The organism is Lacrimispora amygdalina (genome assembly GCF_900205965.1).
Classification (GTDB): Bacteria; Bacillota; Clostridia; order Lachnospirales; family Lachnospiraceae; genus Lacrimispora; species Lacrimispora amygdalina_A.
Genome location: NZ_OAOF01000006.1, coordinates 1 through 115,343, shown reverse-complemented (window position 1 = coordinate 115,343; position 115,343 = coordinate 1). Strand labels below are relative to the sequence as shown.

The window sequence follows — 115,343 nt, the reverse complement described above, 5'->3', positions numbered from 1 at the left end:
ACTGGAAGGACTGAATGATATTAACAACCAGTGTATAAAACAAAATCGGGCTTAACCCTGGCAGTGTTAAACGGAAAAACTTCTGGAATGCATCAGCACCGTCAACAGAGGCCCGTTCATAAATGATATCATCAATATTACTTAAGCCAGCGCTGAAATAAAGGAAATTTATACCGCTGTTTAACCATGCGGTTAACAGTGCCACACATACCAGCGCATATTTGGGATCACTGATCCAGTTAATATGCAGACTCAGCAGCTTATTAACAATTCCAATGGATGGATGAAGCATGATTTTAAATATCATAGCTGCCGAACTTGAAGCGATTGCCATTGGAAGGGCATAGGCTGTACTGAAAATCCGGATGCCAGGAAACGACTGATGACACAATACTGCCGTTGTCAAACCAAGAAGCATACTGACACTTACGACAATCAGTACAAATACTGCTGTTACAAGCAGACTGTTAAAGAATGATGCCGAGCCTAGAAGCTCAGAATAATTTCCTGCACCCACAAACAGCTTCGCCTGCCCCATTTTATTGGTTTTGAATACACTTAAATAAATTGTTTTAAAAAAAGGAAAAAACAAAAAAACTGCAAATACTGCCATAGCCGGAGCTATGTATGCATAAGGACTTAGATTCCTCGTAACTATTTTAAACTTCATAAGACTGCTCCTTAACGGTATAATATGTTTTCTTCTGTATCCATATCAAACAGAAAGATCTGATTCATATCAGCAAAAACAGACGCTTCCTCTCCAGTTTCCGAAGAAAAATCAGGTTTCAGTCTTGCACAGACCGAATGTCTTCCTATTTTCCCATGAAGGAGGATTTCCGAACCCAGAACTTCCTTTATCTCAACGTTAAGTTTTAGTTCCTGTTCCTTTGGTCCGGTTTCATGGAAATCCTCCGGGCGAATGCCAAGATATACTCTCCTGCCCAGATAATCCCCCTCAATCAGCCGCTGTGCACATTCTTCATTTACAAACAACCGGTTCCTTAAAAACTCAACACAAATCCGGTCTTCTCTTCTCTCCACCCAGACAGGAATAAAATTCATGGAAGGAGACCCTATAAAACCGGCGACAAATTTGTTAACCGGATTCCGATAGAGAACGTCCGGCTCAGCCGCCTGCAGAATAACTCCCGAATCCATAACCACAATTCTGGTTCCCAGAGTCATGGCTTCTACCTGGTCATGGGTTACGTATATTATGGTCGCTCCCAGCTCTTTATGTATTTTGGATAACTCTACCCGCATTTGTGTTCTCAGCTTTGCATCCAGATTAGAAAGAGGCTCATCCATTAAATAAGCCCTGGGCTCCCGTACAATAGCACTCCCGATAGCGACTCTCTGCTTCTGGCCTCCCGATAATGCACGGGGCTTCCGGTCAAGTAAGTGGCTGATACACAAAACTTCGGCCGCTTTTCTCACCCGTCTGTCAATCTCCGCTTTCCCGATCTTTCGTACTCTTAAGCTAAATGCCATATTTTCATAAACAGTCAGGTGTGGGTAAAGGGCATAGGACTGAAAGACCATAGATAAATCCCGTTTTTGTGGAACTGTCAGATTCATCAGCATTCCGTCAATCCACAACTCCCCGGAAGATATCTCCTCCAGACCAGCAATCATCCTTAACGTAGTGGACTTCCCGCATCCAGAGGGACCTACCAGTATAATAAACTCCTGATCTTTTATATCCAGATTAAAATTTTTAACCGCAGCCTGACCATTTTTAAATGTTTTACATACATTTACCAAAGATAGATTTGCCATAAAAACCGCTTCCTTTCTTATATCCTGTCTTCATTTTAAAGAACAGATGTAAAATGAAAAAGAATCTTTACGTAAAATAGATGTAAATCATGGTATTGACGCACAAAGAAAGAGAAGTTATAATAAACTAAATTTATGAAGGAGGCATAAATACACATAGCAAAGCTAAGCGCCATGCACCTGCGGATACGATCGTGAGCGTTTTCTCAGAGAAAACGGTATTCAAAGGTTAACGAGGTGAAGGGTGATCGAATATTCGGCGGATGCCCTTCCATGCTGCCGGGCGTGTATCCAATGTGAAATATGCAGGTAACTGCAAAACAACCACACTGGAACCGGTACATCAGGAAAAAATGTGTTAGACAAGAACGCTGTCCGTTTTTCAGACAATAAGAGACAGCTTGTTTTTGTGTGCATATTTCGCGAAACAGGAATATAAAACTAAAAACGTATTATAAAGGAGATTTTATTATGTGTGGAATAATTGGATATAGCGGACCATTAGACTCAAAAAAAATACTGTTAGAAGGACTGTCCCAGTTGGAATACCGCGGATACGACAGCGCTGGAGTTGCACTTTGCATGGAAAATTCCAGAATTCATCTTGTACGTCATACTGGAAAAGTATCAAACTTAAAAAAGGGCTGCGAGGATATAAACCAGGTCTCCCACTGCGGCCTGGGACATACCAGATGGGCAACGCATGGGGGTGTCACGACAGAAAACACCCATCCCCACAGGGCAGGACGTGTTATACTGGTTCACAACGGCATTATTGAAAACTACCACCAGCTTACAACGGATTTTCACCTGGAAGGGAAACTACTTTCTGAAACAGACAGTGAAGTGGCTGCCTGGGTTCTTGAAAGCCTCTATGAGGGAAACCCGGCTGAGGCCATTGCAAAACTGGTCACCTATTTAAGGGGGTCCTACAGCTTTTGTATGATGTTTGAGGATCACCCGGGTGAAATCTATGCAATCAGGAACGTGAGCCCTCTGGTAGCTGCATATACCCACTCAGGTTCATTCGTGGCATCAGACCTGACTGCTCTGATTCCGTATACCAGACAGTATTTTGTAGTCCCCGAAAATCATATTTTAAGGCTCACATCCTATAAGGTACATCTGTATGATCTGGATCTAAAGGAGCTGGAACCGGAAATTCTGGAAGTGAACTGGAATATGGATGCAGCCATGAAAAATGGTTTTCCTCATTTTATGCTCAAAGAGATCCACGAACAGCCGGAGGCTTTAAAAAATACGATTCTCCCGCGCCTTTCAAAAGGTCTGCCCGATTTTACGGATGACCAGATACCAGACGTTTTATTTGAGGATTGTAATCAGGTGCAGATTGTTGCCTGCGGCACTGCCATGCATGCCGGAATGGCGGCAAGAGCCTTAATGGAACCGCTTTTACGAATTCCGGTTACAGTCTCCATCGCATCGGAATTCCGCTATGAAGATCCACTGGTAGATGACAAGACCCTGGTCATTATCATCTCCCAATCCGGTGAGACTATCGATACCCTGGCTGCCCTCCGCCTTGCAAAAAGCTACGGTGCCAGAACATTGTCCGTTGTTAATGTAAAAGGTTCTACCATAGCCAGAGAAAGCGATTATGTACTCTATAGCCACGCAGGCCCTGAGATCGCTGTCGCCAGTACCAAAGCTTATTCCGTGCAGCTGGCTGCCCTTTATATGGTATGCTGTCGTATGGCCCTTGTAAGAGGCAAATACGGTGCAGAGGAAGCGGAAGATTTCATGAAGAAGCTTCTTGACTCCATCCCTGCCATGGAAGCCATGATTGAAAAAAGGGATACGGTGAAAGCGCTGATAACACACTTAATCAATAAACCGGATGCCTTTTTCATCGGACGCGGCCTTGATTATGCCTTTTCTCTGGAGGGTGCATTAAAACTGAAGGAAATCTCTTATATTCATGCAGAGGCCTATGCAGCCGGTGAATTAAAACACGGGACCATCGCCCTGATTACAGAGGAGGTTCCGGTGATTGCCATCGCAACTCAGGAAAATGTGTTTCCCAAGACTATTTCCAATATCCGGGAGGTAAAGGCAAGAGGCGCCTTTGTAATTCTGCTTACAAAAGAGAGTTTAAATGTAGAGCCCGGCATTGCGGATATACGGATTAATATTCCAGATATCGGGGACCGTTTTACCGTATTCCCCATTGCAGTTGTTTTACAGCTTATTGCCTACTACGCATCGGTAGGAAAAAATTTAGACGTAGATCAGCCAAGAAATCTGGCAAAATCCGTGACTGTAGAATAATATCATAGAAGTGAATACAGAAACAGGCGCATCGCTCGAAATAATGGATACGCCTGTTTCTGTTATTTGATTGTTTCTGTTATTTGTTTTTGCCCTTCATTTTCACATCCACGTACTTAAGGATTAAGTCTACCGTTCCGTCTACTCCAATCGCACTGCGGTTGATGCATAAATCATAGCTTCTAACATCCCCCCACTTTTTGTTGGCATAGTAATTGTAATAGCTGGACCGCTTTTTATCTGTTTTAACCATGACTTCCTTTGCCTTGCCTTCATCAATCTGATACAGATCTTTTAACGACTGAATCTTATCCTTATCATCTGCAGTAATAAATATAGAAACCAGATTCGGGTTATCCGCCAGTGCATAGTCTGCGCATCTTCCAACAATGACGCAGGACTCTTCTTCTGCAAGTTTCTTAATTGTATCGAACTGCGCCAGAAAAATCTTATGATTGATCGGCATATCCATATAACCAGAGCTGGATAATCCTACGGAATATGTATCCATAACCAAGGAATATAAAAAGCTGTTGGTAGGCTTTTCATCATGAGTTTGAAACAATTCCTCACATAAACCACTGTTTTTTGCAGCCAGTGCTAATAACTCCTTATCATAGCATTTAATTCCAAGGGCTTTTGCCAGCTTATCACCAATAATCTTACCAGAACTTCCGCATTGTCTACCAATTGCAACCACTAAGTTTTCACTCATATTGATCACTCCTTCCAGTCATCTTATAATACTATTATACAACTAAATTTCTGAAAAATCCATATTTCATCTAAATTTAACAGTTATCAATACATTTTGCCCGTAAAAAAACCACCCGGACTTTATCGTCTAGGTGGCTCGTAATTTACGAAGTAAATCTTCAAAATATTCCGGTAAAGGTGCCTGAAATTCCATATATTCACCAGTCGCAGGATGAATGATTCCCAGCACTCCTGCATGCAAAGTCTGCCCTGTCAGGCGGTAAGGGCACTTTGAAGGTCCGTAAACAGAATCACCAAGAAGGGGGTGCCCCATACTTGCCATATGCACACGGATCTGATGAGTCCGTCCTGTTTCCAGCTGGCATTCCACATAGGTAAACTGCCTGAACCTCTCCAGAACACGATAATGTGTTATTGCATCTCTGCCATTCTTTTCATTTACACTCATCTTCTTCCGGTCTACGGGATGACGACCGATTGGTGCATGGATGGTACCTTCCTCTTCTTTCAATGATCCATGTACAATTGCATAATATTTTCTTGTTATGGAATGGTCCTTCAGCTGCTTTGCAATCGAGTTGTGAGAACTGTCATTTTTACAGACAATCAAAACGCCTGTAGTATCCATATCAATGCGGTGAACAATGCCAGGACGCATAACTCCATTAATTCCTGATAAATCACCACGGCAATGTGCCATTAAAGCATTCACCAGTGTTCCTGTATAATGTCCGGCGGCCGGATGAACCACCATACCTTTGGGTTTATTAATGAGAATAATATCCCGGTCCTCATATAGAATATCCAGATCAATGTCCTCCGGCTCAATCTCCGGCTCAACTGCCTCCGGAATATTTACAAGGATCTTGTCTTCGGCACAGACTTTATAATTACTTTTTACCGTTTTCCCATTTACCAAAACACTCTCATCTTTCAAAAGCTTCTGTATATAGGAACGGGAGATCTCTTGATTTCGCTCACTTAAGTAACGGTCTATGCGGTTTCCTGCTTCTTCCGCCAGCACATTATATTCCTGATTCAAGCCTGTTCCTCCTTCTTCCTATAAGACAGGCATTGTAAATCTTCTTCCTTATAATGAAATAAAAACAATAGGAGAAAAAAGAACATGGAAACAGTAACATAACAGTCCGCAACATTGAAAATCGGAAAATCAATTAATTTAAAATATAAAAAATCCACTACATAGCCTCTGGTAAAGCGGTCTATCATATTCCCCACTGCACCAGCAGAGAGAAACATTGCAACTACGTGTAAAGGCAGATATTTTCTTGTAGCCGGCATGCGGCTGATGGCATATACAGCACAAGCCAATACCAATATGGCAATCAATAAAAAGAAATACTGTTTTCCCTGAAGCATTCCAAAGGCAGCACCACGGTTTTCTGAATAGTATAATTCAAAAACACCATTCCAGATAGAATAGGGCTTCTGCCCCATTAAATGTCTGACTGCAAGTAACTTCGTCCATTGATCAAGTCCGATGGCGCAAAAAAAGCCAATGAACAATCCGATGATTAATTTTGTTTTTTGTTTCATGAGTTCTCCTTATGCTAAAATCAGGGCCAGCCCTTCTGTCATTTCTTCTTCGGATACGGTTTTATCCACATATGCTTTCCCGATTTCTTCCAGCAAAATAAAGCGTATGGTTCCTGAATCCATTTTTTTATCACTCTTTGTAGTTTTTACAATTTCAACAGGTGATAAACCAGTTACAGTTACCGGCATATGATACAGCTTCATCATATTCAGAAGTACAGGAAGCTGGTTCTCTTGAATCATCCCCCGATTCACAGAGATCACCATAGCAGCAATGCAGCCCAGACCCACGCAATGACCATGAAGAAGGCGGAAATCAGAAAGCTTCTCAATGGCATGCCCCAGGGTATGTCCCAGATTTAAAAGTGCCCGCTCCCCCTGTTCGGTAGGATCTATTTCAACCACATCCCGCTTGATCCGGTTGCTGACTGTAACCATCTCGCTTAATATATCAAGCTTGCGGCTCTGTATCTCACAGGCATGATCCTTCAGCCACTGATAGTAGGAGGCATCCCTGATCAGACCATGCTTTATCACTTCTCCCATACCGGAAGAGAACTGCTCCTCTGATAATGTCTTTAAGGATGCGACATTGGTATAAACTAACTTTGGCATGTGAAACGCACCAACCATGTTTTTGTATGCGTCAAAATCAACTCCGGTTTTTCCACCTATGCTTGAATCCACCTGTGAGAGAAGTGTGGTTGGTACCTGAATAAAGGAAATACCTCTCAGATAAGTGGACGCTGCAAATCCGCACAGATCCCCAACAACGCCGCCGCCTAATGCCAGCAGATAATCGTATCTGTCAAACTGTTTGACTATAAGGGTTTCATATAATTTTCGCACTGTATCCAGATTTTTATGTTCTTCTCCTGCAGGAAAAATGTAATGTTCTGTCTTTTGAAAGCAGCCTGAAATAATCTGTTCAACTTCATTAAGATAAAGAGGAGCCACGTTCGTATCTGAAACGATACAGACTTTACGCTCCCCTAAATTCAGATTCATCAGTTCTTCCCTTAATCCTTCAAATGAAGTTTCCATCACTATATCATAAATAAAGGTACCTTCCATATGTACCGGCATTCTGCTTCCCATGCTGCTCTTCCTCCATTGCATCGTGTCATAATCCTCTATTAAGGAACACCCTTCGGGCACCCCTTTATGTCCAGAAAGCGTGGACAATAATATGGAGCACCCTTCGGGCACCCCTTTATGTCCAGAAAGCGTGGACAATAATATGGAAGAAAGCAAACAATTTTTCCTGTCCAAACAAATGGTATGGAAAAATGCCTGCTTGTCCCATTAAGAGAAACCTTATTATTATGGATTAAAGGCGCAGATTCATTCCGCCCATATCCAGACTTCCGCTGTTTAATAAATCCTGAAAATCTCCCGATAGCTCAACCGATTCCGGCGTAGCTATAAAAATATAATTAGATATTTTCTGCAGATTACCATTCATCGAATAAGTAGCACCGGATGTAAAATCTATAATTCTCTGAGCCACCTCAGTATGGATTCCTTCCATGTTAAGTACAACCGCCTTACCTGCAAGCATGTGATCACAAATTTCCTTTGCATCCTCTATAGAGGTAGGCTTCACCATGGAAACCTCCATAGAGCGGGACTGCTTCATGGGAACTACCTTGGGAGAGCGTGATAGGAAACGGGGCTTTTGTTCATACTCCTCTTCATCATAGTAATCATCTTCTGTTTTTTTTGAAAAGAGGGTTTTCTTCGCATGTTTATCGCTATCATCTTCATAGTCGTCATCTAAATAGTAATCGTCTTCATCATCTGTATCATTCAAGCGCATGCTATCCATCAATTTGCCTAAAATGCTCATACTTCATTCTCTCCAATCTTATATCTTGTACCAAAAATACCGGTACCGACTCTTACCAGAGTAGCCCCTTCTTCTATGGCGATTTCATAGTCTCCAGTCATACCCATTGAGAGCATATTCATATTAACATTATCAATGTTTTTCCTTTGCATGTCAACATAAAATTTACTTAATTTTTTAAAAACAGGACGATTTTGCTCAGAATTTTCTACAAAAGGTGCAATAGTCATGAGTCCTTTTATACTAATATGGGGAAAAACAGAAATATCACGGAGTGCCTGCTCCGTTTCCTCTAACCGAAAGCCAAATTTAGTTTCTTCATTTGCAACGTTTACTTCCAATAGAATGCTCACACAAATCTCTTTCTTCGCTGCTTCTTCCTCGATCTGTTCAGCCAGTCTGACGGAATCCACGCTGTGGATCAGCACAGCCTTATCAATTACCTGTTTTACCTTATTGCGCTGTAAATGACCGATCATGTGCCAGTGTATATCATCAGGAAGCAGTTCATATTTGTCACAAAGCTCCTGTACTTTATTTTCTCCAAAATCACGAATTCCGGATTCATAGGCATCGATGATCATATCTGCAGGTTTTGTCTTGCTGACAGCGATCAGAGTAACCTCTTTGGGGTCACGGCCGCATCTTCTGCAGGCTTCTTCTATCCGGCTTTGTACTATTAAAAGATTTTCTTTCACCAAATTAATCACCTCTTATTGATAAATTAGTTCTCCCTCATTGACTAAATCTGCGTTGAGAACGATATGGTCATAAACTGCAAGTCCGTACGTCATATTCTTTTTTACGGTATAATATTCATCGTTGGAAGCCAATACATCAATCTGTTTAAAAACCGCATATCCTTTGTTGATGTTATAAACGCCCTGCAGAGAATCACTGGGGCCAATCTGATAGCGTTCCGTTGAATTGGGTTTTACGATATAATCCCCTGCTTTAAAGCCATCAGCCTGATCCATCTCTATGTAATAATTATTCCCCTCCGAATAATAGATCTCTGTGGGAACAAATACCACTGAGGTACCTGATTCAGAATATACCTCTTTGTTAAAACCAGTATCAGAGCTGTCTCCACCCTGAGTCATATAATCCATAGGAACCAGATAAAAGTCTTTCTTGGTTACAGCTGTCACAGGGATTTTAAGCCCATCCACCCGGTCCGAAACGATTTCAAAATCAACGTACCGTTCTGAAACAAACTGTACCATATATTTATCTAAGTCAATCTCTCCAAAACTTTTCCCATCTGTACCTGTAATAACAGAAAAGCTTCCAGTAGCCTTTAAATCCCGGCCGGAAAATACTACTGTCAGATCTTTTTTATCTCCATAAGCCTTTATGTCATCATCCGACATTGGAAAAAGAATTGACCACTGGTCAGAAGTTATAGTTTTATAAACAGGAGATCCCTTTTCAATCAGCTTTCCTGACTGCGTCTTGCTTTTTGTATAGCTGCTGCGGTCAAAAACGGCTTCTGAAACAGCCGATGGCTGCAGGCCTTCATAAGAATCAACACCATAGGATATAATCCCTGCCTGATCAGCTTTTACCTGTTCAAAACTGATCCCTGCCTCATCCATCTTATTTTCCAGATTATCCATAACATTAAAATTCATATATTCCATTACTTCAGCTTCCAGAGTATATTTTGTATCATATACAGAGCGAAACTGGTTATTATCATAAGTAAGGCTGAATGCGGTCAGCTGTTTTTTTAATTCAGTCAGATTCTCCGAAGTCAATGTTACGCTGTCCTGGGAATGCTCCTCCAGAAATGAAGTAATGCTTCCGGTTTCATCAATGGAATAAACCCTTGTTCCTGCAGCTGCACGTTTCCCTTCCCGCACGTAATAATTCACATATCCGGAACGGTCTGCATTCTTCACTTCTTCCTGTCTTAGTATAATTCCCTTATAATCATTACTGTTAACAATACTGCCTTCCTGCACCTCGTAAAATTGTACCTTGTCTCTGCGTGCATAGGTAATTACACTAAAGACCATATATACAAAAATCAGTGCAAAAATAATCATACCAACATTGATATTCAGAGGCCGCCGATAACGGATGATCTTTTTGTTTTTTTTGGGATGAGCAGCCTTCTTTGACGGCTGCATTGCCTTTTGTTTAGCCAACCTGACGCCTCCTTTCCTTTTAGCTATTATAAAAGGAAACATAAAAAAATTCAAGCATAACATGGAATCCGCATGACAGTACCCATGTACTTACTAAATAATAAAGGGGACTGGCACGCAGTCCCCAATTCCTATCTATGATTATAATGAAACAACCACATTAGCCCTGGTGTTCCCCGGTATATTGTCTGCATCAACAGAAACGCTGAGAACGAAGGTAATATGATACTTTTCACCAATCTTTTCCAAAGTTGCTATGGTCTCTGATATGTCTTCACCCTCCAGGCAGGCCAGCTTTAAAAAGCTGTCAAAGAACATCATCTCCAAATCATGGTCCTGAGATATGATACCACAGATAAAACCAATAAATCCTTCGCTTGATGTAATTGGATACTCATTTACATTAATGAGGCGGATCTTGTTGCTTAATTCGTACATATGCTTCGAACTTTTGTCCAAATATACAATTGAGCCCTTTGAGTCTTTTACAGCGGAATTAGCTCTGTCTAACAGATGCTTTGTTTTCCCCTTACCCTTTTTTCCTGCTATTATCTGCACCATAGCACTCTCCTCCTTGTGTTATATGATTTGTATAAAAAGTCTATTCAGATTAATATAATTATAGTACAAATTCATAAGAAAGGCAATCACTATTCCACAATTTTATTCAGGATATTTGACATATTATCATAAAGACCGGCATGATCCGGGGCTTTTAAAACAACTGAAATATACTCTTTATTTGAAGGATCAGAACTTCCCATAATCAGACAGCTTCCTGCAGAAAGTGTGGTTCCGGTTTTTCCTCCCAGAACAGTAAGACCGTCAGGAGTACTGCGTTCCCCTGTCATATACCAGTTGGTTCCCTTCCAGACAGCGTTCACCGTTTTCCCATTGCTTCCCTGATAGGATGTTCTATACTCAGCCGTACCAATAATTTTACGAAACTCAGGATATTTCAGCGCTTCATTGAAAATGAGATAAAGGTCATAAGCTGTCGTATAATGATCTTCATCACTTAGACCATGAGGGTTCACAAAATGTGTCCCAGTCGCTCCAAGTTCCTTCGCCTCATCATTCATCATCTGGGCAAACTGGTCAATACTTCCTGCCATATTCACAGCAATAGCAGCACCTGCATCATTCCCGGAAGGAATCAAGAGACCATACAGCAGCTGTTCCATCGTCAGCTTATCTCCCGGTTTTATACCGCACAAGCTGGCCCCTGATTCTTTAATCACAGCTTCCCTGGTCACTGTCACCTCATCCGATAATTTTCCATTCTTAATGACCAGAAGCGCAGTCATAATCTTGGTTATACTGGCTGGATATAATTTTTCAAAAGGATTTTTTGCAAATAATACAGTATTATCAGATAAATCAAAGACAGCGGCAGCTTCTGCTGTCACTGCTTCATCCAAATCAGCAGTATTCTCCGATACCACACAGAGATCATGAGCAAAGGGTTCCGATTTACCAGCCACAGAAGCAGACTGGTAAAGGGCGGTCCTTTCAGAAAATTCATAAGGATTGTCAAGTTTATGAAGACCGGCGCAGCCCGTCAGGAAAAGTGCGCTTAAGATGATGCAGCCTGATGTCACAAAAACTTTTCGTTTCACTTATCTCTACCTCTGTTATTTATACATCTCTCGCCATTCCAGATCGCCGCGCTCCAGAGATTTAATTAATAATTCTGCTGTGGCGAGATTGGTAGCAAGAGGTATGTTGTGCATATCACAGGTTCTCATGATATTTACAATGTCCGGTTCATGGGACTTCTGTGTCAGAGGATCCCTTAAAAAAATCACAAGATCAATCTCATTGTGTTCAATCTGAGAACCTAATTGCTGCTCTCCGCCCAGATGACCTGCCAGATATTTATGAACATTTAAATTTGTAACTTCTTCAATCAAACGTCCTGTAGTTCCTGTGGCATATAACATATGCTTACTTAAAATACCTCTGTACGCAATGCAGAAATTCTGCATCAGTTTTTTCTTTGAATCATGGGCAACTAATCCTATATTCATAACGATATACCTCCTTTTAATTACCGATTTTGCGTTGCAGTCCAACGTTCAGCACCAGACCCATTCCCATGAAAATACTGATCAGGGAGCTCACTCCCGAACTGACGAATGGCAGCGGCAGACCTGTATTGGGAAAGATCTGTGTCGCAACCGCGATGTTGGAAAAAGCCTGGAAGCCGATCAGGGCTGCCATACCGGTACAAATCAGTTTGCCGGACATGTCTTTTGCTTTGGATGCAGTATAAAGACACTCAAATACAACCAGTCCAATAAGAGCAATGACAATCACACTGCCTCGAAATCCCATCTCTTCGCCTATTATCGCGAAGATAAAATCCGTTTCACCGGCTGATAAAAAGTTTCCGTCTTTCACAGAAGCAATGGTTGTATTAAAAAGTCCCTTTCCCTGAAGCTGTCCGGAACTGATTGCCATAATTGAATTTTTTTGCTGGTATAAGTTTTCCGCATACTGTTCCGCATGAGGATAAATCCACGCAAGGATACGTCGTGCCTGATAACCGTGTATAAACGGAATTAAGCCTTTCGTCAGCAGAAATATAAATAAAAAGCCTGCCGGCACAGCAATTGCCAAAACACCGCCGATCCATCGGTAACTGATTCCGGCCGAATACACCATACATAGTATGATGACAATAACAACCAGACTGGTAGATAAATTGGGTTCTGCAAAAATAAGACCTATGGGGATTACTGCCAGAAGCGCAGCCAGTCCCACCATGACAGGCGTATTCATCTTTTCCTGGTATTTGTTCCAATACCAGGAAAAGAATACAATTAAACCTATTTTTACAAATTCAGAAGGCTGGATCCTCCCGATGCCGGGAATGTGAATCCACCTGGTCGCCCCTCCTGCCGTATGCCCCATTACTAGAACGGCCCCCAGCAGCAGAATGCAAAGTCCATAAACCAGAACATAAAGCTTAACCAATTTACGGTAATCAATGATAGATAGCCCTATTGCCAGTGCAAAACCCACCATTACTCCGATAATCTGTTTTGTTACGATAGCGGAATCCTGGTTGGAGGCACTTGCCACAACTAAGATTCCAATGACTGCCAGTGACAGCATGTACAAAACTAACCGGTAATTATAATATTTAAAATTGTAGTCTAAAAACATAGTCAGTATATCCCCTTATCAGGTACATCGCGAATAGGGATGTTTGCATAAAGCACCGGTGTAAAACGTTCACAATCCGGCTGCTTTAATTTTTTCATCTGTATCTCTATTCTGTCGGAATCAATATCCATGTAACGTGAAACGACACGGATCATATCGTCTTTTATCATCTGCATGATCTCAGGAGAACAGTCAGCCTTGTCCGCAACCAGCAAAAGTTTCAGACGATTTCTTGCAATTTCTCCTGAATTCTTCTTACCGAATACAGGAAACAGGCTCATGTCAGACCCCCCTATGCTCTTCTTAAGAGATGCGAGAGTCGAAAGAACAGACCTTCCCGTACTGCCGGATTCTGAATCGGTATGTTCTCACCGATAATCCTTCTGCATACGTCCATATAAGCCTGTCCGGCCGGAGTCCCCATGCCTACGAGAGGCTCCCCCTGGTTGGTGGAAATGACGATATCCTCGTCATCTGGAACAGCACCGATAATATCAATGGCCAGAATGTCCATGACATCATCAAGAGACATCATATCTCCCCGTTTCACCATATCAGCCCGGATCCTGTTAACGATCAGTTCTATGCTGCCCATATCAGCAGCTTCCAAAAGACCAATAATCCGGTCTGCATCCCGGATTGCGGACACCTCCGGAGTTGTTACAACAATGGCTCTGTCAGCTCCTGCAATTGCATTCTGAAAGCCCTGTTCAATCCCGGCCGGACAATCTAACAGAATATAATCAAAATCTTCTCTTAAATCATCGACCAGCTTCACCATCTGACCGGGGGTTACTGCAGTCTTGTCCCTCGTCTGTGCAGATGGCAGTAAAAATAAATTTGGGTATCTTTTGTCTTTAATCAGGGCCTGCTTCATACGGCAGTTCCCTTCTACCACGTCTACAAGATTGTAGACAATGCGGTTTTCCAGACCCATTACAACATCCAGGTTCCGAAGTCCGATATCTGTATCGATCAGGACTACTTTCTTACCCAGAATTGCCAGTCCGGTACCAACATTGGCAGAAGTTGTCGTCTTGCCTACCCCGCCTTTTCCAGAAGTGATTACGATGATCTCGCTCATACCATATCCTCCTGTTTTTATACCTCATTCTATTTTACCTTAATTTTCGGAATATTTCCACACTTTTTTTCATTGGTTTAATTAAGACTTTATTATTTTCCAGATAAGCCTTCATCGGTCCGCGCCCAAGACGCCGGCCTCTGCCGTCAAGTCCGCTGCTGCAGTCAGCAATCCTCAGCTGGGTGGGTGCCATCTCAAGAGCCGTAATCAGTGCGCCCTTATTACCTGCCACTCCTGCACAAACGGTACCGGAAATTTTTCCAAGAACCACCACATTCCCCTTTGCCAAGACTTTGGCACCCTTTAGGACATCCCCTATGACCACTATGCTTGCTTCTGATTCTAAAGTCTCTCCATTTTGTAAATTGCCTTTAAAGAACTGCCCTGTCTGACAGGAGAGTTCCATCAGTTTTTCGTTCAGTGCTTTTTCGCATCGTCTGATGCGGTTCGCATCTGTATCCACCAGACAGATGATTTCCACATTAGAATTCTCTGTAATCTTGTTAATGACAGCAAATTCTTCTTCAGCTGTAACTTCTCTGCCCTCTATGGTCAGAGTCATTTGTGCAGATCCCCAGAATTTGGCATGATCTCCGAATTTTTTCCCTATGTCAGACAGAAGCTGAGGGAAGGGGATATCCGGATCCAGGATAACAGTCATACCAGCTTTGTTGCTTTTTATTACTACGGTATCATGCATCATATCACCTCTTATCCTCGTTAGTCGCGAATGTTGACCTTTGCTGCATCCAGGGCGCCTGCGTTTACAATGGATTCTAAGTCTATATAACCATAATAATACTTATAGACATTCTTCGCAATGTTAGCGGCGTTCGATGATGAATAGCCATACGGAATATTCACTGTTACACAGATTTCCGGATTGTTATATGGCGCATAAGAAATGAAGAACGCATGATTCGGTTTGTTGCGGGCCTCCTGGGCAGTTCCCGTCTTGCCGGCAATCTCCACTTCAAGGTCAGCAAATAATCTCTTAGTTGAACCGTTAGCAATCACTTCTCTCATTCCCTGTTGTACAGTATCCCACGTTGAGTCCGCCGCGTCAATATGAGAAGAAATCTCAGGGGTATAATCTTTAATCAGATTACCTTCAGAATCCGTTGTTTTGTCAAGTAAACTAAGTTCAAAAACAGTTCCCCTGTTTGCTATGGCAGCCACATACCTGGACAGCTGTACATTGGTATAGGCATGACTTCCCTGACCCATGGCAGAACGTTCCGGCGCCTCTTTTGAAATCTGCGGATCAAGCTCTCCAATCTCCACCCCGGATTTGTGATCCAGCCCGAATTTTGATGCATATCTGCGCAAAACTTCCAGTCCGGCATCAGGTGAATAAGTTCCGCTTCCATCAGTCGATAAACGGTGGCCTAAATCTGCAAAGAAATAGTTGCAGGAGTTTTCAATTCCTCCCACGATGTTAAGCGGTCCATGCTGTCCCGAATAGATCCAGCATTTGATGGGAGGCTCTACATCTGTATAAATTCCTGTACAGTTAATGGTTTCATCCGCAGTGATTGCATACTCCTCTAAAGCAGCCACTGCTGTAATCGGCTTAAATGTGGATCCCGGCGCCTTTCTTGTCTGGGTAGCATTATTATACAGTGGCAGGGATAAGTCCGCCTGGAGCTGGCTGAAATAAGAGCCGTCACCAATCCGGTTGTTATCGTATCCCGGATAAGAAACCAGTGCAAGAACCTCGCCTGTTTTATCATTGGTCACTACCACTCCGGCATTACAGGGAGACAGTGCCAGTTGTGCCGGAGTAATCTCAAGAGCAGACAATTTTTTTAACAGAAAATGATAAGCGTCTCCGGTTGCTTTTAATTCTGCCATATCCTGCGGGTTTTCTTTCAGTACCCCCTGGTCGTATAAAGCCAGGCAGAGTTCCTGCCCGGTAATGGTATCACTATTAATTAAATAACGGTAAATCTTCTTGGTAAAATTTCTGTCTTCCTTAAGTCCGTCTAACACATAGTCCACCAGTGCTTTAAAGGTATCATCAGCACTGGAATATTTGCTGTCGGTTTCCAGTTTCGTGGAATCAATCCAACCATTGGCAATTCCATAATAAAGAAATTCCCTCAGACTGATTTCATCTGCTTTCCATGCCTTATATTCGTCACTGCCTTTATCCATGGCCTCTTCTTTGATTATTCCAACTGTTGGTTCGGAAAGATAGCTGTAAACGTAAAACAGATAGGCCTTCGTATCATCCGGAAGATTCTTCATTACCGCTGCATGAGGACTCATCAGTTCGTTTCGAAGCCCATCAAATATCTGTTTTTGGGATGCTTCATACTTCCGGTATATATTTTTCTCGGTATCGGAGGCATCCACTGACTCAATTTCCTTCAGAGACAGAACATTGTTATTAATCAGCTGAAAATAAGCATCTTTTACCGGAATCTTCATATTCGATCCGTCTGTCGTACTGCCGGTCTGATAATCTCCGTTTACTATGGTCTTAATCAGGACACCGGCCAGAGATTGTTCGATCAGATGATAAATCCCCTTTTGAAGATCGGCATTCAGTGTTAAATATACATCATTGCCGGCAGAGGCATCGGTTTGATCCTTGGTTTCCCGGATTCTGCCCACACTGTCTTTATAAATCGTTTTCTTCCCTTTTGTCCCCTGCAGCTCATGCTCCATTGTATACTCAATGCCTGTCCGTCCTACAATATCATTGATATCATAATCACCTTTACGGCTCTGCAGCTCTTCCAGCTGTTCCTCCGGAACTTTGCCGGTATAACCGATTACAGGGGCGAAAGGAATGCTGTCATTATATGCACGTATGGTGGACTCCTCCACCGTTACACCCTGCATATCCCCGACATGCTCCAGAATATCGGCCACCGTCTCGTCAGATACTTCTGTCGCCACTGCAGTCGCCTCATATTTCCGGTACGACATCAGACGAAGTGCATACTTGATATTAATAATGTCCAGTGCCTCCTGGTCCGTGACGGATAAATCATTCAATCCGTTATCCTCCCTGACGCGTTCGAACAATTCTCTGGCACTTAAATTTGAAGGATAGCGCCCCTTTTCATCGTCTAAATCTTCGACTCTCTTTAATCCGTAGTAATCACGCAGAAACCGCTTTCTTGCAGATTCAGAGGAAGAAGTATAAACCATATCTCCATTGGAATCAAGAGCTACCTCAAATTTTCCCTGCACAGTTTCTCCGTGCTTTTGAAGAATCTTCACCAGCCTTAAGTACATACGGTTTTTATCTTCAGATTTCTTATAGGCACCAATATCCTGCAGCATGACGGAATATGCCAGTTTATTGTATGCCAGCACTTTTCCATTCCTGTCATAGATATTCCCTCTGGTACCGGCAGTCGTAATGGTCTGCTCTGTAAGCTGCAGGTAATCATTCAGAGCTTTTTCCCCATTAATAATCTGCATATTGAACAGCTTGTGAATCAGTCCGGTGTACATGATAAAGCAGATAATTCCTAATACAAAAAGGCGGGATAACGCCGCTTTCCTGATTAATTCTCTTATGATCTCCAACAAATCCCTAAACAATAGTCGAATCACCTCTTTTTTCTATCTCCTCCAGGCGGCGGTTCATAATCAGGAATAACCGATAAAGAAGAAGTGTGGTTACAACTGTAAAAATAATCTCCGGAAGCACCAGATTGATAAAGTAGAATCCAATTCTAAGCTTCTGACGGATTAAAAAACGGAACACATAGATGTATAAGTTATACGCCAGCTCGTTCAATACACTTAAAATTAACGGCAGCGTAATATAGTCTTCATAATAGTACCTGGTGCAGATTCCATTCATATAACCCACAAAAATAAAAATCAGGGTATAAAAACCAAAGGGGCCGCTGTAAAACAGGTCCATAAGAAGGCCGGATAACAGACCGTAGTACATCCCCGCTTCCTTCCCATGCATGAACCCAAAAGAAAATGTCAGAATTAAAAGCAGATTGGGCGCAGCCGAAAGAAACGGAAGCAGGGGAAATATACAGTTTTGTATGGTAAATGCCAGTATAATCAGCAGTACGTTAAATAAAATCCGTCTCATGTTACTCCTTTTCACTGCTTAGAAGCGCTTTCACTTTCTGAAGCCGGGGCAGATTCCCCTTCCTTCATCATATCGGCCTTCAGCTGGGTAATCACAAGTACTTCCTGAAGGCTGTCAAATTCCGCTGCCGGAATTAAATATCCGGATTTCGTAACATTATTCGTATCGTTGGTAATATCGGACGCATATCCTACCAGAATTCCGGGTAAAAATACAGAGCTGATATTAGATGTAACAATCTTATCTCCGTCTTTTAAATCGCTGTCCTTTAGTACATTGGTAATTCTTAACCTGCCGTCTTTAAACAAGGTTAAATCACCTGCAACGATACAGCTGTCGCCGGACTGCATAGCCATGCCGCTGACCCGGCTGGAATCATCAATAATAGAACGAACAGTAGCATAATTGGCACCTACATCTGTGACAATTCCCACAAGTCCGCCGCCAGCCACCACATTCATATCGGTTGCAATACCGTCTTTGGAGCCTTTGTCAATACGAAACACCTTAAACCAGTTGCTTGAATCATTGGCGATTACTCTGGCTCCCACTTTCGTATACTGACCGTATTCCTGATCCAGGCTGTACAGCTCTCTTAATCGTTTTAATTCAAATTCTTCTGACTGCAGTCTGGTATTTTCCTCCGTCAGCTGGGTAATGAGATCCTTCATATCCTTATTCTCAACCAATGCATCCTTTAACTTGGCATAATCCGTGATCTCATCATAAATAGCAGACCCCACTGAATTGACTCCAGACTGTACCGGAATCAGAAAATAACCCACTCCTGTCCGCAGAGGTGTAAGCCACTCATCATGAATCGAAGTCAGTCCTATCAGGAGGACACAAAAAACTGTTAATGCAATCAGAATATATTTGCTGCGCTTTGGTTCCATCTATATAATTCCCCGTTCTTTTAAACTGATATAAGAGTTATCTCCTATAATAATATGATCCAGCAGTCTGATCCCAATTAATTCCCCTGCTTCCTTCACCCTGCGGGTGATTGAAAGATCCTCCCTGCTGGGAGCCGGATCTCCGCTGGGGTGATTGTGAACCAGAACCAGGCTGACTGCATGATGCCTGACTGCTTCAATGAAAATCTCCCTGGGAGATACAACGGAAGCATTCACCGTTCCCTGAGAGATCATAATGTCCTTTATAAGGGCACCCTTTGTGTTTAAGAGCATGACAAAAACCTGCTCCTGCTCCCTGTGACGCATATCCTCTACAAAGTAATTGACGATATCCTTAGGATTGTGGAAATCAATCCCATTGGGACAGGCCGTCCGTTTCCAGATTCTCCGGGAAAGTTCTCCAATGCATAAAAGCTGTGCACCTTTTACACGGCCGATTCCCTTGACCTGCATAAGTTCCTGCATGGAAAGATGCAAAAGCCCTAAAATACCCTCTCTCGGATAGTTTAAGGCCAGAATTTTTTGTGCCAGTGCCAGAGAATTATCCTCTCTGGAGCCTGTACGGATGATAATGGACAGAAGTTCCGCATCACTTAAACCTTCTGTTCCTTCTCTCAAGCACTTTTCACAGGGCCTTTCATCCTTTGGGATGTCTTTCATCGTTATTCGTTCCATATGCCTCCTGCCGTTACTCTCCAGGTACGTATTAGACATATACGAAAAAATCAAATCAATCGATACGCAATAAGGGCTGCAGCCATTCCTATAATGCCAGCCATGGTGATTTTAATATGAATGCCGAAGGTGATAACCAGAATACCCAAATTGACAATCACCGGAGTATCAAAGCCAAATGACTGACCAGTATTTAACCAGGACAGCCATGAGATTGTCTTGGTCAAATCTCCAACAAAGCCACCAATAACAACACCGCAAAGCATAAGAAGAAGCAATACCCAGTAATTTTTACCTCTCATTTGTTACGATACTCCTTTTTGTTTCCTGGCAGGATTGACCATACCTATCAAAATATTCTAGCATAATTTTACAGTTGTGTATACCTTTTTTTACAATACAACCAATCCTGCTTCCAGAAGTTTCTGGAGTGACATTAAAATTCCCAGCTTCGCATGGTACCAGGTAAGACCTCCCTGAAAATAAACCGCATAGGGAGGCTTAATCGGAGCATCTGCGCTTAATTCGATGGAAGATCCCTGTACAAACGCGCCGGCAGCCATGATGACGGGAGCGTCGTAGCCGGGCATATCCCATGGCTCAGGAGCAACAAAGCTGTCCACAGGCGCCGCTGCCTGTATTCCCTGACAGAAGGCAATCACACCCTCAGGATTTCCGAAGGTGACAGCCTGTATGATATCATGTCGGGACTGGTTTGCGTCAGGAACAACCGGAAAGCCCAGCTTTTCATAAATATTTGCTGCAAATACAGCTCCCTTTAATGCACCGGCCACTACAGTGGGGGAAAGAAAGAGCCCCTGATAAAAAGACTGATTCAGCCCCAGGCTCGCTCCTACTTCTTTTCCCAGTCCAGGTGCGCTAAGGCGGTACGAAGAGCGTTCAATGCATTCTGCTTTCCCCGCAATATATCCGCCGATTGGAGCAAGACCACCCCCCGGATTTTTGATCAGAGATCCCACAATCATATCGGCTCCAACATCAGAAGGTTCAATTCGTTCCACAAACTCACCGTAGCAGTTATCTACCATGCAGATGACTTCCGGTTTGATTTTCTTAATAAATGCAATCAGTTCACCGATCTGTGCAACAGAAAATGTAGGGCGGGTATCATATCCTTTTGAGCGCTGTATGGTAACCAGGCGGGTTTTTTCATTTACTGCTTTTGCAATAGAATCATAATCAAAGGTTCCATCACCCAGAAGATCAACCTGACGGTAAACGACTCCGTATTCTTTCAGCGATCCGGTGCTCTCCCTGATTCCGATTACTTCCTCAAGCGTATCATAGGGTTTTCCAGCCGGGGACAGAAGTTCATCCCCAGGACGCAGGTTCCCGGACAATGCGACGGAAAGCGCATGGGTACCGCTGATTAAATTGGGTCTTACCAGTGCGCTTTCTGTATGGAAAACACTGGCATAGACTGCTTCCAGCGTATCGCGGCCCAGATCATTGTACCCGTAACCTGTGGTTGCTGCAAAATGAATGTCACTGACCCGGTTTTCCTGCATGGCTTTAATAACTTTCATTTGATTATATTCAGCGTTCTTGTCAATTTCTTCAAATCTGGACTTTAAATCCGCCTCAATCTGCCCGCCAAATTCAAGCACCTTACGGCTGATTCCAAGTTCCTCATACATACGTTCTATTTCCATGATCCTTAGTTCTCCAATCCAGTTATCTCTTTTGTATCCTGTACTATTTTATCTAAAACCCGGTCCAGATCATAATCAAAATCAGGAAGATATAAATCCCGGACCTCCCGTTCCCGTTTAAACCAGGTAATCTGCCTTTTTGCAAAATGTCTGGTATCCCGCTTCAGGATATAGACAGCTTCCTCAAGGGTACAGTCTCCCTGCAGATAATCCAGTATTTCTTTATATCCCAGCCCCTGCATGGATACCATATTTCTGGTGCAGCCCATTTCCTTTAACCGTTTCACTTCTTCAACCAATCCCTGTTCCATCATCAGATCCACACGGCGGTCAATTCTCTGATACAGGACAGATCTGTCCATATTGACTGTATAGTAAAGGAAATCATAAGGGGAAGATTTTTCCCTTTCCCGACGGTTGTGTTCTGAAATCATCTCCCCGGTCTGTCTGAAATATTCGATTGCCCGGATCACCCGTTTCAGATTGTTGGGATGAATCTCTCTGGCTGAAACCGGATCAATTCCGCATAGGATCTCATGAAGATATTCTCCTCCTTTTTCCCTTCCCAGCAATTCCAGTTCTTCCCGTATAGAGGAATCTTCCCCTGTTTCCGTAAAATCAATGTCGTAGAGAAGCGCCTGGATGTAGAAACCGGTTCCTCCTGTCACAATAGGAATATTACCGTGAGAATAAATTGTATTCACTGCATCCTTTGCCATTTTCTGAAATACAGCAACATTAAATTCTTCATCCGGATTTAAGACGTCTATTAAGTAGTGGGGAACCCCTTTTTTCTCCTCTTGTGTGATCTTGGCAGATCCAATATCCATGTGTCTGTATACCTGCATGGAATCTGCACTGATAATTTCTCCTCCGATTGTCCGGGCAAGGCGGACCGAAAGTTCTGTTTTACCCGCAGCTGTAGGACCGGTAATAATAATCAATGGTTTCATCAGACAATCCTCTTAAATTTCTTTTCTAGTTCATACCTGCTCATGGAAATGATGGTTGGCCTTCCGTGGGGGCATGCATATGGATTTTCCAGTTTCAGAAGCTGGTCGATCAGTTCGTTGGCTTCTGCTGCAGATAGGGCATTTCCGCCCTTCACTGCAGCTTTGCAGGACATAGATGCCACTTTTTCATAAATAATCCCCGGATTGCTAAACGATGAATCCTCGGATAAGCTGTCAATCATTTCAATCAGCAGCTCTTTTTTTGCAATGGAGAACAAATTAGCCGGAACTCCCCTCACCGCAAACTCTCTGCCGCCAAACGGCTCAATTTCAAAGCCCATATCTGTAAAAACGGACAGGTGCCGGTTTAATAATATCTCCTCATTCCGGTTTAAGGTAAGAATGACAGGCGGATTAAGCATCTGAGATGTATATTCCCTGGTTTTAAGTGTTGCCATGGTTTTCTCATATAAAACCTTTTCATGAGCCGCATGCTGGTCAATAATATAAAGCTGGTCAGAAAACTCCACAAGCCAGTAGGTATCAAACAACTGACCGATTAATTTATGCCTGATCCTGGACTGGGGCTCCAACAGCCTGCCATCAAACAAATCCAGCTGCTCAGGCTTTTGTGCCGGTTCCTGTGCTGGTTCCTCTTTTACCGGTTCCGGCTGTTTCGCTGCAGCCGTATCGTTGGAAACAGGGGCAGAAGGCGCCAGCCAGTTCTCTTTCAGTTCATCCGGCTCTCTGACATTATCAGGCATAGGCGGAATCAGCCGTTTTGGGAAGGCAGTCCCTTCCACTGGCTTTTTTTCACTGGCAACAGCTGTTTGATTCATCGCCATCAGCCGGTGGCTTTCAAAGGGTTCCGGTGATGGCTGCAGCTTTTTACCAGGCATCGTATCTTTTTTGTCTTCCCCGCCTTTCATCAGACTGACCTCCGGAATCAGCTCCTTATGGGCCAGCGCATTGGCTACTGCCTGATAAACCATATGATAGACCAGTTCTCCGTCACGGAAGCGGAGTTCCATCTTGGTGGGGTGAACATTCACATCCAAAAGCTCAGGCTCTATATTAAAATGAAGCATGGTAAACGGATACTTATGCTGCATCATAAACGGCCGGTACGCTTCTTCAATGGCGCGTGAAATAATACTGCTTTTAATAAATCTGCCGTTAATGAAATAATTCTCGTAATTCCGGTTGCCCCGGGCTATAACTGGCTTACCGATAAACCCATGTACCGTAACTTCCGCTTTTTTTGCCGTAACCTCAAGGAGATTAGAGGCAATCTCCCTGCCAAATACCGTGTAAATAATATCTTTCAGGTTATGATTGCCCGCTGTATGAAGCTTATTTTGATTGTTTTGTATAAAACGAATGGATACTTCCGGATGGGACAATGCCAGCTTTTCCACAAGATCAGCCACATGTGCTCCTTCTGTAACCGGTGTCTTCAAAAACTTTTTCCTTGCCGGAGTATTAAAAAACAAGTTCCGGGCAATAAAGGTTGTTCCTTCCGGTGCACCGATTTCCTCAATGGACCGCTCGATACCGCCCTCGATCTGATATCTGGTTCCCGTCAACCCCACACTGGTCTTCGTTATAATCTCCACCTGTGAGACCGATGCAATACTGGCAAGAGCCTCACCGCGGAACCCTAAGGAGGATACGGTAAACAGATCTTCTACCGATTTAATCTTGCTGGTGGAGTGGCGCAGGAAAGCAAGGGGAACCTCTTCCTTGGGAATCCCGCAGCCATTATCCGTTACCCGGATAAATGATGTTCCACCCTCTTTGATTTCCACCGTAACAGCTGTAGCTTTTGCATCAATCGCGTTTTCCAAAAGCTCCTTTACCACAGAAGCAGGACGTTCCACAACCTCTCCTGCTGCTATCTTGTTAATCGTATTTTGATCCAGTACGGTTATATTTGCCATGGCACCTGCTCCTTCTTCCTATTGCCAGCGGTTTTTCAGTTTGGTCTGCAGACGGTATAACGTATTAAGCGCGTCAATAGGAGTCATATTTCCAAGCTGAAGTTCCCCTAATTCCCGGATAATATCGTCATCCTTTACCGTATCAAAAAGAGACATCTGCTGCAAGTCCACTTCATCGGGCCTGGGAACGGCCTTATGCTGGGTCAGACTTCCGTTTGATTCTGCTATCTCTTTCGCCTTAGCCGTAATATCAGCATCACTTAACTCTAATAGCAGTTCCTTTGCCCTGGATATGACTGTATCCGGGACGCCTGCAAGTTTAGCGACCTGAATTCCATAGCTTTTGTCTGCTCCGCCTTTAATAATTTTCCTTAAAAATACAATGTCATCTCCCTGTTCTTTTACAGCGATGCAATAATTATTGACTCCGTTCATCGTCCCTTCCAGCTCAGTAAGTTCATGATAATGGGTGGCAAATAAAGTCTTTGCTCCCAGGAGTTTTAAATTACTGATATGTTCCACAACTGCCCAGGCAATGCTCAGTCCGTCAAAGGTACTGGTTCCTCTTCCGATTTCATCGAGGACGATCAGACTGTTTTTGGTGGCATTGCGGAGAATATTGGCAACCTCTGTCATCTCCACCATAAAGGTACTCTGACCGGAAGCCAGATCATCAGAAGCACCCACACGTGTGAAAATCCGGTCGCAGATTCCTATGTTTGCTTCGTCTGCCGGAACAAAACAGCCGATCTGCGCCATAAGAACAATCAGCGCGGTCTGTCTCATATAAGTTGATTTACCAGCCATATTGGGACCGGTTATAATGGAAAGCCGGTTCTTGCCGCTGTCCAGATATACATCATTGGCTACAAACAGATCATCCCGAAGCATCTTTTCCACAACCGGATGGCGTCCGTTTTTAATATCGATAACCCCTTTTTCATTAATCTGGGGTTTAACATAGTTATTTCTGGTTGCTACCGCAGACAGGGAAACCAGTACATCTATCCCGGCAATGGCTCTTGCTGTTTTCTGAATTCTCAGCACCTTAGAAGCCACCATGTCCCTGACTTCACAAAACAGGTCGTATTCCAGGGAAAAAAGCTTGTCCTCAGCTCCCAGAATAATATCTTCCAGTTCCTTTAACTCGCTGGTAGTATAACGTTCCGCATTAGCCAGTGTCTGCTTACGGATAAAATAATCCGGCACAAGATCCTTAAAGGAATTGGTCACCTCAAAATAATAACCAAACACTTTATTATATTTGACTTTCAGATTCTTGATTCCGGTCTTTTCTTTTTCCCTTGCTTCTAATTCTGCCAGCCAGGTCTTCCCCTCCGTTTTCGCACTGCGAAGCTTATCCGCCTCTTCATGAAAGCCTTCCCTTATAATACCACCTTCCCGGATGGATACGGGCGGGTCTTCAATAATTGCCCGTTCAATGTAATCCTTGATATCATCAAGGGGATCCAGATCGTTATGCAAATCAGCTAAAAGTTCGCTGGTAAATTCCTTCAGCAGCGTCTTTATAAACGGAAGCATCTCCAGGGAATTCTTAAAGGAAATCAGATCCCTTGGATTGGCAGTCTTATAGCTGATTCTTGCAATCAGGCGTTCCAGATCATAGATTGGATTTAAATACTCACAGATCTCTTCTCTGGATATGTAATTCATATTCAGTTCTTCAATGGCATTCTGGCGCTTTATAATCTCCGATTTATGAATCAGCGGCTGTTCCACATAGGTGCGCAGCATTCTGGCTCCCATCGCCGTCTTGGTGCGGTCCAGGACCCAGAGAAGACTTCCTCTTTTCTGCTTCTCCCTCAATGTTTCAAGAAGTTCTAAGTTCCTTCTTGTGGATGTATCGATAATCATATACTGCCCTGTGGAGTAAGGGGTGATGGTCGTGATGTGGGAAAGACTGCTTTTCTGGGTTTCATACATATACTGCATGACTGCGCCTGCCGCAATCACGCCCATATCGTAATCATCCAGTCCAAGCCCGGAAAGGGCGCCTACCTGATAATGTTCTCTTAAAATTTTTCTGCAGACTTCGTCGGAAAAATAATGATGATCCAGAGATGAAACAACTGTATGATACCGGTTTTTTATTTCTTCTATATCCACACCTGACACATAGAAAGCTTCGTTGCATATGATTTCAGAAGGCGTAAATTTATTAATTTCATCGGTCAGTTCCCGGTCTGAGTCCACCTCAGTTACCAGAAAATCGCCGGTGCTGATATCCGCAACTGCGATACCGTAAGCTTCTCCGATGTAAACAACTCCCATCAGATAATTATTTCTTGTTTCATCAAGAGCCTGTGCGCTGGTTATGGTACCTGGTGTTACCACACGGATTACTTCCCGCTTTACAAGCCCCTTGGCCTGCCTTGGATCTTCCATCTGCTCGGCGATTGCAACTTTATAGCCTTTTTGCACCAGACGGTTTAAATAGGTTTCTACAGCATGATGAGGAACGCCGCACATCGGTGCACGTTCCTCTAATCCGCATTCTTTTCCTGTTAAAGTTATTTCCAGTTCTCTGGATACCGTAATCGCATCTTCAAAAAACATTTCATAAAAGTCTCCCAGCCTGTAAAATAAAAGGCAGTCCGGGTATTCTTTTTTTGTTTCTAAATAATGAGCCATCATTGGCGATAATCCAGCCATTCTCTTTTGTTTCCTCTTTTCTTTTGTTTATGCTCTTAAGGTTCCCATATAATAAAAGCCTTTGGATTCATCCAGGTACACATCCACGATTTTTCCGATCAGAGATGGATCGCCTTTAAAATGCACGGTCGTATTGTTGCTTAACCGCCCTGTTAAATACCCCTCTCCATGATCATTCACTTCCTCTGCCAGAACCTTTTGAACGGTATACACTTCTCTGCCGCAGACCTCAGCTGAAATCTGCTGGACTAAAGACAGAAGCCGGTCGAAACGATTCTTTACAACTTCATCCGGTACCTGATCCTCCATTTTCGCAGCCGGCGTTCCGGTACGCTTGGAATAAATAAAAGTAAATGCACTGTCAAAGCGTACCTTTCTTACAACGTCAAGAGTTTCCTCAAAGTCTTCCTCTGTCTCTCCCGGAAAACCTACAATTATATCTGTGGTCAGCGATATATCCGGCATGGCAGTACGGATTTTTTCAACCAGCTCTAAATATTTCTCTTTTGTATATTTACGGTTCATCATCTTTAAGATCCGGCTGCTTCCTGACTGAAGGGGCAGATGAAGATGGCGGCATACTTTTTTGGAGTTTTTCATGGCCTCAATCAGTTCATCGGATAAATCCTTGGGATGGGATGTCATAAAACGAATGCGCTCCAATCCCTCTACCTCATCTGCCTGGGTAAGAAGATCTGCAAAGCTGACAGGTTCTTCCAGGGTTTTTCCATAGGAATTTACATTCTGTCCCAAAAGCATCACCTCAACCACACCGTCATCAGCAAGTCCTTTAATCTCAGAGATAATATCCTTAGGGCTTCGGCTGCGTTCCCTTCCTCTTACATAAGGGACAATGCAATAGCTGCAGAAATTGTCACAGCCGAACATGATATTCACTCCGGACTTAAACGAATATTTCCGGTCAGCCGGAAGGTCTTCCACCACCTGGTCTGTTCCCTTCCAGATATCAACCACCATCTTTTTGGCTTCCAGACGCTGAAATAAAAGCTCTGCCAGCTTATAGATATTATGAGTTCCAAAAATCACATCTACAAACCGGTAGCTCTTTTTTATCTTTTCCACTACATCTTCTTCCTGCATCATACAGCCGCAAAGAGCGATGATCATATCAGGATTTTTCTTTTTCAGACTGTTTAAAACTCCAAGTCTTCCATAAACCTTCTGATTGGCATTCTCTCTCACTGTGCAGGTATTATAAAGTACAAAATCTGCTTCTTCCGTATCTGTCTGTACAAATCCCACAGCTTCTAAAATTCCCTGTAGCTTTTCAGAATCTCTGGAATTCATCTGACAGCCGAATGTCTGAGTGCAAAAGGTCATGGGGCGTCCGAGAGCCTCACTCCGGTGTTTTACGTACCTGCTTACTTTTGCCATAAAATAATATTGTCTCTCAGGTTCACTTACCGGCACATCCCCTGTTAAATCAATCTGATCTATATCAATCTGCATCTGAAAAATCCCTTTCATTCAATCTGTTTTTTATTCCCTTTATCAAAAGCATTTTACATGAAACACCATAAAATGTCAACTTTGCAGTGCGCGGACTGTAACGATCCTGGCTCCCACATTCTGTGTGAAAAACTCATCATGCTCCACAAACAGCATAGAGGGCTGGAACTTCCGAATCAGGTTTTCAATCTGGATTCTGGAGTAAATATCAATAAAATTTAATGGTTCATCCCATATATAAAGGTGAGCCTGCTCACACAAACTACGTGCAATGAGAACTTTTTTCTTTTGTCCCTCGCTGAATGTTTCCAAAGGTTTTTGAAACTGCTCCCTGGAAAAATCCAGTTTTCTTAACAGCGCTTTAAACAAGGAATCTTCCACGCCGTACTGCCTGCCGTATTCTGTCAGGCTCCCCTTTAAAAAAGAAGTGTCCTGGGAAACGTAGGAAATCTTCAGCCCGCTTGCCGCCTCAATCGTCCCCTGGTAAGCAATGGATCGTTCCAGGTCTTTATCACCTAATATCAGTTTAAGAATCGTTGTTTTACCGCTGCCGTTCCTTCCCTGCAGGGATACCCGCTGCCCCTGCTCCAGAATTAAACTGACCGGATCGCACACCGGGCTCCCATAATACGGTACAACATCCTTTAATGCAAGAAGTCTGCCGGAATGATGCTTTAATGGATAAAGCTTTAAATCTTCTGCTTCCTCTATATTTTTTAACAGTCCTCTTTTGTCTTCAATTGCCTGATTCTGTCTGCGCTCTAAATTTTTTCTGCGCATCTGCATACGTCTCGACTTCTCACCCACATAGGCCCGGGTATCAATGGACGTTTCATATATCATGGATTTTTTGCCAATCTTTGTTGCTTCCACTTTATCCGCCCATTCTCCCGATTGTCTGGCTGATGCTTCCAGATGGCGGATATCCTTTTTCAAACGTTCATTTTCCGATAGCTCATACTGATCCTTTCTCTGCCGGTTTTCATACCAGGCAGAAAAATTCCCTTTTTGAACTTCAATATCAGCGCGGTTAATTGACAATATATGATCTACCGAATCATCTAAAAATTTACGGTCATGAGATACCAGTATAAAGCCTTTTTTGCTGTTTAAATACTGACTGACCAATTTCCTTCCTTCTCTGTCCAGATGATTGGTTGGCTCATCAATGAGAAGAAAACTGCCCTCATGCAAAAATAAAGCCGCCAGTAAAACCTTTGTCCGCTCCCCGTTAGACAGAGTATTGTAAGGGCGGTAAAGCACATCCTCAAAAACCTGCAGCTTAGTCAGTTCTCTTTTTAATTCCCAATACGGACAGTCGATAAGAATAGAATTCACAATATCAAGCGTCTGTGCTTCCTGATCTTCGACCTCATAAGGAAAGTAATCAAAGGTTACACTGGATACGATACTTCCCGTATATTCCAGCCGATTCCTGAGAAGATTTAAAAATGTAGTCTTTCCCCGCCCGTTTCTTCCTGTAAAACCAAGCTTCCAGTCTGTATCCAGCTGAAATGTAACGTGTTCAAATACCGGATCACTGCTGCCTTCGTAAGTGAATGAAAGATCTGTAACCTGAATCAATGACATAAATATCCCTCCATATCCTGCAGAAAATAAATTACTGCATATAAAACGGCTGCAAGAATCATAATTCTCACAGCCGCTCTCTTGCAAATGGAGTCTATTTCCGGGCACAAAAAAAGGCTTGAGAATGAAGTAATATTCTTGCAAAAACAGGCACAATAAAAAAAGATAAAAATATCCTGATTTCATTATGCAGTTACTTTACAAGAATTATTTCTTCATCCTTTCACCCCTTTCATTTCATATGGCGGTATTTTATCACACATTGAGACAATTGTCAAACAATGACACTATAATTACGGACGAATCTGCCCGTTTCCATAGATGATATATTTTGTCGTAGTCAGTTCCTTTAAGCCCATAGGTCCTCTGGCGTGAAGTTTCTGCGTGCTGATTCCGATCTCAGCTCCAAAACCGAACTCAAAACCATCCGTAAACCGGGTAGATGCATTCACATAAACAGCGGCGGCATCGATTTCATTGAGAAATTTTTGCGCATGTTCATAATTCGATGTGATGATGGCTTCGGAATGCCCGGTATTATACCGGTTAATATGGTCAATGGCTTCCTCAACCGAATCAACCAGCTTTAATGAAACAATATAGTCTAAGTACTCCGTACCCCAGTCTTGCTCCGTTGCCGGTACAAAATCCGGTACAAGCCTGCATGCTTCTTCATCGGCACGAACCTCAACGGATTTTGTGATAAGACGCTGATGTAAAAGCGGAAGGAAACCGGCTGCAACAGCCCGGTGGACCACAATAGATTCACAGGCATTACATACCCCGATTCTCTGGGTTTTGGCATTAAAGATGATATCCAGTGCCATATCAAAGTCTGCCGATTCATCTACAAAGATATGGCAGTTACCCGTACCAGTCTCAATGACCGGTATGGTACTGTTATCAACCACACTTTTTATAAGTCCAGCTCCGCCTCTTGGGATCAATACATCCACATATTCACGAAGACGCATAAATTCCTTTGTTTTTTCTCTGTCTGTATCTGTAATAAGTAAAAGTGCGTCTTCCGGCAGGCCTGCGCGGGAAAGCCCCGTTCTTAACCATTTGACAATCGCCTTATTGGACTCCAGCGCATCGCTTCCACCTTTTAGAATCACTGCATTACCGGATTTGAAGCATAAGCCGAAAGCATCAGCCGTCACATTGGGTCTGGCCTCGTATATAATCCCTACGACGCCAAGAGGAACCCTTTTCTGCCCAATGGTAAGACCGTTTGGCCGAACCTTCATCGAAAGCACTTCCCCTACCGGATCCTCTAAAGCCGCTACCGCCAATAGCCCCTGTGCCATGTCCTCAATCCGTTTGGGAGTCAGCTCCAGCCTGTCAATCAGTCCCTGGCTCATTCCTGCTGCAGTCGCTTTGATTACATCGTCCTGATTGGCAGAGAGAATTTCCTCTTCTCCGTCCAGCAGAGCTGCCGCTGCCGCTTTCAGGCCTTCATTTTTTTTTGCAGAACCAAGGGTTCCTAATAATCCGGTTATTTCTTTCGCCTTTTTGCCAATCTCAATTATCGTCATTAGAGCCATCCTTTCTTTAAGGAACAATAATCATATCTACTGCCCTGTCATGAGGGTCCGAAGGGATCCGGTCAAATATCTGGAAATCATAGGCAATGGCGATCCTTCTGTGACAGGGTTCCTGTTCAAAAAACCTGTCATAATATCCGCCGCCATACCCAAGCCGGTTCCTTTTTTTATCAAAAGCAATGCCTGGCACGATGACAGGAGCATCCGTATCATGGATTTTTATGCAGGAGACCTTTGGTTCCATAATTCCCATGGTACCTTCTTCCAGATCGCATCTCCCTTTAATCACATAAAAATCCATGTCTTTTCCTGATACTTTGGGAACAGCAATGCATTTGCCCAGGTTAAACATAAATTCCATAAATTTCCAGGTTCCGGCTTCATGACACATGGAGGCATAACAGTAAATACAATAAGCCTTTTTTATCTCCTCAAGCTCCAGGAGCTTTTCACAGATTGCCTCATCCCATTGTGCCTCTGATGAAACGGAAAGCCTGCACCTTTGTTCCTTTACCCAGTTACGGATCTCATTCTTCTTTGACGTTTCCATACTTTTTCCCCAGATCCGTAACCGATCCGTCGTCTTCCTGAATGGATATATTGTTTAGGTTTCCTCTTAAGCTGTTTCGTATGGCTTCAATATACTCTTTTCTTAAAGCCGCCTGTTCCGCCTTCTCTTCCTCTGAAAGTCCTGTGGCTTTTGACTTATGATAAAGTGTGTTAATCCGGTCGATCTTATCCTGATTCATATCTGTCTCCTTAATACTCGTAATTAATATAGGTCATTAAATCGAAATCGTGATTGGGGTGAGCCAGAAACATTGTTCCCTTTTCCTGTCCCTCTAAAATCTGGCTGATAATTTCTACATGGTCACCATTGGCGATCACCATATCAGATCCACTGTCCGTTGCGATCCGCGCAGCCGCCAGTTTAGCTGACATACCTCCGGTTCCCACATCACTGCCGGATGTGGATTTCCCCATCTCCATCAGTTCCGGTGTGATTTCTCTCACCAGACTGATAAACCTGGCATCTGAGTTCTGCTTCGGGTCGTCTGAATACAAACCGTCAATATCTGATAACAGGATGAGAAGGTCTGCTCCGATTAAGGCCGCCACTACTGCCGAAAGCCTGTCATTGTCACCAAAATTGTCAACCAGGGGAATCTCTGAAGTAGATACGGTGTCGTTTTCATTGACAACCGGTATGGTTCCCAGCTTTAAAAGCTCATCAAAGGTGTTCTGGGCGTTAAACCGGCTGTTTTCACTTACCATTGTATTCTTCGTAAGAAGCACCTGGGCCGCTATCTGGTTGTATTCTGCAAACAGCTTCTGATACACCATCATGAGCCTGGCCTGGCCCACTGCAGCAAAGGCCTGTTTCTCCGATATGGTGACCGGCCTTGTGTGACGGCCAAGTGCCTGCCGGCCAGCTGCAATCGCACCGGAAGAAACCAATACTACTTCCTTTCCCTGTCCTTTTAAATCACAGATTACCCGGATCAGCTTTTCTATCTTCATCAGATTCAAGTCTCCGGTGTGCAAATGGGTTAAGGAAGAGGAGCCTATTTTGATCACAATTCGTTTTTTATCCTTCAGTTTCATGCGTTCATCAATGTTCATCTTCATCATCCGCTTTCTAAACTACTTTTTATCTCATATCTTACAACATTTTTAAAAATACGTCAATTTTAGAAAGAAAAGCTTTTATAGCGGCTGGCAATTGCCTCCGCCACTTTTATCCCATCCATGGCGGCTGACGTGATGCCTCCTGCATAGCCTGCACCTTCCCCGCAGGGATAAAGTCCTTTGATCCTGCTTTCCAATGATTCATCTCTGGTTATCCTGACTGGAGAGGAAGTTCTGCTTTCCACACCTGCCAGTATGGCATCCTGCCTGCGAAAGCCGCGTATTTTCCTTTCAAATGCCTCAACGCCTTCGATGATGGAGTCCGATATATAATCTGGAACTATTCCCCTTAGATTCGTAAATTCATAGCTGCCTTTGAAAGCCGGCTTTACGTCTCCAAATGAGCCTGAACTGCAGTTGTTCTTAAAATCACCGTAAAGCTGTACGGGGATACTTCCCTTTCCCTGTGTATATGCAGCCTCTTCCAGCTTCCTTTGATAAGCGATCCCAGCAAGAGGGGAATTCCCTCCAAAATCTTCTGGAGTTACCGTAACAATCAACGCGCTGTTTGCATTGATCCCATCCCGCTTCTGATAGCTCATCCCGTTGACTGCCAGACGCTTTGCTTCGGAGGAAGCATTTACAACATAACCGCCCGGGCACATACAAAACGTATAGACTCCCCTGCCGTTTTTACATTGATGGGTAAGCTTGTAATCCGCTGCTCCAAGAACCTGGTGATCACTCAGACCATACTGGGAACGGTTGATCTCTTCCTGTGGGTGCTGGATTCTGAGTCCAACGGCAAACGCTTTGGCCTCCATCGGAACCCCTTTTTGTTCCAGTACCTGAAATGTATCTCTTGCACTGTGCCCGATGGCCAGAATCAGGGTATCCACAGGGATCTCTTCCTCATCATTTACCCGGATTGCACAAATGTTATAGTCTCTGATCAAAACATCCGTCACAAGGCTGTTAAAGCGGACCTCACCTCCCAGACGTATGATCTCCTGTCTCATCCTTTTTACAATTCCGCTTAATACATCGGTACCAATATGAGGCTTGTTCACATATAAAATCGAGGGGTCTGCTCCGAACTCCACAAATAGCTCCAGTACCTTACGGTTACGCATCAGCGGGTCCTTGACAAGGGTATTTAATTTTCCATCAGAAAAGGTACCTGCTCCTCCTTCTCCAAACTGCACATTGCTGTCTGTTTTTAAGGATTTGCCGTTCCAGAATGCTTCCACTGCCACCTGCCTGCTGTCCACATCCTCTCCCCGTTCCAGAAGGAGCGGGCGGTAACCGCTTCTGGCAAGCATGATTCCGCAAAACAGTCCTGCTGGCCCTGTGCCCACGATAACCGGACGGTTTGTCATTGGTACCGTACCTGAGTCTGGAAATTGATATTCCTTTTTTACTGCCAATATGACATTGGTATTTTTCGCTTTATGTACGATTGATTCTTCATTGTTCGTCTCAACATCAACTGAATAGGTGAAATGAATCTCCTCTTTTTTGCGGGCGTCAACCGATTGTTTGATGATTTTAACGGATTGTATTGCAGCAACCGGAATACGTAATGTTTTAGCCGCTTTTGCCAGAAGATCTTCCTGCGTATGATCCACTGCCAGCTTTAATTGATTGATTCTGATCATGATATCCCTCTTCCTGCATGGATTCCTGCTATAACTGCGCTGGACCATGCCCACTGTAAATTATAACCCCCGCAGATACCGTCTACATCAAGGATCTCCCCTGAAAAATAAAGTCCCTTTACCAGCCTGGATTCCATAGTAACGGGATCCACCTCTCTTGTATCCACACCGCCGCTGCACACCTGCGCCTGGTCAAAGGTATTGGTAGATACGATTACTGTTTTTAAGTCTTTTATGCAGCGGGTTAAATTCTTAATCTCACGGGCTTTCATATCTTTTACCCGGACTGCCCTGTCAATACCTGCTTCTTCTAAAAGAATCTTTACCAGTTTTGAATTGATTACCCCATGTAAAATACCATCTGCAGGTCTGTATCCAAACCTTTTGTACCTCTCAAAGAGAAGTGTTTCTAACTCAGAAAATGGCAGTTCAGGCAAAAAATCCAGCTGTGCCAAAACGGAGTGTCCTTCATCCAGCGCCCTGGCTGCATACCTGCTGATTTGAAAAACCGGAATACCAGAAATTCCATAATCAGTAATCTGAAGTTCTCCTCTGTCTGAGATTACTGCATTACCATCTATTTTAAGTGTTATCAAAGCATCGGTCCGTACTCCTGCTGCCTGTTTATACCATTTTTCCCTGCACCGAAGCTGAACCAGGGCAGGCAGAGGTTTTACAATATGATGCCCAAGCCTTTCTGCCAGGACGTAACCGCTTCCGTCTGAACCTGTTTTTGGAGCTGCCATGGAGCCAGCTGCAAGAATGATCCTGTCTCCTTTTTGTTTCCCATTCTCCGTAATAACCGTCAGATCTTTTTTAACCGCTTTTACATGGCAGTCTGTTATGATCCGGACACCCAGCCGCTCCAGCTCAAAAAGCATCGCCTCCAAAACAGTGGCAGCCTGTCCGGTATTAGGATACACATATCCGTTCCTGTCTGTCAGAACGATTCCCAGTTCCTCGAAAAACTCCATTGTCTGGGTGACCGTAAATGCATTGAGAGCCGGATATGCAAAATCCGGCTGATTTCCTCTGTAAGCCCCTGACGGGAGCTGCAGATTGGTAATATTACACTTTCCATTGCCGGTTGAAAGAAGCTTCTTACCCGGCCTTGCTGTATGTTCCATAATTGTAACAGAAGCTCCCTCTCTGGCTGCAAAAATCCCCGCTGCCAGACCAGAAGCTCCAGCCCCTATAATTATGATCTGTTGTTTCATCCTGTCCTCCTCACATTCAGTCAGACTAATTGTATCATATTTTCAACTTGTATAGGATTCTAAATAATTAAATACTTCCACCATAGAGGAAAACCAGATGCCATCCATCAGTTTTCCCCTTTCTTCCTCAGGAAAATCAGTAACCGGCATATGAGTATACAGGCAAATGGTAGTTTTATCCTGGTAGAGGACGAGCAGATACCCATCCTCTGAAACCAGATAATATTTATCCTTGCTCTCAGCATTTGCAGGCTTTGCCTCTTCCTGATTTATCACAATCTGCGCTTCTGTCACAGTTTCGGTTTCAATGGTTGCCCCTGGAAGGGCTTCCTCCGGTCTGACACTGTCCTTTGTTATGGCAAAGCCAATCCCAAGACAAATCGCAGATGCAGCAACAAACAACAGAAAGCAGAACATATACTTCTTCATGAGTTGATACCTCCTTCACGTAAGTATAGTATCTGCTTTCTTCTTACATTTTAATCACAAAAGATGGTATTTTCTTGCAAAACCTGCCAATTTTCTGCCTCCTGGGAAGCTGTTTAACTCCGTTTCATCGACGCACCGGAATTTTAACAGTAAAACGCCATAGACAAGGACTGCTGCTGCGACGGCAGCCAAAACGCCTGCTGCATTATGTTTTAGAACAAGATGTACCAGGAAATAGACACCATAAGAAACGGCACCCATGATTCCTGCTGCCAGTGTGGGCAGAAAGAATGTCTTTTTAATCTCCTGACGATAATATAAAAATCTTCTGATAGAGAGGCCGTTGAGCAGGCACATGGTCAGTGCAAACAAAATATTGGAATATAAAACTCCATATATCCCCATCTTAAGCGGAAACAGCATGGTCCAAAGGATCCCCACATGAATCACCAGGGAGATGATTGCATTCTTCAAAGGCGTCTTCATATGGTTAATCCCCTGAAGCACCGCATTGGTCACAGTTGACAGAGAGAAAAACACGACTGCAGAAGAGCCATATATCATCATCCTGATAAGAGACTGATTATCATTTCTGCTAAACAGCAGATTACAGATCGGTCCTGCAAGTACCGTAAGCCCAACCGTGGCTGGAATTGCTATAATCATGGAAAAACGAATTACCATGGAAATTTTTCTGATGATCCGGGTTCTGCTTCTTTCAGCCACTGCCTGGGACAGCGAAGGGATTAAAGCTGAGGACAGGGAATTGGCAATTGCTACCGGAATATTAAAAAGAAGCCGGTATTTTCCAGAATAGATTCCCCAGTTAGCGGCAATATCCGAGGCACTCATACCCATGGAAGACATACCGATTCCGTAGATACTGTTATCAATCACGATACTGATATTATATGCAACACTGCTGAACACAATGGGCAGAACAGTCATGATTAAAACTGCCGACAGACTTTGGTACGTTTCAAAATATTCAGAACGGTCTCTTCTTGCCTGCCTTTTCATAATCGGACGATAACTGAAAATGAGAAACAGAAGAAACAAAAGTCCTGCAAATGCTCCTGCACCGGTTCCTATGGTACCTCCGGCCGCACCAAATGCATAGGAGTACTGGGTTGCTCCGTAAAGTGCATTGGAACGCAGCCCTTCCTGAAACAGCATTGCAGCCGCATAAATGCTGATTACCGCATTGATAATCTGTTCAAAGATCTGGGATACCGCCGTTGGAAGCATCGTCCCAAGTCCCTGAAAGTACCCCCTGAAAACACCCAGATAAGCAATGATCCAGACAGTGGGTGCCAGAGTCTTTAAGGCATAGCTGGTATAAGGCATCTTTAAAAACTGATTTGCAAATATATCAGCTCCAAACCACAGCACTGCAGCCCCCAGACCTCCAACTACCGTTCCATAAAACAACGATACTTTCAGTACCTTCATGGAATTGATATATTCCCTCCTCGCCATCCTCACGGCAACCATCTTGGAAACTGCAGTGGGAAGGCTGTAGGAAGAAACTATCAATAAAATGGAGTAAATTGAGAAGGCAGAACTGTAATATCCATTTCCTTCATCACCTAAAATATCTGCAAGGGGAATTCGGTAAAACATTCCGATCACACGGACAATAATACCTGCAGCCGCAAGAATAATCCCCTGAACAAGAAAGTTAGAAGACCCCTTTTTTTTTGATTTTCTGCTTGTCCTACTGTTTTCCATATATTTCTACTTTGGGAGAGTCCTGTGCTGATATGATGCAAACCCAGGTTTTTCCCTGGTTCAGGACGATCTCGTTATTCTCCATATCGTAATAATGTGTGGGACCGAATTCTCCCTCCTTGGACCATTTCACCGGAATTGCCCGCCCCTCTGTCACATACATTCCGTAAGAATCATCGTGTACATTGATGTTTAAATAATCCGTGGTAGCATAATGAGCAGAAGGACAATACTGCAAAATAATATTCTTTACTCTGATCTGTCCTTCATCTCCCTTATGGGCCTTTCCGTACTGAAATCTGTAATACAGCCCATCGTCCTCATGATACTCAAACCATGGTTTATTATATACGTAACCGGGGTAAACCCGGTAAGCATCTTTGACACTATCCGCATTCTTTAAAGTAACCTCATGCCCGGTTCTGGCAAAGAGATAATGCCCCTTGTAATCCGGATTATACTCCTTTTTAAATCCCAGCTTTTCTATAGACTTGTTTAAACGTTCCCCGCTGGTATATGCATTATGAGGAGATTTCCGGTCAGAAGACCGATAATACGCCACCGTACCAATGCCCTCTAAGCCATTGATATGATCTAAATTGGATAAATAAGGCTTTGCAAAGGTGCTTTGCCCGAAATGAGCATAGACAGCATCAAATTCCCGGGCAAAATATGTATAATATGTACGGCAGCTTCTGACAGAACCAATTCTTGAAAGATCATCATAATCTTCAATGATTGCCATGTACCGGTTCATTCCGCCTTCTACCGGTGCTTCATATACCACTCCCGCACGGTTGATTCCGTACTGCGGCTGTGCCTCCTTATCATTGCTCATCATCACAGCTACCGGCCTGCGGTTTCCGATGGAAGCCTCCACCATCTCTCCGGTTAAATAGCTGCGTATTTTACCGTCTTTTTCGATACGTTCTTCACTGGTATAGTATTCACCGGATTCCTGATCCTCACCGGTTGATTCTTCTGCACTGCTGTTAATTCGGATTTCTTCTGTCGATGATTCTTTCTGAGATTCTGTTTCAAGATTTGTAACAGCCACTTCCTCGTATTTTTTACCGCAGCCAGCCAGCAAGGCGGCAGACAGCATTCCTACAGCAAAACCATACCATACCCTTTTTTTCATCTTACGTATCCCCTCCGACTTAAAATTTCTTCCTGCTTTTGTTCCATAACAAGACGCTCATCCTCTTCCATATGATCATAGCCGCATAAATGCAGCATACTGTGAGCGATTAAAAAGGCCAGTTCCCGTTCCATAGAGTGACCATATTTCTCTGCCTGTTCCTCCACCTTATCAACCGAAACCACAATATCTCCCAAAAGAAGCTCTCCTGTCTCCGGGTTAAAGGAATCATACTCTTCCTCTTCCAGATGATCAAAATCTGATGGGGTTTCATATTCAATCATCGGGAAGGAGAGCACATCCGTAGGGCTGTCTATATTTCTGTATTCCAGATTGATCTGGCGGATATCTTCGTTATCGGTAAGAAGCACATTAATCTCTGCCTCATAGGGGCAGTCTTCATAATCCAGTGCTTCCTCTGCCACACCGGTTATTATCTCTTCATAGGGGATTTTCAGTTTTTTTGCCGCTTCATATTCTATATTAATCGTCATAATGTGCCTTTCTTTTCCGGTCAGCTGGTTTTTTCTTTGACTCAAATTCATCATAAGCCTGTACAATTTTTTGAACCAGAGGGTGACGGACAACATCGCTGCTGGTCAACTGGCAAAAGCTGATATCATCAATTTTCTTCAATATTCTCATGGCCATATCGAGTCCCGATACCGCTCCGGAAGGCAGATCCTTCTGTGTCATGTCTCCGGTAACAATCACCTTGGAGCCAAACCCGATTCTGGTTAAAAACATCTTCATCTGGGCAGGTGTGGTGTTCTGGGCTTCATCCAGAATAATAAATGCATTATCCAGCGTTCTGCCTCGCATATATGCCAGCGGTGCCACCTCAATCAGACCTTTTTCTGCATTGTGCAGATAGCTTTCAGCCCCCATAATCTGATAGAGCGCATCATAGAGCGGTCTTAAATAAGGATCAATCTTACTTTGCAGATCACCCGGCAGAAATCCCAGCTTCTCTCCTGCTTCGATTGCAGGTCTTGTAAGAATAATCCGGTTCACTTCCCCGTTTTTAAACGCCTGAATTGCCATCGCCATGGCAAGATAAGTCTTACCGGTTCCTGCAGGACCGATCCCGAATACTACCATCTTCTTTCTGATCTGATCAACATACTGCTTCTGTCCCAGTGTCTTTGGCTTCACCGGCTTACCATTTATAGTTCTGCAGATAATATCCTTGTCTATCTCAAGTATCTGACTGTCGCTTTCCGTAAAGGAAAGTGACAGAGCATAATCCACATTCTGCTCTGCAATTACATTCCCCCGTCTGGAAAGTTCAATCAGATTGCTGAATACACTTTTTGCTCTCTGTACCATCTGATCCGGACCAATGATCTTAATAGCCCCATCCCTTGCAATCATGGTAACATGCAGGGTACGTTCTATTTTTTTTAAGTAGCTGTCAAACTGTCCGCATACATTTTTCTCGTGTTCAATTGGAATATCTATAATTGTTTCAATTACGCTCATTTGAATTATTCGTCTCCTCCGGTTCCTCTGTTGTCTGCATCTTCAGCGCTTCCTGTCTGCCTAAGGGCTCCTCCGTCACATAATCCATGGAAATCTGGCACAAAGATTCATTATCTAGTATTTTAACATGATTTTCCAGAATTTGTACCCCCTTTTCCAATAATTTTTTTTGGAAACTCTGATTCATCTGATCTGCCAGTTCTTTCTTTTCTTCCTTGGTATAAGGACGTTCATAGGAAATATATTCGTTCCCGGTTATCTTCCCAACATAGATTGGCAGATAAAAGTTTTCAAACAAATGAAGCTGCTTTTCTTCCATCGTCTGTTTCCATGCAGTTCCATCCGGTCTGGGCCTCATGAAAAGAAAGGAAAACTGAAACGCTTTTATATACCTTCCTTTTCTTACTCTTCCGGTTTCCACATCAATGGTTTTAAACAGGGGAATCTTTCTGTTATAGTGATACTCTGTTCTGGCAGTAATATCCCCGTCTGAGTGAACGTAATGGGTATTTATAATCTCTTCACTGTCTCCAATAACAGGAAGTGTCCCACTGACCAGAACCTGACCTGCGCTCACTTCATCTCCCACCTTTACCATGGGAACTCCGCTTCGGACAATCATGGAAGTGATTGTTCCATCCTTTTGGGCAATTAAATCACAGGGAGTGTCATCCTTTACCGGAATTTCGGAAAGCACTTCATTCTCTTTTATCTTAACCAGAAGTCTGGTTCCCGATACTCTTGCCGAAACCCAGGTTATTTCCGGAAAACGGGTTCTTAAGGATTCCTCCAGTACATCACAGTTAATTTTAGACTTTTTCATGCCATAACGAATCTCCTCTGATTCACAGAATTTTAAGAGAGTGTCATATGTATACATCTGATTTCCATCAAATTCAATATCCCAGATAAACAGGGAAAGAGCATAAAGTATCATTAGAAAACATAAAAATCCAGCTGCATAGTATTTTCTTCTTCTGTTTCGGTATAAAAAAAAAGGAAGTCCAAACTTTTTTAAAATTCTAAGTCTGACCTTCGATTTACGGACAAGGGGTTTGATTTTACGAAATCCCGGCACAGTCATAAAAAATCGATATGTATGCCCGGAGTGAATGACTTCCCAGACCTCAATTTCATGCACACTGCACATATTCAAAAAACGTTCCGGAGAAAAACCGGCCATTTCAACAAAAAGATATCCGAAAAAACGATGATTCAGCCATGTAAGCACGTTATTACACCTCCATTATTCCCTGCTTAATCAAATTCCAGAGATTTAATGTAACCGTTGATTTTCATCTCTTCATTGGTGTAATACTCAATCATCAGACGGCTGCCGCCAATAATCACCCGGCAGTTCTTTGCCTGGAGCTTGATCAAACAGTCTGTATATAGAATAATACTTCTGTAATTTTCAATTACTACGCTGTGACGGCCCAGAAACGATATAAGAACTTCCCCGAGAACCACATCCTTTGGAAGCTTTAAGGCGGAAGCTGCTTTTACTTTTGTTTCCTCCAGCATAACTTTTTTCGCCTCTCTCTGATTTCTTCTTTTCTACTATATGCAATTAAGACAGGGAAAATTCTACAGCATATCAAAAGGCGAAAAAACCCCTGGCCACATAAAGAGACCAGGGATTCATCTTTTAAGAATTAGTTATATTTACGTTTTCTTGCAGCTTCAGACTTTTTCTTACGTCTTACGCTTGGCTTTTCGTAATGTTCTCTCTTACGAATTTCCTGCTGGATACCTGCTTTTGCACAGTTTCTTTTGAATCTGCGTAAAGCGCTATCTAAGCTCTCGTTGTCTTTAACGATTACATTTGACATAGCTCACACCTAACCTCCCTCCAGTTGTGTACTTGTGCATAATACAACTGTTTGGGTATTTTATAGCACTGATATGATTATAGCATAATTTTGCCATACGTCAAGAAAAAATTATATTATTTTTCAATTTTTCCAGCAATTATATTAGTTGTTCCTCAACTACTTCAGCGACTTTTGATAAGCATGCGTCTACTCCTGCCGGATTCTTGCCTCCTGCCTGAGCCATGTTTGGACGTCCGCCGCCGCCGCCACCAACAAGGGAAGCAATCGCTTTAATTAAGTTGCCTGCATGAGCTCCTCTTTTCTGAGCTTCATCCGTTACTGCAGCCATTAAATTGACCTTTCCATCCTGAACAGAAGCGATTACAATCACTCCCTCTTTCAGTTTTTCTTTCAGCTGGTCGCCTAAGTTTCTCAGGCCGTTCATATCCACATCCATGACTTTCACAGCCAGAACTTTTGTACCTTTTATTTCTACTACCTGGTCCATAACATTTCCAAGAGAATCATTGGCCAGTTTACTTTTTAACTTCTCATTTTCTGAATGAAGAGTCTTTATCTCTTCAAGAAGAGATTCTATCTTTGCATTCAGGGAAGCAGGTGTTGTTTTTGCAGTCTTTGCTGCCTCATGCAGAGTTTCTTCTGTCTCTTTATAATAATTCATTAAGCCGTCACCGGTTAATGCCTCAATTCTGCGGACACCTGCGGCAATGCCGGTTTCGGATAAGATCTTAAAGAATCCGATTGCTCCGGTATTGGAAATATGAGTACCGCCGCAAAGCTCTGTGGAAAAGTCACCCATACGGACTACACGTACACTGTCACCATATTTCTCGCCGAACAATGCCATGGCTCCGGACTTTTTCGCCTCTTCCAGAGACATGATTTCTGTCTGAACCGGAAGTGATTCTTTGATTTTATCATTGACAAGAGTCTCAACTCTGGAAATCTCTTCCGGAGTTAATGCTGAAAAATGGGTGAAATCGAAGCGCAGTCTTTCTCCATCCACGAAAGATCCAGCCTGCTCCACATGGTTTCCAAGCACAGTTCTTAACGCCTTCTGGAGAAGATGGGTAGCGCTGTGGTTTTTACCTGTATTCTGGCGGTTCTTTTCATAAACCTTACAGGTTACCTGATCACCGGTCTTTAGCATACCTTTTACAACTCTTCCCACATGGCCGGTCTTGCCTCCCTGAAGGTGAATGGTATCCTCTACTTTAAATTCTCCGGTATCACAGATAATGATACCGGTATCACCCTGCTGACCGCCCATGGTCGCATAGAAGGAAGTTTTTTCCGTAACAATCGTTCCGGTCTCTCCGTCTGCCAGGGCTTCAACCAGCTCGGTTTCGCTGGTAAGTGCAGTGATTACCGTATCACAGATCAAACTGTCATAGCCGGTAAATTCTGTAGTAAGTGCAGGATCAATGGACTGATATACGGTAACATCTGCGCCCATATAATTGGTAGTCTTTCTGGCGTTTCTCGCTGTCTCACGCTGTTTTTGCATGGCTGCCTTAAAGCCCTCTTCATCTACACCAAACTGTTTCTCTTCCAAAATTTCCAAAGTTAAATCCAGAGGAAATCCGTAGGTATCATACAGCTTAAACGCATCCTCACCAGGCAGAATCCTGCTGCCCTTTTTCACCATATCCTCTTCCAGATCACTTAAAATAGCAAGTCCCTGATCAATGGTCTTATCAAACTTGTCCTCTTCCTGAGTGAGAACCTTTAAAATCATAGCCTTCTTTTCTTCCAGCTCCGGATATCCATCCTTTGACAGTTCAATGACCGTTGTGGATAAATCTGCAAGGAATTTTCCTTTAATCCCAAGCAGCCTTCCATGACGGGCAGCTCTTCTTAAAAGCCTGCGTAAAACGTATCCTCTGCCTTCATTGGATGGCATAATTCCATCGGAAATCATAAAGGTGCAGGAGCGGATATGATCTGCTATGAGACGAAGGGACACATCTACCCCAGAATCTTTTTTATATTCCGTATCAGCCATTTTTGCAACACGGTTTAACAGTGCCTTAATGGTATCCACATCAAAAAGGGAATCCACATCCTGCACAACCACCGCAAGACGTTCCAGTCCCATACCTGTATCTATATTCTTCTGCTTTAACTCTGCATAGTTGCCATGACCGTCGTTCTCAAACTGTGTAAATACGTTATTCCATATTTCCATGTAACGGTCACAGTCACAGCCTACGGTGCAGCCTGGTTTTTTACAGCCATATTTTTCACCACGGTCGTAATAAATCTCAGAACATGGACCGCACGGACCTGCTCCGTGCTCCCAGAAGTTGTCCTCCTTGCCCATCCGGAATATGCGCTCCGGGGCAATTCCTATATCCTTATTCCATATTTCGAAAGCCTCATCATCCTCGAGATATACAGAAGGATATAGTCTGTCCGGATCCAGCCCGATCACCTCAGTTAAAAATTCCCATGACCAATGAATCGCTTCATTCTTAAAATAATCTCCAAAAGAAAAATTGCCAAGCATTTCAAAAAAAGTGCCATGGCGGGCTGTTTTGCCTACATTCTCAATATCACCGGTTCTAATACACTTCTGGCAGGTTGTTACCCTTTTGCTTGGAGGTAACTCCTGACCTGTAAAATACGGTTTCAGAGGTGCCATACCCGAGTTGATCAATAACAAGCTGTTATCATTATGTGGAACCAGGGAGAAGCTTTTCATCGCTAAATGCCCTTTGCTCTCAAAGAATTCAAGGTACATTCTCCTTAGCTCATTCACACCGTAGTTGTTCACGTTACTGTCCTCCGTTTATTATTTTGTCTCATTTCCACCAGCTGCGGCACTGGCGGCGTCTTTATGATCTCTATACTTCTTTCCGCAAACAATTCCACCCCATGAAACAAGCAGGAAAAACAGGAATTTTATAGCGGTTCCAAGGAAACTTGAAAATAATGCAGTCATAATTTTTTCCTCCCGAAAGTTATTATAATATCGCTCATTTTATTATCCTATCACAAGGGATTTTATTTAGCAAGATATTCATTTGTAAATTTTTTACTGCATAAGAAAAAGTACGGCAAAAAACCGTACTTTTTCATCATTTTATGGATTAAGAAAATCCTGGTAATCATCGATCAGCTGGTAGGCTCTTATCCTTGTGGATTCAGCCAGGGAAGCTGTATATTCCAGCTCTTCCATGGTTCCTCCACTGTATTTTTTGGCCGCTTCCTCAGCTTTAATATCCCTTTCTTTAATCCAGTCCTGCTGAGAAATCTCTAATTGTCTCCTGGAGTCATCAGACAGGTTTTCAGCAACTGCTTCATATATCGTATTTTGTTCCCGGTTCCAAAGCTTCAGCTCTTTGTCCGCCAGGGCTTTCATGGAATACGTGTTGGAATCTGCAGAATCGTCCCGCATCTTTTTAATCTGGACGTCCAGCTCCTTTAACTGCTTTTTGTAATAATCCGCCCCTTCGGCGGGAACAGCTGCCTGAGCCGTTCTGGCTTTAGAATCCGGAGTGATTGGGGTAATTACCGGCTCTGAGTCTGGTGACTGGAATTCACTTTCTTCCATTGGAGCCGTATCGCTTTCAGCCGGTTCCGGTAAACGTGCACGCTTCATCTGCGGTTCATGGTTATCCTGCTGCCCGCTGTCACTGCTGTCTTCTGCAAGTGCAGCACCAAAAGGAGATACTGTCTCATCGGAATCTGATTTTTCCCGTATCTCTTCTGGCATCATAATATCCGCAGTGATCTGCCGGACCGAATTGCTTCCTCCTTTTTCTTCTAATGGCTGGCTGTCTTCGGAATATCCCGAAACTACGGAAGAATTCGTTGTGCTGTCTTTTCCCTTTACAAAGCTGACGGTAGCAAGGGTCATTAAGATACCTATGACCAGTATACTTCCTATTACAATCCAAATTCCTCTGTTTCTATTCATGATCATTCATCCTAACATGATTTAATGAAATTACCATATCACAAATAAAAAAGAAAGAAAATAGGATTCTGGATTTAGTAAGAGTTTGTAAGAGATATGTAAGTTTTAACCACACTCTTTCCACTCTAGGAAACACCCTCATCGGTTAGAAGATCCTGTCCGTCAGCTGCGCTGGTTGCCAGAACATCACACCTTTCATTCATTGGATGACCGGCATGTCCTTTTACCCAGTGAAACGTCACCTGGTGGATCTCTTTGGCTCTTAAAAGACGCTCCCATAAATCCACATTCTTTACAGGACCGCTCTTTCCCCTTTTCCAGTCATTCTTCACCCAATTATCAATCCAGTGCTGGTTAAATGCATCAACCAGATATTTGGAATCCGAATAAAGCTCCACCTGGCAGGGTCTGGTTAAAGCCTCCAGGCCTGCAATCGCTGCCATAAGCTCCATCCGGTTATTTGTAGTTTTCACATATCCTGCAGACATGGATTTTTCATGGAGCTGCCCTTTGGAATCGGTAAACTGCAGGATCGCGCCGTAACCTCCCGGTCCGTCAGGATTTCCTCTCGCAGCTCCATCTGTAAATAAAAGTACCTTTGTCAATTTTTCATGTTCTCCTTATTCTCATCTGTCCCATTTATCACACAATGAATTAATCTGATCTGCAAATTTAGCAAGATCTTTATTGGCTCCGCCCTCATTATGACGGATCACCTGCAGGAGACGTTCTCCTGCTGCAAATAATCTGGCGTAAACACCAACAGGTTTTTTAGCCGTTTCCGGTGTCCTGACAACTGCGATTCCTTCGGTCTCATCCACCCATTTGCCGAGAGCAAGATCATATATGGAACCGGAATAAGGCGCATGAACCTCGTACCCATATTCCTTCTTTAATAGCTGCTCAAAGGAACTGCAGACCAGATCATCGCCATGAACTAAAAATACCTGCCTCGGTTTTTCTTCAAATGCATTCAACCAGGCAATCAATCCTTCCATATCGGCGTGGGAACTCATCCCATCCATTTTTTCAATATGAGCTTCCACCTGAATGGTTTCACCAAAAAGCCTTACATCGGTGCTTCCATCGATCAGGCTTCTGCCAAGCGTCCCTATGGACTGATAGCCCGTAAAGACTATGGTGCACTCCGGGCGCCACAGATTATGCTTTAAATGATGCCGGATCCGTCCGGCGTCGCACATTCCTGCAGCCGATATAATTACTTTGGGCTTTGAATTAAAATTGATGTTTCTTGATTCCTCGCTTGTTACGGAAAGCTTTAATCCAGGGAAAGAAATGGGGTTAATCCCCTTCATAACCAGTTTCCTGGTCTCTTCATCATAGCAGTCTACCAGATTGTCTTTAAAAACCTGGGTGGCCTCTACTGCAAGAGGACTGTCAACGTATACTTCAAATCCATCATGACCGGTAATCCTGTTCTCAGACTTAATCCGGCGGAACATATAAAGCAGTTCCTGGGTTCTTCCCACTGCAAAGGCAGGAATCACCACATTACCTCCCCGGTCCAGTGTCCTTTGAACAATGTCGGCAAGAATGCTTACATGATCCGGTATCTTCCCATGCAGACGATCCCCATAAGTACATTCCATCACTACATAGTCCGCATCCTTTATATATTGGGGATCACGGATCAATGGCTTGTTCTTATTGCCGATATCACCTGAGAAAACAATTTTCCTGGAGCAGTTTTCTTCCCTGATCCAGGTTTCAATGGAGGCGGAACCAAGAAGATGACCTACATCAGTAAATTGAATCGTGAGGCCATCTCCCAGTTCCACTTTTTCATTATAGTCATAGGAACGGAACAGCTCCAATACACCCATGGCATCATTCATTCCGTAGAGGGGCTCTTCTTCCGGAAGACCTGCGCGCCTGGCTTTCCGGTTTTTCCATTCTGCTTCAGACTCCTGAATGTGGGCGCTGTCTTTGAGCATTATTGCACATAGATCCGCGGTTGCATTCGTGGAAATCACCTTTCCCCTGAAGCCTCTGGCATAAATAAAAGGAAGCAAACCAGCATGGTCTATATGGGCGTGAGTCAGAAGTACATAATCAATCTGCGCATAGCTGACAGGCAGACTCACATTCTCAAATTTATCAATCCCCTGCTCCATACCGCAGTCCACAAGAATCCTTAAGCCTGCTGCTTCCAGATAATGACAGCTTCCGGTTACCTCGTGGGCCGCTCCGATGAACGTCAATCTCATAAAAGCCCTCCTTTTGTATATATTTATCCTATTATACCATTAATTTAGATAATAATGCAAATCATACCGCCATTACTATCATTAATTATTTTTTGGAGGGTGTCCTGCAGCTTCATCTGGCAGTCTTCCGTAAGCTGTGATACTTTCGTCTGAATTCCGTCTTCCACAATCTGCTCAATGGATTTTCCGAAGATATTTGTATTCCAGATACCTTCTTCACTTTCTCTTGCATTTTCTTTGATATAAGCGATTAAATCCTCTGCCTGCTGTTCACTTCCCACGATAGGCGCAATCTCTGTCTGAATATGGGCTTTGATTAAGTTGATGGAGGGAGCTTCCGCACGCATTTTTACACCGTACTTATTTCCGTGTTTAATCACTTCCGGCTCATCAAGCATGATCTCCGAACGTTCCGGTGTCACAACTCCGTAGCCTTTGAGCCGCACCTGGCTCATGGCCTGATTGACTTTTTCATATTCCTTCTTCATCTTTGCAAGCTCGCTTAAGGTCTGCATCAGCTGATATTCCCCTTCAATGGGGATACCTACATAATCACTTAAAATCTGATAATAAAAGCTGTCATCTACATCCATGTCAACGGCTACGCTTCCGTCTGCCATGTTCATATTCTGAACCTTTACACCCCGAATGCTTTCTGTCTCTCCGTTAAACAGGCCGGCTGTTACATCCTTCATCTGGGCAACCTTTTTTACCATGTCCTTTGCCGCCTGAATCACCTGGCCCTTCAGCCAGTGAGAGGCAGGCAGAATTTCAAGCCACTTTGGAATGTAAAAATCCATTTCTGTTACAGGGAATTCTTTCAGTACCCGCTCCAGAATATTTCCCACATCTTCCTTTTTCAGCTGCTCACAATTAATCGGCATAACCGTAACGCCATATTTCTGATTCATATCCTTTGCCAGGGCAACCGTTTCATCCGAATATGGTTTTGAAGAATTCAGGAGTATGATAAATGGTTTTCCAAGATTCTTAAGCTCGTTCACGGTACGTTCTTCTGCAGCTATGTAATTGGGACGCTTCAGCTCACCAATCGTACCGTCTGTTGTCACTACGACTCCAATGGTGGAATGATCATTAATTACTTTTCTGGTACCGATTTCCGCAGCTTTTGTAAATGGAATCTCATAGTCAAACCATGGTGTCTTAACCAGACGCTCTTCCTCATTCTCAATGTGCCCTGTTGCACCGTCTACCATAAAGCCTACACAGTCAATGAGGCGGACCTTGGTCTCAATCTCATCTCCCAGACGGATGGTTGCAGCTTCTTTGGGAATAAATTTAGGTTCCGTCGTCATAATGGTCTTTCCTGCTGCGCTTTGCGGCAGTTCGTCCCTTGTCTGAGTTTTCTGGTGTTCGTCTTCCATGCCCGGCAGTACCATCAATTCCATAAAACGCTTGATAAAGGTGGACTTTCCTGTTCTGACGGGGCCAACCACTCCAATGTAGATTTCTCCGTTGGTCCGGGCTTTGATATCATTGTATACGTTATAATTGTCCATAAAGATTCCCCCTTCTGTGCTGTTACACTATATGCGGGGGTAAAAAGATTATTCCCTTTTCTTTTTAATCCAGTTAAGGATGTATTTTCCGGTATTTACTATTTTCCGGTATTCTTTTTTTGAATAATTCCCTCATGCAGCGCATCTTTTAATTATCCGCCATTCAGTGTTATTACCTATGTTTTGGACAAACTTACTCTGGAAGACAAAAACAGATACCGCAGTCAGCAAATGCCATGCTGCAGTATCTGTTTCAATCTGTTTGTTATTCGCTTAAATATGCCTTCTTTACAGAATCATCATTCATCAGTTCTTTGGCATCACCGCTCAGTACAATGGAGCCGGTTTCTAAAACATAAGCCCGGTTTGCAATGGATAATGCCTTCTTCGCATTCTGTTCCACCAGAAGAACCGTTGTGCCGGACTTGTTGATTTCCTGAATAATATCAAAGATTTCATTCACATAAATAGGGGAAAGTCCCATGGATGGCTCATCAAGGACAATTACCTTAGGGTGGCTCATGAGCGCACGTCCCATGGCAAGCATCTGCTGTTCACCCCCGCTTAATGTCCCGGCGGGCTGGTTCTTTCTTTCTAAAAGCCTGGGGAAACGCTTATAAATCATCTGAAGAGTTTCCTCAATCTCATTTTTATCTCTTCTCGTATAAGCACCCAGTCTTAAATTTTCATATACACTTAAAGCTGCGAAAACCCTTCTTCCTTCCGGAACATGGGCCATTCCCATACCTACAATTTTATCACCCCGGATTTTAGTAATGTCATGACCGTCAAACTGTATATTTCCGGATGCTGCCTTAATAAGACCTGTGATTGTATGAAGAGTGGTTGTCTTGCCGGCACCATTGGCACCGATCAGTGCGACAATCTCCCCTTCCTTTACTTCAAAGGAAATATCCTTTAACGCTTTGATAACGCCATAGTATACTTCCAGATTTTTCACTTCAAGTATTGCCATGTTGAATGCCTCCTTATTCTCCCAGATATGCCTTGATGACTTCCGGATCGTGCAGTACATCCGCTGTTTTACCCTGGGTAAGCACCTGACCGAAATTCAGCACCGTCAAGCGCTCACAAATCCCGGAGACAAGCTTCATATCGTGTTCTATTAACAGAATGGTCATATCAAAATTATCCCGCACGAAACGTATGGTATCCATAAGCTCCGTTGTCTCATTGGGGTTCATACCAGCCGCCGGCTCATCAAGAAGCAGAAGCTTTGGTCCTGTTGCCAGTGCTCTTGCTATTTCCAGTTTCCGCTGTTTTCCATAAGGAAGATTGGACGCAAGGGTATCCTTTTCTTTATCAAGGTCAAAGACCTTTAAAAGTTCAACCGCTTTCTCATCCATTACCTTTTCAACTTTATAATATTGGGGAAGCCTTAAAATCCCGGCAACGGTAGAATAGGAATGGCTGTTGTGAAGACCGGTTTTTACATTGTCCAGAACTGTTAAATCCTTAAAAAGACGGATATTCTGAAACGTTCTTGCAATTCCTGCCCGGTTAATATCCACCGTTTTCTTTCCTGTAATATTGGTCCCATCAAGCAATACCGTGCCGTTATTTGGTTTATAAACTCCGGTTAAAAGGTTAAAAATCGTGGTTTTTCCCGCACCGTTGGGTCCAATCAGACCATAAAGCTGTCCTTTTTCAATGGTGATGCTGAAATTATCCACGGCACGAAGGCCGCCAAATGATATTCCAAGGTTATTAATTTCCAGTAAAGCCATGATTACACCCTCTCCTTCTTAGCCATGTTCTTATGAAAATAACGTTTTCTGAAATCAATCAGTTTTGGACTCCAGTTAAATATCATCATGACAATCAGGATAATGGCATAAATCAGCATACGATAGGCATTCAGGCCTCTTAACAGCTCAGGAAGCAGTGTAAGAAGAACTGCAGCTATCATCGATCCCCTCATATTCCCGATTCCTCCAAGTACCACGAATACAAGAATCATAATGGACTGGTTATAACCAAAATTTTTCTGTGTTGCAGTCAGGGAAGATAGATTATGGGAATATAAAACACCCGCAACTCCTGCAAGGGAGGCAGAGATAGTAAAAGCCATAAGTTTATACTTGGTTATATTGATACCAATGGATTCCGCCGCAATTCTGTTATCACGGACTGACATAATCGCACGGCCAGATCTGGAATTAATCAGATTGAGGACAATAAGCAGAGTAATCAGAGTCAGGATTACACCGATTACAAAGGTAGAATTCTTTGGAGTACCTGTGATACCCTGGGCACCATTTAAAATCACGGTTCCGTCCTTAGCCATGTTAAGTGCCATGCTGTTCTTCATGGAGAAATGAAAGCCAGCTGAATCCTTGCCCAGATATATGACATTCACAACATTTTTAATAATCTCACCAAAAGCAAGCGTTACGATTGCCAGATAATCTCCCCTCAGCCTTAAAACAGGAATTCCCACTACAACCCCTGCAGCTGCAGCCGAGGCTGCTCCTACAAGAATGGCCAGGAAGAAACGGATTCCTGTATTTGGTATGGATTCCATCATGGAAATAGAGAAAATGGAACTTGCAAACGCTCCCACGCACATAAAGCCAGCATGACCAAGGCTTAATTCTCCCAGGATACCTACAGTCAGGTTTAAGGATATCGCCATAATACTGTAAATACAAAGAGGAACCAAAAGTCCCTTCATCAGACTGCTGATCTGCCCGGCAGAGATTAATATCTGTACGATAATAAACGCTGCAAGTACAATGCTGTAAGTAATTAAATTGGATCTTAATGTTTTATCAATATGAAATTTTTTTGCTGTACTTTTTTCCATTTTGTCCACCTATACTTTCTCATTGATCTTCTTGCCGAGAATTCCGGTAGGCTTTACAAGAAGTACAACGATGAGAACTGCAAATACAATGGCATCTGACAGCTGGGATGAAATATAGGCCTTGCTCAGGTTTTCAATAACACCCAGAAGCAGACCGCCGATTAGCGCACCTGGAATGGAACCAATCCCGCCAAATACAGCTGCTACGAATGCCTTAATACCAGGCATGGAACCAGTGTATGGGGTAAGGGTTGGATATGCAGAGCAAAGAAGTGCTCCTGCAATCGCCGCCAGTGCAGAACCAATCGCAAAGGTAAGTGCGATGGTGCCGTCTACGTTAATTCCCATTAACTGAGCTGCTCCCTTATCTTCTGACACAGCAAGCATCGCCTGTCCTGCTCTTGTCTTCTTGATAAATGTAGTCAGTCCAATCATAATAACTACACAGCTGATAATTGTAACAATCGTCTCACCTGAGATCGTAAGCTTTCCTTCTGCCAGCTTTAATGCCGGAATCGTTACAACAGAAGTAAAGGACTTAGGATTGGAGCCAAAGACAAGCAGTGCGATGTTTTGAAGCAGGTAGCTCACACCGATTGCCGTAATCAGAACTGCCAGAGGACTTGCCATACGTAAAGGACGATAAGCGACGCCCTCAATAACCACGCCCAGTACAGTACATAGAATAACCGCAAGGAGAATGCCCGCAACAGGACCTAAGCCCATTGTGCTGACAACTGTGAACACCACGTATCCTCCAATCATAATAACATCGCCATGAGCAAAATTAAGCATCTTGGCAATGCCATATACCATGGTATATCCAAGAGCAATGATTGCATATACACTGCCCAGGCTTAAACCATTAATAAAATAGGATATGAAACTCATCATACCAACGCACCTCATTCGTCTTTTTTAAAGAAAATTATATTAAATAAGAGGGTCGTCCCTTGGACGGCCCTCCAGCGGGTCATGTTACATTGCTGTATATGCGCCGTTTACAATCTTGATTGCCTTAGGAGCCTTATCAGGTTCTCCGTCTGCATTCCACTTCATGTTTTCTCCGGTCAGACCATTGATGGATATCTCAGTCATTGCGGTTTTTAATTTATCACAGATTGCAGATGCATCCATATCGGCTGTGATACCTGCTTTTTCAGCAGCAGCTTTCACTGCATAAACTGCGTCGTAAGCATCTGCTGCAAACTGGTTGGGAGTCTCGCCGTATTTCTCTTTAAAAGAAGCTACGAATTTCTGAGTGAGCTCATCCTGGGCATCTGCTGCAAAAGGTGTTAAAAGCATTAAATTCTCTGCAAGTGCAGTATCAAAATTCTCTACTGTAAGAATTCCGTCAAGACCATCACAGCCAAAGAATGCAGGTTCATAACCCATCTGCTTTGCCTGGGCAAGAATTAAAGCCGCCTGTGAATAGTAAATAGGAAGGAAAACAAGCTCTGCGCCTGAATCCTGTGCTTTCTGAAGCTGTACAGAGAAGTTTGTGTTGTTGTCTGCTGTAAATGCTTCATCAGCTGTAATTTCAATTCCCTGATTTGCTGCTTCTGATATAAACTTGTCATGGATACCAGAAGAATATACATCAGAACTGTCGTAAATAACTGCCACTTTGGTAGCCAGCTTGTTTTCACCAATGTACTGCGCTGAAGCGGCACCCTGATTCGGATCTGAGAAGCATACACGGAACTGATTCTCAAACTTGGTACAGTCTACAGCAGATCCGGATGGTGTAAGCTGGAACATATTATCATTGGTAGATTCTGCGCCAACTGCTATACATGGAGCAGATGTAACGGTTCCTACCAGCATCTGCATACCCCAGTCTTTTAAGGTATTGTAAGCATTGACTGACTTCTCCGTATCATTTTCGTCATCCTGGAAATTAAATTCGATCTTTGTTCCGTTAATACCGCCGTTTGCGTTAATCTCTTCCACTGCCAGCTCCGCACCATTCTTTACAGCCTGTCCGTAAATTGCAGTGCTTCCGCTGATGGGACCGATTCCGCCAATCTTAAAGGTACCTTCTCCTGAGGCCCCGCCGGCGTCTGTGGTCTGCGCTTCCCCTTTGGTATCTGTTCCGGCTGCAGTCGTGCCCTCTGAAGCTTTGCCGCTTCCACAGGCGGTTAAAGATGCTGCCATGGCAATTGCCAGACCAAGGCTCAGTAACTTTTTCATAGATTTTTTCACAATCCATTCCTCCTCTTGAACCGATTTTATATACGCCGCATTAACGTTGTAACGTATACATAGTCTTTATAATAGAATGGCTTTTAGAAAATGTCAACTAATTTTGGTTTAAAATAAAAAAATAAAGTCATTTTTTAGATTATTCCCACGGAATATCTGAACTCTCAATTGTCTTATCCCGCAGCATTAAATCACGCACTGCCTCAGAAGCAGACTTACCGTCAAACAGCACTGCATTCACCTGTTCTACAAGGGGCATTGAGACCTGGTATTTCTCTGATAAGGCAAGAGCGGCTTTGGCAGAATATATCCCTTCCACCACCATCTTTACTTCTTTCGTTGCCTCTTCCATGGATTTCCCCTGTCCTAAGAGTATGCCTGCTCTTCTGTTCCGGCTGTGCATACTGGCGCAGGTAACAATTAAATCGCCGATCCCGGACAGGCCGCCAAAGGTCTGGATTTTACCTCCCATAGCAGTGCCAAGCCTTGATATCTCAGCAATTCCTCTGGTAATCAAAGCAGCTTTTGTATTATCTCCATATCCCAGTCCGTCTGCAATTCCTGCAGCCAGTGCGATTACATTCTTCAATGATCCGCCAAGCTCAATCCCCAGCATATCAGGGCTTGTATAGACACGGAACGCTTCGCTCATGAAAATACTCTGAATGTATTCGGCTGTTTTTCTGGAGGAAGCACCTGCCACACAAGTGGTTGGGAGCCCTCTGCTCACTTCCTCTGCATGACTGGGTCCGGATAAAACCGCAACATCTGCCATAGGAAGCTCTTCTTCCAATATCTCAGATAACGTCATAAGACTGGCTTCTTCAATTCCCTTTGCCACATTGACAACTACCTGTCCATAACGGCAGAACGGATTCATACGCTTGGCTGTTGATCTGACATAAACAGAAGGAACTGCGGTGACTAAAAGGTCTTTCCCTGTCATGGTTTCTTCCAGATCTTCCGTAAAGACCAGATTATCCGGAAGTACCAGTTCCGGAAGCGTATGATGCCGGTGGGTTTCCTTCATCTCCAATACTTCCTCCGGCAGGGCGGACCAGACCGTCACCTCATGTCCATTATTATATAGAAGTACAGACAATGCCATACCCCAGCTTCCTGATCCGATGATTCCAATTTTAGCCATCTAACTCACCTCATTTTGTTTTTCCAGACCCAAAGGATATTTTGTTTTCTTTTCCATGGATCAGCCTGCCTATATTAGCGCGATGGCGCCAGTATGCCTGACCGCTGATCAGAGCCGCAACTATGTAAAATTCCGGCAGAAGTTTCGGGTTCAGACCATATGCTCCCATGGTTCCAAATAAAACCATCCAGACAACGAATATAGTAGCCACAATCAGAGATCCAAGAGATACATATCGTGTAACCGCTACGATTAAAACAAATGATACCAGGCATAACAGTGTCATTGGTAAATCTGCCGCCATAATCAGACCTGCAGTTGCGGCGATTCCCTTGCCACCCTTAAACTGCAGATAAAATGGGTAATTATGTCCAAGAATCACACCAAAGCCGGTATAAAGAATCAGCAGATAAATCATCTCCGGCTGATTTTTAAACACCAGGCGGACTGCCATGCAGGGCAGAAGGGACTTTAAGAAATCGCCAAAGAAAACGACTGCTCCGGCTTTCGGTCCCATAACCCGAAGCGCATTGGTCGTTCCGGAATTACCGCTTCCGTGGTTTCTTATATCAATATGATGCGTTTTACCGTAAAAATAACCGGATTGCAACAGTCCGCAAAGATATCCTGCTATAAGACAGATGATTCTTTCCATAATTATTGTTCCTTTCCGCTCCGTTCTCTGTAAATAAACTTTAAGGAAGTTCCCTTAAAACCAAATGCATCCCTGATTTTATTCTCAATATACCTTGTGTAAGAAAAATGGGTGAGTTCCTTGTCATTGATAAAGATAACAAAGGTAGGCGGTTTCACAGCCACCTGAGTGATATAATAAAGGCGCAGACGCTTGCCCTTATCTGACGGCGGCTGCTGAAGAGCAACTGCTTCCGTCATGATTTCGTTAAGGACTCCGGTTGCAACACGAAGTGTCTGATTCTCACGCACCATATCAATCAGTTCAAAGAGTTTATTCATTCTCTGTCCGGTCTTTGCGGATATAAATATAAATTCCGCATATGGCATAAAGGACAAGGTATCTTTTATTTTCTTTGTGTATTCATAAATGGTCTTGTCATTTTTTTCAATGGCATCCCACTTATTCACAGCCACGATAATGCCCTTGCCCCGTTCATGGGCAATTCCTGCAATCTTGGCATCCTGCTCGGTTACGCCTTCTTCCGCATCAATTACCACAACTACCACATCGGCCCGTTCTACGGCTGTGACTGTACGGATAATGCTGTATCGCTCCAGCTCTTCTTTAATTTTACTCTTTCTCCTGAGTCCGGCTGTATCAATAAATACATATTCTGTACCGTCATGAATAATTTCCGTATCTACTGCATCCCTGGTAGTTCCTGCAATATTGGATACAATTACGCGGTTTTCACCCAGAAGCTGATTTATAATGGAAGATTTTCCCACATTAGGTTTTCCTACAATTGCAATTCTTGGACGGTCATCCTCTTCATCATCTGTCTGAAAATTCCCGAAATGTTTGGCAACTTCATCTAACAGATCACCCAGACCCAGTCTGGAAGCTGCTGAAACCGGAATAGGATCGCCGATTCCCAGATTATAAAATTCATATACATCATTGCCGAATTTCTGGAAGCTGTCTACCTTATTTACTGCAAGAACTACTGGTTTTTTCGACTTGCGCAGCATGTCGGCAACTTTAGAATCGGCATCTACCAGTCCCTGACGGACGTCTACAATAAATACAATGACATCTGCGGTAGCAATGGCAATCTCCGCCTGTTCCCTCATCTGGGAAAGGATAACATCGCTGCTGTCCGGCTCAATTCCACCTGTATCGATCAGGGTGAAATTCATATCCAGCCAGGAACAGTCAGCATAAATACGGTCTCTTGTTACTCCCGGTGTATCCTTAACAATCGAAATAGTTTCACCGGCCAAAACATTAAACAGCGTAGACTTCCCCACATTGGGGCGGCCTACGATGGCAACTACTGGTTTACTCATATATTATATCTCCTTTAATTCATATCCGTCATAAGAAGGTTTCTTTTCTTTTACGTGTCCTAAAACTGTGTTAACGAAATCCTGACCGCTTGATTTTACAATATCTACCTGTACTTGTAAAGCATTTTGTACATCCTGCCGGGTCAGGTCGTCAAGAAATACCTCTTCCCCGCTCCGAAACATGCACTCAGGAAGCAGAAGTCTCTTTCCAAGAGACTTCTCTTTTAACTGGGCGATTAAATCCTGTCCGGTAATCAAACCGGCAACCGTTATCTGTTCGCCAAAAAAATGATTTACAATTGGATAGACGTGAATGGTACGGCCTGGAAACTTATCATGAACCAGCTTTGCATGGTTCTCAATAAACGGTGCCGCAAGCATTCCGGTAGCGATGGAAATCTCCTCAATGGCATCATCATCCGCTTCTTCTTTCAACGCTTCCTCTACCTCAGTCTCTAAAAGTCGCAGCATCCCCACACCGTTTTCCAGCTGAATATATCCGTCATACCTTTTTTCCTCCGGCATGGGTCTTTCTGCCAGAATATAAAACTCATCACTGGCATGAATAAAATGGCATCCATGCTCTTTATAAAGCGTCTTCTGCCACCGTTCCACAATATCCAGAACAGATATGGCATCCTCTTTTGTTACAGGACTTAACGGGTATAAGCCGTTCCGATACTTCGATACACCTACCGGCACCACCGATACGCTTTCCATATATGGCAGATACTTAGATAAATCCCCGATTGTCCGCTCCAGTTCTTCTTTATCATTCACACCTTTGCAGAGGACAATCTGCCCGTTCATGGATATTCCCGCCTCATAGAGACGGTCTATCTTTTTAAGAGCTTCACCTGCAAACCGGTTGTGAAGCATCTGACATCTCAATTCAGGGTTTGTGGTATGAACAGAGATATTAATAGGAGCCAGCTTAAACTCAATAATCCGTTCTATGTCGTGCTCACTCATATTGGTTAAAGTGACATAGTTCCCCTGTAAAAAAGAGAGTCTGGAATCATCATCTTTAAAGTAGAGAGTTTCTCTCATTCCTGGAGGCATCTGATCGATAAAACAGAAAATGCAGTTATTCTTACAGGTCCTGTACTCACTCATCAGACCGTTCTCAAAGGTAAGGCCCAAATCCTCATATTGATTCTCTATTTCTAATTCCCATTCTTCTCCGTTCTTTTTCCTTACGACCATAAGAATGGCTTCACTGTTTACATAATATTCATAATCAAAGATATCTTCCAGTTCATGTCCGTCAATGGAAAGGACTTCATCTCCTGGTTCCAGTTCCAGTTCTTCTGCAATCGAACCGCGCTCAACCGCTTTAATAACATGTCCTCTTTTGCTCATTTCTATTTTACCTTTCTGCAACTATCTTTTATATAATAACAAGATTGTTACTCTTTGTAAAGGAAGCCTTTTTTGTTTTTTTCACTGAAATACGGGAAAGACTATTGACGCATTCTGTCTTTCAATGGTATAAAAAGATGTAAGATTATAAAACAGGCAGTCTTACGACTGGCTGTTCATTTATTATGGAGGAATCTTTGTCATGGCAAATGATTATGTATTTAACGACCAGCTACCTGTTGCTCCCCTTAAGATCGCAGCGCTGGAAAGCTGCGGGCAACTGGCCAGGAAGGTAAATGACCATATTGTCGGTTTTCGCAGAAACGATATCGAGGAGTTAAAACGACGCGAGGCAGATCTTCACTACCGCGGTTACGATATCGACTCTTATCTTCTAAATTGCGAGTGTCCTCGCTTTGGAAGCGGCGAAGCAAAAGGAATCGTCAAGGAATCTGTCCGGGGCACCGATGTTTTCGCAATGGTAGATGTTACCAATTACAGCATATCCTATACAGTGAACGGATATACAAACCACATGTCTCCTGACGATCACTTTCAGGATTTAAAACGCATTCTCGGCGCATGTACAGCCACAGCACACAGAGTCAGCGTGATTATGCCGTTTCTATATGAGAGCCGCCAGCACAAGAGAACCAAGCGGGAATCCCTAGACTGCGCTATGGCTTTGGAAGAACTGGTGAATATGGGAGTAAGCAATATTATTACTTTTGATGCCCATGATCCCAGAGTGCAGAATGCAATCCCATTAAACGGCTTTGACAATTTTATGCCGACATACCAGTTTATCAAAGCAGTCTTAAGACAATTTCCTGATTTGAAGATTGACAAAGAACACATGATGGTCATCAGCCCTGACGAAGGTGCCATGGACCGTGCCGTTTACCTTGCCAATAACTTAAGTGTGGATATGGGTATGTTCTACAAAAGAAGAGATTATTCCAAGATTGTAGGCGGACGCAATCCCATCGTAGCTCATGAGTTTCTCGGCGCTTCCGTAGAAGGTAAAACGGTTCTGATCGTAGACGACATGATTTCTTCCGGGGAAAGCATGCTTGATACCGCCAGGGAATTAAAAGAACGTAAGGCGGACAAGGTCATTGTATGCTGTACGTTTGGACTGTTCACCAATGGTCTTGAAAAGTTTGACGACTTTTACAGCAAAGGATACATTGACAGAGTTGTGACTACAAACTTAAATTACCGTCCCAACGAGATATTCAGCAGAGAGTGGTATGTGGAAGCCGATATCAGCAAATATATCGCTGCAATCGTTAATTCCTTAAATCATGATGTCTCCATCAGTACTGCACTTTCCTCAACGGACAAGATTCAGAAGTTACTGAAAAAATACAAAGCATAAACCACCTGCCTGATAAAAAGGTCCGGAAGAATTCAAACCATTCTTCCGGACCTTTTTATAACTTATTCTCTCAATCCCAGAAATGCTGCAAGATTGCCTCTTTCATTGCCGCAGATGCGGTGAGAAAAAAGATAATCGGAATTACAGCGGGTACAGATATCTGTTGTCTGTATGTTCTCCGGTCTTACTCCGGCATCTGTCAGTATGATTTCATTCGCTTTCCATAAATCCAGCTGAAATTTACCATGATCTTTCTCCTGTAAAATCTTATTCCATTCTTTCTCGGCAAAAGCTTTTTTAAATTCCAGAGCCACTTCTTCCCCAACTTCATAACAGTCCTTACAGATGCTTGGGCCAATGCAGGCGATTAAATCTTCTGCTTTGGTATTATATGCTTCCTTCATTTTTTGGACCGTGACTGCTCCCATTCGTTTTACCGTGCCTCTCCAGCCCGAATGGCTGAGTCCGATGGCTTTGTGTACCGGGTCCAGAAAATATAAGGGAACACAGTCCGCATAAAAGGTAACCAGGGTGATACCCACTACATTGGTAATGAGCCCGTCAACATCTTTAAAATCTCTTTCCCTCACAATTCCCTTGCCTGCATCTTCCTCCGTTACGAGCCGGACATTGGTGGTATGAGTCTGGTAAGACAGAACCATGCGTTTTACGTCTACCCCGAGAGCAGCAGCCATTCTTTTGTAATTTTCTAAAACATGATCCGGATTGTCACCTCTGGTAAATGTAAAATTAAGCGTCGCAAATTTCCCCTGGCTGACTCCCCCAAGCTTTGTAGAAAATCCCTGGGCCACCAGTCCTGTCTTTTCCAACAGAGGAAAGGATAAATAAGGCACCGGATCTGTCTCAATATAATCCATACCCTGCTCTTTATTTTTGCGTTTCCAATTAACACTCATTCCAGTACCTCCTTTTAAAATGCATCCGAAATCAGGCGGATCTGCTGACCTAAAATGGCGACCACATCAAACCTGCATGGAACTGACTCCCCCAGACGGTGTCTGTATAAATATCGTCTGGCCGTATTCCTGATTTTCATCTGCTTTCTTGCATCTACCGCTTCAGCAGGATCACCCTTCTTTGCATTTTCCCGGTATTTTACCTCTACAAAAACGTAATAATTCCCGTCTTTGGCTATTAAGTCGATTTCTCCTGACCGGTCCCGGTAATTTCGCTCCAGAATCTCATAGCCGGCCTGCTCCAGATAATCTGCAGCGATCTCTTCAAACCGTGTTCCTGTCTCTCTGTTATTCATTATTCTCCCCAGAAATGAAATTTTTAATAAAACTCCTTCTGTGAATGGGACAGGGGCCATACTCTTTTAATGCTGCGATATGGGCTGCGGTGCCGTATCCCTTGTGCTTTACAAAGCCGTACTGGGGAAACAGCTTATCGTACTCTACCATCATATGATCTCTTGTCACTTTTGCCATAATACTGGCGGCCGCGATTGACACGCTTTTTCCATCCCCCTTCACAATAGGGATCTGAGGTATGTCAAGTTCCGGAATAGTCACCGCATCATTTAAGAGAATTTCAGGCATCATACCCAGCTTTGCAACTGCACTTCTCATGGCTTCATAGGTTGCCTGCAATATATTGATTTCATCGATCCGGTCCGGGCCCACTATGCCCAGTCCCACTGCCAGTGCTTTTTCCTCAATTTCCTCAAACAAAGCCTCCCTGCGTTTTTCAGACAGCTTTTTGGAATCATTTAAAAAGAGGATCTCACAATCTCTTGGCAGTATGACGGCTCCTGCCACCACAGGTCCAGCCAGCGGCCCCCTGCCTGCTTCATCAATTCCGCAGACAAGTACATGGGAATCATAGTTTAATTCATATTCCTTCATGACCTCTAACCGTTTCAGTTCTTCCAGGCGTTTTTCTTCTGTTAATTTTCTCATCTTTTTTCTCCAGTGATCTGATTAAAACAAGGGCCTGCTCTTTAAAATGAGCCTGCCCTTTGATGTCTAATTATAATTGCTGCGGTGTTTCAAGAGTCAGACGTCCCAGTTTACCGCTTCTGAAATCCTCAATCAGCAGGTTTGCCGCTCTGTTTAAATCCAGTTCTCCGCCTTTAGCCAGACAGGACCTGGACCTGGCGATCTGCATAAGACCTTCTAATGGATCTTCCGTCGCAAGCGCATAGCGCTCAGACAGAACCTGAGGATAGGATTTCGTTAAAAAACGGATCAGCTCCATGGCAAGCTCGTCTTTATTTAAGATCTCATCATTGATGGAACCAATGAGTGCAAGACGGATTCCCACCTTCTGGTCTTCAAATCTCGGCCACAATATTCCAGGGGTGTCAAGGAGCTCCAGGCTTTTATTCAGCCGGATCCACTGATTGCCCTTAGTAACGCCGGGCTTGTTTCCAGTCTTCGCACACGCTTTTCCTGCAAAGGAATTAATAAATGTGGATTTTCCCACATTAGGAATTCCTACAACCATCGCACGTACCGGGCGGTTTAAGATACCTCTTCTCCGGTCCCGTTCTATCTTCTCTTTACAGGCCTCTAAAACAACACCATTAATGGATTTTAAGCCTGCACCGCTTTTTGAATTAACTTTGACAACATGACAGCCCTTTTCTTCAAAATAAGCTGCCCATGCATTGTTGCACCGTTCATCTGCAAGATCCGATTTATTCAGCAGAATCAGGCGGGCTTTCCCTGCTCCCAGATCATCAATATCCGGATTCCGGCTGCTTAGCGGAACTCTCGCATCTACCAGTTCGATAATCAAATCAATTAATTTGATATCTTCCTTCATTGCCCTTTTTGCTTTGGTCATATGACCTGGATACCATTGTATATTCATAACATTCCTCTATTTCGAACGAATTAATTCCAACTTTACAAGGGGCAGCATACGTAACCATATTTTCCCTTTGATCTGACTGCGGCTTACGTTTCCTATGTTGGAAAAACGGCTGTCTTCACTGCTGTCCCGGTTATCACCTAATAAAAAATATTCCTCTTCTCCCAGCTTCATCGGCTTTTCCGCCAGACCAGCAAGGGATACCCGGCCAAGACCTGCCGGTTCTTTCAGCTTTTCGCCATTGATATAGATGTCATCGCTTTTTATCTGCACAGTCTCTCCCGGCAGTCCAACGATACGCTTTACATTCATCTTCTGGTCATCTCTTTGAAACACTACCACATCAAACCGGTCCGGCTTCCCAAAATCATAGGAAAGGCGGTCCATTAAAACAACATCACCGTTTGCAAAAAGTGGAAGCATGGCATGCCCTGCAACAACAATCTGAGTTCCATAAGCATAGACCAGAAACCATGCAAATGCAATCACTACAACAATGTCAACAATCCAGTTGACAAAATGGCGGAGCTTATTATTATCTTCACTATGATAAAAGTCCATCTATAATACCCCACCTACTAAAGAAAGGGACAATTTACATTGTCCCCCTCAAATGTTCCGGAATTATTTAACCAGCTCTTTAACCTTGGCAGCCTTACCAACTCTGTCTCTTAAGTAATTCAGTTTTGCTCTTCTTACTTTACCCTTTCTTACAACTTCAACGTTGTCTACGGAAGGGGAATGTAATGGCCAGGTTTTCTCAACGCCGATACCGTTAGAGTTCTTTCTTACAGTAAAGGTTTCTCTTGCGCCGCCGTTCTGTCTTTTAATAACAGTTCCTTCGAAAATCTGGATTCTCTCGCGGGTTCCCTCTTTGATCTTGTTGTATACTTTTACAGTATCACCAACATGGAACACCGGTACGGTCTGCTTTAACTGTGCTGCTTCAATATTCTTAATAATTTCGTTCATTGTGTGAACCTCCTTGATTTTATTTGATGTTCTTAATACTTCATACTGGAATCCGTAACAGAGGACCATCGCCTTTTCATCACAACATTTTGTATTTTATCATAAAGGATTGTCGAATGCAAGCCCTTTCCATTATAATTATTCCCTGATTTCCTGCTCTTTTACAAGTTTATTCAGAAATTCTTCTTCTTTTTTAGAAAGAACCGCTTCCTCAAGAAGATCGGGTCTCCGCTCCAGAGTTCTCTTTATGGATTGCTCCCGTCTCCAGGTTTCAATATTCTTATGATGGCCGGATAACAAAACCTCCGGAACCTTTAAGCCTCTGTACTCCTCCGGTCTGGTATACTGGGGATATTCAAGCAGATTATCATGAAAAGATTCAAATTCAGCAGAGGTTTCATTCTTTAAAACACCTGGAATCAATCGGGAAATGCAGTCAATCATAACCATGGCAGGAAGCTCGCCTCCAGTCAGTACATAATCTCCGATGGAAAGGAAATCCGTAGCCACCAGATTTAACGCCCGCTCATCAATTCCTTCATAGTGGCCGCATAAGAAAACCAGATCCTCTTCTTTCGCCAGTTCGCCTGCAATCGTCTGATTGAATACTGTTCCCTGAGGCGTCATGTAAATGACACGTGGTTTCTTTCCAAGTTTTCTGCACAGATCATCATAGGCTTCGCATATGGGCATGGGCTGCATGACCATTCCCGCTCCGCCGCCATATGGATAATCATCCACACTGTGATGCTTATCGGCAGAATAGTCTCTGATATCAATTGCCTCTATGGATAAAAGCCCCTTTTCTGCGGCTCTACCAATAATACTGGTGTTTAAGCCGTTTAAGACCATATCAGGAAACAGCGTCAATATATGATAATTCATTCGTTCCACTCCTATCCTTAATCCAGAAGCCCGTCCATCATATGAACTGTGATGGTCCCCTTTTCCAGATCCACATTCAGAACGCATTCTTTAATTGCGGGCAGAAGCACCTCTCTGCCATCCGCCATCCTGACTTCATAGACATCATTGGCACCTGTTTTAATTACATCGGTCAATGTTCCAAGTTCATCCCCATCATCTTTTACAACTAAAAGTCCGATGAGGTCAGTAATAAAGTTTTCATCGGGGCCCAGTTCCACTGCCAGATCTCTTGTAATTAAAAGATCTCTGCCCTTGTATTTTTCAATTTCATCAATGGAATCATATCCCTTAAACTTCAGGATTACCATATTTTTAAAGAATTTTACACCCTCTATTTCTAAATCAATCTGTTCCCGCCCTGTATCAAGAATAACTTTCTTCAACTGTTTAAAACGGGCGGAATCATCCGTTGTTGGAAATACCTTTACTTCTCCCTTAATCCCGTGGGTGGAAGAAATCACTCCGACTCTTAACAAATTTTCCATCTGTCTCTCCATATCATATAAAAGAAACCGGATATCACTATCCGGCTTAATTATTACCTGCCCTCATAAACCAGAATTTATGAAAGCAAAAGAAGACCGTCTTCCCGACAGGCCGGCGGTCTTAACAGGCTACTGAATTTCAACAGTAACCTTCTTATCTTCTTTGGAAGCTGCTGCTTTTACAACAGAGCGGATCGCTTTCGCAATTCTGCCCTGTTTGCCAATTACCTTACCCATATCGGAAGGTTCTACCGTAAGTTCAAGGACGATCTCATCGTCTTTTACAGTCTCAGTAACAGCAACATGATCTGGATAATCAACCAGTGCTCTTGCAATTACTTCTACTAATTCCTTCATATGCTTCACCTCTCACTACTGGATACCGGCGATCTTTAAAAGCTTGCTTACAACTTCTGTTGGCTGAGCACCTGTTGCTAACCACTTCTTTGCGTTCTCTTCGTTAAACTTGATTACGCTTGGTTCTGTGGTAGGATCATAGTATCCAATTTCTTCGATGAATCTTCCATCTCTGGGAGATCTGGAATCTGCAACTACAATTCTATAGAAAGGAGCCTTTTTCTGACCCATTCTTTTTAATCTCATCTTTACTGCCATGTTTTAATTCACCTCCTTAAAATCTTAAATTTAAAACCTATCTATAGCGACGCAGGAATCTGCCTTGCTAGCATTCATAAATATTAAAACGGTAATTTCAGTTTCCCCAGCAAACCTGCGCCCCCGCGGCGTTTTCCTCCGCCAAGCATTCCCGGCAGCTGCTTCATCATCTTTTTCATCTGATCAAACTGCTTCACAATCCGGTTTACTTCACTGATATCAACACCTGCCCCTTTTGCAACCCGCTGTTTTCTGGCGGCGTTCTTCATCAGATCCGGATTGGTCCGTTCTTTTTTTGTCATGGACAGGATAATCGCTTCCACCCGGTCCATGGCTTTTTCGTCAAAATCCATATCTTTCATCTGACCCATGCCAGGCATCATGCTCATAATGCTTGCCATACCGCCCATGTTCTTCACCTGGGTCATCTGCTCCAGAAAATCGTTGTAATCAAATTCCGCTTTTTTAAGCTTCTGGGATAATTCCCTGGCTTTTTCTTCGTCCACCTGGGTTCCAGCCTTCTCAATCAGAGAAAGGATATCCCCCATCCCCAGTATTCTGGAAGCCATACGGTCCGGGTAAAACTGTTCCAGATCAGACAGCTTTTCTCCCATACCAACGTAAAGAACCGGCTTTCCGGTAACAGCACGAATGGAAAGTGCGGAACCGCCTCTTGTATCACCATCCAGCTTCGTAATAATGACTCCGTCAATTCCAATCTTATCATGGAACATACCAGCCACATTCACAGCATCCTGACCAGTCATGGCATCTACAACGAGAATGGTCTGATGAACATCTACACTGTCTTTGATTTCTATCAGCTCACTCATCATATCTTCATCAATGTGAAGACGGCCTGCCGTATCCAGAATCACAACATTCTGTCCATTCTTTGCCGCAGAAGCCAAAGCAGCTTTTGCTATATCAGCCGGCTTCTGGTTCTCTCCCATGGAAAATACCGGAACTCCCTGCTTCTCACCGTTAATCTGCAGCTGTTTGATCGCTGCAGGACGGTAAATATCACAGGCAGCTAAAAGCGGATTTCTTCCCTTTGCCTTTAATTTACCGGCAATCTTGGCTGTGGTAGTCGTCTTACCAGCACCCTGCAGACCAGCCATCAGGATCACGGTTATCTCACTGGCAGGCTTTAAGTCTATTTCCGTTGTCTCAGAGCCCATGAGTTTCACCAGCTCTTCGTTTACAATCTTTATTACCATCTGGCCCGGAGTCAGACTATTCTGGACATCCTGTCCGATCGCCCGCTCCTGCACAGCACTAATAAACTGCTTTACAACCTTGAAATTTACGTCGGCTTCCAGTAAAGCCATCTTAACTTCTTTTAAGGCTGTTTTTACATCGGCTTCGGACAAACGTCCTTTGCCTCTTAAATTTTTAAATACATTCTGTAACTTATCGGATAAGCTCTCAAAAGCCATCTAACGCCCTCCTAATGAGCTTCCAGCTCGATGATTTCGCCCGATATCTCTTCGATGCGATGGATCAGATTCATGTCTTTTGTTCCGGCAAACTCAGCAGTTAAATTCCGAATTTCTCTTGCCAGCCTCTTGGTTTTTTCAAATTTTTCTACCAGATGAAGTTTTTCTTCATAGCCCTCCAGGATCTTATCACAGCGCTTTACCAGATCATGAACACCCTGCCGGCTGATTCCCTGTTCCTGCGCAATCTCACTGAGAGACAAATCGTATAATACCACATCTTCATAAATGTTCCTCTGATGCTCTGTCAGCAGAGCTCCGTAGAAATCATACAAAAGTCCCTGTCTTGCAATCTTCTCCATATCATCACCTGTGATATCATACAATACTTTTTTTAAGGTGTCAAGTATTTTTTCTTTACACCCTGCAAATAATCTGGTTTCAGTCAGTATCCGGATCTTTCATAAAATTTTTCATATGAAAATAAAGCTTTCTGCTGTGAATTACATAACTTCCGTGGGATTCACCCGGCAGAATTTTAAGGATGCTGTTTTTAATTCTGGAGGCCAGATACTGGGTATGGGAAAGAAGAACCATATCCTTTTCTCCAGCCAGCAGCAAGGTCGGAATGGAAATACGCTCCAGTTCCCTTCCTGATATCTGTGGCTCCTTTAACATCATCCGAACCCTTGGCTCACGAATAAGAAGTCCGAGGAAGCCAAATAAAAGAAGCCAGCGGCGCTTTAAACCTTCCGGATATGCATTGGCACCGCAGATTACCATCTTTTTAAACAGCCCGGGATACCGGACAGCTGAAAGGATCCCGACGATACCTCCGTCACTGAACCCGCAGTAAAAAGGTCTGTCAATCTCTAAAAGCCGGATAAATTCCGCCACATCCTTAGCCATCTTCTCGTAACTGATATCGTTTTTTCCCGTACTTTTCCCATGTCCCCTGGAATCCAGAGCATATACCATATACTCTGTCTGAAGCAGACTGGCTGTCTCTTTAAATATGCTGTGATCTTCCCCGTTTCCATGGACCAGAATCACTGCCGGTCCTTTCCCCGATACTTCATAGTGAAGCCGGATTCCATTTACTGTTATAAACACCTGGTCTCTCCTTATTTAGCAGGAACAATCTCCAGCCAGTATCCATCCGGATCACTGATAAAATAAATTCCCATTTCCGGATTTTCAAAGCAGATTACTCCCATTTCCTTATGCTTCTTATAGCATTCCTCATATTCATCTGTATGAAATGCGAGATGAAATTCACATTCCCCTAAATTATATGGTTCTGTCCTGTCAGTTAAATAGGTCAGCTCCAGCGTAAAATCAGTCTTCCCATCCCCCAGATAGACCAGTCGGAAGGATCCGTCAGCCGCTGTTTTTTCACGTACCGGAACCAGACCCAGAGCCTCTTTATAAAATTTCAGGCTTTTTTCCAGATTAAGAACATTAAAATTAAAGTGATTAAAGGTAATCATAATAGGTTCTCTCCTTTTCAAAAAGAGTCCGACCTGTAAAAAGCCGGACTTTTTATTATTTACTTCTTTGGTACAAGTGCCTTCATACCGCCCATATATGGCTGCAGTGCTTCCGGAATCTTCACTGTTCCGTCTGCCTGTAAATTATTCTCCAGGAAAGCAATGAGCATTCTTGGCGGTGCTACCACCGTATTATTCAGTGTATGGGCAAAATATTTTTTGCCGTCCTCGCCTGATACCCTGATCTTCAGTCTTCTTGCCTGGGCATCTCCTAAATTGGAACAGCTGCCCACTTCAAAATATTTTTTCTGTCTGGGAGACCATGCCTCCACATCTACAGATTTAACTTTTAAGTCCGCCAGGTCACCGGAGCAGCATTCTAATGTTCTGACCGGAACGTCCAGAGTCCGGAATAAATCAACGGTATTCTGCCACAGCTTTTCGTACCAGTCCATGCTCTCTTCCGGTTTGCAGACTACGATCATCTCCTGCTTTTCAAACTGATGAATCCGGTACACGCCACGTTCTTCCAGACCGTGCGCTCCTTTTTCTTTTCTGAAACAGGGAGAGTAGCTGGTGAGTGTCTGCGGAAGCTTAGCCTCAGGGAGGATGGTATCAATAAATTTACCGATCATAGAATGTTCACTGGTACCGATTAAATACAGATCCTCTCCCTCGATCTTATACATCATCGCATCCATTTCTGCAAAGCTCATAACTCCTGTTACCACTTCGCTGCGGATCATAAAAGGAGGTATACAGTAAGTGAATCCACGTCCGATCATAAAATCTCTTGCATAGGAAATAACAGATGAATGAAGTCTTGCAATGTCTCCCATAAGATAATAGAAACCATTGCCAGCAACCTTTCTTGCACTGTCAAGGTCGATTCCGTCAAAACTTTCCATTATCTCTGTGTGATATGGAATATCAAAGTCCGGCACTACCGGTTCACCATAACGCTCTACTTCTACATTCTCACTGTCATCCTTGCCGATGGGTACACTGGGGTCTATGATGTTCGGAATGGTCATCATGATTTTCTTGATTTTTTCTTCCAGTTCACCTTCCGTTTTTTCCAGTTCAGCCAGATGGTCGGAAGCATCGGTTACCAACCGCTTCATCTCTTCTGCTTCTTCTTTTTTCCCCTGTCCCATCAAGGCACCAATCTGTTTGGAAAGTTTGTTGCGTTCCGCTCTTAAAGCATCTCCTTCCTGCTTTGCCGCGCGGTTTTGCTCGTCCAGCTCAATGACCTCATCGACCAGAGCAAGCTTGCTGTCCTGAAATTTGTTTTTTATATTCTGTTTCACTATTTCAGGATTTTCTCTTACAAACTTTAAATCTAACATGGTATTCCTCCTGGTTTTTCCTCAATATTTTCTGCGAACGGTATCCGCATAATAATCTGCCGTTGATTATACTACAAAAAAAGGGCAAAGAAAAGCCCTTTTCCTAAAATTCCCCATCTCGCTTCCTCTTTTACTGACGAATAAGCAGAGACAGGATCTCTTCAAAACAAACTCCATTCTCAGTTGGCACATTAAGCTGATCCGAAACCAGAATACTCTGCTTTACAAAATCTGTTGCTGTTTTTACACTTTTTTGCAAAGGTACTCCCTTGACTGCCTGGGCAGCTATGATACTGGAAAACACATCTCCTGTCCCCGGGCGGTTTCTTCCCGCTTTTAATGTCCTGACAAACTGAACTTTCGAAGACTTCCTGGCAACCACATTGGTTATAAATGCACCTTCCCTCACTCCTGTAATCACTGCGCTGTGAGGTCCCATGCTTATGATATCTTCTGCCATATCAGTCAGCTCTTTTCTGGTCCAGTTCTCCTGACGGTACTGCCTTCCTGTCAGAATGCATGCCTCAGTTAAGTTGGGAGTCACAATATCTCCGGATTCCACCAGTGTCTTCATACGGCTGCACATCTCTTTTGTATAGGTCTGATAGGTATTCCCGTCATCACCCATAATGGGATCTATAATAACCAGGGTATTTGCTGTTTTAAAATCCCGTATCATATCCGAAACAATTTCAATCTGGTCCGCTGAGCCCAAAAATCCGGTAAATATACCGTCAAAGTCCAGATTCAGTTTCTTCCACTGTTCCAGATACAGAGGCATCTTATCGGTATAGTCATCAAAGAAGCAGGTGGAAAATCCGGTGTGATTAGACAAGATCGAGGTCGGAACTGGGCAGCACTGCACCTTTAAGGCGGATATAACAGGAATGGCCACTGTTAGCGAACAGCGGCCATATCCTGAAAGGTCATGAATCGCAGCAATTTTTTTCTGCTTATATTCTTTTGTCATAACAAACTCCTAACATATCCGGATAAATAATCCTGACCGCACCAAAGCATTCCGAAGGGGCATATATATAAGTACAGATACGATCCCGGAAGTTACCGCATTAATGGAAGTGGAGGCAGCGTTCCAAGCCAGTGCCAGCTCTGCCGCCGGTTTTCCAAGTATGAGAAGCTTGTAAAAATATCCTGCCATGGGATCAAAAATTACATTAAATAAAAGCCCTGAAAATGCTGCAAGTATAGTCCATTTAAGAATATGTCTGTTATCATAGGATTCATTAATCTTTCCAAGCCGATGTGCAACCAGCCCTGTGATCAGACCGATGCATAATTTTAAAACAAATGTTTTCGGAGCATATATAATATAGACCGGATCTAACAGGTCACCGATAGTCATTCCGATGGCGCCGCCAAGACCCCCATATAATCCACCCAGAAGCAGTGCTCCCAGAACGCAGACCGCATTGCCTAAATGAATCGATGTGGCATCCCCTCCCGGAAGCGTGATTTTAAACTGAAGAAATGTGAAAACCACGTAGGACATGGCTGCAAATAATCCAGTCAGCGAAACTTTATTAATTCTCTGATTTATTCCATTCATTGATGATTCCTCCCTGGCGCTTTTGTTGTTCTTAATCTTAGCACGCAAGTGGAGTGATATAAATATCCAGTTTCCAGTTATTAAGCCATACCAGTTCAATCATGGGATTCGACACAAATCAGTACTCCTGAATCAAATTCAATAGACCCCGACGCACCGGTCAGTTCATTGCTGATGCATAAACTTGTTCCTATTGAGATGTCTTTTTTATAAAGCGGATATTTAAAGCCGGAAAGGGTAATTCCCTTTACTTCCATACTCAGCGGAAGAAATGAGATATATTTTCCCCATGTTTTTTCAGCTTCAAAGATCCTGCCTTTCTCCAAAATGGTAATTCGGTTTTTGGGATCTACTATGGAAGCATACACCCCCTGTTTCAGACAATAGTAAAGCAGATGAAGATTCCCCATAAAGTGATCCAGTCTCCCTCCGGCTGCTCCCAGAAGAACAAGCTGACCGCATCCTAAATTTATGGCTGTATTAATAGCAAGTTCTGTGTCTGTCTCGTCTTTTTCCGGCTTGTGTATGTCCCATGTAATCTGATCGGAAGAATTCCGGTATTCCGAAAGAACCGCTTCATCCACCGTGTCGAAATCACCTACAACCGCATCCGGTTTCAAATTCAGTCCGGTCAGGGCCGTAAGTCCTCCGTCTACCGCAATGATCTTATCAAAGCTATGATTTGCCAGATAATCTCTGGCAAACTCAAAATCAATAATTCCTCCCGTTACAATTAACCCCGCTCGTTCTTTCAACTTTCATATTCCTCAAAAATATCTATAAATTTTCTGGTGTTAGCTGCCGCATCACCCTTGAACACAGCAGATCCTGCCACAAAAACATTGGCGCCGGCCTCAATCAGCTCCCTGACATTATCACAGGTGACACCGCCGTCAACTTCAATGTCTATATCCAGCCCCTGGTTCTTTATCATGGCTCGCAGCCGGCGTACCTTTTCCAGTGTGTAGGGAATAAATTTCTGTCCGCCGAATCCCGGATTCACCGTCATAATCAGTACCATATCAAGCTCCGGCAATATGCAGTCCAGAACTGATAATGGTGTGGCGGGATTTAATGCGACCGCTGCTTTCAGTCCGGCTTCTTTTATCTGGTTTACCGTCCTGTCTAAATGCCTGCATGCCTCCGCATGAACGCAGATTAAATCCGCACCCGCTGCTTTGATATCTGATATATAACGTCCCGGCTCCTCCACCATCATATGAACATCAAAAATCCGGTCTGTACAGCTTCTTAAGCTGCCAATCACCGGCATGCCAAACGATATGCTGGGCACAAAAGCTCCATCCATCACATCCAGATGAATATAATGTGCTCCTGCATTGGCTGTATCCGTTACCTGTTGTCCAAGATTTTTAAAGTCTGCCGCTAAGATTGAGGGGGCAAGTTTCAGCATGTTAGTATCTCCTTTTTTCTTTCAGTTCCTCGTATAAAAGCCGGTAATTGTCATAACGGCTCTGACTGATTTTTCCTTCAGCAACGGCATTCTTAATTCCGCAGACCTTTTCTCCAATATGCACACAGCCCAGAAAGCGGCAGTCTGCCTCAAATGGATCAAATTCAGGAAAATAGTCTTTTAACTGCCCGCACTCCATATCTTCTAAATACATCGAACTGAAGCCGGGCGTATCCATCATATATGTCTGATTTCCAATTCCAAATAACTCTGAGTGTCTGGTGGTATGTTTTCCTCTTTGGATTTTTTCGCTGATCCGTCCGGTCTCCATCTCTGCCTCCGGATAAAGCAGGTTAGTCAGAGATGACTTTCCCACACCGGACGGTCCTGCCAGAACAGTGGTTTTACCATCCAGAATCTCTTTTATACCGCCAATTCCCTTTCTTTCATAAATACTGGTAAAATAAACGGGGTAACCAGCCGCTTCATACATCCGCCGCAGGTTTTCCATCTCCTCGTTTTTCGTAAGATCTATTTTGTTAAAACAGATATGAACGGGTACATTCTGTGATTCCATCATTACCAGAAAACGATCCAGAAGATTTAAATTAGGCTCCGGGTGAGTAATGGAAAACACAACAAGTGCCTGATCTACATTGGCTGCAGCAGGGCGCACCAATGCATTTTTCCTGGGCAGGATCTCTTCGATGTTTCCTTTCCGTTCTGTTTCATCCAGAACGGAAATTTCCACATCGTCTCCTACAAGAGGTTTTACATTTCTGTTTCGGAATATGCCCTTCGCCTTACATTCGTAAAGAGTTCCATCCTTGCTGTGGACATAATAAAATCCAGCAATACCTTTTAATATTTTTCCTGTCATATAAGCTTCCTTAGGATTGGGGAACAGGAACAAAGGTAATTGCATATGAATGTACCACCTCTCCTGTATCCACATTTACAATTTCTACCGATCCACTTGTCACACCGTAAGCTCCCTCTATATTACTAAATGAAACCGGAAGCAGCTGATCTCCATTTAACGTCACCGGTCCCATCAGCTCTTTTACAGAATCCTGACCGTTTACCGACTGCCTCAGCTGGATTTTTAAAGTCAGCTGGGTGCTTCCGGATCCAGGACCAATAATGTTTTGCAGAGAAAAAGATTTATCAATGGATGCCAGATACTTGTATTTTGATTCCTGGCTGTTTCCGGTGCTGACTACAAAATCAACTGCAGTCTGGGACTCCACCTGGCTTCCCGGTACTGCGGACTGGCTGATGATGCAGCCTCTCGTAACTGTCTCAGAAGAAGCTTCTGTGACAGTGCCCTGTACCAGGCCTACGTCTGCAAGCATTTCCGCCGCAACCTCCTGTGTCTGTCCTGCCAGGTTGGGCACAACAACCGGATTGACGAGAGTGGGACCGCTGCTGGTAAACAGGGTGACCGTTTCCCCTTCTTTTGCTTCACTGGGACTGTAACTTATCACATTACCGGCTGTTACCGTGTCGCTGTTTTTTTGCTGTTCGTTCACAACCAGTCCTTTGCTTTCCAGTAAAGACTTCGCCGAATCAGAATCCATGGTTTCAAGACCCAGTTTGGTCAGATCAATTGCCACATGCTCCGGACCTTTGCTGATCACAACGTACACCGCTGAGTATTTATCCACAACCTTATCAGCAGCCGGATCCTGGGAAATCACATCTCCCTTATCAATGGTATCAGAAAACTGATAATCACTGACTTTCATATACAGATCCCCGTTATCCTTCAGTTTCTTTTCTGCTGTATCAGAATCCAGTCCGGAAACATCTGGCATTTTCACCTTCTTGTCACTAAGTGTTTCTTCCGTGGAAACAGCAGTCGTAGAAACCGTTTCATTTCCGGAACCAGAACGGAATAAGCCACTGATTTTAAAAAATACAACTGCAAGTATCACCACGATAATAACAGCGGTAATAACCCCGGCAGCAGTCAGAAGCTTTTCAATCTTTGGATTGATGTCCTCGTCCGTATGATTCCTTCTTTTTCTTCCAGGTCCGGATTGTTCGTCATAGTTTGTGGACGGCTGATGGTTCTGTCCATACTCCTCTCCTGATGAGGCACGCTTCATTGGAGATTCCTGCTGGGGCTTACGGCCGGAACGGATCTGTTCCAGTTCGGGTTTTCCAATTATTACGGTCTGGGAATCATCCACGGTGGGATGATTTTGCACAAAATCCCCATTGGGATTGACCAGTGCTTTGCGCAGATCGGAAATCACTTCATACATACTTCCATATCTGTATTCCGGCTTTTTCTCGGTACTTTTTAATATAATATTCTCCAGTGCAACCGGAATCATCTCATTGAAATAGCTGGGAGGTGTAATCACAGCCTCCAGATGAGCCAGCGCAACCGTCACGGTATTATCTCCCTGAAACGGTACCCTGCCGGCAACCATTTCATATAGCGTGATACCCAGTGAATAGATATCACTTCTCACATCGCTGTAACCTCCGCGCGCCTGTTCCGGCGATATGTAGTGAACCGATCCCACCGCAGTGGCACTCATCGTCTGAGAGGATGCTGCTCTGGCAATTCCGAAATCTGCCACTTTTACTTTTCCGTCTCTGGCAATGATAATATTCTGAGGCTTAATATCGCGGTGAATAATACCCTGCTCATGAGCAGCGGCAATTCCCTGGGCAACCTGCATGGCAATACCAATGGCTTCCTTGATATCAAGACATCCTTTTTTCATAATATAATTCTTTAATGTGATTCCTTCGATCAGTTCCATTACAATAAAATGAAGGTCTCCCTCATCCACAACGTCATAGATATTGACAATGTTGGGATGGGAAAGTCTGGCTGCAGACTGGGCCTCCATTTTAAACTTGCTGACAAAATTACTGTCTGAACTAAATTCTTCCTTTAAAACCTTAATGGCTACCAGGCGGTTTAATTTATGGCACAGGGCCTTATACACATCTGACATACCACCGGAACCGATCTGTTCCAGTATTTCATATCTGTCCTGTAAAAATGTCCCCGGTCTTAAAATCATAAGCTTCCCTCCCTGCCAAGCTGAGGTTCTATTAAAACAACAGCAATATTGTCTTTCCCCCCATTATCATTGGCTACTGTAATTAATTTTTCTGCCTTTTCCGGCAGCTCCAGTTCCGAGCAGATGATTTCTTCTATTTCAGCATCTTCTAACATATTGCTAAGTCCGTCCGAACACAAAAGTATATAATCTCCCGGCTCCAGGGCAACTTCAAAAAAATCAATCTCCAGTTTATCTTCTGTTCCGACCGCTCTGGTAATTATATTCTTTTTCTCTCTGTAATCCCTGCTTCCCCGTTCCATCTGTCCCAGAGAAACCAGTTCCTCCACATAAGAATGGTCTTTGGTAATCTGCTGCAGCTGGTTCCGGATCAGGTAAAGACGGCTGTCTCCCACATTTGCCACATACATGGCTGCATCTTCAATAACAGCAGTAACAAGCGTGGTTCCCATTCCGTTTAGTTCCGGTTTTTTCATGGATTCCTGATACAGCAGTTCGTTCACCTTTTCAATTCCGTCCCGAAGAACCGGAACGATTCTGGTATCCTTTGTTGTTTTAAAATGAGCCACCAGATTCTCGGCAATGAATCTGGAAGCATAATCTCCGGCCTGGTGGCCTCCCATACCATCTGCAACAAGAAACAGATCAGGCAGCACACCCACAGGCTCAATTGAGGCAAAAACATAATCCTGATTTGCCGAACGGACTCTGCCGGTATCCGTCATAGCACAAGCCTTCATCGTAATATTATCACTTCCTTTTACTCCTGATTTAAAAAACTTTTCCGCAGCTGTCCGCAGGCACCATTGATGTCCCTGCCCATTTCTCTTCTTATAGTAACATTAATTCCGTTTTTTTCAAGGAGAATTTTAAACGCTTCAATAGCTTTCCGGTCAGACTGTACATAATCCCGCTCCTTAATGGGGTTAACGGGGATCAGATTAATATGTCCATGCTGGGCCTTTAAAAGTGCTGCCAGTGCCGCTGCCTCTTTTAAATTGTCATTTACTCCGCTTACAAGACTGTATTCAAAGGTAATCCTTCTTCCGGTTTTTTCAAAGTAAGTGTGGCATGCAGAAAGAACATCGGACAGTGGATAGCGGTTTGCTACAGGCATCAGGCTTTTCCGGACCTCGTCATTGGGTGCATGAAGGGAAAGTGCCAGAGTAATCTGCAGTTTTTCCTCCGCCAGCTTTAAGATACCGGGAACAATCCCGCAGGTGGAAACCGTCACGTTCCTCTGACTGATATTTAAGCCGTTTTCATCAGTGAGAAGGCGGATAAACTTCACCAGATTATCATAATTGTCAAGCGGTTCTCCTGAACCCATGACAACTACATTGGATACCCGTTCTCCAGTAAGCTTCTGGATCCGGTAAATCTGATCCAGCATCTCAGCAGGGCTTAAATTACGCTCCAGACCGTCAAGTGTGGATGCGCAAAAGCGGCAGCCCATGCGGCACCCGACCTGAGAGGAGATGCACACGGAATTGCCGTGCTTGTATTTCATCAGTACACTTTCAATTATATTGCCATCGGAAAGAGCAAATAAATACTTTCTCGTCCCGTCTATCTGTGAAATTTTTTCTTCTGCTGCAGTGAGTGAAGGAAAATCTGCTATCTCAATCAGTTTTTCCTTCAAAGATTTTGGAAGATTGGTCATTTCATCATAACCAGCAGCCAGCTTCTGATGAATCCACTCGTACAGCTGTTTTGCACGAAACGGTTTTTCACCGGCTGACACCAGGAATGATGTCAGCTCTTCCAGATTCAGTGACTTAATATCTGTTCGTTCCATCTTATTCTACCTTTTTTTGCAATACACCGATAAAGAATCCGTCACAGGGGTGAATTCCCGGCAAAAGCTGCATATATCCCCGACTCATGGTATCTATCTGTAAGCGGCCTTTAAATGTTCCTTCCAGATCAACCGCCTGAAATGGAAATGTTTTTAAAAACCATTCCATGTTTTCTTCATTCTCTTTTTTATCTATGGTACAGGTGCTGAATACCAGCTTACCGCCTGGTTTTACATAAGCCTGGACAACGGAGAGAATTTCTCTTTGAAGAGAAGCCAGTTCCTCTAAATTTTCCGGCTTGATCCTGTACTTAATGTCCGGCTTCCGTCCCATAATACCAAGACCGGAGCAGGGAAGATCCGCCAGTACAATATCAGCCTTTTCAAACGAATCCGGATCGTAAACCAGGGCATCCCATACCCTCGCCCTGATATTATCAAAGCCGCACCGGTCAATATTCTCCTGTATCATACCAATCTTATATTCTGTTAAATCCCTGACTTCCACCATGCCGGTGCCCCTTAGTTTATCGGCAAGATGAATACTCTTGCCACCCGGAGCCCCGCAGACATCAATACAAAAATCCCCTTTTCTGGGATTAGCTGCTTCGCCCACAAGAGCAGAGCTTACATCCTGAACCTGAATATAACCTTTTTGAAAAACTTCCAGGCTTTCCAGATAATCGTATTTTTCTAAAATCAGGATATCTTCTGATATACCGGATTCGGCCGTCTGCACATCCTGTCTGTTCAGACTGTTAAGAATTTCTTCTTTTCCTGCCCTGGAAGTGTTTAAGCGTACATAGGTCTTCCTGCCTTCCAGCATTGACGACAGAATGGTCTGCGTAATTTCCTTCCCATAGTCCCTGGTCCACATAGATACAATCCATGCAGGAACTGAAAAACGGATAGAATCATCCGGCCATTCCAGGGTATCCTTATTCCTTGAAATATTTCTCAAAACTCCGTTTACAAATCCCTTAAGTCCCGTGAATTTCCGCCTGGCAGCAAGCTTCACCGCCTCATTGCATACAGCGGAATCCGGAACCCGGTCCATATATAAAATCTGATAAACCGACATCCGCAGGATTGTACGGATGACGGGCTTCATCTTCTTTACCTTTGTTGAGGAAAAATAATCAATGACATAATCAATTTGTATTAAGTATTCCACTGTTCCTTCGACAGTTCTGGTTATAAAGGAACGCTCTGCTTTATCCAGATACTGGTATTTATTTAAGGCCTGACGCAGGATTAAATGGCTGTATGCAGAACGCTCCAGAATTTCCATAAGAACGTCCAGAACAATCTCCCTGCTGTCTGTGTCTTTAGTCATTATCTCTTCTTCCTCCAAATAAAATAACAAGTCTCAGCAGCTGAAGCACAGTAGCTGCAAGTGCTGCCACATAGGTAAGAGCCGCCGCTCCAAGCACTTTTCTTGTGTGGGACAGTTCTTCATCTCCCAGAATCCCCACTTGTCCCAGTAAAACCACTGCTCTCCTGGAGGCATTAAATTCCACCGGAAGCGTTACCAGCTGGAACAAGACTGCCAGCGAAAATAAAATCAGTCCGATGTTTACCAGAGGTGAACCCGCACCGCTGATGAAAAAGCCCAGTAAAATAATAGGCAGTGCAGCATGGGAACCAATATTGGCTGCCGGTACAATGGCCCCTCTTAAACGCAGAGGCACATATCCGGTATTATCCTGCATGGCATGTCCGCACTCATGGGCTGCAACTCCGATTGCTGCAACTGAAGTTGACCCATAAACGGAATCGGATAAATTAACAGTTTTCGTCCTGGGATCATAATGATCGGACAGCTTTCCACTGACAGAACGTACCTGCACATCATATATCCCCTGGGAATTCAAAAGCCGCTTCGCAGCTTCTGCTCCTGTCATACCGGACATGCTTCTTACTTTGGAATATTTATTAAAAGTACTGGTTACTCTGGCCGATGCCGCCATGGACAGCACAGCGCCAATGATTACAAAGATCCAGGTGGGGTCAAAATAATACCCCATCATACCGCCATAATACATACTCGATTCTCCTTTCCGGGGAATGCTGTCTGCATTCCTTACATATGTTTGAATACAGTTCCATTATCAATCTGGTAACCCCGGAGAAATGCACCAATCTCCATACGTTTTTTCCCCTGGAGCTGCAGCTCTTTAATGGATAATCCGCCTTTGCCGGTTTTTACAACCATATAATCTTTGCCGCATTCCACCACCTGCCCGCAGGCACCTTCATATTCCTTATCCACTACATCTGCATCCCAGAGTTTTACCACTCTGCCATTCCAGTCTGTGTAGGCACTTGGCCAGGGATTTAATCCCCTGATAAGCCGTTCAATGGCTGCCGCGTCCATCGTCCAGTCGATATCACCCATATTCTTTTTTATCATTCCTACATAGCAGGACTCAGCATCATTCTGCTTTTGTAAAACAGCAGTTCCATCTTCTAACTTCTTTAAGGTTTTTACAATGAGGCTTCCGCCTATCTTACCCAGCTTATCATGAAGGCTTCCGCCAGTCTCTTTTTTATCCAGTACAACTGATTCCTGATCAAGCATTTCTCCGGTATCTATAGTTTCCGCCATCATCATAGTAGTGATGCCGCTTATCTCTTCCCCATTAATAACTGCATATTGAATAGGAGATGCTCCGCGGTACTTTGGAAGCAGGGAAGCATGAATATTGACACAGCCAAATTTAGGAATTTCTAATATGCTTTTTGGAAGAAGCTGTCCAAACGCTGCAACCACTATTACATCCGGTTTTAAGTCTGTCAGTAATTTTACAAATTCCAGAGCTCTCGCCTTTACGGGCTGATAAACAGGAAATCCATATTCCAGTGCTTTTTCCTTAACCGGAGACATGGAAACTTCCTTCCCTCTGCCTTTTGGTTTATCCGGCTGGGTCACTACAGCCAGAATTTCATGTCCTGCCTCTGCCAGTGCGCAAAGAGCAGGGACCGAAAAATCCGGAGTTCCCATAAAAATGATTCTCATCAATATTCCTCAACCTCCTCGTCCTCTTCCTCCAGAGTCACGTCTTCAATCTCACCTTCTACCTTATCCACAAACAGCTCCCCGATTAAATGGTCGCATTCGTGGCAGATCGCACGGGCAAGAAGTTCCTCGCCCACCAACTCAAACGGCTGCATATCTGCATCAAATGCCCGGACTTTTACATGATTGGGCCTGGTGACTGTTCCGGATTTTCCTGGTACACTTAAGCAGCCTTCCGGTCCGGTCTGTTCACCGTCTGTCTCTATAATTTCAGGATTGATGAGAACGTACTGGTTGCCATCCTCTACATCAATCACCACAATCTGCTTTAATATGCCTACCTGGGGAGCTGCAAGACCTACCCCATTGGCCTCATACATGGTTTCAAACATGTCCTTGATTAAATCGCTTATTCTTGGGGTGATTTCCTTTACAGGTTTGCAATTTTTTCTTAAAATTTCGTCTCCAATGGTTCTAATTTTTCTAATAGCCATTTTCTTTGTCCTCTCATTTATGAAAAATCATACTGGATCAGGACTTGCTCAAACAATTCCGGATGATTTTCAGAAAAACCATCCATCTGATCCCTGATTTTTATTAGTATATCATAGTTTTCCTGTTTCAAGTATAAAATTTTTCGATATATATCATTAATTTTGTAGACAGAAGCCTCTACCGGCCCAATGATCTGTACGTCCTGGGGTTCGCCCAAAGCGGTTGCAAATGCCCCTGCTGCAGCTGCCGTCTCCACAAGAACCGATTCATTCCTGGAAGAGAACTGTATGGTTAAAAGTCCGCTGACAGGCGGATACTTCATCAGGCGGCGAAAAGCCATTTCCTGTTTATAAAAGGTCTCGTAATCCTGGTTTGCCGCAGTGACAATACTGTAATGATCGGGACTATAGGTCTGAATAATAACATCTCCCCGCTTTGTATCTCTGCCAGCTCTCCCGGCTGCCTGGGTAAGAAGCTGAAAGGTCCGTTCTGCAGACCTGTAGTCCGGTGTATTTAAGGATAAATCCGCCGCCAGTACACCAACCAGTGTCACATCAGGAAAATCATGTCCTTTCACTATCATCTGGGTTCCAATGAGGATATCTCCCTCATGCTCAGAAAACGCGGAAAGTATCGCTTCATGACCGCCCTTTTCTTTCGTCGTATCCAGATCCATACGCAAAATTCTCGCCTGGGGAAACATTTTCCGGGTCATCTGTTCAATCTTCTGGGTTCCAACGCCAAAATTTGCGATATAAGGCGAACCACAGGCGGGACATTTGGAGGGCATGGGTATATGATGACCGCAGTAATGACATACAAGGCGGCTGTTATTATGCAGCGTTAGTGTCACATCACAATGAGGGCATCGGATGGCCTCCCCGCAGGAGCGGCATGATACGAAATTAGCATAGCCTCTCCGGTTTATAAACAGAATGATCTGTTCCTTTTTTCTGAGCTTTTCTTCCATTAACACCTGCAGTCTTCTGCTGAAAATTGATTTATTGCCGTCCTTTAATTCCTGCCTCAAGTCAACGACCGATACATTGGCCAGGCAGCTGTCTTTTTTCGCCCGCTCTGTCAGGCGAAACAACTGGTAGTCACCTCTTTGTGCCCTTAAATAGGCTTCCAGGGAAGGAGTTGCTGATCCAAGCACCAAAGATGCATTCTCCATCTGTGCCCTCTTTGCAGCCACCTCTCTGGCATGATATCTGGGTACTGTCTCACTTTTATAGGCGCTTTCATGTTCCTCATCAATGAGAATCAGTCCCAGCCTGGAGAAAGGAGTAAACAATGCGGATCTGGGACCGATCATAATATCAATATCACCATTTTTGGCACGTTCAAACTGATCGAAACGCTCACCAGCAGACAACCGGGAATTAATAATGGAGACCCGGTTTCCAAATCTGCCATAGAAACGCATCACCGTCTGATAGGTCAGTGCAATTTCGGGAATCAGCACAATGACCTGTCTGTCGTCTTCTATGACATTTTGAATCAGCTCCATATAGACCTCTGTTTTACCGCTCCCGGTTATGCCATGAATCAGATAGGTTTTTCTGATACCTGCTGAATAATCCTGGCAAAAGCAATCCACAATCATCTGCTGTTCCTTATTTAAATTAAATTCTTTTCCCTTTTGTTCACCTGCCTGAATGGGATTGCGGTAAATCTCTTCCGCTTCCAGACAAATCTCCCCTTTTTCGATCAGAGGCTTCATGGCGGATGCGGAAAGGTTCATCTGGTTTGCTGCTATCTCGTAGGGGATGACCGGATTATTAAGCAGCGCCGAAAAAAGCCTGATTCTCGCCTTATAATTCTTTTTTACCGCTTCATTTAATGCAGCTGTCAGCTGGTCACGGTTCAAAAGACTCCGGACGATCTTTTTTTCTTTTGGTTTAACCTTCTGCTTTACCGGAAGCACGGTTTTCAGTGCCTGGTTCATGGTGGATCCATATTGCTCCTTCAGCCACCATGCCAGAGTAATCAGCCTGGATTCCGCTGTCACCCCGTCAGTCACAATACCCGCAATCTCTTTTATCTTATCCGGATCATATCCCGCCTGAGCCGTAATTTCCACCACATAACCCCTGCGCATGGTATTCCCCCTGCCAAAAGGAATCAGAACCCTGGTTCCCACAGAAATATCCGCAAGCAGGTTATCCGGAATCCGGTAATCGAAGGTTCTGTCTACTTTTTCATGAGAAATATCAATAATGATCCTGGCATAGTTTTTTGTCATTCATTTCCTCCAGATGCGGACGGATCAGTGAAACTGTTCTGCTACCTGCCCCAGCTTCATGCTGTTGGAGCCTTTAAACAGCACACAGTCACCTGTCTTTAACGCTTCCTTTAAATAAGCCGTTAAGGGTTCCTGTTCCATAAATTCCATTACTGTAATATCAGGGGCATTCTCTCTCACTGCCCTGGCGATTTCTCCAGCCAGTTCTCCCAGTGTTACCACACAGTCAACCGGGTGATTCGCAATGTAGACACCGATTTCATAATGGAATTCCCGTGAACGTTCTCCCAGTTCCTTCATGTCAGCCAGTACTGCAATCTTTCTTTCTGCCTTCGTAATGGACCCTAATACTTCAAGTCCCGCCTTCATGGAAACAGGGCTTGCATTATAGGTATCGTCAATTACAGTCAGCTTCCCTGTCTGGTAGATCTGCTGCCGGTTTTTAAAGCCGGTGAAGCTCATGAGAGACTTTGCCGCCTCTTCCATGGGAATCCCGTTTTCTGCCGCAACCGCCAGAGATACCATGGCATTTAAAACATTATGGCTTCCCAGAACAGACAGCCTTACAGGGACTTTCTTTCCTTTATATACGGCTGTGAAAGCAGGAAATCCATCCTCTGTATGCACATCAACCGCTCTGTAATCACAGTTTTCACCGGTTCCGTAATAAATGGTTGTGCACCCGGCTTTCGCCCTGGTTTCTTTCAGCATATCGTCATCTCCATTTAAAAAGAGAATTCCGTTATCACACAGTCCATCCTGAATGGTCAGTTTTTCTTTGTAGATATTTTCCCTGGAGCCCAGCTGCTCAATGTGGGTAACTCCGATGTTCGTAATGACAGCCATATGTATTCTGGCAATTCTGGCGATTACGGTCAGTTCCCCCGGCTCACTCATTCCCAGTTCAATGACTCCGATTTCATCCTCCGGCGTGATCTCACTAAGAGTGATGGGAAGCCCGACCTGGCTGTTGCTGTTGCCCGGAGTCTTATAAACCCGGTAGCGGGAAGACAGTGCACAGGCCACCATCTCTCTGGTAGTCGTCTTACCCACACTTCCGGTTATTCCGATTAATGGCAGGGATAAATGATCTCTGTAAAAGCTCCCCACTGCCTGCAGCGCTTTTTTTGTATCCGCCACACGTATCCAGGGTCTTTCAGATTCCATCTCATCATGCTCGCTGGTCAGTACCGCTGCAGCTCCATGCTCAAATGCCTGCTTAATAAACCGGTGCGCATCCACCTTTTCCCCGATAATGGGAACAAATAAATCATTGCCCTTCATGGTCCTGGAATCAATGCTGATGTGCTCTAACACTGTATCCTCACTTCCGCAAAGAAGTGTTCCGCCTGTAGCTGAAAGGATTTCCTTTACCGTCATATCTACCATGTTTCCTCCGTTCCATGTCCGCTCTATGCGCACATTCCTGCCATCTTCCGTGGAAAAGCCGAAAGCCACACTTGCTCATCGGCTTCCGGCATTCTTTTCTTATGGCAATTTAAGTCAGTTCTCTCTATTAAGAAAATCCATACTCTGCACGACCTTTAAGATCTCTTCCCTGTCTGAGAAATGGTGTCGCTCTCCATTCATTTCCTGATAATCTTCGTGGCCTTTGCCGATTACCGCAATCATATCTCCCGGCTGGGCGTGCATAATACTGTAGCGTATCGCTTCTCTCCGGTCCGGAATTTCGATAAAGGTACCTCCGGTTTTTGAGATGCTGCTTCTGATATCTGCCAGGATGTCTTCGGTTTTTTCAAACCGGGAATTATCTGCAGTGAGAATTGTAAAGTCTGCCAGTCTGCCTGCGCTGTCGCCCATGGTATAGCGGCGGTCTTTGGAACGGTTACCGCCGCAGCCAAATACACAGACCAGACGGCCTGGTTTATAATCCCTTAAAGTCTTTAAAAGGCTTTCCATGCTGACTGCATTATGGGCATAATCAACAAGAACCTTAAATTCAGGAGAAGAATAAACGATCTCCATCCTTCCATTCACGCTTAAATTTTCCAGACCATGGCAGACCTTTTCCTTTGGAAGATTTAAAAAGCTTAAAACACTGATTGCAGCCAGAGCATTGGCAACATTGAATCTGCCAGGTATGTTAACGCGTACAGGCAGCTCATATTCTCCTGTCACGTTAAATTCCAGTCCGACAAAATCGGGCTGCGCTACATAACGGATATTCTCTGCTTTAAAGCTGGTCCCCTCCTTATCAAGGGAAAATGTATACAGTTTGCAGGATGCATCCCCGACCGCCTCAGCAAAATGGGCGTCATCCCCATTCATAATTCCAACCCTGGAGCACTGGAATATCTTTGACTTATAGTATAAGTACTCTTCAAAATTCTCATGTTCATCCGGTCCGATATGATCCGGTGATATATTAGTAAATAATCCATAGTCAAATAACAGTCCATCCACCCGGTGCATCTTAAATGCCTGGGAGGACACTTCCATCACCATATACTCACAGCCTTCATTTGCCATTTGATAAAAAGCTTCATGAAGCTGATAAGATTCCGGCGTGGTATTGGCAGTGGGCGTCACTTTTTCTCCGATTACAATTCCAGTGGTACCAATCATACCCACCTTTTTTCCGCACGCCTCCAAAACCGCCTTGATCATATGGGTCGTTGTTGTTTTCCCCTTTGTACCGGTTACTCCAATGGTCACCATACGTTTTGCCGGATAATCAAATCGTGCGGCAGACAAAACAGCCAGTGCTTCTCTGGCACTATGTACGAAAATGGCAGTTACACCTTCCGGCAGGTTTACCCTGCGTTCCAGAACCAGAACAGTCACACCTTTCTCTACCACTTCCGGTATAAAATCATGGGAATCGACTCTGGTGCCTACGGTGCAGACAAAGACTGCACCGCTTTTGGCCTTTCTGGAATCATAGACCACGTCCTCCACTTCCACATCAGGATTCCCCTGCAGTAATTCATACTCCAGATCCTTAAGCCACTGACTAAACTTCATAAAAACCTCCAAATCAGAATAATCCTGTGATTACTCCGTCATTATTTACATCAATATTATCTGCTGCCGGTTTCTTCGGCAGACCAGGCATTGTCATAATGGCACCTGTTAAAACAACAACAAATCCAGCACCTGCGCTGACATAAGCATCCCGCACCTGAATCTCAAATCCCCGGGGACGTCCCAGCTTTGTCTGGTCATCAGATAAGGAATACTGGGTCTTAGCCATACACACCGGCAGACTGCCAAATCCCATTTCTTCAAACTTTTTAATTGCTTTTACAGCGGCAGGAGCATACGTCACTCCGTCTGCCCCGTAGATCTCTCTGGCAACTGTACCAATCTTATCCATAAGACTCATATCGTCAGGGTAAATGGGCGCAAAATGGCTCTCTTTGTTTTCCAGTGTTTCAAGAACTTTTTCTGCCAGTTTTATTCCGCCTTCTCCGCCCTTTTCCCAAACCTGGGATAAAGCGAATTCGCAGCCCTTTTCCTCACAGAAGTTCTTTACAAACTGATATTCACTTTCTGTATCGGTTATAAAAGAATTCAGCGTTACGATAACAGGAACACCATATTTTTGCATATTCTCGATGTGCTTTTCCAGATTTACAATTCCTTTTTTCAGTGCTTCTAAATTTTCTTCCTTCAGTTGGTCTTTCGTTACGCCGCCGTTGTATTTTAAGGCTCTGACGGTAGCCACTAAAACGATGGCATCCGGCTTTAGACCAGCCTTTCTGCACTTGATATCCAGGAATTTCTCCGCACCTAAATCGGCACCGAAACCAGCCTCTGTAACCACTACATCGGCCAGTTTTAATGCTGTCTTTGTTGCACGCACACTATTACAGCCATGGGCGATATTGGCAAAAGGACCTCCATGAACGATGGCACCTGTATGCTCCAGAGTCTGGATCAGATTCGGTTTCAGGGCATCCTTAAGCAATGCTGCCATGGCGCCAACAGCATTTAACTGAGCTGCAGTCACAGGCTCTCCGGAATAATTATATGCAACGATAATTCGTCCCAATCGCTCTTTTAAATCATTCATGTCATCTGCAAGACAGAGAATTGCCATAATTTCAGAAGCCACTGTAATGACAAAGTGATCTTCTCTGACAAATCCTTCCGCTTTTGAACCAAGTCCCACCACGATATTCCTTAACGCGCGGTCATTCATATCCAGACATCTCTTCCACAGAATCTGCCTTGTATCAATTCCCAAAGCATTGCCCTGGTGGATGTGATTGTCAAGGAGCGCTGACAGTAAATTGTTTGCTGAAGTAATGGCATGAAAATCTCCGGTAAAATGGAGATTTAAATCCTCCATAGGAACAACCTGGGCATAGCCGCCGCCCGCTGCCCCGCCCTTGATCCCGAAGCACGGACCTAATGAGGGCTCTCTTAAAGCAATGATCGCTTTTTTCCCGATTTTCCCAAATGCCTGTCCCAGTCCGACTGTGGTAGTGGTCTTCCCTTCGCCTGCCGGTGTAGGATTAATCGCTGTAACAAGAACCAGTTTCCCATCCGGACGGTCTTTTACCTGTTCCCATAACTCATCGGAAAGCTTTGCTTTGTATTTGCCGTAAAGCTCCAGATCATCCTCTGCTATCCCATAGGATGCTGCAACTTCCTTAATCGGTATCATGTTCGCTTCCTGTGCGATCTCAATATCAGTTTTCATAAGTATCATCCTCCTTATATGTAAGCAATGGTTTTAAATCTTCCATCCATGCTAAAACATCTCATCAAACTCTTCCTTGCTCATAATTACCTTACGCGGCTTGGTTCCTTCCTCTTCTCCAACAACACCGGCCTCAGCAAGCTGATCCATGATCCTGGCAGCCCGGTTAAAACCGATTTTATACATTCTCTGCAGCATGCCAATGGAGGCCTTATCTTTTTCTATTATAAATCTGCCTGCCTGGGCAAAATATTCATCCCGGTCACTTTGGCCGCCTTTTGGATCTGCGGCCGCAGGAGCAGAAGCAATCATATTCTCTACTTCCGGATTGTACTCAGGTGTCATACCCTGTTCCGTCAGAAAATCCACCACTTTGGAGACTTCCGTATCAGATATAAATGCTCCCTGAACACGCATGGGCTTTGGATAACCGGCAGGATAAAACAGCATATCTCCCTTTCCCAATAGCTTTTCCGCACCATTCATGTCAATAATGGTTCTGGAATCCACGCCGGAAGATACGGCAAAAGCGACTCTTGAAGGCACATTTGCCTTAATTAAGCCAGTGATTACATTGACAGAAGGGCGCTGGGTGGCGATAACCAGATGGATACCTGCAGCCCTCGCTAGCTGGGCAAGCCGGCAGATGGAATCCTCTACTTCACCTGGCGCAACCATCATCAGATCCGCAAGCTCATCGATAATGATAATAATCTGCGGCATCTTCTGAGGCTTGTTCTCATCCTCAATATCCTTTAAATTTTCTACTTTGGCATTATAGCCTTTTATATCCCGGACATTGTACTGGGCGAATTTATTGTAACGGTCTGTCATCTCCGCAACTGCCCAGTTTAAAGCACCTGACGCCTTCTTCGGATCAGTTACCACCGGAAGCAGTAAATGAGGAATTCCGTTATAGACGCTTAATTCCACTACTTTCGGATCTACCATGATCAGCTTCACATCTTCAGGGTCTGCTTTAAAAATAATGCTCATAATAAGTGTATTGATACAGACTGACTTACCGGAACCGGTAGCGCCTGCGATCAGCAGATGGGGCATCTTGGCAATATCCGTTACCACAACCTGTCCGCCGATGTCTTTGCCTACTGCAAAAGCGATATTGGAGGAGTGCTTCTGAAAGCTGTCTGCTTCCAGAATATCCCGCAGGAATACCATGTTGTTCTCTTTATTAGGCACTTCAATACCAACTGCAGATTTTCCCGGAATCGGTGCCTCGATACGAATATCTGCAGCAGCAAGACTCAGCTTGATATCATCAGCCAGACCAACAATCTTGCTCACCTTTACTCCCTGCTCAGGATGGAGTTCATATCTGGTTACGGAAGGACCGCAGCTGATGTTAGTTACAGTTACACCTACACCGAAATTCTGCAGTGTTTTCTGCAGTTTGATGGCTGTCTCCTTGTATTCCAGGTTAGAAAAAACAGATGCTTTGCCTTTTTTTAACAGCGAAAGAGGGGGAGATTTATATTCCTTTTTCACAATCTCCTTTTTTTCACTAATTTGACGGCTTACACTGAGATCTTCGTCTTTTTGTGATTCTTCCCGCTTCTTCTCCAGCTTTTTCTGGAGCGCCTCAGTATCTGTCTCAATGATCTTGCCGGATGCAGTCACCACCTGTTTTGGTTCCTCTGGAACAGAGAATGTCTCTTTCGCAGCAACTTCATGAAACTCTGGTTCTTCTGGATAGTAATCATCTTCCATAATATCCATTTCCTTAAGAGTTCTGACCTCTTTCTTCATATAGAAGGTTGTCTCATCGGAACTTCTCTTATATGGAGCCGCGATATCATCCGGTTCAAAGGGTACCGTGTCATCGTCCTCTTCTTCCGGTTCAGGGGAAATGCTTCCTCTGAACACATCAGCCGGATTCTCTTCTTCTGTCTGAACTGCAGTCACAGCAGTCAGCTTATCCATCTGCAGATCGATCTCATCCGCCATGTCTCCAATGCCAATATCCGGCTCTTCCTCATATAGATCTCTCTCAAAATCCGGTTTGTCCGGCTCTGCTTCCTGCCGGACCGCGGAAAGCTTGGTAGCTTCTAAATTCACACCCCGCAGCTTCTGTTCTTCTCTCAGCTGTTTTCTCAGCTCCTGCCGCTTTGCATGAATCTCCATATGCATGTCCATATTTTCTCTGGCATGGTGATAGGCCTTTCCGCTTCCTGCCTTTATCATATTAACAAAGGATTTTTCAGTAATACACACCAGTGATATAATGATTAAAACCAGAGTTACCAGATACGCACCCACCACTCCGATTATGGAAACAAGCCCTTCCGCCAGCAATCCACCGACTAAGCCGCCTCCTGTTCCGTTTACGGAAGCATCCAGGTAAATATTTAAAAGTCCGGAGTTTTCACCGGTATTTACACCAAAAAGAAGCTGTAAAAATCCGCACAAAGAAACCAGCGCCAAAACACAGGAGACCAGTTTAAAAACGGCTCTTGGGTTTCCCTGGTTTGAAATGTAAAATGCGGTTCCTGCAAACATCAAAACCGGTGCAATGTATCCGATTCCGCCGAAGACACCAAGCTGCACGCTGCGAAAGAAATCACCTACCATTCCGCATAAATGAAAATTACTTAAAAACAGGATGGCCGCAGCGGCAAATGATATAATAATTACGACTTCTGAGTGGATAAATTCCGGTTCCGGCAGAACCACATTCTTTCTGGTGCTGGTACTTTTCGCTCTCCCGCTTCTTGTTTTTGTCCCTTTTTTTGCTGTTGTCTTCTTCTTTGTTGTCTCAGGCACAATACTTCCCCCTTCTATCCATTGGTATCAGTATACAAAAAAAACGGGAGAATTGCAACGGCTAAGAGGAAGCAGTTTCCATCAGCTCATATAATTTTTTCAAAGCATCTTTAATTCCGCCCACTTCATCAATCAGGCCTTCCTTAACGGTCTCTTCCCCTACCAGTACCGTTCCTAAATCCCTGGTGAGCATTTCCGTATTCAGCATCAGCCTTTTTAACTGGTCATATGCAATCTTTGCATGAGCAGAAACAAAGCTTAAGATTCTGTCCTGTATCATTTCAAAATATTCATAGGTCTGAGAAGCACCAATTACCATGCCGGTCATTCTTACAGGATGAATCATCATGGTACCAGTAGGCACGATAAAAGAATAATTGGTACATACCGCCAAAGGTACTCCGATGGAGTGGCTCCCTCCAAGAACCAGGGATACCGTGGGAATACTTAAGGATGCGATCATTTCCGCAATGGCCAGACCTGCATCCACATCCCCTCCGGAGGTGTTCAATAAAACCAATAAACCCTCCACCGAATCATCATCTTCGATTTCTGCCAGTTTGGGAAGAATATGGTCATATTTGGTGGCTTTGCTGTTGCTGGAAAGATTTTCATGCCCTTCTATCTCTCCGATAATGGTCAGCAGATGAATTTTCCGCTTCCCCTCATTGTCCTCCAGAGTCGCCTGTCCATATTCTTCCAGTTTCTGATCTTCTTTCTGCTCGATATCTTTCTCTGTCTTCTTTTCTTCCAGATTTTCGTTTCTGATTCCATCCGTATTCCTGGCATTGTTTTCTTCCTGGCTGTTGTTTCTATATTCAGACTCTTTCACGTAAGGAAACCTCCTGTTTGCGATTTTATTGAATAGCTTTCTTATCATGTGATGAATCCGGTAAAAATATGCCTGACTTGAAAAACAAAAATTCGACAATATTTTCATTGTGATTGTAACAAGGTATTGACTTTGATGCTTTTACATGATAAACTACGAAACAATAAAAAGTCACATTCCTTTGCCAATGAAGGCAGCGCAGGAGTAATCCATCCGCGCTGCCTTTCTGTAAAAAATCTCTGTGGCTTAATCTGAAAAAAGGAGAAATTATCGCATGAACAACTTTTTCATTGCACAAACGTTTGGAAAATCCTCCAACTTCACGGATATTCCAAACAACCTATTTAAAGAATACAACGTAAAAAAGGGGCTCCGCAACGATGACGGTACCGGAGTCAGAGTTGGACTTACCCGCGTATCCGATGTAGTTGGCTATGAAATCGAAGATGGGAAAAAGGTAAATGTTCCGGGTAAGCTTTATTATCGCGGAATTGAAATCAGCGATCTTGTCAATGGCAAAGACAATTCCCGGTTTGGTTTTGAAGAAACATCATTTTTACTCCTTTTTGGATACCTTCCTGCCAAAAAGGAATTGCGGGAATTTACCACTCTGCTGAGCCAGCACTATCATCTTCCAGATGAATTTCTTGAAAAAAACATGCTCCGCAGCCCTTCCTTAAACTTAATGAACAGTCTGCAGAAAAGTATCCTGGCCCTTTATGATTACGATGAGGATCCGGACAATACGGACCCGTATCAGACTCTGCTGAAGGGAATTAATATACTGGCTAAACTTCCTTCTCTTGCTGTATATGCCTATCAGTGCAAGATCCACCACTACAACAGGGAAAGTCTGATCATCCATTATCCAAAGCCCGAATATTCCATGGCTGAAAATATCCTTTACATGTTAAGAAAAGACGGAATCTTTACCCAGCAGGAAGCGGATCTTTTAGACATCATGCTTATGATCCACGCAGACCACGGCGGCGGCAACAATTCCACTTTTACAAACGTTGTCATCTCCTCGACCGGTACCGATATCTATTCCTCCAGTTCCGCTTCCATTGGCTCCTTAAAAGGTCCTAAGCATGGCGGTGCCAATATCCGCTGCAGTGAAATGATCAGTGCTATCGAAAAAGAAATCGGGATTAAAGCGACAGAAGCGCAGATGAAAACTGTTATCCAGAAGATTCTGGCAAAGGATTTCTATGACAATTCCGGCCTTGTATACGGGCTTGGACACGCGGTCTATACAGTTTCTGATCCCCGTGCCGATCTTTTAAAAGTCTGCTGTGAAAAACTTGCCAGGCAAAAGAACAGGGAAGATGAATATGAATTCCTGACAAAATTTGAGAAAGTTGCAAAAACCTGCCTGGCTGGAAACGGTAAGTCCCTGTCAAACAATGTGGACTTCTACAGCGGCTTCGCTTATAATATGTTACAGATACCCGAAGACATGTATACCCCATTATTTGTATGCTCCCGTATGGCAGGCTGGCTGGCTCATAACATTGAAAACAAGATGTATGACGGCAGAATCATGCGTCCGGCTACCAAATACGTGGGGGAAACCATTCCCTATAAAAAGAGAGAGGAACGATAACTTATGGTAAAGTTGTATGACGGAGGAGCTTATCTTATAAACGGCACCCAGCTGATCCCAGAAGAGGAACTGTCTGCGGTAAACACCGGGAGAAGTACTCCCATTACAAAAGAAGAAGCAAAAAAGAGTACCATTGCATACTCCATTTTAGAAAAACATAACACATCAGGAAACATGGATCACTTAAAACTGCGTTTTGACTCCATGGCATCCCATGACATAACATTTGTAGGAATTATTCAGACAGCCCGGGCCTCCGGTCTTACCAAATTTCCGATTCCATACGTAATGACCAACTGCCATAATTCACTTTGTGCTGTTGGCGGAACAATTAATGAGGATGATCATGTATTCGGCCTTTCCGCTGCTAAAAAATACGGAGGAATCTTCGTTCCTCCCCATATTGCGGTCATACACCAGTATATGAGAGAAATGATGGCAGGCTGCGGACGCATGATTCTTGGTTCAGACAGCCATACCCGCTATGGTGCTCTTGGTACCATGGCTATCGGCGAAGGCGGCGGTGAACTGGTAAAACAGCTTCTTAAGGACACCTACGACGTCGCCTATCCGGGAGTTGTTGCCATCTATTTAACCGGATCTCCTGCTCCTTTTGTCGGCCCCCATGACGTGGCGCTTGCTATTATCGGAGCTGTATTTAAAAATGGTTACGTGAAAAATAAAATCATGGAATTTGTAGGTCCCGGAGTCTCATCCATGGACACTGATTACAGAAACGGCGTGGATGTCATGACAACAGAAACTACCTGTCTCTCCTCTGTCTGGAGGACGGATGAGGACACCAGACAATATTTAAAGCTACACGGCAGAGAATCTGACTATCAGGAATTAAACCCAGGCGAAACGGCTTATTACGATGGTGTTGTCCATGTGGATCTAAGCACTATTAAGCCAATGATTGCTCTCCCCTTCCATCCAAGCAACACCTATGAGATTGACGAACTGAATGATAATCTGGGAGACATTTTAAGAACAGTGGAACAGGAAGCTGCCCATATTTTAGGAACCAGCAAAGCTGCTCTTTCACTGACCGATAAGATGAAAGACGGGAAACTGATGGTACAGCAGGGTGTGATCGCAGGCTGTGCAGGCGGCAATTACTCCAATGTAATGATGGCTGCACACATTCTGTCCGGACAGGATTGCGGAAACGACATCTTTAACCTTTCTGTGTATCCGTCATCCCAGCCGGTCTATATGGATCTGGTGAAAAAAGGTGCCATATCCCAGCTGATGGCAGCCGGTGCCACAGTGCGGACCGCTTTTTGCGGCCCCTGCTTCGGCGCGGGAGATACACCATCAAACAACGCCTTAAGCATTCGCCATACCACCAGGAATTTCCCCAACCGGGAAGGTTCCAAGCCGGGTAATGGCCAGATATCCTGCGTGGCATTAATGGATGCCCGCTCCATCGCGGCTACTGCTGCAAACGGCGGTTATCTAACATCTGCGGAGAACTTTGTGGACGATTATACTGTCCCTGCCTATGAATTTGACTCGTCCTCCTATGACAGGCGTGTCTACCAGGGCTACCAAAAAGCCAGAGAGGAGGAATCCTTAATTTACGGGCCGAATATTAAAGACTGGCCTTCCATGAGCGCCCTGACCGACAATATTTTACTGAGGGTATGTTCCAGAATTATGGACCCGGTTACAACAACTGATGAGCTGATTCCTTCCGGTGAGACCTCCTCCTACCGTTCCAATCCCTTGGGACTGGCAGAATTCACCCTGTCCCGCCGGGATCCGGAATACGTAGGCCGTTCCAAGGAAGTAAATGAGCTGGAAAAAGTACGGAAATCAGGAACCTGCCCGCTTAAAGCCGATCAGGAACTGGAATCCGCCTTTCATGCTCTTAAGGAATATTTAAAACAGCCGGATTTAAAAGCCAGTGAAACAGAAATCGGCAGTGTTATCTATGCAGTAAAACCGGGCGACGGTTCTGCCAGAGAACAGGCAGCCAGCTGCCAGAGAGTTCTGGGAGGACTTGCCAACATCGCCAGCGAATATGCTACCAAACGCTACCGTTCCAATGTAATGAACTGGGGCATGCTGCCATTTTTACTGGATGAAGATCCGTCCTTTGATATAGGAGACTTTATCTATGTGCCTGATATCCGTACCGCTCTTAACGGAGACATGAATCACATCCCTGCCTATGTGATAAAAAATGAAGAGGGAAATCCCATTCATGAAATACGGCTTCATATTGCAGACATGACACCGGAAGAACGGGAAATCGTTAAAGCCGGCTGTCTGATTAATTACAACAGGAATAAAAACAGCCAGTTATAATTTATAAAGCTGCGGCCTGCAGGAAGAATAATGCCTGTAAGCCGCGGCTCTTTTTTATAATCCTCTATTATTGACAGCGCTGAAAAACTATGTTATATTCTATCTACCAACCGGTAGTTTAATTGTATGGAAAGGAATACAGCACATGGGTCAGGGAGCGGATACAAAAGAACGGATTATGCAGGCAGCATTGGAGGAATTCTCTCTTCACGGCTTTGAAGGCGCCCGTATGGAAAAGATCGCATCTAAAGTCGGCATCAACAAAGCCTCTCTCTATTTTTATTTTAAAAGTAAGGAGCAGTTGTTTCGCGAACTTTTCGATATCATTGTAAAAAAATATTATAATTACTTAACAACTATATTTCATAAGTATAAAGATCTGCCTGCCAGACAGCTTCTGTCTTCAATTTATAAAGACTATCTGGAGTATCACTGGGATAATACAGAGATGGACTTCTGGAATATGATTTATTACTATCCCCCGGAACAGATGAAGGAGGAAATCATTCATTTTACACAGGACAGTTTCGATATATTTAATGCCCAACTGACTTCTGCTATGAAGAAAGGAATCGAAAAAAAAGAGCTTCAGTCATTAAATCCGGCAGATATGGCCGCCACTTTTTACTATCTGGTCACCTGCATAACCTTGTCTACGGGTTTAATGAGTCTGGAACAGGGACTTCGCCAGATGGATTCATGTTTTGAAGTATTTTGGAATGGAATAAAGGGTGTATAGCCCCTTTATTTTTCAGTAAATTCTACCAAACGGTTGGTATATTATCAGGGAGGTAATTTGGAATGGAACACAGGTTATTAGGAAGATCCGATATTAAAGTAAGCCCCATGGGAATCGGCAGCTGGGCGATCGGCGGTCAGTTCTATATGGACGGAAAAATTGACGGCTATGGACAGACAGACGATGAAACTTCCATCAAAGCCATTCAGACCGCTTTGGACCTTGGAATCAATCTGATTGACACATCAGATGCATATGGAATCGGTCACAGCGAAACCGTGATCGGTAAAGCTATTGAAGGAAAAAGGAATCAGGTTGTTCTTGCAACAAAATTTGGTTACATGGGAAATGAAGCTACACGGACGCTGAACGGTTACAATTTAGATCCGGGATATATCGAAAGAGCCTGCGAGGCCTCCATGCGGCGTTTAAAAACAGATACCATTGATTTGTATCAGCTTCATGTCTGGGAGATTGGATTATCAGAAATGGAAACCGTTCTGGATACTCTGGAACGAATGACAGAGAAAGGGAAAATCAGAACCTACGGCTGGAGTACCGATCTGGTAAACGGAGCAAAGCTTTTTTCAGAAAACAAGAACTGCAGTGCCATTCAGCATCAGTTAAACATCCTTCAGGATTCCCCCGAAATGATTCAGCTCTGCGAGGAAAGAAATCTTGCAAGCATCAACCGCAGTCCTCTCGCCATGGGATTTTTAAGCGGTAAATTCAACCAGAATTCATTCCTTTCCTCTGATGATGTCAGAGGTGCAGGCCATACCTGGGCAGAAGCTGTCTTTAAAAACGGAAGGCCTGCACCGGAAGTTTTAGAAAAACTTAATAAAGTGCGGGATATTCTTACCAGCAACGGCAGAACCCTGGTACAGGGCTCACTCGCCTGGATCTGGGCAAAAAGCAGCGTGACCATTCCAATTCCAGGCTTTAAAACCCCACAGCAGATAATGGAAAATGCAAGGGCCATGGAACTAGGAAAGCTTACACCTGAACAAATGCAGGAAATAGATCAGCTGCTATACTAATCTCTTACTTTATAATATCCTCTGTCAGTTCATCGGTAAGTTTCACATGATAAAATAAGTCATAAAATGTTTTAACATCAGCCTTTACATCTTCATGATACTGCTCCGGATAAACCAGGCTGCCAAGCCAGAGTATACCGATCATCCGGTTAACGGAAGGAGGATTGCTCATGAAGCTGTAAGGAGCTGATGGAATCTGATAAACATGTCCTTCTTTCACAGCATTTAATTCAGCCCAGACCGGATCTGTTGTGATTGTTTGATAAAGAGCTTCAGAATCTGCCAGAATGATATCCGGCTGCCAGAGAAGAAGCTGCTCCATAGACACTTCACTTCCGCCTCCGCTTGACGCCTGTTCTACCTTTGCCGCATTCTCAGCCCCAATCTGTTCTATTACCCGGGCATGGATAGAGCCTTCTGCATTAGTATGAAGTCCATTGTCTCCGATTGCAAAATAGACCGATTTCTTTTGATCTGTCCCTAAAGAAGATTTCACCTCTTCTGATTTTTTTAACGTGCTGTCACAGTAATCAGCCAGTTTTGCAGCCTGCCCTGTCTCTCCCGTGATCTCTCCCAGCATTTTATAAGCAGTGCTCATGGAATCTAAGTCTGCCTCTACAAACACGACAGGGATCCCCAACTGCTCAGACAATGCATCCATATCTTCCTTAACTGTCTTTTTTGCCTCACCAATGTCTATTATAACATCGGGTTTTGCTGCAATCAGAGCCTCCATGTTCAGATTTGCATTCTTCCCGTAAAACTGTCCGAATTTGGGCAGTCCCCAGTATTTTTCATCAATATACTTTTTGGCACCATCGGTAAAATCGGCTGCAAGGCCTGCAAGCTTGTCCGGTGCAACGGTATATAACACGATCTGTGCCAGCGGACCGGAGGGCGCAATTTTATTAATTTCTTCCGGCAGTGTTACCTCCCGTCCGGCTGAGTCCGTAAACACCCGTGTTTTTTCACCGGTGTTTTTAGAAGAACCTGCATCATTACCCGCAGAAGATGGTATCGAAGCCGTCTCCGTCTTAGCAGCTGCTGTCTCTTTCGTCTCCCCCTGTTGACAGCCATACATGAAAAAAACGGTACAAATTGCGGCTGCCAGAACCAATCCACCTCTAAATTTTCTCATAAATCCTCCATTCTTCCAATTCGGCAATATTTATTTTCCAGCAATACGAACCGGAGTACCAGCACGTATCACAGCTTTATGCTCTCTGTTTTTTACCAGCTCTTCCAACTGTATTCTGTCACGTATTAAAGAACCTGCAAGCTCGCTGACACCAAACTCAAAGAGCTGGGGCGCCAGGGGAATGCTTGGTCCCACTAAAACAACTTTTATATTCCGTGCTAATTGGAGAAGTCTCGGCAAGGTTTTATTGACCAGTGTAAATCCTGTAATAAACACGTAATCCATATCGTGAAGCAGAAATTCGCAGGCAGTATCCGGATAATCGTTCTCTCCTGGATTCCGCTCCAGAATAACACAGGCGGCGGCTTCCTTTAAACACTCCTCTGCATAGCAAAAATGTCCAATGGTTGCAACTTTTTTTCCTCTAAAATCTTTTTTATGCGCCAAAAATGTATCTTCACCGGACAGCATGGTGATCTTTCCGTTTATATTAAGGTGTTCCAGACAATCAGCCTGATTGTAAAATGCATTCACCGCCGCTGCACCAATACTAGCCTCAGCAAAATTCCAGGATTTAATCAGTCCGGCTGCTTCTTTCCAGGACATCTCCCCTACATCTTTTTCCGTTCCTTTCACCGTATTTAAAGGATTTGTGGCGGCTGCCCCCATACAGCCCCCTGCAGTTACCAGCGTACAATAATTTCCTGTAAGATAATCACTTACTTTCACATCAGCCGGAATCGGTTCAATCAGACTATCATATAGTTCCCACATCTATGGCTCTCCTTTCCTGGCATGCATATTTTTCTGCCACTGCTTCCATCCTCATAAATATCGATGGGGACCTGATAAAGCTTCTGAAGCAGTTCTTTTGTCAAAACCTCCGACGGTTCTCCCAGCGCTGCAACTTCCCCCTCCATCATGACCATGGCCTGATGGGCAAAATAAAATGCATGTTCCGGATTATGAGTGGACATCACAATCAGATAGCCTTGTTCCGATAAATTTTTCAACTCTTTCATGACTCTGATCTGATTCCCGTAATCCAAGCTGGCACATGGTTCATCAAGCAGAAGAATCCTGGCATCCTGGGCAATTGCTCTGGCTATCAGCACAAGCTGCTGCTCACCGCCGCTTAACTGGCTGTAAATGCGGTCTTTTAAGCCCACGATCCCCATCATCTCAAGCGCCTCAGTGGCTTTCTTTCTTTCCATTATTCCGGGAGATCCAAACAAAGGAAGAGAGGCAGCTGTACCCATCATTACCATATCAATTACCGGAAAAGAGAATACCGTATCGTGACTCTGGGGAATGTACGCAATCTTTTTTGCAATCTCCCTTTCTGTATAATCCTCCTGGTTCCTGTCATCGATACAAATGGTTCCTAAAAAGCCCTTTAAAAATCCCAGAATACAGCGAAACAAGGTGCTCTTTCCCGCTCCGTTTTTCCCAAGAATACAGACTAACTGTCCCCCTTTCAATGTAAAAGAGGTTTTTTTTAAGACAGAATGCTTCTGATAGGAAAATTCCAGATTCTTAATCATTAATTCCATAATAGACCCCCTTTAAAGCCTGTTTCCTTCTTTTAATATCAGATACAGGAAAAATGGTGCTCCCACAAAAGCAGTTAAAATACCAATGGGTATTTCACTGGTTGCAAGGAGTCTTGCAAAGTTGTCTACAATCAGAAGAAACCCTCCTCCAAGCAGAAGGGACGCCGGCAAAAGTCTCCTGTAGTCACTGCCAACCAGCATTCGTGCCAGATGGGGAACAACCAGCCCTACCCAGCCGATTAAACCGCTTACAGATACCGATGCAGATGTAATCAGAGTGGCACCAAGCACTACCGCAAGCCTCAGTCTTCCAGTATGGATTCCCATACTTTTTGCCTCTTCATCCCCAAGACTTAATACATTAATTCTCCATCTGAGAAGATAAATCGGGATAATTCCAATTAAAATCCAGGGGGCTGCAAAGAATACATCTTTTTGACGAATGGACCCCAGGCTCCCCATAAGCCAGTAGGTAATGACCGGCAGCGTATTGGTGGGATCTGCCACAAGCTTGATAAACGAAACGGCCGCATTGGCAAGAGAACTGACCATAATGCCGGAAAGCACCAGCCCCAGAACCTGATTATACGGAACACGGCTGCTCACAAGACAGACAATACCCACAGCCGACAGACCGAATATAAATGCACACAGGGAAACGCCGCCGTATCCCAGCGAAAGAAACAATCCTAAAGCGGCTCCAAATCCGGCACCTGATGAGGCCCCCAGTACATCAGGCGAGACCATGGGATTTTTAAAGATTCCCTGGTAGGCTGCTCCTGCAAAGGAAAGACCTGCACCGATCAGTGCAGCCATTAAAACTCTTGGAAGCCTGACTTTAAAAACAACGGTTTCAACCTGGGAAGGCCAGGAAATTTCGATGGGAAACACACGGGACAGCAGAACTTTTACCAGTGTCACCGGATAAACAGGATAACGTCCCAAAAGGAACGAACTAAAAAAACATAACACAAAAAATATCCCAATCAGATAAAGATGTTTGTTATAACGTTTTTCCCTCACTCCCACTTATTAAATCCCTTCTCTTATATAGTTTAAGATTTTCTCTCTGACAGATTCTTCATCCTTTCGCCAGTAGGTTAAAAGCTGATTGTCCGGATTTCTTAAAACCTCTTCTTCCAGCTTTTCCCTAAGCTGGGGGGCGAAGGGACTGCTTCCGTTGCGGCTCATCATCCCCGCATAATTTTTCCGGCTTTTAATCACTCCGATACAATGTTTCGGACCATTTAAGCAGTCATGTACCGCTTCCATAAATTCAGGTATCAAAAGCTCTGCTCCGCCGATTTCATCCATCAATAGGAACTGCTCCTTACCATCACCGGCAAGCAGCTTCCTTCCTGTATTCAAAAACACCTGAGGATATAAAAGCATACCATCTTTCGTGCGCCTTAGAAAAACATCGCCAAGCCCTTCCCTGTAAATTCCCTTCGGTTCCCACTCCTCTTTGGCAGAAGCCAGCCTAAACCCGGCTGTATCTCCGTTTTCATCCATTAACCGCTGGGAATAAAAGCCTCCCGTAACAGACCGGTACGGCTTCAGACACTGAAAAATAAGTGTAGTCTTTCCCTCTCCTGAATCTCCCGTTAAAAAAAGACTTCTCCCCATTATCTGCGTCTTCCTTCCCGCCCGGCTCTGACGCTGATTAACTCACCAGCTACGCTGATTGCTATCTCAGCAGGTGTTTCCGCGTATATTTCCAGTCCGATCGGGCTGTGACAGCTGTCAATTTTATCACCAGAGATTCCGTCTGCCATCAGTTTTTCTTTTATAGAAGCCAGTTTCTTTCTGCTTCCAATCACTCCTACATAGCAGGCATTTCTGGTAAGAACCTGTCTCTGTACAACATAATCTGACTGATGACCCCTGGTCATAATACACACATAGTCGCATTCCCGAATCTCCAGATAATTAAAAATACTCTGATAATCTCCAGTAATGACATTCTCCGCAGCCGGAAATAATGTTCTGTTGGCGAATTCCTCCCTGTCGTCAAATACCACACACTTAAAACCCAAATGAGCAAGAACCGGAACAATCTCCTGGGCAACATGTCCTCCCCCAAATATGTAAACACAGCCGGCACTGACAAGAGGCTCACTATAATATCTGCGTCCTCCACAGGAAATCTGAACCGATTTATTCTTAAGCAGTTCTGCCTTACCTGCCTCATCCGGTTCTCCAATTCCCCAAAAGCCGGTTTCATTATAAATCCCCATCCCCCACGCCGTTTCATCCGTAATATCCATGATAAGCCAGCTGTCCTCATCCCGGTCAAATGCTTTGTCTATCTCACGGCAGACCATTTGAAAATTCAGATCTTCATGGTCCAGATATTGAAAATAAACCACTACATCTCCGCCGCAGATCATCCCCAAATCTGCTACCTGTTCCTTTCCCAGAACAAAACCATGGGTATAAGAACACTTGTCTTTGATTGCTTTTTCTGCCCGTTCAACAGACTTAAACTCTACAGCACCTCCGCCGATGGTTCCGGCAGTCGTCCCATCCTGGCGTACCAGCATATGGGAACCAGTTCCCCTGGGCGTGGAGCCTGAACTCGCAATAATTGTAACCAGAACGGCATCTTCCCCCTTTAAAAGTGTGGATAGTACTTCACGAAACAGCTGCCTCATTATAAACCCTCCTCAAAATATTTATTAAACAGTTCCTCTGCCTTTCCTTTTAACTCTTTTTCCAGTGCCAGATACTTCTCCATCAGACTTACTGCCTTTGGCGTCAGCTGGGAAAATCCCCCTTCCTGTCCTCCGGACTGAGTTATCAGCAATGGATAACCCAGCTGACTTTCCGCATTCTTCAGCATCTTGAACCCCTTGCTGTAAGACATGTTCATATGACGGCATGCCGTCTGCATCGACCCGGCGTGTTCAATCAGCATTAAAAACTGGGCCATCTCAGGGCCGAAGAACACTTCATCAAATTCCAGGTGCAGACTGACGGACGGGTGCATAGCCGGATGTCCAGGATAAGGAGAATAAGCAGACACCCCATCTGCTTCAATCGCTTCAATGATTCCTTTATCCTCTACCTGGATCTCCTCCACCAGTTCGTTTACACCTGCTTGTCTGAGCGCACCGCCCAACCCTCTGTCTCCCCGGTATGAAAGAAGTGTTGGAATCAAAGTTTTATGTATCATAACCGGATGGCCTCTTCTACCTTCATATACCGGACAGGATACAGCCCCGCTGCAATCCATTATTTTTTGAATGGTTTCCGGAAGAAGCATGGGGAATTTGGGCGGAAGAATCAGAATTCTGTCGCACAGATCCTCTATATATCGAAGTCCCATACCGATGCTGTCGAACATCTGTGTATTCTCGTACTCCTCATTTCTTAAGCAGATCACCCGTAATTTGGATATATGTTTCTCTACCTCCCTGCCATCTCTGCCGGTAATCACCACAATGGGATCTACGCCGCACCGTTTCAGGGTCATAATAATCCTTCTGATCACAGTTGTATGCCCGATTGGCAGCATGGGACTGAATGAACCGGCCGTACGTTTATGCCCCGCTGCAGTAATGACAGCACCTGTCTTCAAATAATCCCCTCCTTACCGTTATGTTTTTAAAAATATTACGCTTTTTCTTATTATAAATCATTGGAAAATATTTGTAAACCCAAATAGCATGAAAAAACTCCCGGAACAGATTTTGTCACAATGCGTAACAAAAATCCATTCCGGGAGTATATTAATCTCCGATTAAATTTCTTATTCTTACAGGAGTACGGTAATTCCATGTAGAAATCTTTATTCCGGTTCTCCGGCTTGCTGCATGAACAATCTGTCCATTACCGATATACATGGCAACATGATTGATCTTCCCGCCGCTGCTTGCATAAAAGAGCAGATCACCTGGTTTCATATCACCTGACTTGACCGCTTTTCCCATACCTGCCTGGGAGCCGGAATAATGAGGCAGTCCTACGCCAAATTTACTATAGACAGACATGGTGAATCCGGAGCAGTCCGCTCCTTTTGTCAGGCTGGTACCTCCCCATACATATGGGTTGCCCAGAAATTGAAGGGCGTAATTAACAATCTGAGTTCTTAAAGAGGACTGGGCATTGGCCTTCTCTTCAAGAGGAGAGAATTTAATGGCTTCCGGCAAAGCATAACGTACATCAATGTAATCCGTAGAAACAAAAGCACTGCTGTTCTCTTCCAGCTCGATCTCAACCCAGCCGTCAATCTGCTTTAATACCGGATATTTCTCATTGTTAGAAATCTGGGTCCATATCTTGGCATCGGTAGATGGCTCCGTTCTGGCATTGAGCATATCGGTATTCACCACCGCCATCAGTTCTGCCACCTGCATGGCCTCATCCTTTGCCGGCTGACCGGTCAGGATATAGTCTGACTTCACATAACCGGTTACTTTTCCAGACTGGATCTTATACCAGCCGTCATCTGTTGTCTCAAGAATATTGCCGGCTGCTTTACTTGGCATCTTGGCAATGATCTTCCCGCTCTCATTGGGCTCCTGTCTGACATTGAGATAATTATCCACATCAGAAATTCCAATATTCTTATAATAATTGAATACCATGGCTTTTAAATCCAGCTTCCTGGCTTCGTTCATGGAATATTCAAGTTTCACATAGTCAGCAGACATATATCCGGTTGTTGTCTGTACCCAGCCATCGGACTGTCCCACCACTTCGTACCGCTCATCCGTAAGTGCCTGTCCCACCACATCGGAATCAGTAGACGGTTCTTTTCTGATATTCAGATTATCCGTCTGTACGACAGCTCTGAGCTTTACCAGATCCTGTGCCTTCTTTTTAGCATCTTCTCCGGTTATTACATACTCTGAAGTAATATATCCTTCTATACCGCCGGAAGTGATGCGGTACCAGCCCTGCTTCGTATCCTCTAAAATATCACAGGCGCTGTCTCCCAGCAGCTTTCCAATAACGTCTGCATCTGTCCCCGGTTCCTTGCGGACATTTAAATATCCGCTCACCTCAACAATACCCAGGTTTTTATAGGATCCGATCACTCTCTCCCGTTCCATGGCCTCTTTCGCTTTTTGTTCCGCTTCTTTATCCTGCTTTTGATCAGAACCGTCTGCTGCTTTTGCCTCAATGGCATCCGACCCAGTGGCTGAAGCAGGTCTTGTACTCTTTTGATTTCTGACCGCTATACCTGCCGCAGTAACAACTGTTACCAGGAGAACTGCAGAACCTGCAAGTATCAGTATTTTTTTATAATCATTCTTATTACGTTTCTTTTTTGCTTTATCCAAACGGATTATGTAATCTTTTTTCTCGTTGTTTTCCATTCTGTGTTTTCTCTCCATCCTCATATATTCGTCGGCTGACCGATTCAGTTTATGAGCCTATCTGCTACAGTATATCACAAATTGTTACATTTTGCGACATATGAATTTCAAAAAATTATTAAGATTATGTTACAAACCAGTTAAAAAAGACCGGAAGCTTCTCTTGAAAGCTCCGGTCCTGCTCTTTCGTTTACTTGGCAAGAATCATACGGTCGTTTGTAAATTCCTCTCCGCTTGCCTCTTCAAATTTTTTCAGGAGATCTTCTACTTCCAGTTTTTTCTTTTCTTCTCCTGAAACATCATAGATGATACGACCCTCATGCATCATAATCAGCCGGTTGCCGATCTGAATCGCATCCTTCATATTATGAGTGATCATAAGCGTAGTGAGATTCTGTTCCGCAACAATTTCCTGAGTGATATCAAGTACTTTTCGTGCAGTCTTCGGGTCCAGTGCAGCGGTATGCTCATCCAACAAAAGCAGCTTGGGTTTTTGAAGTGTTGCCATCAGAAGCGTAAGTGCCTGCCTCTGTCCTCCGGAAAGAAGTCCTACCTTATTGGTCATCCGGTCCTGGAGTCCAAGTCCCAGCTTTTGGATTGCTTCATAATAAAATGCCTTCTCTTCCGATTTTATTCCCCAAGATAGCCCCCTTGCTTTGCCTCTTCTGTAAGCAAGTGCCATATTTTCCTGAATCTCCATTCCGGCGGCTGTTCCCATCATGGGGTCCTGGAATACTCTTCCAATGTATTGGGCTCTCTTATATTCCGGATATCTGGAAATGTTTATACCATCAATTTCAATCTTTCCGGAATCTATGGGATATACACCCGCAACCATATTTAACATCGTAGACTTACCGGCTCCGTTTCCGCCGATCACTGTAACAAAATCCCCCTCATTCAGATGAAGGTGAATGCCGTTCAGCGCTTTTTTCTCGTTGATTGTATTCTTGTTAAATGTTTTTCTTACATTCTTAATATCCAGCATGATCATTCTCCTCCTTCTGTGTAAGATTTATTCAGACGCAGTTTTCTTACCACAACAGGTACGCAAAGAGCCACTGCAACAATCGCTGCTGATAAGAGTTTCATATCATTTGCATTCATACCCATTCTCAATACAACCGCACGAATCACGAAATACAGGACAGAACCCACTACTGCAGAAGTCAGCTTGCTTCCAAACGAACGCAGACGTCCCATCAGAACCTCTCCGATGACAATTGCTGCCAGACCGATAACAATCGCTCCGGTTCCCATACCAATATCTGCATATTTCTGGCTTTGGCAGACAAGTCCGCCTGATATTCCAACCAGTCCGTTGCTGATTACCAGTGCTAGAAGCTTGGTCCAGTTGGTATTAACGCCCTGGGCACGTATCATGGACTCGTTATTACCGGTAGCACGCATGGCGCTTCCAATTTCCGTTCCAAAAAACCAGTAAAGAAGCACAATCATAAGAACTGCAATCCCAATTCCGATCAAAAGAGAAGCTATCGGTTTATTCAGTCCGGTAATATCAATAAATCTGGACATAATGGTATCTGTCTTTAAAAGAGGAACATTGCTTTTGCCTCCCATAATCCGCAGATTGACAGACCACAATCCTATCTGGGTCAATATTCCCGCTAATATTGCCGGAATCTCAAAGATTGTATGTAACAATCCTGTCACCGCACCGGCTGCCATTCCTGCAATTGCCGCCACTGCCAGGGCAACCCACGGATCCATATGAAAGTTCAGGATCATTACAGCGCAGACACAGCCGCCAAGTGCAAAGCTTCCATCTACAGTCAGATCCGCTATATCAAGTAATTTAAAGGTGATATAAACACCCAACACCATAATTCCCCACAAAACCCCCTGAACTACCGCGTCCTGAAGGGATACCAGTAAACCGCTCATCTATCTTTCCTCCGTTGTCTTCTTTTCACTGACATAAATGCCTTACATAAAAAATGCATGATTCATCTTTTATGTAAAGCATCTATGGATTACAGGCGGTCGTTTATCTGGCCGCCTGTAGATTCTACCATTTTTATTTTATTTTATTTCAGGCCGGATAAATCAATACCCAGTGTCTTTGCAGTCTCTTCATTTACAGATAGTTTGCACTTCTCAAGAGGAAGATATTCAATTGGCATTTTAGAAACATCTGCACCCTCCGTTAAGATCTTAACTGCCTGCTGTCCGGTTAAGTACCCCAGTTCATAATAATCGATTCCATAAGTTGCAAGACCGCCTGCTTTTACCATTCCTTCCTCTCCACAGATCGTAGGAAGTTTATTTTCATTGGCAATCATCGCTACCGTTGCCATACCAGCAGCAATGGTGTTATCAGTGGGTGCATAAATCGCATCTACTTTACCTACCATAGAGGTCACAACAGTCTGGATCTCATTGGAACTGGAAACAGTATAATCCACGGCTGTCATGCCGGCAGCCTCAATCGCGTCCTTTGCCATCTTTGCCTGAATTTCAGAATTGGATTCTGCAGTACAGTAAAGAACACCTACGGTTTTTGCATCAGGAAGAATCTTCTTTAATAACGAGATCTGTTCCTTTACCGGAGTTAAGTCTGAAGTACCGCTTAAATTGCCTCCCGGCATTTCATTGCTTTCAACCAGATCGGAAGCTGCCGGATCCGTAACAGCAGTTACCAGAACCGGAATGTCACTGGTTGCACCTGCTACAGCCTGGGCTGCGGGAGTTGCAATGGCAAGAATTAAATCATCTCCATCATTCACCAGCTTACTGGCAATCGTCTGACAGGTAGGCTGGTCTCCGGAAGCATTCTGCTGATCAACCGTATAATTAAGTCCCGCGTCATCAAGTGCCTGGATAAATCCTTTATTTGAAGCATCTAAAGCCGTATGCTGAACCAGCTGAAGAACTCCAATCTTATATTGTTTCCCATCTGCTGTTTTAGCTGCAGTTGTTTCAGTCCCGCCTGCTGATTCAGTACTTTGTGCTGCAGTGGTGTCTGCAGGCGCCTCCGTCTTCTCAGGTGCTTTGCCGGAGCACGCGGCCAGGGATAACATCATGACACCTGCAAGTGCCAGGGATAATGCTTTCGCTTTCTTTTTCATAATTTCTCTCCTCTTCCTTCCAAAACTTGTCCTGTTTAGAACTTAATTTGTATCATACTACAAAAAATAACCTCCGTCAATTTTATTACTTTAAATTTATGTGATTTTAAAGCGTTAAAGCACATTTTCGTCATTTTAACTTATATTATTAACTATTTCATATAATTTATTATGCAAAAAGCTGTTTTAATATCAAAATATTATGCTGTTTTTAGTTCAAATAAATGCTGACCGTTTTTTGCAGCCTATAGGCTTATTAATGTTATGTGTGATGTATTAAGAAATAACCAAAAAAATATTAAGATTCATTTCAATAGTCACACAATATAATTATAATGAAGGAGGTATTTAAATATGGGATCAATATTAAGAAGAAAACTTTTATTGCGATTAATTTCAGTAATCGTGCTTATTACACTGATAAGCACAGTGCCGGTTCAGGCTGCCTTTTGGAATCTTACCGGTGACGTGGGTACACACGACCCCACACTGATCAAAGAGGGGAATCTCTGGTGGTCACCTTATACCGGTAATGGGTTGTCAATGAAATACTCCTCAGATGGAAAGACCTGGCAAAATGGAGTGCAGATTTTTGAATCAGAACTGCCCTGGTGGAGGTCCTATGCTCCTGGTATGGGATCAAATGATGTATGGGCCCCGGATATTGAATATTATAATGGACGTTATTACATGTACTACTGCGTATCAGAATTTGGTAAGAATAATTCAGCCATAGGGCTTACTTCCTGCTCCAGTATTTTATCTGGTGACTGGAGGGATGACGGAATGGTTATCTCCTCAAAAAACGGTACCAATTCATACAATGCTCTTGATCCTAACCTGGTAATTGACACAAACGGGAGTCCCTGGCTTGTTTTTGGTTCCTGGTTTGACGGTCTGCATATTGTAGAGCTGAATAAGACTACAATGAAACCGAAGCCGAATGGTACCATTTATTCCATTGCAGTTAAATCAGGAGGCATAGAGGCCGGCTCCATGATTTACAAGGACGGATATTATTATCTCTTTGCATCCATCGGTGTGTGCTGCCAGGGCGTAAACAGTACTTATAAGATCATCTATGGCCGGTCTAAAAGCATTACAGGACCATTTATGGATAAGAATGGGACAAGCATGACTAACGGAGGCGGCACCATCTTAGATTCCGGCAATTCCAGATGGAAAGGTCCGGGTGGTCAAGATGTATATAAGAACGGAAGTAACTATATAATTGCACGCCATGCATATGATGCTGAAAATAATGGAAATCCAACCTTATTAATCAGCGACCTGTATTTCAGTAATGGTTGGCCAGCCTATTAATTAACAGGATTATTTGATTCAGACCGTTTTGTATGTCACCATGTGCATAACTTAGAAAGGGGTTGCGCACTGGATGATTAAAATCATCTAGGCGCAACCCCTTTTTTTATTCATTAACCTGCAAGAAAACCCTTGCCAATAATTTCACTTGAATTAGAAATGAGTACAAAAGCTGACGGCTCAACCCTTCGTATATAATTCCGAAGCTTAAGTGCCTGAGAACGCTTCATGGTTGTCAGGATCACGGTCTTTTTGTGGTGGCTGTAAGCCCCCTGGGCTTCATACACAGTAGCGCTGCGATTTAGTCCGTGAATAATATAATCGCAGATGGGAGCGGGATCATCGCAAATGATACTGAAACATTTACAAAGATTCATGTTTTCTATCACATCATCAATTACCAGAGATTTCGCCATCAATCCCAGGGAAGAAAATAATCCAGTCTGGGGACCGAAAACAAAATAAGCAATAATCACTCCGGTTACATCCACTAACAGCAGAACTGTTCCGATATTAAAACTGGTATACCGTTTTAATATCATGGCAATTATATCCGTGCCTCCGCTGGAGGCTCCAATATTAAACAGGATTGCCGTTCCAATACTGGGCAGAAGTATCGCAAAAATCAGTTCCAGGAGCGGTTCACTTGTCAGCGGTCTGGAAATCGGGCATACCCTTTCCAGGATATACAAGAACACCGACATCAGGACACTGGCATAAACTGTCTTAACACCAAAACTCCGTCCTAAAAACAGAAATCCGAGCACTAACAGTACCGTATTAACAATTGTGGTAAATTCGCTCGCTGACCAATGGGTCAATGCACTGATTACAGTAGCAAACCCGGTTACACCTCCGAAAGCAAAGTTGTTAGGAAACTTAAAAAAGTAAATCCCCACCACCATAATCCAGATGCTGAACGTGATCAGTCCATACTCTATAAGCGTTCTCAGTGTTTTATTTTCTATCTGCTTCATGACTGTTATTATGTCCCCCTCCGGCTCATCAGTCCGGTTCCGTATTCAGTAAACGGAGGATTCCCATCCGTTCCCACTAGAATATAACTCATAGGGGCGATAATTACAAACATGATTCTATCTTATATTCTCACAATCTTTCTATTGTGGCACCATACAAAACCCCATACTGGACAGAAAACGTACAAACCCTTCTCTTCCGGTATCATTGCACGGAAAGACGCCGCAATCCTCCAGCACACGTTCAAAGACGAGTCCAACCTCTTTTTTTAATATTTCCTCTATATTATCCTTTGTAAAGGATTCATAATTAGTTCGGAAGGAATCCACCCAGTCTCCATGCTTTTCAATTATTTCGCTGCTTCTTATGTCTTTTCCTTCAATCAGATATTCCGATATCAGATTCAGTTCATTCTTCAGTCTGGAAGGAAGAACCGCAAGACCCATCACTTCAATTAAACCGATGTTTTCTTTCTTAATATGGTGAAGCTCTTCGTGTGGATGATAAACACCGTATGGAAATTTTTCTGTTGTAATGTTATTTCTCAATACAAGATCCAGTTCATATTCATCCCCCCTCTTTCTTGCGATGGGAGTAATGGTATTATGAGGTTGTCCGTCTGTACTTGCAAAAATAAAGGCAGATTCATCGGTATAGGCTCTCCAGGCTTTCAGCACTCTGGAACCAAGCTCAATTAAATCCTCCGGGTTCCTGCTTTTTGTACGTAATACAGACATTGGCCAATTTACTATGCCGGCTGTCACACCATCAAAACCATCGATACAAAACTGCTCTTTAACGGGAGCCTTTGCCATTGCAAATTCATAATTACCTCCCTGAAAATGATCATGGGATAAAATAGATCCCCCTACAATGGGAAGGTCTGCATTGGATCCCAGGAAATAATGAGGAAACTGTTTAACAAAATCAAATAATTTTACAAAGGTTTCCCTTTCGATTTTCATAGGAGTATGGGTTCCATTAAACACGATACAGTGTTCATTATAATAAACATAGGGAGAGTACTGAAATCCCCACTGGCTGTCATTGATCGTTAACCGTATAATTCTGTGATTGTTTCTGGCAGGATGATCCATTCTTCCAGCATACCCTTCATTTTCCATGCAAAGCATGCATTTGGGATAACCGCTCTGCTTCGCAAGCTTTGCTGCTGCTATGGCTTTGGGATCTTTCTCAGGCTTGGATAAATTAATAGTGATATCCAGATCTCCGTATTTGGATGGCGTCACCCATCTCATATCCTTCTTTATCCGATAACGCCTGATGTAATCAGAGTCCTGACTTAGTTTATAATAATATTCGGTGGCTGCCTGGGGTGACTGATGATTGTAAAGCCCCCAGAATCTGGTTTCCACTTCACTCGGTCTGGGCATCAGACAGTTCATCAGCTTCGTATCCAGCAGATCCCTGTATGTAATACTGTTTTCGGGAATGATACCAGTCTCAAATGCATAATCAAGCAGTTGTCCAAGCACCTCCTGCAGATCTGTCTTCCCCGGCTCTTCCTCAGGCTCTTCATACTCGTCCAGCCACAACACATCGAGAAGCTGATTCACTGCATAATATCGGTCTGCCTCACTGATCAGCCCTGTTTCCAGTCCATAAGTTACCAGTTTCTTAATTGCCATATCAATCATTCTGCTATTCCTCCTGGATTTCATTCCACCTATTGTCTTTCCCATTATACCTTTGACAAAAGAGTAACACAATACAATATTTTTTTATTTAATACAATTTTTTTATAACCTCTTTGATTCTGTTAATAATCATGGAACCCAGTATTCCTATAACAAGCCCTGCCGCGGTGCCTGCAATCAGCAGCATCGGAAGATAAAAAAATACTCCCGCCTGCCTAACCACAAATGCAGCGACTGTGATCTGCCCGATGTTATGACCGATTCCGCCCAGAATGCTGATTCCTGAAGTTCCAAACCAGTTTTTCTTTTTGCATATAACCATAAGCGCAATACTAAGTCCCCATCCGGCCAGACTGTACAGCATGGCAAATAAGTTCCCGAATGTAAAACCTGTCAGTACAATTCGAAGAAGAGAAACAACTACCGTTCCAGCTGTTCCCACCGTATAAAGTCCGACAACAGTCACAAGGTTTGCCAGCCCCAGCTTAACACCCGGTATTCCCAGGGAAATAGGTATAAGACTTTCAACAAAGCTGAGAACAAAGGCAAGTGCAATCAGCATTCCATAGAGTGCGGCCATGTGTGCCGATTTCTTTTTTTTCATGATTAAGCTCCTTCTTTTTTACATGCAGCTATTATCTTATCACATTCCCCGCATTGTGTAAAAATAAAAAAGTGTCTTCGACACTCTCAACTCCCCTGCCCCTCACTCATGAGGGGTTTGGGGTTTTTCTTTGTGTAACTTTATTGTAAAATTCTTTTATGAATATCTTACAAACCATTTT

At 43.8% G+C, this 115,343-nt stretch carries 110 protein-coding genes (1 of these 110 running past the window's edge); 7 read left to right on the top strand and 103 right to left on the bottom strand.

Going from position 1 to position 115,343, the window contains the following annotated elements:
- Positions 1 to 670: the 5' portion of a carbohydrate ABC transporter permease gene (locus tag CRO04_RS10390; RefSeq protein WP_097004177.1), read on the bottom strand. 197 nt of this gene lie to the left of the window's left edge; 670 of the gene's 867 nt are visible here — the first part of the coding sequence; it begins with the start codon at positions 668 to 670; its stop codon lies beyond the left edge, outside the window.
- A gap of 11 nt (positions 671 to 681) precedes the next feature.
- Positions 682 to 1,782 (bottom strand): ABC transporter ATP-binding protein, encoded by a 1,101-nt coding sequence (locus CRO04_RS10385; RefSeq protein WP_097004176.1) that lies wholly within the window; start codon positions 1,780 to 1,782, stop codon positions 682 to 684.
- Between the two features lie 471 nt (positions 1,783 to 2,253).
- On the opposite strand from CRO04_RS10385, the gene glmS reads away from it, so the two are divergent.
- The gene (glmS, locus tag CRO04_RS10380) at positions 2,254 to 4,071 is read left to right on the top strand and encodes a glutamine--fructose-6-phosphate transaminase (isomerizing) (protein ID WP_097004175.1); all 1,818 of its coding nucleotides are present in this window, start codon (positions 2,254 to 2,256) and stop codon (positions 4,069 to 4,071) included.
- 79 nt (positions 4,072 to 4,150) lie between these two features.
- Here glmS and CRO04_RS10375 read toward each other — a convergent pair whose 3' ends face one another.
- From CRO04_RS10375 to CRO04_RS10115, 54 genes are all read right to left on the bottom strand, one after another.
- Positions 4,151 to 4,786 (bottom strand): AAA family ATPase, encoded by a 636-nt coding sequence (locus CRO04_RS10375; protein WP_097004174.1) that lies wholly within the window; start codon positions 4,784 to 4,786, stop codon positions 4,151 to 4,153.
- 129 nt (positions 4,787 to 4,915) lie between these two features.
- Positions 4,916 to 5,830 (bottom strand): RluA family pseudouridine synthase, encoded by a 915-nt coding sequence (locus CRO04_RS10370; RefSeq protein WP_097004173.1) that lies wholly within the window; start codon positions 5,828 to 5,830, stop codon positions 4,916 to 4,918.
- On the bottom strand, positions 5,827 to 6,345 hold the full coding sequence (gene lspA / locus CRO04_RS10365) for a signal peptidase II (protein WP_097004172.1): 519 nt from the start codon (positions 6,343 to 6,345) through the stop codon (positions 5,827 to 5,829). The genes CRO04_RS10370 and lspA overlap by 4 nt, the downstream gene beginning before the upstream one ends.
- A 9-nt stretch (positions 6,346 to 6,354) precedes the next feature.
- On the bottom strand, positions 6,355 to 7,443 hold the full coding sequence (gene aroB / locus CRO04_RS10360; protein ID WP_207654431.1) for a 3-dehydroquinate synthase: 1,089 nt from the start codon (positions 7,441 to 7,443) through the stop codon (positions 6,355 to 6,357).
- A gap of 232 nt (positions 7,444 to 7,675) precedes the next feature.
- Positions 7,676 to 8,194, bottom strand: coding sequence for a cell division protein SepF (locus CRO04_RS10355; protein WP_097004170.1), 519 nt, complete (start codon positions 8,192 to 8,194; stop codon positions 7,676 to 7,678).
- Positions 8,191 to 8,895: a YggS family pyridoxal phosphate-dependent enzyme gene (locus tag CRO04_RS10350; protein WP_097004169.1), complete on the bottom strand. Its 705-nt coding sequence runs from the start codon at positions 8,893 to 8,895 to the stop codon at positions 8,191 to 8,193. Before CRO04_RS10350 ends, CRO04_RS10355 begins: the two co-directional genes overlap by 4 nt.
- A gap of 12 nt (positions 8,896 to 8,907) precedes the next feature.
- Positions 8,908 to 10,329, bottom strand: coding sequence for an HlyD family efflux transporter periplasmic adaptor subunit (locus tag CRO04_RS10345; RefSeq protein WP_207654437.1), 1,422 nt, complete (start codon positions 10,327 to 10,329; stop codon positions 8,908 to 8,910).
- A gap of 159 nt (positions 10,330 to 10,488) precedes the next feature.
- The gene (locus CRO04_RS10340; protein ID WP_097004167.1) at positions 10,489 to 10,908 is read right to left on the bottom strand and encodes a twitching motility protein PilT; all 420 of its coding nucleotides are present in this window, start codon (positions 10,906 to 10,908) and stop codon (positions 10,489 to 10,491) included.
- An 89-nt stretch (positions 10,909 to 10,997) separates the two neighbouring features.
- Entirely contained in the window at positions 10,998 to 11,966 is a 969-nt protein-coding gene (locus CRO04_RS10335) for a D-alanyl-D-alanine carboxypeptidase family protein (RefSeq protein ID WP_097004166.1), read from the bottom strand.
- Positions 11,967 to 11,981: 15 nt separating this feature from the next.
- Positions 11,982 to 12,377, bottom strand: a complete 396-nt coding sequence (mgsA, locus tag CRO04_RS10330; RefSeq protein ID WP_097004165.1) for a methylglyoxal synthase — start codon at positions 12,375 to 12,377, stop codon at positions 11,982 to 11,984.
- Between the two features lie 16 nt (positions 12,378 to 12,393).
- Positions 12,394 to 13,518: an FtsW/RodA/SpoVE family cell cycle protein gene (locus tag CRO04_RS10325; RefSeq protein WP_097004164.1), complete on the bottom strand. Its 1,125-nt coding sequence runs from the start codon at positions 13,516 to 13,518 to the stop codon at positions 12,394 to 12,396.
- A 2-nt stretch (positions 13,519 to 13,520) separates the two neighbouring features.
- A complete protein-coding gene (gene minE / locus CRO04_RS10320) occupies positions 13,521 to 13,799 on the bottom strand; it encodes a cell division topological specificity factor MinE (RefSeq protein ID WP_097004163.1) in 279 nt (92 codons plus the stop codon).
- Positions 13,800 to 13,810: 11 nt separating this feature from the next.
- The gene (gene minD / locus CRO04_RS10315; protein WP_097004162.1) at positions 13,811 to 14,602 is read right to left on the bottom strand and encodes a septum site-determining protein MinD; all 792 of its coding nucleotides are present in this window, start codon (positions 14,600 to 14,602) and stop codon (positions 13,811 to 13,813) included.
- Between the two features lie 34 nt (positions 14,603 to 14,636).
- Complete coding sequence (minC, locus tag CRO04_RS10310) at positions 14,637 to 15,302, bottom strand: septum site-determining protein MinC (RefSeq protein ID WP_097004161.1); 666 nt, start codon at positions 15,300 to 15,302, stop codon at positions 14,637 to 14,639.
- Between the two features lie 20 nt (positions 15,303 to 15,322).
- Positions 15,323 to 18,163: a penicillin-binding transpeptidase domain-containing protein gene (locus CRO04_RS10305; RefSeq protein WP_097004160.1), complete on the bottom strand. Its 2,841-nt coding sequence runs from the start codon at positions 18,161 to 18,163 to the stop codon at positions 15,323 to 15,325.
- Positions 18,156 to 18,674 (bottom strand): rod shape-determining protein MreD, encoded by a 519-nt coding sequence (gene mreD / locus CRO04_RS10300; RefSeq protein ID WP_097004159.1) that lies wholly within the window; start codon positions 18,672 to 18,674, stop codon positions 18,156 to 18,158. Before mreD ends, CRO04_RS10305 begins: the two co-directional genes overlap by 8 nt.
- Positions 18,675 to 18,685: 11 nt before the next feature.
- Positions 18,686 to 19,570, bottom strand: coding sequence for a rod shape-determining protein MreC (gene mreC, locus CRO04_RS10295; RefSeq protein ID WP_097004158.1), 885 nt, complete (start codon positions 19,568 to 19,570; stop codon positions 18,686 to 18,688).
- The gene (radC, locus tag CRO04_RS10290) at positions 19,571 to 20,266 is read right to left on the bottom strand and encodes a RadC family protein (RefSeq protein ID WP_097004157.1); all 696 of its coding nucleotides are present in this window, start codon (positions 20,264 to 20,266) and stop codon (positions 19,571 to 19,573) included.
- A gap of 50 nt (positions 20,267 to 20,316) precedes the next feature.
- The gene (locus tag CRO04_RS10285; RefSeq protein ID WP_097004156.1) at positions 20,317 to 20,568 is read right to left on the bottom strand and encodes a DUF4321 domain-containing protein; all 252 of its coding nucleotides are present in this window, start codon (positions 20,566 to 20,568) and stop codon (positions 20,317 to 20,319) included.
- A 90-nt stretch (positions 20,569 to 20,658) separates the two neighbouring features.
- Positions 20,659 to 21,939 (bottom strand): aminotransferase class I/II-fold pyridoxal phosphate-dependent enzyme, encoded by a 1,281-nt coding sequence (locus CRO04_RS10280; RefSeq protein ID WP_097004155.1) that lies wholly within the window; start codon positions 21,937 to 21,939, stop codon positions 20,659 to 20,661.
- A 5-nt stretch (positions 21,940 to 21,944) separates the two neighbouring features.
- Positions 21,945 to 22,895 (bottom strand): tRNA (adenosine(37)-N6)-dimethylallyltransferase MiaA, encoded by a 951-nt coding sequence (miaA, locus tag CRO04_RS10275; RefSeq protein WP_099458944.1) that lies wholly within the window; start codon positions 22,893 to 22,895, stop codon positions 21,945 to 21,947.
- Positions 22,892 to 24,832: a DNA mismatch repair endonuclease MutL gene (mutL, locus tag CRO04_RS10270; protein ID WP_097004153.1), complete on the bottom strand. Its 1,941-nt coding sequence runs from the start codon at positions 24,830 to 24,832 to the stop codon at positions 22,892 to 22,894. Before mutL ends, miaA begins: the two co-directional genes overlap by 4 nt.
- Positions 24,833 to 24,850: 18 nt before the next feature.
- A complete protein-coding gene (gene mutS, locus CRO04_RS10265) occupies positions 24,851 to 27,505 on the bottom strand; it encodes a DNA mismatch repair protein MutS (RefSeq protein WP_097004152.1) in 2,655 nt (884 codons plus the stop codon).
- 27 nt (positions 27,506 to 27,532) lie between these two features.
- Positions 27,533 to 28,975 (bottom strand): tRNA (N6-isopentenyl adenosine(37)-C2)-methylthiotransferase MiaB, encoded by a 1,443-nt coding sequence (gene miaB / locus CRO04_RS10260; protein ID WP_097004317.1) that lies wholly within the window; start codon positions 28,973 to 28,975, stop codon positions 27,533 to 27,535.
- Between the two features lie 75 nt (positions 28,976 to 29,050).
- On the bottom strand, positions 29,051 to 30,565 hold the full coding sequence (gene abc-f / locus CRO04_RS10255; RefSeq protein ID WP_097004151.1) for a ribosomal protection-like ABC-F family protein: 1,515 nt from the start codon (positions 30,563 to 30,565) through the stop codon (positions 29,051 to 29,053).
- A gap of 293 nt (positions 30,566 to 30,858) precedes the next feature.
- The gene (locus tag CRO04_RS10250; RefSeq protein WP_097004150.1) at positions 30,859 to 32,103 is read right to left on the bottom strand and encodes a glutamate-5-semialdehyde dehydrogenase; all 1,245 of its coding nucleotides are present in this window, start codon (positions 32,101 to 32,103) and stop codon (positions 30,859 to 30,861) included.
- A gap of 16 nt (positions 32,104 to 32,119) precedes the next feature.
- Complete coding sequence (locus CRO04_RS10245; RefSeq protein WP_097004149.1) at positions 32,120 to 32,662, bottom strand: 5-formyltetrahydrofolate cyclo-ligase; 543 nt, start codon at positions 32,660 to 32,662, stop codon at positions 32,120 to 32,122.
- Positions 32,640 to 32,861, bottom strand: coding sequence for a DUF896 domain-containing protein (locus CRO04_RS10240; protein ID WP_097004148.1), 222 nt, complete (start codon positions 32,859 to 32,861; stop codon positions 32,640 to 32,642). The genes CRO04_RS10245 and CRO04_RS10240 overlap by 23 nt, the downstream gene beginning before the upstream one ends.
- 10 nt (positions 32,862 to 32,871) lie before the next feature.
- Complete coding sequence (gene proB, locus CRO04_RS10235) at positions 32,872 to 33,735, bottom strand: glutamate 5-kinase (RefSeq protein WP_097004316.1); 864 nt, start codon at positions 33,733 to 33,735, stop codon at positions 32,872 to 32,874.
- A gap of 68 nt (positions 33,736 to 33,803) precedes the next feature.
- Positions 33,804 to 35,399 carry an NAD(P)/FAD-dependent oxidoreductase gene (locus CRO04_RS10230; RefSeq protein WP_097004147.1) on the bottom strand — a complete coding sequence of 532 codons (1,596 nt, stop codon included), beginning with the start codon at positions 35,397 to 35,399 and terminating at the stop codon, positions 33,804 to 33,806.
- A complete protein-coding gene (locus CRO04_RS10225) occupies positions 35,396 to 36,616 on the bottom strand; it encodes an NAD(P)/FAD-dependent oxidoreductase (protein ID WP_097004146.1) in 1,221 nt (406 codons plus the stop codon). Before CRO04_RS10225 ends, CRO04_RS10230 begins: the two co-directional genes overlap by 4 nt.
- A gap of 42 nt (positions 36,617 to 36,658) precedes the next feature.
- On the bottom strand, positions 36,659 to 37,045 hold the full coding sequence (locus CRO04_RS10220; RefSeq protein ID WP_097004145.1) for a hypothetical protein: 387 nt from the start codon (positions 37,043 to 37,045) through the stop codon (positions 36,659 to 36,661).
- A 54-nt stretch (positions 37,046 to 37,099) separates the two neighbouring features.
- The gene (locus tag CRO04_RS10215) at positions 37,100 to 38,776 is read right to left on the bottom strand and encodes a putative polysaccharide biosynthesis protein (RefSeq protein WP_097004144.1); all 1,677 of its coding nucleotides are present in this window, start codon (positions 38,774 to 38,776) and stop codon (positions 37,100 to 37,102) included.
- Positions 38,763 to 39,917: a DUF3048 domain-containing protein gene (locus CRO04_RS10210; RefSeq protein ID WP_097004143.1), complete on the bottom strand. Its 1,155-nt coding sequence runs from the start codon at positions 39,915 to 39,917 to the stop codon at positions 38,763 to 38,765. Before CRO04_RS10210 ends, CRO04_RS10215 begins: the two co-directional genes overlap by 14 nt.
- Complete coding sequence (gene ybeY, locus CRO04_RS10205) at positions 39,914 to 40,411, bottom strand: rRNA maturation RNase YbeY (protein ID WP_097004142.1); 498 nt, start codon at positions 40,409 to 40,411, stop codon at positions 39,914 to 39,916. The genes CRO04_RS10210 and ybeY overlap by 4 nt, the downstream gene beginning before the upstream one ends.
- Positions 40,401 to 41,399, bottom strand: coding sequence for a PhoH family protein (locus CRO04_RS10200; protein WP_097004141.1), 999 nt, complete (start codon positions 41,397 to 41,399; stop codon positions 40,401 to 40,403). The genes ybeY and CRO04_RS10200 overlap by 11 nt, the downstream gene beginning before the upstream one ends.
- Positions 41,386 to 42,630 (bottom strand): sporulation protein YqfD, encoded by a 1,245-nt coding sequence (gene yqfD, locus CRO04_RS10195; protein WP_097004140.1) that lies wholly within the window; start codon positions 42,628 to 42,630, stop codon positions 41,386 to 41,388. The genes CRO04_RS10200 and yqfD overlap by 14 nt, the downstream gene beginning before the upstream one ends.
- 26 nt (positions 42,631 to 42,656) lie before the next feature.
- On the bottom strand, positions 42,657 to 42,923 hold the full coding sequence (locus CRO04_RS10190; protein WP_097004139.1) for a YabP/YqfC family sporulation protein: 267 nt from the start codon (positions 42,921 to 42,923) through the stop codon (positions 42,657 to 42,659).
- A gap of 131 nt (positions 42,924 to 43,054) precedes the next feature.
- Entirely contained in the window at positions 43,055 to 43,231 is a 177-nt protein-coding gene (gene rpsU / locus CRO04_RS10185) for a 30S ribosomal protein S21 (RefSeq protein ID WP_003504099.1), read from the bottom strand.
- Between the two features lie 139 nt (positions 43,232 to 43,370).
- A complete protein-coding gene (gene alaS, locus CRO04_RS10180) occupies positions 43,371 to 45,977 on the bottom strand; it encodes an alanine--tRNA ligase (protein ID WP_242974424.1) in 2,607 nt (868 codons plus the stop codon).
- Between the two features lie 51 nt (positions 45,978 to 46,028).
- Positions 46,029 to 46,178, bottom strand: a complete 150-nt coding sequence (locus tag CRO04_RS26205) for a hypothetical protein (RefSeq protein ID WP_166432521.1) — start codon at positions 46,176 to 46,178, stop codon at positions 46,029 to 46,031.
- A 141-nt stretch (positions 46,179 to 46,319) separates the two neighbouring features.
- Positions 46,320 to 47,156, bottom strand: coding sequence for a lysozyme inhibitor LprI family protein (locus CRO04_RS10175; protein ID WP_166432520.1), 837 nt, complete (start codon positions 47,154 to 47,156; stop codon positions 46,320 to 46,322).
- 125 nt (positions 47,157 to 47,281) lie between these two features.
- Complete coding sequence (gene rnhA / locus CRO04_RS10170; RefSeq protein ID WP_097004136.1) at positions 47,282 to 47,761, bottom strand: ribonuclease HI; 480 nt, start codon at positions 47,759 to 47,761, stop codon at positions 47,282 to 47,284.
- A 21-nt stretch (positions 47,762 to 47,782) separates the two neighbouring features.
- Positions 47,783 to 49,384 (bottom strand): MBL fold metallo-hydrolase RNA specificity domain-containing protein, encoded by a 1,602-nt coding sequence (locus CRO04_RS10165; RefSeq protein WP_097004135.1) that lies wholly within the window; start codon positions 49,382 to 49,384, stop codon positions 47,783 to 47,785.
- A 44-nt stretch (positions 49,385 to 49,428) separates the two neighbouring features.
- Positions 49,429 to 50,904, bottom strand: coding sequence for a stage IV sporulation protein A (spoIVA, locus tag CRO04_RS10160; RefSeq protein ID WP_097004134.1), 1,476 nt, complete (start codon positions 50,902 to 50,904; stop codon positions 49,429 to 49,431).
- Between the two features lie 265 nt (positions 50,905 to 51,169).
- The gene (locus CRO04_RS10155) at positions 51,170 to 51,880 is read right to left on the bottom strand and encodes an ATP-binding cassette domain-containing protein (RefSeq protein WP_097004133.1); all 711 of its coding nucleotides are present in this window, start codon (positions 51,878 to 51,880) and stop codon (positions 51,170 to 51,172) included.
- A 13-nt stretch (positions 51,881 to 51,893) separates the two neighbouring features.
- Positions 51,894 to 52,652 carry an ABC transporter ATP-binding protein gene (locus CRO04_RS10150; protein ID WP_097004132.1) on the bottom strand — a complete coding sequence of 253 codons (759 nt, stop codon included), beginning with the start codon at positions 52,650 to 52,652 and terminating at the stop codon, positions 51,894 to 51,896.
- A 2-nt stretch (positions 52,653 to 52,654) separates the two neighbouring features.
- Positions 52,655 to 53,731, bottom strand: coding sequence for a branched-chain amino acid ABC transporter permease (locus CRO04_RS10145; RefSeq protein ID WP_097004131.1), 1,077 nt, complete (start codon positions 53,729 to 53,731; stop codon positions 52,655 to 52,657).
- A 9-nt stretch (positions 53,732 to 53,740) separates the two neighbouring features.
- Positions 53,741 to 54,622 (bottom strand): ABC transporter permease subunit, encoded by an 882-nt coding sequence (locus tag CRO04_RS10140; RefSeq protein ID WP_097004315.1) that lies wholly within the window; start codon positions 54,620 to 54,622, stop codon positions 53,741 to 53,743.
- Between the two features lie 87 nt (positions 54,623 to 54,709).
- Positions 54,710 to 55,924 carry an ABC transporter substrate-binding protein gene (locus CRO04_RS10135; protein WP_097004314.1) on the bottom strand — a complete coding sequence of 405 codons (1,215 nt, stop codon included), beginning with the start codon at positions 55,922 to 55,924 and terminating at the stop codon, positions 54,710 to 54,712.
- Between the two features lie 151 nt (positions 55,925 to 56,075).
- On the bottom strand, positions 56,076 to 57,083 hold the full coding sequence (locus CRO04_RS10130; protein ID WP_097004130.1) for an NAD(P)H-dependent glycerol-3-phosphate dehydrogenase: 1,008 nt from the start codon (positions 57,081 to 57,083) through the stop codon (positions 56,076 to 56,078).
- Between the two features lie 10 nt (positions 57,084 to 57,093).
- Positions 57,094 to 57,738, bottom strand: a complete 645-nt coding sequence (plsY, locus tag CRO04_RS10125; protein WP_097004129.1) for a glycerol-3-phosphate 1-O-acyltransferase PlsY — start codon at positions 57,736 to 57,738, stop codon at positions 57,094 to 57,096.
- Between the two features lie 2 nt (positions 57,739 to 57,740).
- Entirely contained in the window at positions 57,741 to 59,069 is a 1,329-nt protein-coding gene (der, locus tag CRO04_RS10120) for a ribosome biogenesis GTPase Der (protein ID WP_097004128.1), read from the bottom strand.
- A gap of 3 nt (positions 59,070 to 59,072) precedes the next feature.
- Positions 59,073 to 60,431 carry a DUF512 domain-containing protein gene (locus CRO04_RS10115; protein ID WP_097004127.1) on the bottom strand — a complete coding sequence of 453 codons (1,359 nt, stop codon included), beginning with the start codon at positions 60,429 to 60,431 and terminating at the stop codon, positions 59,073 to 59,075.
- A gap of 202 nt (positions 60,432 to 60,633) precedes the next feature.
- Between CRO04_RS10115 and CRO04_RS10110 the strand changes: the two genes are divergently transcribed.
- Entirely contained in the window at positions 60,634 to 61,812 is a 1,179-nt protein-coding gene (locus CRO04_RS10110) for a ribose-phosphate pyrophosphokinase (protein WP_097004126.1), read from the top strand.
- Between the two features lie 62 nt (positions 61,813 to 61,874).
- Here CRO04_RS10110 and pgeF read toward each other — a convergent pair whose 3' ends face one another.
- The 33 genes from pgeF to CRO04_RS09945 form a co-directional block, all read right to left on the bottom strand.
- Positions 61,875 to 62,729 carry a peptidoglycan editing factor PgeF gene (pgeF, locus tag CRO04_RS10105; RefSeq protein ID WP_097004125.1) on the bottom strand — a complete coding sequence of 285 codons (855 nt, stop codon included), beginning with the start codon at positions 62,727 to 62,729 and terminating at the stop codon, positions 61,875 to 61,877.
- A gap of 14 nt (positions 62,730 to 62,743) precedes the next feature.
- The gene (locus CRO04_RS10100; protein WP_097004124.1) at positions 62,744 to 63,085 is read right to left on the bottom strand and encodes a YraN family protein; all 342 of its coding nucleotides are present in this window, start codon (positions 63,083 to 63,085) and stop codon (positions 62,744 to 62,746) included.
- Positions 63,078 to 63,734: a ribonuclease HII gene (locus CRO04_RS10095; protein WP_097004123.1), complete on the bottom strand. Its 657-nt coding sequence runs from the start codon at positions 63,732 to 63,734 to the stop codon at positions 63,078 to 63,080. The genes CRO04_RS10100 and CRO04_RS10095 overlap by 8 nt, the downstream gene beginning before the upstream one ends.
- 70 nt (positions 63,735 to 63,804) lie before the next feature.
- Positions 63,805 to 64,650, bottom strand: a complete 846-nt coding sequence (gene ylqF, locus CRO04_RS10090) for a ribosome biogenesis GTPase YlqF (protein ID WP_097004122.1) — start codon at positions 64,648 to 64,650, stop codon at positions 63,805 to 63,807.
- Positions 64,651 to 64,659: 9 nt separating this feature from the next.
- The gene (gene lepB, locus CRO04_RS10085; protein WP_097004121.1) at positions 64,660 to 65,211 is read right to left on the bottom strand and encodes a signal peptidase I; all 552 of its coding nucleotides are present in this window, start codon (positions 65,209 to 65,211) and stop codon (positions 64,660 to 64,662) included.
- Positions 65,212 to 65,274: 63 nt separating this feature from the next.
- Positions 65,275 to 65,622 carry a 50S ribosomal protein L19 gene (gene rplS / locus CRO04_RS10080; protein ID WP_097004120.1) on the bottom strand — a complete coding sequence of 116 codons (348 nt, stop codon included), beginning with the start codon at positions 65,620 to 65,622 and terminating at the stop codon, positions 65,275 to 65,277.
- Between the two features lie 138 nt (positions 65,623 to 65,760).
- Positions 65,761 to 66,507: a tRNA (guanosine(37)-N1)-methyltransferase TrmD gene (gene trmD, locus CRO04_RS10075; RefSeq protein ID WP_097004119.1), complete on the bottom strand. Its 747-nt coding sequence runs from the start codon at positions 66,505 to 66,507 to the stop codon at positions 65,761 to 65,763.
- A 17-nt stretch (positions 66,508 to 66,524) separates the two neighbouring features.
- Positions 66,525 to 67,034: a ribosome maturation factor RimM gene (gene rimM / locus CRO04_RS10070; protein ID WP_097004118.1), complete on the bottom strand. Its 510-nt coding sequence runs from the start codon at positions 67,032 to 67,034 to the stop codon at positions 66,525 to 66,527.
- Positions 67,035 to 67,163: 129 nt separating this feature from the next.
- Positions 67,164 to 67,391, bottom strand: a complete 228-nt coding sequence (locus CRO04_RS10065) for a KH domain-containing protein (protein WP_097004117.1) — start codon at positions 67,389 to 67,391, stop codon at positions 67,164 to 67,166.
- 15 nt (positions 67,392 to 67,406) lie between these two features.
- The gene (rpsP, locus tag CRO04_RS10060) at positions 67,407 to 67,649 is read right to left on the bottom strand and encodes a 30S ribosomal protein S16 (RefSeq protein WP_097004116.1); all 243 of its coding nucleotides are present in this window, start codon (positions 67,647 to 67,649) and stop codon (positions 67,407 to 67,409) included.
- 83 nt (positions 67,650 to 67,732) lie between these two features.
- Positions 67,733 to 69,088, bottom strand: a complete 1,356-nt coding sequence (gene ffh / locus CRO04_RS10055; RefSeq protein WP_097004115.1) for a signal recognition particle protein — start codon at positions 69,086 to 69,088, stop codon at positions 67,733 to 67,735.
- Positions 69,089 to 69,099: 11 nt separating this feature from the next.
- Positions 69,100 to 69,450, bottom strand: a complete 351-nt coding sequence (ylxM, locus tag CRO04_RS10050) for a YlxM family DNA-binding protein (protein ID WP_097004114.1) — start codon at positions 69,448 to 69,450, stop codon at positions 69,100 to 69,102.
- Between the two features lie 79 nt (positions 69,451 to 69,529).
- Positions 69,530 to 70,201 carry an alpha/beta fold hydrolase gene (locus CRO04_RS10045; RefSeq protein ID WP_097004113.1) on the bottom strand — a complete coding sequence of 224 codons (672 nt, stop codon included), beginning with the start codon at positions 70,199 to 70,201 and terminating at the stop codon, positions 69,530 to 69,532.
- Between the two features lie 11 nt (positions 70,202 to 70,212).
- Entirely contained in the window at positions 70,213 to 70,578 is a 366-nt protein-coding gene (locus CRO04_RS10040) for a VOC family protein (RefSeq protein ID WP_097004112.1), read from the bottom strand.
- Positions 70,579 to 70,637: 59 nt separating this feature from the next.
- Positions 70,638 to 71,927 (bottom strand): serine--tRNA ligase, encoded by a 1,290-nt coding sequence (gene serS / locus CRO04_RS10035; RefSeq protein ID WP_097004111.1) that lies wholly within the window; start codon positions 71,925 to 71,927, stop codon positions 70,638 to 70,640.
- Positions 71,928 to 72,057: 130 nt separating this feature from the next.
- Positions 72,058 to 72,897 carry a pyridoxamine kinase gene (locus tag CRO04_RS10030; protein ID WP_097004110.1) on the bottom strand — a complete coding sequence of 280 codons (840 nt, stop codon included), beginning with the start codon at positions 72,895 to 72,897 and terminating at the stop codon, positions 72,058 to 72,060.
- Between the two features lie 9 nt (positions 72,898 to 72,906).
- Positions 72,907 to 73,494 carry an ECF transporter S component gene (locus tag CRO04_RS10025; RefSeq protein ID WP_097004109.1) on the bottom strand — a complete coding sequence of 196 codons (588 nt, stop codon included), beginning with the start codon at positions 73,492 to 73,494 and terminating at the stop codon, positions 72,907 to 72,909.
- 95 nt (positions 73,495 to 73,589) lie between these two features.
- A complete protein-coding gene (locus CRO04_RS10020) occupies positions 73,590 to 74,249 on the bottom strand; it encodes a thiamine diphosphokinase (RefSeq protein WP_097004108.1) in 660 nt (219 codons plus the stop codon).
- Positions 74,246 to 74,908 carry a ribulose-phosphate 3-epimerase gene (gene rpe / locus CRO04_RS10015; protein WP_097004107.1) on the bottom strand — a complete coding sequence of 221 codons (663 nt, stop codon included), beginning with the start codon at positions 74,906 to 74,908 and terminating at the stop codon, positions 74,246 to 74,248. Before rpe ends, CRO04_RS10020 begins: the two co-directional genes overlap by 4 nt.
- 1 nt (position 74,909) lies before the next feature.
- Positions 74,910 to 75,788 carry a ribosome small subunit-dependent GTPase A gene (gene rsgA / locus CRO04_RS10010; RefSeq protein WP_097004106.1) on the bottom strand — a complete coding sequence of 293 codons (879 nt, stop codon included), beginning with the start codon at positions 75,786 to 75,788 and terminating at the stop codon, positions 74,910 to 74,912.
- Positions 75,789 to 75,798: 10 nt separating this feature from the next.
- Complete coding sequence (gene pknB / locus CRO04_RS10005) at positions 75,799 to 77,955, bottom strand: Stk1 family PASTA domain-containing Ser/Thr kinase (RefSeq protein WP_097004105.1); 2,157 nt, start codon at positions 77,953 to 77,955, stop codon at positions 75,799 to 75,801.
- Positions 77,952 to 78,695 carry a Stp1/IreP family PP2C-type Ser/Thr phosphatase gene (locus CRO04_RS10000; protein ID WP_097004104.1) on the bottom strand — a complete coding sequence of 248 codons (744 nt, stop codon included), beginning with the start codon at positions 78,693 to 78,695 and terminating at the stop codon, positions 77,952 to 77,954. The genes pknB and CRO04_RS10000 overlap by 4 nt, the downstream gene beginning before the upstream one ends.
- Before the next feature lie 20 nt (positions 78,696 to 78,715).
- Positions 78,716 to 79,753: a 23S rRNA (adenine(2503)-C(2))-methyltransferase RlmN gene (gene rlmN / locus CRO04_RS09995; protein ID WP_097004103.1), complete on the bottom strand. Its 1,038-nt coding sequence runs from the start codon at positions 79,751 to 79,753 to the stop codon at positions 78,716 to 78,718.
- Position 79,754: 1 nt separating this feature from the next.
- Positions 79,755 to 81,089 carry a 16S rRNA (cytosine(967)-C(5))-methyltransferase RsmB gene (gene rsmB, locus CRO04_RS09990; RefSeq protein WP_097004102.1) on the bottom strand — a complete coding sequence of 445 codons (1,335 nt, stop codon included), beginning with the start codon at positions 81,087 to 81,089 and terminating at the stop codon, positions 79,755 to 79,757.
- Entirely contained in the window at positions 81,082 to 81,798 is a 717-nt protein-coding gene (locus tag CRO04_RS09985; RefSeq protein ID WP_097004101.1) for a zinc metallopeptidase, read from the bottom strand. The genes rsmB and CRO04_RS09985 overlap by 8 nt, the downstream gene beginning before the upstream one ends.
- Positions 81,799 to 81,836: 38 nt before the next feature.
- On the bottom strand, positions 81,837 to 82,772 hold the full coding sequence (gene fmt / locus CRO04_RS09980) for a methionyl-tRNA formyltransferase (protein WP_097004100.1): 936 nt from the start codon (positions 82,770 to 82,772) through the stop codon (positions 81,837 to 81,839).
- Positions 82,772 to 83,266 carry a peptide deformylase gene (gene def, locus CRO04_RS09975; RefSeq protein WP_097004099.1) on the bottom strand — a complete coding sequence of 165 codons (495 nt, stop codon included), beginning with the start codon at positions 83,264 to 83,266 and terminating at the stop codon, positions 82,772 to 82,774. Before def ends, fmt begins: the two co-directional genes overlap by 1 nt.
- A 17-nt stretch (positions 83,267 to 83,283) precedes the next feature.
- Entirely contained in the window at positions 83,284 to 85,512 is a 2,229-nt protein-coding gene (priA, locus tag CRO04_RS09970; protein ID WP_097004098.1) for a replication restart helicase PriA, read from the bottom strand.
- 24 nt (positions 85,513 to 85,536) lie between these two features.
- Positions 85,537 to 86,901, bottom strand: coding sequence for a UDP-N-acetylmuramoyl-tripeptide--D-alanyl-D-alanine ligase (locus tag CRO04_RS09965; RefSeq protein WP_097004097.1), 1,365 nt, complete (start codon positions 86,899 to 86,901; stop codon positions 85,537 to 85,539).
- Positions 86,902 to 87,015: 114 nt separating this feature from the next.
- On the bottom strand, positions 87,016 to 88,497 hold the full coding sequence (locus CRO04_RS09960; RefSeq protein ID WP_097004096.1) for a UDP-N-acetylmuramoyl-L-alanyl-D-glutamate--2,6-diaminopimelate ligase: 1,482 nt from the start codon (positions 88,495 to 88,497) through the stop codon (positions 87,016 to 87,018).
- Positions 88,498 to 88,510: 13 nt separating this feature from the next.
- Positions 88,511 to 90,181, bottom strand: a complete 1,671-nt coding sequence (locus CRO04_RS09955; RefSeq protein ID WP_097004095.1) for a formate--tetrahydrofolate ligase — start codon at positions 90,179 to 90,181, stop codon at positions 88,511 to 88,513.
- 51 nt (positions 90,182 to 90,232) lie between these two features.
- A complete protein-coding gene (locus tag CRO04_RS09950) occupies positions 90,233 to 92,962 on the bottom strand; it encodes an FtsK/SpoIIIE family DNA translocase (RefSeq protein ID WP_097004094.1) in 2,730 nt (909 codons plus the stop codon).
- 61 nt (positions 92,963 to 93,023) lie between these two features.
- Positions 93,024 to 93,842: an ATP-dependent Clp protease proteolytic subunit gene (locus CRO04_RS09945; protein WP_097004093.1), complete on the bottom strand. Its 819-nt coding sequence runs from the start codon at positions 93,840 to 93,842 to the stop codon at positions 93,024 to 93,026.
- A 226-nt stretch (positions 93,843 to 94,068) separates the two neighbouring features.
- Here CRO04_RS09945 and CRO04_RS09940 point away from each other — a divergent pair, with 226 nt between their 5' ends.
- The 4 genes from CRO04_RS09940 to CRO04_RS09925 all read left to right on the top strand — a co-directional run bounded on the left by CRO04_RS09940 (position 94,069) and on the right by CRO04_RS09925 (position 99,495).
- Positions 94,069 to 95,400 carry a citrate synthase gene (locus CRO04_RS09940; RefSeq protein ID WP_097004092.1) on the top strand — a complete coding sequence of 444 codons (1,332 nt, stop codon included), beginning with the start codon at positions 94,069 to 94,071 and terminating at the stop codon, positions 95,398 to 95,400.
- Between the two features lie 3 nt (positions 95,401 to 95,403).
- Entirely contained in the window at positions 95,404 to 97,716 is a 2,313-nt protein-coding gene (locus CRO04_RS09935; protein ID WP_097004091.1) for a hydratase, read from the top strand.
- A 145-nt stretch (positions 97,717 to 97,861) separates the two neighbouring features.
- Positions 97,862 to 98,455: a TetR/AcrR family transcriptional regulator gene (locus CRO04_RS09930; protein WP_097004090.1), complete on the top strand. Its 594-nt coding sequence runs from the start codon at positions 97,862 to 97,864 to the stop codon at positions 98,453 to 98,455.
- A gap of 62 nt (positions 98,456 to 98,517) precedes the next feature.
- On the top strand, positions 98,518 to 99,495 hold the full coding sequence (locus CRO04_RS09925; RefSeq protein ID WP_097004089.1) for an aldo/keto reductase: 978 nt from the start codon (positions 98,518 to 98,520) through the stop codon (positions 99,493 to 99,495).
- Between the two features lie 4 nt (positions 99,496 to 99,499).
- Here the strand turns inward: CRO04_RS09925 and CRO04_RS09920 are convergent, their stop codons facing one another.
- From CRO04_RS09920 to CRO04_RS09870, 11 genes are all read right to left on the bottom strand, one after another.
- Positions 99,500 to 100,633 carry an ABC transporter substrate-binding protein gene (locus tag CRO04_RS09920; RefSeq protein WP_097004088.1) on the bottom strand — a complete coding sequence of 378 codons (1,134 nt, stop codon included), beginning with the start codon at positions 100,631 to 100,633 and terminating at the stop codon, positions 99,500 to 99,502.
- Positions 100,634 to 100,663: 30 nt separating this feature from the next.
- Positions 100,664 to 101,407, bottom strand: coding sequence for a Rossmann-like domain-containing protein (locus CRO04_RS09915; protein ID WP_097004087.1), 744 nt, complete (start codon positions 101,405 to 101,407; stop codon positions 100,664 to 100,666).
- Positions 101,383 to 102,186 (bottom strand): ABC transporter ATP-binding protein, encoded by an 804-nt coding sequence (locus CRO04_RS09910; RefSeq protein ID WP_097004086.1) that lies wholly within the window; start codon positions 102,184 to 102,186, stop codon positions 101,383 to 101,385. Before CRO04_RS09910 ends, CRO04_RS09915 begins: the two co-directional genes overlap by 25 nt.
- Positions 102,187 to 102,198: 12 nt before the next feature.
- The gene (locus tag CRO04_RS09905; protein ID WP_330400825.1) at positions 102,199 to 103,215 is read right to left on the bottom strand and encodes an iron ABC transporter permease; all 1,017 of its coding nucleotides are present in this window, start codon (positions 103,213 to 103,215) and stop codon (positions 102,199 to 102,201) included.
- A gap of 3 nt (positions 103,216 to 103,218) precedes the next feature.
- Entirely contained in the window at positions 103,219 to 103,812 is a 594-nt protein-coding gene (locus CRO04_RS09900) for a nucleoside-triphosphatase (protein ID WP_097004085.1), read from the bottom strand.
- Complete coding sequence (locus CRO04_RS09895) at positions 103,812 to 104,840, bottom strand: XdhC family protein (protein ID WP_097004084.1); 1,029 nt, start codon at positions 104,838 to 104,840, stop codon at positions 103,812 to 103,814. Before CRO04_RS09895 ends, CRO04_RS09900 begins: the two co-directional genes overlap by 1 nt.
- On the bottom strand, positions 104,840 to 105,766 hold the full coding sequence (locus CRO04_RS09890) for an NTP transferase domain-containing protein (protein ID WP_097004083.1): 927 nt from the start codon (positions 105,764 to 105,766) through the stop codon (positions 104,840 to 104,842). The genes CRO04_RS09895 and CRO04_RS09890 overlap by 1 nt, the downstream gene beginning before the upstream one ends.
- A 151-nt stretch (positions 105,767 to 105,917) precedes the next feature.
- Complete coding sequence (locus CRO04_RS09885; protein WP_097004082.1) at positions 105,918 to 107,510, bottom strand: C40 family peptidase; 1,593 nt, start codon at positions 107,508 to 107,510, stop codon at positions 105,918 to 105,920.
- Positions 107,511 to 107,700: 190 nt separating this feature from the next.
- A complete protein-coding gene (locus CRO04_RS09880; RefSeq protein WP_097004081.1) occupies positions 107,701 to 108,498 on the bottom strand; it encodes an ABC transporter ATP-binding protein in 798 nt (265 codons plus the stop codon).
- Positions 108,499 to 108,500: 2 nt separating this feature from the next.
- Positions 108,501 to 109,415, bottom strand: coding sequence for an ABC transporter permease (locus CRO04_RS09875; protein ID WP_097004080.1), 915 nt, complete (start codon positions 109,413 to 109,415; stop codon positions 108,501 to 108,503).
- Between the two features lie 143 nt (positions 109,416 to 109,558).
- Positions 109,559 to 110,599 (bottom strand): ABC transporter substrate-binding protein, encoded by a 1,041-nt coding sequence (locus CRO04_RS09870; RefSeq protein ID WP_097004079.1) that lies wholly within the window; start codon positions 110,597 to 110,599, stop codon positions 109,559 to 109,561.
- 354 nt (positions 110,600 to 110,953) lie between these two features.
- Between CRO04_RS09870 and CRO04_RS09865 the strand changes: the two genes are divergently transcribed.
- Positions 110,954 to 111,922, top strand: a complete 969-nt coding sequence (locus CRO04_RS09865) for a glycoside hydrolase family 43 protein (RefSeq protein WP_097004078.1) — start codon at positions 110,954 to 110,956, stop codon at positions 111,920 to 111,922.
- Between the two features lie 113 nt (positions 111,923 to 112,035).
- Here the strand turns inward: CRO04_RS09865 and CRO04_RS09860 are convergent, their stop codons facing one another.
- From CRO04_RS09860 to CRO04_RS09850, 3 genes are all read right to left on the bottom strand, one after another.
- Positions 112,036 to 112,899: a YitT family protein gene (locus tag CRO04_RS09860; RefSeq protein WP_097004077.1), complete on the bottom strand. Its 864-nt coding sequence runs from the start codon at positions 112,897 to 112,899 to the stop codon at positions 112,036 to 112,038.
- Between the two features lie 141 nt (positions 112,900 to 113,040).
- Positions 113,041 to 114,558, bottom strand: a complete 1,518-nt coding sequence (gene galT / locus CRO04_RS09855) for a UDP-glucose--hexose-1-phosphate uridylyltransferase (RefSeq protein WP_097004076.1) — start codon at positions 114,556 to 114,558, stop codon at positions 113,041 to 113,043.
- Positions 114,559 to 114,646: 88 nt separating this feature from the next.
- Positions 114,647 to 115,162, bottom strand: a complete 516-nt coding sequence (locus tag CRO04_RS09850) for a Gx transporter family protein (RefSeq protein ID WP_097004075.1) — start codon at positions 115,160 to 115,162, stop codon at positions 114,647 to 114,649.
- Between the last annotated feature and the right edge of the window lie 181 nt (positions 115,163 to 115,343).

Bases quoted from the DNA above. Each gene is read 5' to 3' on its own strand.
- CRO04_RS10215 (WP_097004144.1), bottom strand. From the start codon at position 38,776: ATGGAAAACAGTAGGACAAGCAGAAAATCAAAAAAAAAGGGGTCTTCT.
- CRO04_RS10175 (WP_166432520.1), bottom strand. From the start codon at position 47,156: ATGAATAGAAACAGAGGAATTTGGATTGTAATAGGAAGTATACTGGTC.
- CRO04_RS10130 (WP_097004130.1), bottom strand. From the start codon at position 57,083: ATGGCTAAAATTGGAATCATCGGATCAGGAAGCTGGGGTATGGCATTG.
- CRO04_RS10000 (WP_097004104.1), bottom strand. From the start codon at position 78,695: ATGAAGGCTTGTGCTATGACGGATACCGGCAGAGTCCGTTCGGCAAAT.
- CRO04_RS10190 (WP_097004139.1), bottom strand. From the start codon at position 42,923: ATGCTGGAGGAAACAAAAGTAAAAGCAGCTTCCGCCTTAAAGCTTCCA.
- CRO04_RS26205 (WP_166432521.1), bottom strand. From the start codon at position 46,178: ATGACTGCATTATTTTCAAGTTTCCTTGGAACCGCTATAAAATTCCTG.
- CRO04_RS10345 (WP_207654437.1), bottom strand. From the start codon at position 10,329: ATGCAGCCGTCAAAGAAGGCTGCTCATCCCAAAAAAAACAAAAAGATC.
- ffh (WP_097004115.1), bottom strand. From the start codon at position 69,088: ATGGCTTTTGAGAGCTTATCCGATAAGTTACAGAATGTATTTAAAAAT.
- rimM (WP_097004118.1), bottom strand. From the start codon at position 67,034: ATGGAAAATTTGTTAAGAGTCGGAGTGATTTCTTCCACCCACGGGATT.
- CRO04_RS10355 (WP_097004170.1), bottom strand. From the start codon at position 8,194: ATGAGCATTTTAGGCAAATTGATGGATAGCATGCGCTTGAATGATACA.
- mutS (WP_097004152.1), bottom strand. From the start codon at position 27,505: ATGGCTGGATTATCGCCAATGATGGCTCATTATTTAGAAACAAAAAAA.
- CRO04_RS09965 (WP_097004097.1), bottom strand. From the start codon at position 86,901: ATGGTAGATATGACGGTAAAGGAAATCCTTTCAGCTACAGGCGGAACA.
- rsgA (WP_097004106.1), bottom strand. From the start codon at position 75,788: ATGACAGGAAAAATATTAAAAGGTATTGCTGGATTTTATTATGTCCAC.
- alaS (WP_242974424.1), bottom strand. From the start codon at position 45,977: ATGTACCTTGAATTCTTTGAGAGCAAAGGGCATTTAGCGATGAAAAGC.
- CRO04_RS10225 (WP_097004146.1), bottom strand. From the start codon at position 36,616: ATGAAACAACAGATCATAATTATAGGGGCTGGAGCTTCTGGTCTGGCA.
- mgsA (WP_097004165.1), bottom strand. From the start codon at position 12,377: ATGAATATAGGATTAGTTGCCCATGATTCAAAGAAAAAACTGATGCAG.
- CRO04_RS10285 (WP_097004156.1), bottom strand. From the start codon at position 20,568: ATGAGAGGTAAAAATTACTGGGTATTGCTTCTTCTTATGCTTTGCGGT.
- ylqF (WP_097004122.1), bottom strand. From the start codon at position 64,650: ATGAATATACAATGGTATCCAGGTCATATGACCAAAGCAAAAAGGGCA.
- serS (WP_097004111.1), bottom strand. From the start codon at position 71,927: ATGTTAGATTTAAAGTTTGTAAGAGAAAATCCTGAAATAGTGAAACAG.
- CRO04_RS10030 (WP_097004110.1), bottom strand. From the start codon at position 72,897: ATGACAAAAGAATATAAGCAGAAAAAAATTGCTGCGATTCATGACCTT.
- lspA (WP_097004172.1), bottom strand. From the start codon at position 6,345: ATGAAACAAAAAACAAAATTAATCATCGGATTGTTCATTGGCTTTTTT.
- def (WP_097004099.1), bottom strand. From the start codon at position 83,266: ATGGCTATTAGAAAAATTAGAACCATTGGAGACGAAATTTTAAGAAAA.
- CRO04_RS09985 (WP_097004101.1), bottom strand. From the start codon at position 81,798: ATGTATTATGGCGGTATGATGGGGTATTATTTTGACCCCACCTGGATC.
- CRO04_RS09930 (WP_097004090.1), top strand. From the start codon at position 97,862: ATGGGTCAGGGAGCGGATACAAAAGAACGGATTATGCAGGCAGCATTG.
- CRO04_RS10210 (WP_097004143.1), bottom strand. From the start codon at position 39,917: ATGAAAAAAAGGGTATGGTATGGTTTTGCTGTAGGAATGCTGTCTGCC.
- CRO04_RS09960 (WP_097004096.1), bottom strand. From the start codon at position 88,497: ATGAAGTTTAGTCAGTGGCTTAAGGATCTGGAGTATGAATTACTGCAG.
- ylxM (WP_097004114.1), bottom strand. From the start codon at position 69,450: ATGGAGAAGATTGCAAGACAGGGACTTTTGTATGATTTCTACGGAGCT.
- mreD (WP_097004159.1), bottom strand. From the start codon at position 18,674: ATGAGACGGATTTTATTTAACGTACTGCTGATTATACTGGCATTTACC.
- CRO04_RS09940 (WP_097004092.1), top strand. From the start codon at position 94,069: ATGAACAACTTTTTCATTGCACAAACGTTTGGAAAATCCTCCAACTTC.
- CRO04_RS10220 (WP_097004145.1), bottom strand. From the start codon at position 37,045: ATGAAGAAGTATATGTTCTGCTTTCTGTTGTTTGTTGCTGCATCTGCG.
- rpsU (WP_003504099.1), bottom strand. From the start codon at position 43,231: ATGTCAAATGTAATCGTTAAAGACAACGAGAGCTTAGATAGCGCTTTA.
- rpsP (WP_097004116.1), bottom strand. From the start codon at position 67,649: ATGGCAGTAAAGATGAGATTAAAAAGAATGGGTCAGAAAAAGGCTCCT.
- abc-f (WP_097004151.1), bottom strand. From the start codon at position 30,565: ATGTCATTGATTCAGGTTACAGATCTTTCATTCACTTACGAAGGCAGC.
- CRO04_RS10340 (WP_097004167.1), bottom strand. From the start codon at position 10,908: ATGGTGCAGATAATAGCAGGAAAAAAGGGTAAGGGGAAAACAAAGCAT.
- CRO04_RS09955 (WP_097004095.1), bottom strand. From the start codon at position 90,181: ATGAAAACTGATATTGAGATCGCACAGGAAGCGAACATGATACCGATT.
- CRO04_RS10230 (WP_097004147.1), bottom strand. From the start codon at position 35,399: ATGATCAGAATCAATCAATTAAAGCTGGCAGTGGATCATACGCAGGAA.
- CRO04_RS10095 (WP_097004123.1), bottom strand. From the start codon at position 63,734: ATGAGAAAATTAACAGAAGAAAAACGCCTGGAAGAACTGAAACGGTTA.
- CRO04_RS10165 (WP_097004135.1), bottom strand. From the start codon at position 49,384: ATGAGATTGACGTTCATCGGAGCGGCCCACGAGGTAACCGGAAGCTGT.
- CRO04_RS09915 (WP_097004087.1), bottom strand. From the start codon at position 101,407: ATGTGGGAACTATATGATAGTCTGATTGAACCGATTCCGGCTGATGTG.
- pgeF (WP_097004125.1), bottom strand. From the start codon at position 62,729: ATGAGTGTTAATTGGAAACGCAAAAATAAAGAGCAGGGTATGGATTAT.
- CRO04_RS10100 (WP_097004124.1), bottom strand. From the start codon at position 63,085: ATGAATAACAGAGAGACAGGAACACGGTTTGAAGAGATCGCTGCAGAT.
- CRO04_RS10245 (WP_097004149.1), bottom strand. From the start codon at position 32,662: ATGGAAACGTCAAAGAAGAATGAGATCCGTAACTGGGTAAAGGAACAA.
- galT (WP_097004076.1), bottom strand. From the start codon at position 114,558: ATGATTGATATGGCAATTAAGAAACTGGTAACTTATGGACTGGAAACA.
- rpe (WP_097004107.1), bottom strand. From the start codon at position 74,908: ATGCTGAAACTTGCCCCCTCAATCTTAGCGGCAGACTTTAAAAATCTT.
- CRO04_RS09935 (WP_097004091.1), top strand. From the start codon at position 95,404: ATGGTAAAGTTGTATGACGGAGGAGCTTATCTTATAAACGGCACCCAG.
- minE (WP_097004163.1), bottom strand. From the start codon at position 13,799: ATGAGCCTGTTTCCTGTATTCGGTAAGAAGAATTCAGGAGAAATTGCA.
- CRO04_RS09885 (WP_097004082.1), bottom strand. From the start codon at position 107,510: ATGGAAAACAACGAGAAAAAAGATTACATAATCCGTTTGGATAAAGCA.
- spoIVA (WP_097004134.1), bottom strand. From the start codon at position 50,904: ATGGACAATTATAACGTATACAATGATATCAAAGCCCGGACCAACGGA.
- CRO04_RS10240 (WP_097004148.1), bottom strand. From the start codon at position 32,861: ATGAATCAGGATAAGATCGACCGGATTAACACACTTTATCATAAGTCA.
- CRO04_RS09910 (WP_097004086.1), bottom strand. From the start codon at position 102,186: ATGGAATTAATGATTAAGAATCTGGAATTTTCCTATCAGAAGCATTCT.
- CRO04_RS09895 (WP_097004084.1), bottom strand. From the start codon at position 104,840: ATGAGGCAGCTGTTTCGTGAAGTACTATCCACACTTTTAAAGGGGGAA.
- CRO04_RS10250 (WP_097004150.1), bottom strand. From the start codon at position 32,103: ATGACGATAATTGAGATTGGCAAAAAGGCGAAAGAAATAACCGGATTA.
- rplS (WP_097004120.1), bottom strand. From the start codon at position 65,622: ATGAACGAAATTATTAAGAATATTGAAGCAGCACAGTTAAAGCAGACC.
- minD (WP_097004162.1), bottom strand. From the start codon at position 14,602: ATGAGCGAGATCATCGTAATCACTTCTGGAAAAGGCGGGGTAGGCAAG.
- proB (WP_097004316.1), bottom strand. From the start codon at position 33,735: ATGAACATTGATGAACGCATGAAACTGAAGGATAAAAAACGAATTGTG.
- aroB (WP_207654431.1), bottom strand. From the start codon at position 7,443: ATGGGAAGCAGAATGCCGGTACATATGGAAGGTACCTTTATTTATGAT.
- minC (WP_097004161.1), bottom strand. From the start codon at position 15,302: ATGCATGATACCGTAGTAATAAAAAGCAACAAAGCTGGTATGACTGTT.
- rlmN (WP_097004103.1), bottom strand. From the start codon at position 79,753: ATGGAACGAACAGATATTAAGTCACTGAATCTGGAAGAGCTGACATCA.
- rsmB (WP_097004102.1), bottom strand. From the start codon at position 81,089: ATGACTAAAGACACAGACAGCAGGGAGATTGTTCTGGACGTTCTTATG.
- pknB (WP_097004105.1), bottom strand. From the start codon at position 77,955: ATGATTTTAAGACCGGGGACATTTTTACAGGACAGATATGAAATACTG.
- mreC (WP_097004158.1), bottom strand. From the start codon at position 19,570: ATGGAACCAAAGCGCAGCAAATATATTCTGATTGCATTAACAGTTTTT.
- CRO04_RS10145 (WP_097004131.1), bottom strand. From the start codon at position 53,731: ATGGAAAAAAGTACAGCAAAAAAATTTCATATTGATAAAACATTAAGA.
- CRO04_RS09860 (WP_097004077.1), bottom strand. From the start codon at position 112,899: ATGAAGCAGATAGAAAATAAAACACTGAGAACGCTTATAGAGTATGGA.
- CRO04_RS10280 (WP_097004155.1), bottom strand. From the start codon at position 21,939: ATGGAAATAGAACGTATGTATGAGGAACTTGGAATCAGCCGTAAGGTG.
- CRO04_RS10115 (WP_097004127.1), bottom strand. From the start codon at position 60,431: ATGAGCAAAAGAGGACATGTTATTAAAGCGGTTGAGCGCGGTTCGATT.
- CRO04_RS10025 (WP_097004109.1), bottom strand. From the start codon at position 73,494: ATGAATGGAATAAATCAGAGAATTAATAAAGTTTCGCTGACTGGATTA.
- CRO04_RS09875 (WP_097004080.1), bottom strand. From the start codon at position 109,415: ATGAGCGGTTTACTGGTATCCCTTCAGGACGCGGTAGTTCAGGGGGTT.
- CRO04_RS10140 (WP_097004315.1), bottom strand. From the start codon at position 54,622: ATGAGTTTCATATCCTATTTTATTAATGGTTTAAGCCTGGGCAGTGTA.
- CRO04_RS09865 (WP_097004078.1), top strand. From the start codon at position 110,954: ATGGGATCAATATTAAGAAGAAAACTTTTATTGCGATTAATTTCAGTA.
- glmS (WP_097004175.1), top strand. From the start codon at position 2,254: ATGTGTGGAATAATTGGATATAGCGGACCATTAGACTCAAAAAAAATA.
- CRO04_RS09850 (WP_097004075.1), bottom strand. From the start codon at position 115,162: ATGAAAAAAAAGAAATCGGCACACATGGCCGCACTCTATGGAATGCTG.
- CRO04_RS10385 (WP_097004176.1), bottom strand. From the start codon at position 1,782: ATGGCAAATCTATCTTTGGTAAATGTATGTAAAACATTTAAAAATGGT.
- miaB (WP_097004317.1), bottom strand. From the start codon at position 28,975: ATGCAGATTGATATAGATCAGATTGATTTAACAGGGGATGTGCCGGTA.
- CRO04_RS09880 (WP_097004081.1), bottom strand. From the start codon at position 108,498: ATGCTGGATATTAAGAATGTAAGAAAAACATTTAACAAGAATACAATC.
- CRO04_RS10110 (WP_097004126.1), top strand. From the start codon at position 60,634: ATGGCAAATGATTATGTATTTAACGACCAGCTACCTGTTGCTCCCCTT.
- CRO04_RS10375 (WP_097004174.1), bottom strand. From the start codon at position 4,786: ATGAGTGAAAACTTAGTGGTTGCAATTGGTAGACAATGCGGAAGTTCT.
- CRO04_RS10325 (WP_097004164.1), bottom strand. From the start codon at position 13,518: ATGTTTTTAGACTACAATTTTAAATATTATAATTACCGGTTAGTTTTG.
- CRO04_RS09870 (WP_097004079.1), bottom strand. From the start codon at position 110,599: ATGAAAAAGAAAGCGAAAGCATTATCCCTGGCACTTGCAGGTGTCATG.
- CRO04_RS09945 (WP_097004093.1), bottom strand. From the start codon at position 93,842: ATGATAAGAAAGCTATTCAATAAAATCGCAAACAGGAGGTTTCCTTAC.
- CRO04_RS10040 (WP_097004112.1), bottom strand. From the start codon at position 70,578: ATGATTACCTTTAATCACTTTAATTTTAATGTTCTTAATCTGGAAAAA.
- priA (WP_097004098.1), bottom strand. From the start codon at position 85,512: ATGACAAAAAACTATGCCAGGATCATTATTGATATTTCTCATGAAAAA.
- ybeY (WP_097004142.1), bottom strand. From the start codon at position 40,411: ATGACGATTAATATAGAATATGAAGCGGCAAAAAAACTGAAAATCCCC.
- fmt (WP_097004100.1), bottom strand. From the start codon at position 82,772: ATGAGAATCATTTTTATGGGAACTCCGGATTTTTCGGTCCCTGCTCTT.
- lepB (WP_097004121.1), bottom strand. From the start codon at position 65,211: ATGGACTTTTATCATAGTGAAGATAATAATAAGCTCCGCCATTTTGTC.
- CRO04_RS10155 (WP_097004133.1), bottom strand. From the start codon at position 51,880: ATGGCAATACTTGAAGTGAAAAATCTGGAAGTATACTATGGCGTTATC.
- CRO04_RS10135 (WP_097004314.1), bottom strand. From the start codon at position 55,924: ATGAAAAAGTTACTGAGCCTTGGTCTGGCAATTGCCATGGCAGCATCT.
- CRO04_RS10200 (WP_097004141.1), bottom strand. From the start codon at position 41,399: ATGAGCGTAATTGAAACAATTATAGATATTCCAATTGAACACGAGAAA.
- CRO04_RS09920 (WP_097004088.1), bottom strand. From the start codon at position 100,633: ATGAGAAAATTTAGAGGTGGATTGGTTCTGGCAGCCGCAATTTGTACC.
- mutL (WP_097004153.1), bottom strand. From the start codon at position 24,832: ATGGCAAATATAACCGTACTGGATCAAAATACGATTAACAAGATAGCA.
- radC (WP_097004157.1), bottom strand. From the start codon at position 20,266: ATGGAACGAATAACGATGAAAGACATCCCAAAGGATGAAAGGCCCTGT.
- plsY (WP_097004129.1), bottom strand. From the start codon at position 57,738: ATGGAAAGAATCATCTGTCTTATAGCAGGATATCTTTGCGGACTGTTG.
- CRO04_RS09900 (WP_097004085.1), bottom strand. From the start codon at position 103,812: ATGGGGAGAAGTCTTTTTTTAACGGGAGATTCAGGAGAGGGAAAGACT.
- trmD (WP_097004119.1), bottom strand. From the start codon at position 66,507: ATGAATTATCATATATTGACGCTGTTTCCTGATATGGTCTTAAACGGC.
- der (WP_097004128.1), bottom strand. From the start codon at position 59,069: ATGAGTAAACCAGTAGTTGCCATCGTAGGCCGCCCCAATGTGGGGAAG.
- CRO04_RS09925 (WP_097004089.1), top strand. From the start codon at position 98,518: ATGGAACACAGGTTATTAGGAAGATCCGATATTAAAGTAAGCCCCATG.
- CRO04_RS10150 (WP_097004132.1), bottom strand. From the start codon at position 52,652: ATGGCTTTACTGGAAATTAATAACCTTGGAATATCATTTGGCGGCCTT.
- CRO04_RS10065 (WP_097004117.1), bottom strand. From the start codon at position 67,391: ATGAAGGAATTAGTAGAAGTAATTGCAAGAGCACTGGTTGATTATCCA.